Annotated in this window: 102 protein-coding genes, 2 tRNA genes, 4 rRNA genes and 6 pseudogenes (2 of these 114 running past the window's edge); 56 read left to right on the top strand and 58 right to left on the bottom strand. The window is 63.9% G+C overall.

Annotation, left to right across the window (positions count from 1 at the left end; translation table 11 throughout):
• Positions 1-106, top strand: partial view of a hypothetical protein gene (locus ACUDCK_RS21635; RefSeq protein ID WP_082388583.1) — the end only. It extends 563 nt beyond the left edge of the window; 106 of the gene's 669 nt are visible here — the last part of the coding sequence; its start codon lies beyond the left edge, outside the window; its stop codon occupies positions 104-106.
• A gap of 99 nt (positions 107-205) precedes the next feature.
• A complete protein-coding gene (locus tag ACUDCK_RS21630; protein ID WP_242610515.1) occupies positions 206-1,237 on the top strand; it encodes an ImmA/IrrE family metallo-endopeptidase in 1,032 nt (343 codons plus the stop codon).
• A gap of 934 nt (positions 1,238-2,171) precedes the next feature.
• Here the strand turns inward: ACUDCK_RS21630 and ACUDCK_RS21625 are convergent.
• Positions 2,172-2,696 (bottom strand): AAA family ATPase, encoded by a 525-nt coding sequence (locus ACUDCK_RS21625; RefSeq protein WP_175167548.1) that lies wholly within the window; start codon positions 2,694-2,696, stop codon positions 2,172-2,174.
• 555 nt (positions 2,697-3,251) lie between these two features.
• On the opposite strand from ACUDCK_RS21625, the gene ACUDCK_RS21620 reads away from it, so the two are divergent.
• The 5 genes from ACUDCK_RS21620 to ACUDCK_RS21600 all read left to right on the top strand — a co-directional run bounded on the left by ACUDCK_RS21620 (position 3,252) and on the right by ACUDCK_RS21600 (position 8,427).
• Complete coding sequence (locus ACUDCK_RS21620) at positions 3,252-4,610, top strand: MATE family efflux transporter (RefSeq protein ID WP_445659257.1); 1,359 nt, start codon at positions 3,252-3,254, stop codon at positions 4,608-4,610.
• Between the two features lie 120 nt (positions 4,611-4,730).
• Complete coding sequence (locus ACUDCK_RS21615; protein ID WP_054501239.1) at positions 4,731-5,681, top strand: GlxA family transcriptional regulator; 951 nt, start codon at positions 4,731-4,733, stop codon at positions 5,679-5,681.
• 128 nt (positions 5,682-5,809) lie between these two features.
• Positions 5,810-6,568, top strand: a complete 759-nt coding sequence (locus tag ACUDCK_RS21610; RefSeq protein ID WP_006385422.1) for an SDR family oxidoreductase — start codon at positions 5,810-5,812, stop codon at positions 6,566-6,568.
• Between the two features lie 57 nt (positions 6,569-6,625).
• Positions 6,626-7,819, top strand: a complete 1,194-nt coding sequence (locus ACUDCK_RS21605) for an MFS transporter (protein ID WP_054501117.1) — start codon at positions 6,626-6,628, stop codon at positions 7,817-7,819.
• A gap of 68 nt (positions 7,820-7,887) precedes the next feature.
• On the top strand, positions 7,888-8,427 hold the full coding sequence (locus tag ACUDCK_RS21600) for a carboxymuconolactone decarboxylase family protein (protein WP_006385420.1): 540 nt from the start codon (positions 7,888-7,890) through the stop codon (positions 8,425-8,427).
• A gap of 122 nt (positions 8,428-8,549) precedes the next feature.
• Here ACUDCK_RS21600 and istB read toward each other — a convergent pair.
• From istB to ACUDCK_RS21580, 4 genes and pseudogenes are all read right to left on the bottom strand, one after another.
• A pseudogene (gene istB, locus ACUDCK_RS21595) lies at positions 8,550-9,200 on the bottom strand (IS21-like element helper ATPase IstB); the annotation flags it as partial.
• Positions 9,190-10,041: pseudogene (locus ACUDCK_RS21590) on the bottom strand (Mu transposase domain-containing protein); the annotation flags it as partial. The pseudogenes istB and ACUDCK_RS21590, both read right to left, overlap by 11 nt.
• 20 nt (positions 10,042-10,061) lie before the next feature.
• Positions 10,062-10,463, bottom strand: coding sequence for a VOC family protein (locus ACUDCK_RS21585; RefSeq protein ID WP_054501120.1), 402 nt, complete (start codon positions 10,461-10,463; stop codon positions 10,062-10,064).
• A 15-nt stretch (positions 10,464-10,478) separates the two neighbouring features.
• Positions 10,479-11,141, bottom strand: coding sequence for a TetR/AcrR family transcriptional regulator (locus ACUDCK_RS21580; RefSeq protein ID WP_082401825.1), 663 nt, complete (start codon positions 11,139-11,141; stop codon positions 10,479-10,481).
• Positions 11,142-11,292: 151 nt separating this feature from the next.
• Here ACUDCK_RS21580 and ACUDCK_RS21575 point away from each other — a divergent pair, with 151 nt between their 5' ends.
• Complete coding sequence (locus tag ACUDCK_RS21575; RefSeq protein ID WP_054501121.1) at positions 11,293-12,036, top strand: SDR family NAD(P)-dependent oxidoreductase; 744 nt, start codon at positions 11,293-11,295, stop codon at positions 12,034-12,036.
• A gap of 257 nt (positions 12,037-12,293) precedes the next feature.
• Here ACUDCK_RS21575 and ACUDCK_RS21570 read toward each other — a convergent pair whose 3' ends face one another.
• Complete coding sequence (locus ACUDCK_RS21570; RefSeq protein WP_054501122.1) at positions 12,294-13,193, bottom strand: AraC family transcriptional regulator; 900 nt, start codon at positions 13,191-13,193, stop codon at positions 12,294-12,296.
• Between the two features lie 132 nt (positions 13,194-13,325).
• On the opposite strand from ACUDCK_RS21570, the gene ACUDCK_RS21565 reads away from it, so the two are divergent.
• Genes ACUDCK_RS21565 through ACUDCK_RS21545 form a run of 5 tightly spaced genes read left to right on the top strand, consistent with a single transcriptional unit; the run spans position 13,326 to position 16,289 of the window.
• Complete coding sequence (locus ACUDCK_RS21565; RefSeq protein ID WP_116792830.1) at positions 13,326-14,069, top strand: SDR family NAD(P)-dependent oxidoreductase; 744 nt, start codon at positions 13,326-13,328, stop codon at positions 14,067-14,069.
• 17 nt (positions 14,070-14,086) lie between these two features.
• On the top strand, positions 14,087-14,482 hold the full coding sequence (locus ACUDCK_RS21560) for a VOC family protein (RefSeq protein WP_054501124.1): 396 nt from the start codon (positions 14,087-14,089) through the stop codon (positions 14,480-14,482).
• Between the two features lies 1 nt (position 14,483).
• Positions 14,484-15,467 (top strand): saccharopine dehydrogenase family protein, encoded by a 984-nt coding sequence (locus tag ACUDCK_RS21555; RefSeq protein ID WP_054501125.1) that lies wholly within the window; start codon positions 14,484-14,486, stop codon positions 15,465-15,467.
• A gap of 10 nt (positions 15,468-15,477) precedes the next feature.
• Positions 15,478-15,804, top strand: coding sequence for a nuclear transport factor 2 family protein (locus ACUDCK_RS21550; protein WP_054501126.1), 327 nt, complete (start codon positions 15,478-15,480; stop codon positions 15,802-15,804).
• 14 nt (positions 15,805-15,818) lie between these two features.
• Positions 15,819-16,289 (top strand): nuclear transport factor 2 family protein, encoded by a 471-nt coding sequence (locus ACUDCK_RS21545; protein ID WP_116792829.1) that lies wholly within the window; start codon positions 15,819-15,821, stop codon positions 16,287-16,289.
• Positions 16,290-16,603: 314 nt separating this feature from the next.
• Here ACUDCK_RS21545 and ACUDCK_RS21540 read toward each other — a convergent pair.
• From ACUDCK_RS21540 to ACUDCK_RS21520, 5 genes and pseudogenes are all read right to left on the bottom strand, one after another.
• Positions 16,604-16,807: pseudogene (locus tag ACUDCK_RS21540) on the bottom strand (IS5/IS1182 family transposase); the annotation flags it as partial.
• A 10-nt stretch (positions 16,808-16,817) separates the two neighbouring features.
• Positions 16,818-18,047 (bottom strand): chromate efflux transporter, encoded by a 1,230-nt coding sequence (gene chrA / locus ACUDCK_RS21535; protein ID WP_054501128.1) that lies wholly within the window; start codon positions 18,045-18,047, stop codon positions 16,818-16,820.
• Positions 18,048-18,377: 330 nt separating this feature from the next.
• Positions 18,378-19,487: a threonine aldolase family protein gene (locus ACUDCK_RS21530; RefSeq protein WP_082401826.1), complete on the bottom strand. Its 1,110-nt coding sequence runs from the start codon at positions 19,485-19,487 to the stop codon at positions 18,378-18,380.
• Positions 19,488-19,548: 61 nt separating this feature from the next.
• Positions 19,549-20,376 carry an AraC family transcriptional regulator gene (locus ACUDCK_RS21525; protein WP_054501129.1) on the bottom strand — a complete coding sequence of 276 codons (828 nt, stop codon included), beginning with the start codon at positions 20,374-20,376 and terminating at the stop codon, positions 19,549-19,551.
• Positions 20,377-20,417: 41 nt separating this feature from the next.
• The gene (locus ACUDCK_RS21520; protein WP_082401827.1) at positions 20,418-21,017 is read right to left on the bottom strand and encodes a TetR/AcrR family transcriptional regulator; all 600 of its coding nucleotides are present in this window, start codon (positions 21,015-21,017) and stop codon (positions 20,418-20,420) included.
• Positions 21,018-21,207: 190 nt separating this feature from the next.
• Between ACUDCK_RS21520 and ACUDCK_RS21515 the strand changes: the two genes are divergently transcribed.
• The gene (locus ACUDCK_RS21515; protein ID WP_054501240.1) at positions 21,208-22,131 is read left to right on the top strand and encodes a ketopantoate reductase family protein; all 924 of its coding nucleotides are present in this window, start codon (positions 21,208-21,210) and stop codon (positions 22,129-22,131) included.
• Between the two features lie 81 nt (positions 22,132-22,212).
• Here ACUDCK_RS21515 and ACUDCK_RS21510 read toward each other — a convergent pair whose 3' ends face one another.
• Positions 22,213-22,791, bottom strand: a complete 579-nt coding sequence (locus ACUDCK_RS21510) for a TetR family transcriptional regulator (protein ID WP_054501130.1) — start codon at positions 22,789-22,791, stop codon at positions 22,213-22,215.
• Between the two features lie 137 nt (positions 22,792-22,928).
• Between ACUDCK_RS21510 and ACUDCK_RS21505 the strand changes: the two genes are divergently transcribed.
• The 6 genes and pseudogenes from ACUDCK_RS21505 to ACUDCK_RS21480 all read left to right on the top strand — a co-directional run.
• The gene (locus ACUDCK_RS21505; protein ID WP_054501131.1) at positions 22,929-24,209 is read left to right on the top strand and encodes an MFS transporter; all 1,281 of its coding nucleotides are present in this window, start codon (positions 22,929-22,931) and stop codon (positions 24,207-24,209) included.
• Positions 24,210-24,371: 162 nt separating this feature from the next.
• The gene (locus tag ACUDCK_RS21500) at positions 24,372-27,023 is read left to right on the top strand and encodes a bifunctional diguanylate cyclase/phosphodiesterase (RefSeq protein ID WP_054501132.1); all 2,652 of its coding nucleotides are present in this window, start codon (positions 24,372-24,374) and stop codon (positions 27,021-27,023) included.
• A 40-nt stretch (positions 27,024-27,063) separates the two neighbouring features.
• Entirely contained in the window at positions 27,064-28,623 is a 1,560-nt protein-coding gene (locus tag ACUDCK_RS21495) for a methyl-accepting chemotaxis protein (RefSeq protein ID WP_175167550.1), read from the top strand.
• 51 nt (positions 28,624-28,674) lie between these two features.
• Entirely contained in the window at positions 28,675-29,235 is a 561-nt protein-coding gene (locus ACUDCK_RS21490; protein ID WP_116792826.1) for a PaaI family thioesterase, read from the top strand.
• Positions 29,222-30,406 (top strand): thiolase family protein, encoded by a 1,185-nt coding sequence (locus ACUDCK_RS21485; protein ID WP_054501135.1) that lies wholly within the window; start codon positions 29,222-29,224, stop codon positions 30,404-30,406. The genes ACUDCK_RS21490 and ACUDCK_RS21485 overlap by 14 nt, the downstream gene beginning before the upstream one ends.
• A gap of 6 nt (positions 30,407-30,412) precedes the next feature.
• A pseudogene (locus tag ACUDCK_RS21480) lies at positions 30,413-30,778 on the top strand (helix-turn-helix domain-containing protein); the annotation flags it as partial.
• Between the two features lie 191 nt (positions 30,779-30,969).
• Here ACUDCK_RS21480 and ACUDCK_RS21475 read toward each other — a convergent pair.
• Entirely contained in the window at positions 30,970-31,503 is a 534-nt protein-coding gene (locus tag ACUDCK_RS21475) for a winged helix-turn-helix transcriptional regulator (RefSeq protein ID WP_082401831.1), read from the bottom strand.
• 68 nt (positions 31,504-31,571) lie between these two features.
• Between ACUDCK_RS21475 and ACUDCK_RS21470 the strand changes: the two genes are divergently transcribed.
• Complete coding sequence (locus tag ACUDCK_RS21470; RefSeq protein ID WP_240317377.1) at positions 31,572-32,684, top strand: NmrA family NAD(P)-binding protein; 1,113 nt, start codon at positions 31,572-31,574, stop codon at positions 32,682-32,684.
• Positions 32,685-32,705: 21 nt separating this feature from the next.
• Here ACUDCK_RS21470 and ACUDCK_RS21465 read toward each other — a convergent pair whose 3' ends face one another.
• Both ACUDCK_RS21465 and ACUDCK_RS21460 read right to left on the bottom strand, forming a co-directional pair.
• On the bottom strand, positions 32,706-33,434 hold the full coding sequence (locus ACUDCK_RS21465) for a threonine aldolase family protein (protein WP_082401832.1): 729 nt from the start codon (positions 33,432-33,434) through the stop codon (positions 32,706-32,708).
• Positions 33,346-34,348 (bottom strand): annotated as a pseudogene (locus ACUDCK_RS21460) (ISL3 family transposase); the annotation flags it as partial. The gene ACUDCK_RS21465 and the pseudogene ACUDCK_RS21460, both read right to left, overlap by 89 nt.
• A gap of 705 nt (positions 34,349-35,053) precedes the next feature.
• Here ACUDCK_RS21460 and proP point away from each other — a divergent pair.
• Together proP and ACUDCK_RS21450 are read left to right on the top strand one after the other, a co-directional pair.
• Positions 35,054-36,592, top strand: coding sequence for a glycine betaine/L-proline transporter ProP (gene proP, locus ACUDCK_RS21455; RefSeq protein ID WP_064524074.1), 1,539 nt, complete (start codon positions 35,054-35,056; stop codon positions 36,590-36,592).
• A 115-nt stretch (positions 36,593-36,707) separates the two neighbouring features.
• A complete protein-coding gene (locus ACUDCK_RS21450) occupies positions 36,708-37,169 on the top strand; it encodes a carboxymuconolactone decarboxylase family protein (protein ID WP_054501242.1) in 462 nt (153 codons plus the stop codon).
• On the opposite strand, the gene ACUDCK_RS21445 is transcribed toward ACUDCK_RS21450, so the two are convergent.
• The 3 genes from ACUDCK_RS21445 to ACUDCK_RS21435 form a co-directional block, all read right to left on the bottom strand.
• Positions 37,150-37,752 carry a LysE/ArgO family amino acid transporter gene (locus ACUDCK_RS21445; protein WP_064524076.1) on the bottom strand — a complete coding sequence of 201 codons (603 nt, stop codon included), beginning with the start codon at positions 37,750-37,752 and terminating at the stop codon, positions 37,150-37,152. The two genes, ACUDCK_RS21450 and ACUDCK_RS21445, sit on opposite strands and share 20 nt — an antisense overlap.
• 121 nt (positions 37,753-37,873) lie before the next feature.
• On the bottom strand, positions 37,874-38,125 hold the full coding sequence (locus ACUDCK_RS21440; RefSeq protein ID WP_175167551.1) for a hypothetical protein: 252 nt from the start codon (positions 38,123-38,125) through the stop codon (positions 37,874-37,876).
• A gap of 207 nt (positions 38,126-38,332) precedes the next feature.
• Entirely contained in the window at positions 38,333-38,557 is a 225-nt protein-coding gene (locus tag ACUDCK_RS21435) for a YdcH family protein (protein WP_049075356.1), read from the bottom strand.
• 271 nt (positions 38,558-38,828) lie between these two features.
• On the opposite strand from ACUDCK_RS21435, the gene ACUDCK_RS21430 reads away from it, so the two are divergent.
• On the top strand, positions 38,829-39,974 hold the full coding sequence (locus ACUDCK_RS21430; RefSeq protein ID WP_054501141.1) for a sterol desaturase family protein: 1,146 nt from the start codon (positions 38,829-38,831) through the stop codon (positions 39,972-39,974).
• 11 nt (positions 39,975-39,985) lie between these two features.
• Here the strand turns inward: ACUDCK_RS21430 and ACUDCK_RS21425 are convergent, their stop codons facing one another.
• From ACUDCK_RS21425 to ACUDCK_RS21410, 4 genes are all read right to left on the bottom strand, one after another.
• Positions 39,986-40,714 (bottom strand): anti-sigma factor, encoded by a 729-nt coding sequence (locus ACUDCK_RS21425; RefSeq protein ID WP_244976902.1) that lies wholly within the window; start codon positions 40,712-40,714, stop codon positions 39,986-39,988.
• Positions 40,711-41,280 carry a sigma-70 family RNA polymerase sigma factor gene (locus ACUDCK_RS21420; protein ID WP_054501143.1) on the bottom strand — a complete coding sequence of 190 codons (570 nt, stop codon included), beginning with the start codon at positions 41,278-41,280 and terminating at the stop codon, positions 40,711-40,713. Before ACUDCK_RS21420 ends, ACUDCK_RS21425 begins: the two co-directional genes overlap by 4 nt.
• A gap of 97 nt (positions 41,281-41,377) precedes the next feature.
• Positions 41,378-41,941: a DUF3455 domain-containing protein gene (locus ACUDCK_RS21415; protein ID WP_175167553.1), complete on the bottom strand. Its 564-nt coding sequence runs from the start codon at positions 41,939-41,941 to the stop codon at positions 41,378-41,380.
• A 138-nt stretch (positions 41,942-42,079) separates the two neighbouring features.
• A complete protein-coding gene (locus ACUDCK_RS21410) occupies positions 42,080-43,015 on the bottom strand; it encodes an AraC family transcriptional regulator (RefSeq protein WP_064524084.1) in 936 nt (311 codons plus the stop codon).
• A 312-nt stretch (positions 43,016-43,327) separates the two neighbouring features.
• Here ACUDCK_RS21410 and ACUDCK_RS21405 point away from each other — a divergent pair, with 312 nt between their 5' ends.
• The 3 genes from ACUDCK_RS21405 (at position 43,328) to ACUDCK_RS21395 (ending at position 45,669) form a co-directional block, all read left to right on the top strand.
• Positions 43,328-44,374, top strand: a complete 1,047-nt coding sequence (locus ACUDCK_RS21405) for an aldo/keto reductase (RefSeq protein WP_054501243.1) — start codon at positions 43,328-43,330, stop codon at positions 44,372-44,374.
• Positions 44,375-44,511: 137 nt separating this feature from the next.
• Complete coding sequence (locus ACUDCK_RS21400; RefSeq protein ID WP_175167554.1) at positions 44,512-44,901, top strand: hypothetical protein; 390 nt, start codon at positions 44,512-44,514, stop codon at positions 44,899-44,901.
• 9 nt (positions 44,902-44,910) lie between these two features.
• Positions 44,911-45,669 (top strand): YoaK family protein, encoded by a 759-nt coding sequence (locus tag ACUDCK_RS21395; RefSeq protein ID WP_054501147.1) that lies wholly within the window; start codon positions 44,911-44,913, stop codon positions 45,667-45,669.
• A 22-nt stretch (positions 45,670-45,691) separates the two neighbouring features.
• On the opposite strand, the gene ACUDCK_RS21390 is transcribed toward ACUDCK_RS21395, so the two are convergent.
• From ACUDCK_RS21390 to ACUDCK_RS21380, 3 genes are all read right to left on the bottom strand, one after another.
• Positions 45,692-46,507, bottom strand: coding sequence for a hypothetical protein (locus ACUDCK_RS21390; protein WP_144655291.1), 816 nt, complete (start codon positions 46,505-46,507; stop codon positions 45,692-45,694).
• Between the two features lie 69 nt (positions 46,508-46,576).
• Entirely contained in the window at positions 46,577-47,341 is a 765-nt protein-coding gene (locus ACUDCK_RS21385) for a tetratricopeptide repeat protein (protein WP_254607559.1), read from the bottom strand.
• Positions 47,342-47,516: 175 nt separating this feature from the next.
• Positions 47,517-48,062, bottom strand: coding sequence for a fasciclin domain-containing protein (locus ACUDCK_RS21380; RefSeq protein WP_175167555.1), 546 nt, complete (start codon positions 48,060-48,062; stop codon positions 47,517-47,519).
• A 346-nt stretch (positions 48,063-48,408) separates the two neighbouring features.
• Here ACUDCK_RS21380 and ACUDCK_RS21375 point away from each other — a divergent pair, with 346 nt between their 5' ends.
• Positions 48,409-49,068, top strand: coding sequence for a thiopurine S-methyltransferase (locus ACUDCK_RS21375; RefSeq protein ID WP_175167556.1), 660 nt, complete (start codon positions 48,409-48,411; stop codon positions 49,066-49,068).
• A 53-nt stretch (positions 49,069-49,121) separates the two neighbouring features.
• Here ACUDCK_RS21375 and ACUDCK_RS21370 read toward each other — a convergent pair whose 3' ends face one another.
• From ACUDCK_RS21370 to ACUDCK_RS21355, 4 genes are all read right to left on the bottom strand, one after another.
• Positions 49,122-49,721 carry a transglycosylase SLT domain-containing protein gene (locus ACUDCK_RS21370; RefSeq protein ID WP_054501150.1) on the bottom strand — a complete coding sequence of 200 codons (600 nt, stop codon included), beginning with the start codon at positions 49,719-49,721 and terminating at the stop codon, positions 49,122-49,124.
• A 226-nt stretch (positions 49,722-49,947) separates the two neighbouring features.
• Complete coding sequence (gene acnB, locus ACUDCK_RS21365; RefSeq protein WP_026383801.1) at positions 49,948-52,539, bottom strand: bifunctional aconitate hydratase 2/2-methylisocitrate dehydratase; 2,592 nt, start codon at positions 52,537-52,539, stop codon at positions 49,948-49,950.
• Between the two features lie 329 nt (positions 52,540-52,868).
• Complete coding sequence (locus ACUDCK_RS21360) at positions 52,869-53,738, bottom strand: FxLYD domain-containing protein (protein ID WP_240806427.1); 870 nt, start codon at positions 53,736-53,738, stop codon at positions 52,869-52,871.
• A gap of 19 nt (positions 53,739-53,757) precedes the next feature.
• Positions 53,758-54,642, bottom strand: a complete 885-nt coding sequence (locus tag ACUDCK_RS21355; RefSeq protein WP_175167557.1) for an FxLYD domain-containing protein — start codon at positions 54,640-54,642, stop codon at positions 53,758-53,760.
• A gap of 290 nt (positions 54,643-54,932) precedes the next feature.
• Between ACUDCK_RS21355 and ACUDCK_RS21350 the strand changes: the two genes are divergently transcribed.
• A complete protein-coding gene (locus tag ACUDCK_RS21350) occupies positions 54,933-55,697 on the top strand; it encodes a TSUP family transporter (RefSeq protein ID WP_175167558.1) in 765 nt (254 codons plus the stop codon).
• Positions 55,698-55,730: 33 nt separating this feature from the next.
• On the opposite strand, the gene ACUDCK_RS21345 is transcribed toward ACUDCK_RS21350, so the two are convergent.
• On the bottom strand, positions 55,731-56,171 hold the full coding sequence (locus tag ACUDCK_RS21345; RefSeq protein ID WP_054418651.1) for a CBS domain-containing protein: 441 nt from the start codon (positions 56,169-56,171) through the stop codon (positions 55,731-55,733).
• Between the two features lie 273 nt (positions 56,172-56,444).
• On the opposite strand from ACUDCK_RS21345, the gene ACUDCK_RS21340 reads away from it, so the two are divergent.
• Both ACUDCK_RS21340 and ACUDCK_RS21335 read left to right on the top strand, forming a co-directional pair.
• The gene (locus ACUDCK_RS21340; RefSeq protein WP_175167559.1) at positions 56,445-56,780 is read left to right on the top strand and encodes a type II toxin-antitoxin system RelE/ParE family toxin; all 336 of its coding nucleotides are present in this window, start codon (positions 56,445-56,447) and stop codon (positions 56,778-56,780) included.
• Positions 56,777-57,118: an addiction module antidote protein gene (locus ACUDCK_RS21335; protein WP_116792817.1), complete on the top strand. Its 342-nt coding sequence runs from the start codon at positions 56,777-56,779 to the stop codon at positions 57,116-57,118. Before ACUDCK_RS21340 ends, ACUDCK_RS21335 begins: the two co-directional genes overlap by 4 nt.
• A gap of 88 nt (positions 57,119-57,206) precedes the next feature.
• Here the strand turns inward: ACUDCK_RS21335 and ACUDCK_RS21330 are convergent, their stop codons facing one another.
• Genes ACUDCK_RS21330 through ACUDCK_RS21310 form a run of 5 tightly spaced genes read right to left on the bottom strand, consistent with a single transcriptional unit; the run spans position 57,207 to position 62,014 of the window.
• Positions 57,207-58,220: a proline racemase family protein gene (locus ACUDCK_RS21330; protein ID WP_175167560.1), complete on the bottom strand. Its 1,014-nt coding sequence runs from the start codon at positions 58,218-58,220 to the stop codon at positions 57,207-57,209.
• A gap of 39 nt (positions 58,221-58,259) precedes the next feature.
• The gene (locus ACUDCK_RS21325; RefSeq protein ID WP_054418647.1) at positions 58,260-59,051 is read right to left on the bottom strand and encodes an ABC transporter permease; all 792 of its coding nucleotides are present in this window, start codon (positions 59,049-59,051) and stop codon (positions 58,260-58,262) included.
• Positions 59,048-59,896, bottom strand: a complete 849-nt coding sequence (locus tag ACUDCK_RS21320) for an ABC transporter permease (RefSeq protein ID WP_049075315.1) — start codon at positions 59,894-59,896, stop codon at positions 59,048-59,050. The genes ACUDCK_RS21325 and ACUDCK_RS21320 overlap by 4 nt, the downstream gene beginning before the upstream one ends.
• A complete protein-coding gene (locus tag ACUDCK_RS21315) occupies positions 59,893-60,942 on the bottom strand; it encodes an ABC transporter ATP-binding protein (protein ID WP_175167561.1) in 1,050 nt (349 codons plus the stop codon). The genes ACUDCK_RS21320 and ACUDCK_RS21315 overlap by 4 nt, the downstream gene beginning before the upstream one ends.
• A gap of 16 nt (positions 60,943-60,958) precedes the next feature.
• Entirely contained in the window at positions 60,959-62,014 is a 1,056-nt protein-coding gene (locus ACUDCK_RS21310) for an ABC transporter substrate-binding protein (protein ID WP_175167562.1), read from the bottom strand.
• On the opposite strand from ACUDCK_RS21310, the gene ACUDCK_RS21305 reads away from it, so the two are divergent.
• The 6 genes and pseudogenes from ACUDCK_RS21305 to ACUDCK_RS21280 all read left to right on the top strand — a co-directional run bounded on the left by ACUDCK_RS21305 (position 62,013) and on the right by ACUDCK_RS21280 (position 67,143).
• Positions 62,013-63,221, top strand: coding sequence for a GlxA family transcriptional regulator (locus tag ACUDCK_RS21305; protein ID WP_367646384.1), 1,209 nt, complete (start codon positions 62,013-62,015; stop codon positions 63,219-63,221). The two genes, ACUDCK_RS21310 and ACUDCK_RS21305, sit on opposite strands and share 2 nt — an antisense overlap.
• 23 nt (positions 63,222-63,244) lie before the next feature.
• Positions 63,245-63,955 carry a glutathione S-transferase gene (locus ACUDCK_RS21300; protein WP_175167563.1) on the top strand — a complete coding sequence of 237 codons (711 nt, stop codon included), beginning with the start codon at positions 63,245-63,247 and terminating at the stop codon, positions 63,953-63,955.
• Positions 63,956-64,433: 478 nt separating this feature from the next.
• On the top strand, positions 64,434-65,903 hold the full coding sequence (locus ACUDCK_RS21295) for a methyl-accepting chemotaxis protein (RefSeq protein ID WP_175167564.1): 1,470 nt from the start codon (positions 64,434-64,436) through the stop codon (positions 65,901-65,903).
• Between the two features lie 116 nt (positions 65,904-66,019).
• Complete coding sequence (locus ACUDCK_RS21290; protein ID WP_006390643.1) at positions 66,020-66,244, top strand: DUF1653 domain-containing protein; 225 nt, start codon at positions 66,020-66,022, stop codon at positions 66,242-66,244.
• 4 nt (positions 66,245-66,248) lie between these two features.
• Entirely contained in the window at positions 66,249-66,860 is a 612-nt protein-coding gene (locus tag ACUDCK_RS21285; RefSeq protein ID WP_082401834.1) for a 3'-5' exonuclease, read from the top strand.
• Positions 66,861-66,889: 29 nt separating this feature from the next.
• Positions 66,890-67,143, top strand: a pseudogene (locus ACUDCK_RS21280) (nucleotide pyrophosphohydrolase).
• Positions 67,144-67,146: 3 nt separating this feature from the next.
• On the opposite strand, the gene ACUDCK_RS21275 reads toward ACUDCK_RS21280, so the two are convergent.
• Positions 67,147-67,437 carry an antibiotic biosynthesis monooxygenase family protein gene (locus ACUDCK_RS21275; protein ID WP_054501159.1) on the bottom strand — a complete coding sequence of 97 codons (291 nt, stop codon included), beginning with the start codon at positions 67,435-67,437 and terminating at the stop codon, positions 67,147-67,149.
• A 73-nt stretch (positions 67,438-67,510) separates the two neighbouring features.
• Between ACUDCK_RS21275 and ACUDCK_RS21270 the strand changes: the two genes are divergently transcribed.
• The 3 genes from ACUDCK_RS21270 (at position 67,511) to ACUDCK_RS21260 (ending at position 69,584) form a co-directional block, all read left to right on the top strand.
• Positions 67,511-67,924, top strand: a complete 414-nt coding sequence (locus tag ACUDCK_RS21270; RefSeq protein WP_054501160.1) for a hypothetical protein — start codon at positions 67,511-67,513, stop codon at positions 67,922-67,924.
• 428 nt (positions 67,925-68,352) lie between these two features.
• Positions 68,353-68,823, top strand: a complete 471-nt coding sequence (locus ACUDCK_RS21265; RefSeq protein ID WP_054501161.1) for a hypothetical protein — start codon at positions 68,353-68,355, stop codon at positions 68,821-68,823.
• 47 nt (positions 68,824-68,870) lie between these two features.
• Positions 68,871-69,584, top strand: coding sequence for a hypothetical protein (locus tag ACUDCK_RS21260; RefSeq protein ID WP_054501162.1), 714 nt, complete (start codon positions 68,871-68,873; stop codon positions 69,582-69,584).
• A 33-nt stretch (positions 69,585-69,617) separates the two neighbouring features.
• Here ACUDCK_RS21260 and ACUDCK_RS21255 read toward each other — a convergent pair whose 3' ends face one another.
• Together ACUDCK_RS21255 and ACUDCK_RS21250 are read right to left on the bottom strand one after the other, a co-directional pair.
• Positions 69,618-72,044, bottom strand: a complete 2,427-nt coding sequence (locus ACUDCK_RS21255; RefSeq protein WP_175167565.1) for a DUF3772 domain-containing protein — start codon at positions 72,042-72,044, stop codon at positions 69,618-69,620.
• Between the two features lie 206 nt (positions 72,045-72,250).
• On the bottom strand, positions 72,251-73,174 hold the full coding sequence (locus ACUDCK_RS21250; protein ID WP_054501164.1) for a LysR family transcriptional regulator: 924 nt from the start codon (positions 73,172-73,174) through the stop codon (positions 72,251-72,253).
• A 239-nt stretch (positions 73,175-73,413) separates the two neighbouring features.
• Between ACUDCK_RS21250 and ACUDCK_RS21245 the strand changes: the two genes are divergently transcribed.
• The gene (locus tag ACUDCK_RS21245) at positions 73,414-74,931 is read left to right on the top strand and encodes an acetyl-CoA hydrolase/transferase family protein (protein ID WP_054501165.1); all 1,518 of its coding nucleotides are present in this window, start codon (positions 73,414-73,416) and stop codon (positions 74,929-74,931) included.
• Between the two features lie 42 nt (positions 74,932-74,973).
• On the opposite strand, the gene ACUDCK_RS21240 is transcribed toward ACUDCK_RS21245, so the two are convergent.
• Positions 74,974-75,921, bottom strand: a complete 948-nt coding sequence (locus tag ACUDCK_RS21240; RefSeq protein ID WP_064524106.1) for a LysR substrate-binding domain-containing protein — start codon at positions 75,919-75,921, stop codon at positions 74,974-74,976.
• Positions 75,922-76,104: 183 nt separating this feature from the next.
• Between ACUDCK_RS21240 and ACUDCK_RS21235 the strand changes: the two genes are divergently transcribed.
• From ACUDCK_RS21235 to rrf (ACUDCK_RS21205), 7 genes are all read left to right on the top strand, one after another.
• Positions 76,105-76,473: a hypothetical protein gene (locus tag ACUDCK_RS21235; RefSeq protein WP_244976904.1), complete on the top strand. Its 369-nt coding sequence runs from the start codon at positions 76,105-76,107 to the stop codon at positions 76,471-76,473.
• 1,370 nt (positions 76,474-77,843) lie between these two features.
• Positions 77,844-79,374 (top strand): 16S ribosomal RNA (locus ACUDCK_RS21230).
• A 130-nt stretch (positions 79,375-79,504) separates the two neighbouring features.
• A tRNA-Ile gene (locus ACUDCK_RS21225) sits at positions 79,505-79,581 on the top strand.
• Positions 79,582-79,611: 30 nt separating this feature from the next.
• Positions 79,612-79,687: transfer RNA gene (locus tag ACUDCK_RS21220), tRNA-Ala, on the top strand.
• A 297-nt stretch (positions 79,688-79,984) separates the two neighbouring features.
• Positions 79,985-82,865 (top strand): 23S ribosomal RNA (locus ACUDCK_RS21215).
• Between the two features lie 200 nt (positions 82,866-83,065).
• Positions 83,066-83,178, top strand: a 5S ribosomal RNA gene (gene rrf / locus ACUDCK_RS21210).
• A gap of 177 nt (positions 83,179-83,355) precedes the next feature.
• Positions 83,356-83,468: ribosomal RNA gene (rrf, locus tag ACUDCK_RS21205) — 5S ribosomal RNA — on the top strand.
• The 16S, 23S and 5S rRNA genes sit together here with 2 tRNA genes alongside, the layout of an rRNA operon.
• A gap of 158 nt (positions 83,469-83,626) precedes the next feature.
• On the opposite strand, the gene ACUDCK_RS21200 is transcribed toward rrf (ACUDCK_RS21205), so the two are convergent.
• Both ACUDCK_RS21200 and ACUDCK_RS21195 read right to left on the bottom strand, forming a co-directional pair.
• Entirely contained in the window at positions 83,627-84,391 is a 765-nt protein-coding gene (locus ACUDCK_RS21200) for an aldolase (RefSeq protein ID WP_116793568.1), read from the bottom strand.
• Between the two features lie 27 nt (positions 84,392-84,418).
• Positions 84,419-85,132, bottom strand: coding sequence for a haloacid dehalogenase type II (locus tag ACUDCK_RS21195; protein WP_054503278.1), 714 nt, complete (start codon positions 85,130-85,132; stop codon positions 84,419-84,421).
• Positions 85,133-85,275: 143 nt separating this feature from the next.
• Here ACUDCK_RS21195 and ACUDCK_RS21190 point away from each other — a divergent pair, with 143 nt between their 5' ends.
• The gene (locus ACUDCK_RS21190) at positions 85,276-86,163 is read left to right on the top strand and encodes a LysR substrate-binding domain-containing protein (RefSeq protein ID WP_175166543.1); all 888 of its coding nucleotides are present in this window, start codon (positions 85,276-85,278) and stop codon (positions 86,161-86,163) included.
• Here ACUDCK_RS21190 and ACUDCK_RS21185 read toward each other — a convergent pair.
• The 3 genes from ACUDCK_RS21185 to ACUDCK_RS21175 form a co-directional block, all read right to left on the bottom strand.
• Positions 86,155-86,550, bottom strand: coding sequence for a YchJ family protein (locus ACUDCK_RS21185; protein ID WP_054503276.1), 396 nt, complete (start codon positions 86,548-86,550; stop codon positions 86,155-86,157). The genes ACUDCK_RS21190 and ACUDCK_RS21185 overlap by 9 nt on opposite strands.
• Before the next feature lie 8 nt (positions 86,551-86,558).
• On the bottom strand, positions 86,559-86,831 hold the full coding sequence (locus ACUDCK_RS21180) for a GNAT family N-acetyltransferase (RefSeq protein WP_054503275.1): 273 nt from the start codon (positions 86,829-86,831) through the stop codon (positions 86,559-86,561).
• A gap of 84 nt (positions 86,832-86,915) precedes the next feature.
• Positions 86,916-87,860: a 3-hydroxyacyl-CoA dehydrogenase NAD-binding domain-containing protein gene (locus tag ACUDCK_RS21175; RefSeq protein WP_054503274.1), complete on the bottom strand. Its 945-nt coding sequence runs from the start codon at positions 87,858-87,860 to the stop codon at positions 86,916-86,918.
• 188 nt (positions 87,861-88,048) lie between these two features.
• Here ACUDCK_RS21175 and ACUDCK_RS21170 point away from each other — a divergent pair, with 188 nt between their 5' ends.
• Positions 88,049-88,681: a hypothetical protein gene (locus tag ACUDCK_RS21170; protein WP_175166544.1), complete on the top strand. Its 633-nt coding sequence runs from the start codon at positions 88,049-88,051 to the stop codon at positions 88,679-88,681.
• Positions 88,682-88,694: 13 nt separating this feature from the next.
• Here the strand turns inward: ACUDCK_RS21170 and ACUDCK_RS21165 are convergent, their stop codons facing one another.
• Complete coding sequence (locus ACUDCK_RS21165; RefSeq protein ID WP_144654571.1) at positions 88,695-90,107, bottom strand: MFS transporter; 1,413 nt, start codon at positions 90,105-90,107, stop codon at positions 88,695-88,697.
• A gap of 146 nt (positions 90,108-90,253) precedes the next feature.
• Between ACUDCK_RS21165 and ACUDCK_RS21160 the strand changes: the two genes are divergently transcribed.
• Both ACUDCK_RS21160 and ACUDCK_RS21155 read left to right on the top strand, forming a co-directional pair.
• Positions 90,254-91,120: a LysR family transcriptional regulator gene (locus tag ACUDCK_RS21160; RefSeq protein ID WP_064523410.1), complete on the top strand. Its 867-nt coding sequence runs from the start codon at positions 90,254-90,256 to the stop codon at positions 91,118-91,120.
• Positions 91,121-91,236: 116 nt separating this feature from the next.
• On the top strand, positions 91,237-92,640 hold the full coding sequence (locus tag ACUDCK_RS21155) for an amidase family protein (RefSeq protein WP_054503271.1): 1,404 nt from the start codon (positions 91,237-91,239) through the stop codon (positions 92,638-92,640).
• Positions 92,641-92,719: 79 nt separating this feature from the next.
• Here the strand turns inward: ACUDCK_RS21155 and ACUDCK_RS21150 are convergent, their stop codons facing one another.
• From ACUDCK_RS21150 to ACUDCK_RS21105, 10 genes are all read right to left on the bottom strand, one after another.
• Positions 92,720-93,241, bottom strand: a complete 522-nt coding sequence (locus tag ACUDCK_RS21150; protein WP_054503270.1) for a GNAT family N-acetyltransferase — start codon at positions 93,239-93,241, stop codon at positions 92,720-92,722.
• A 55-nt stretch (positions 93,242-93,296) separates the two neighbouring features.
• A complete protein-coding gene (locus ACUDCK_RS21145) occupies positions 93,297-94,091 on the bottom strand; it encodes a 2-keto-4-pentenoate hydratase (protein ID WP_116792152.1) in 795 nt (264 codons plus the stop codon).
• Positions 94,092-94,096: 5 nt separating this feature from the next.
• A complete protein-coding gene (locus ACUDCK_RS21140; RefSeq protein ID WP_175143968.1) occupies positions 94,097-94,477 on the bottom strand; it encodes a hypothetical protein in 381 nt (126 codons plus the stop codon).
• 56 nt (positions 94,478-94,533) lie between these two features.
• Complete coding sequence (locus tag ACUDCK_RS21135) at positions 94,534-95,814, bottom strand: glutamate-5-semialdehyde dehydrogenase (RefSeq protein WP_054503267.1); 1,281 nt, start codon at positions 95,812-95,814, stop codon at positions 94,534-94,536.
• Between the two features lie 88 nt (positions 95,815-95,902).
• On the bottom strand, positions 95,903-96,961 hold the full coding sequence (gene holA / locus ACUDCK_RS21130) for a DNA polymerase III subunit delta (protein ID WP_054503266.1): 1,059 nt from the start codon (positions 96,959-96,961) through the stop codon (positions 95,903-95,905).
• A gap of 3 nt (positions 96,962-96,964) precedes the next feature.
• Positions 96,965-97,627 (bottom strand): LPS-assembly lipoprotein LptE, encoded by a 663-nt coding sequence (locus tag ACUDCK_RS21125; RefSeq protein WP_054503265.1) that lies wholly within the window; start codon positions 97,625-97,627, stop codon positions 96,965-96,967.
• 11 nt (positions 97,628-97,638) lie between these two features.
• Complete coding sequence (gene leuS / locus ACUDCK_RS21120; RefSeq protein ID WP_054503264.1) at positions 97,639-100,296, bottom strand: leucine--tRNA ligase; 2,658 nt, start codon at positions 100,294-100,296, stop codon at positions 97,639-97,641.
• An 86-nt stretch (positions 100,297-100,382) separates the two neighbouring features.
• Positions 100,383-101,597 (bottom strand): MFS transporter, encoded by a 1,215-nt coding sequence (locus tag ACUDCK_RS21115; protein ID WP_054503263.1) that lies wholly within the window; start codon positions 101,595-101,597, stop codon positions 100,383-100,385.
• A 36-nt stretch (positions 101,598-101,633) separates the two neighbouring features.
• The gene (locus ACUDCK_RS21110) at positions 101,634-102,146 is read right to left on the bottom strand and encodes a MarR family winged helix-turn-helix transcriptional regulator (protein ID WP_175166545.1); all 513 of its coding nucleotides are present in this window, start codon (positions 102,144-102,146) and stop codon (positions 101,634-101,636) included.
• 180 nt (positions 102,147-102,326) lie between these two features.
• Positions 102,327-102,785: an HU family DNA-binding protein gene (locus ACUDCK_RS21105; RefSeq protein WP_054503261.1), complete on the bottom strand. Its 459-nt coding sequence runs from the start codon at positions 102,783-102,785 to the stop codon at positions 102,327-102,329.
• A 408-nt stretch (positions 102,786-103,193) separates the two neighbouring features.
• Between ACUDCK_RS21105 and ACUDCK_RS21100 the strand changes: the two genes are divergently transcribed.
• The 4 genes from ACUDCK_RS21100 to ACUDCK_RS21085 all read left to right on the top strand — a co-directional run bounded on the left by ACUDCK_RS21100 (position 103,194) and on the right by ACUDCK_RS21085 (position 107,709).
• Entirely contained in the window at positions 103,194-104,351 is a 1,158-nt protein-coding gene (locus ACUDCK_RS21100; protein ID WP_081273386.1) for a D-alanyl-D-alanine carboxypeptidase family protein, read from the top strand.
• A gap of 16 nt (positions 104,352-104,367) precedes the next feature.
• Complete coding sequence (locus tag ACUDCK_RS21095) at positions 104,368-104,916, top strand: hemerythrin domain-containing protein (RefSeq protein ID WP_054503260.1); 549 nt, start codon at positions 104,368-104,370, stop codon at positions 104,914-104,916.
• Positions 104,917-105,010: 94 nt separating this feature from the next.
• On the top strand, positions 105,011-105,883 hold the full coding sequence (locus tag ACUDCK_RS21090) for a phosphonopyruvate hydrolase (protein WP_175166546.1): 873 nt from the start codon (positions 105,011-105,013) through the stop codon (positions 105,881-105,883).
• A 41-nt stretch (positions 105,884-105,924) separates the two neighbouring features.
• The gene (locus ACUDCK_RS21085) at positions 105,925-107,709 is read left to right on the top strand and encodes a SulP family inorganic anion transporter (RefSeq protein WP_054503258.1); all 1,785 of its coding nucleotides are present in this window, start codon (positions 105,925-105,927) and stop codon (positions 107,707-107,709) included.
• A gap of 7 nt (positions 107,710-107,716) precedes the next feature.
• On the opposite strand, the gene ACUDCK_RS21080 is transcribed toward ACUDCK_RS21085, so the two are convergent.
• The 3 genes in view from ACUDCK_RS21080 to ACUDCK_RS21070 are tightly spaced (each overlapping or abutting the next) and all read right to left on the bottom strand, a layout consistent with a single transcriptional unit that may run on beyond the window.
• Positions 107,717-108,478, bottom strand: coding sequence for an ABC transporter ATP-binding protein (locus ACUDCK_RS21080; RefSeq protein ID WP_064523437.1), 762 nt, complete (start codon positions 108,476-108,478; stop codon positions 107,717-107,719).
• Positions 108,475-110,352 carry an ABC transporter permease gene (locus tag ACUDCK_RS21075; protein ID WP_175166547.1) on the bottom strand — a complete coding sequence of 626 codons (1,878 nt, stop codon included), beginning with the start codon at positions 110,350-110,352 and terminating at the stop codon, positions 108,475-108,477. Before ACUDCK_RS21075 ends, ACUDCK_RS21080 begins: the two co-directional genes overlap by 4 nt.
• Positions 110,352-110,942 carry the 3' end of an ABC transporter substrate-binding protein gene (locus ACUDCK_RS21070; RefSeq protein WP_082401958.1) on the bottom strand. It continues 639 nt past the right edge of the window, so the window shows 591 of its 1,230 coding nt (coding positions 640-1,230); its start codon lies beyond the right edge, outside the window; its stop codon occupies positions 110,352-110,354. The genes ACUDCK_RS21075 and ACUDCK_RS21070 overlap by 1 nt, the downstream gene beginning before the upstream one ends.

Genomic DNA, 110,942 nt, shown 5'->3' with positions numbered 1-110,942 from the left:
TGTTCTGGCTTCCACGCCTCTTGACCCGTATGTGGGTGGCGGCATTGATGTAACTCCTCCGGCGCAACCGATCGACGTTCCTGTCGAGCGTCGTCGCGTGGGGTAGTAAGTAAATTGGCTGCAAAGAATGTTGAACCCAGCAAGACTCGGATTTGCTCGAACACGTCGAGCATGGACAAAAGCGCGCCTGGCTCGAGAGCTGGGCGTGCAAGTCCGCTCTATTCAGGGCTATGAGTCCGGAGAGTACGCACCTGAGGCGGACAAACTAGAAAAGATTGCAGAGCTGCTGCGTTTCCCGGTGTCCTTCTTCGAGGGGGATGATATTCCTCTCATCGCAGAACACACGGCTAGCTTTCGTTCCATGTCCAAGATGTCTGCCGGGCTAAGAGACAAGGCTCTAGGCTCAGGAGAATTGGCATTTCTTCTCAATGACTGGATCGAAGCGCGTTTCAAGTTGCCTATCGCGGATTTGCCCGATTTGCGGGATCTTTCGCCTGAGGATGCCGCAGCAACGCTTCGAAGGATTTGGGGATTGGGTGAGGCGCCCATTGAGAATCTAATTCATCTGTTAGAAGCTCGGGGAATCCGCGTCTATTCGCTGGCGATAGACGCTCGTGAGGTCGACGCGTTCAGTGTATGGAATGACAATCGGCCATTCGTATTTTTGAACACCATGAAGTCTGCCGAGCATAGCCGTTTCGATGCGGCTCATGAGCTCGGCCATTTGGTGCGTGATCGCTATAGCATGCTGCATGGTGGAGAGCACACGCCCGAAATGGAAAGGGAGGCGAACGCCTTCGCATCAGCGTTTTTGATGCCGCGAGGGAACATCATCGCATCTAAGCCACGCGTGCCCACCATCCCCGGGCTGATAGAGCTTAAGCGGGTTTGGGGGGTGTCTCTGGCAGCTTTGGCCTATCGTATGAACCAGCTTTCCCTATTTACGGAGTGGGGATATCGAAGCTTGTGTATCCAAATTGCGAAACAGGGCTATCGAACGAAAGAACCTCAGCCCATGCATCGCGAGGTCTCCCAAGTTCTGGTTAAGGTCTTTGAAGCGTTGAAAGCGGAGGGATTTACTCGCGCGGATGTGGCTCGGGAGCTCTGCTTGTATCAGGATGACATTGATAATTTGACCTTCGGTCTGGTGCTGTCGTCCGTCCCAAGCGCTACCGCGACGACGGCAGAGCCTAAGGCCAGGAGTATTTCTCGCCCGTCGTTGCAGTTAGTGAAGTAAAGCGCGAAGGCCGAGGCTGGTCCGCCCAAGGGCTCAGGAAATCAAGCCGCACGTCGTTCGATAGCAGTACAGCAAATGGCGATGGTTGCCACATGGCGAGCTGCACTTATGCCTCTTTTAAAAGTAGGCTGGCCTGCATCGTTAAATCAGGGGATAAAGCTCTGAATTTCGTTGCGGGCCACGGAGGTGAACGTGGCCCAACTTATCCGTCGAGCCGTCTGCGCTTTTAAATGGCACGTGGACTTGTCGCCCTTGAGAATTCCTACCAGGCGACATGCGCCAGCGACAGATAGACGGATCTTGCGGCCACGACGTGGTCCAGTGTTCGGGAATTTTTCTTTGCTAGGTGCCTGCGGAAAGTGCCGGTGCCGTTAGCTAATTGCGAGACGCGAAGACTAAACGAACAATCCAGGAGACATTCTTCACTCTGGAAGTTCCCTCCCGTGGCACCGTCAGAGCAGGTACGGTTGTACCTCCCAACCCCAAGTACCGTACATTCCTTCATGTAGGTACGGTACGGAGGGATCACAGCTTGCGATGGCAACAGTCCGCGTATGTAGGTGATTTTCTGGGAGAATTTCGGAACTTCAGGCGGGTGAGCGCACGTGAAACCGGCCTCGATCCGCTGCCTGGTGACTTGCGTCATTCCCCGCGTGGCCTATCGCAGGCGTTCTGCCTGTGGAGGTTTGGTTTTGTGTCTCAACTTCAAACGGGGCCGCTATTTGTTCGGCATGGAGCCCTTGCTCGTGGCGACCTGAGCTTGTCCGGCACACAGCTGGCGTGGTCTGGTATCGGCCATGCGGCCACGCCCAATACGCTGGGCTGCATGGCCTCCGCGGGCTTGGACTGCGTTGGCGACAGGCCGGTTTCGACCCTGAGCCGACCTTTGCCTGGCCCGATAGCAGTCTTTCAAGACGCGTGCTGGCCGGCTTGCTCAGACGTCAAACGACGCGTTCGCCCCATCCGTGTCGAAGCTAATCTCGAACTCTTCGCATTCGAGTTCGTCGGGCGACTCCCAAAGCTTGCTCGCCATCTCGAAGACATGATCCGGTACGACCATGGAAAACGTGGGACCGCGCTCTTCATTCCTGCGTCGAACACGCGCACGACGGATTTCCAAGGGTGCGTCGAGGACATGGAGGTGAGGCGGAAATCCTTCGTTCGTGATCATTCGACAGAACTGGATTCTTGGTTGCTGCTGGATCAGACCAAGTTCGAGCACAACGTCTCGACCCGACGCCAGTACTCTGCGGCTGTGGTTCCATATCAGACCCAGCAACCGTTCTTTTCGCTCAACATACCAAGGCACAAAATCGCCGCCCGGGCGGTCTGGGCTGAACAGCGTCGCAAACCACTCGTCGAGCGGGATGTGCACGCCGTTGCTGCTTGCAGCCAGAGCCGCGCCGAAGGTGGATTTTCCAGCCCCTACCGGGCCCTCGATCAAATGAACTTGAGACATGCTTGACAGTCACTGATTAAGAAACGGGCGAGATTATCACGCGACCTCCAACGCCCGCTTCTGGCCGAGACTGTGTGAAAACTCGTGATGGACTTGTTTTCGAGGGTGTTCAAACCCTTCCCTCAACTCCGATCGTCGATCCTGAGTTGATCTGAGAGGCCAACTTCCGACATGACCCTCAGCACGGTGAGTTTTCACACAACCTCGGCCGGCAGCGGAAGTTCGATTGGATAGCCGAATGCAAGCTCAGAGTGCTTATCGGAGGCGAGTATCCAATTGCCGAAGCCGCAAGGGCCCCCGTAGAGATGGCAAGCCGTTTCACCGTGGGCAAGCTGCTACTGCACATGGCTTGAAACTGAAGACGCTTCAGCGCGTGGGCGCATGAGTCAGATGTGGGCTGGTTTGAGCAACCGGGGAAATCCGGGTGAGTCCAGCCTGACCCCTGTTTTTCGCATCTGGCTATCAGCATGGCGCGAATTGCCGTGTATTCGACATTCCCGCCAACACGACATTGGCCTATTCTGCGCCCGCCCAGAACCGTCTTCGAGTGCCGTCATGACCGCGCAGACCGATTCCCGCAGCCGTGACGTCCAGACCGAGCGCCTGCTGACCGCCCCGATTTTGCCTGTGATGTTGTCGCTTGCCGGCCCGACACTGCTGGTGATGCTCAGCCAAACGTTTGTTGGACTGATGGAGGTGTGGTTTCTCTCCCAGCTCGGTGAAGACGTGCTCGCTGGCGTGTCGGTTGTGTATCCACTGCTGGCATTGACGACGGCGCTTGCGACCGGCGCGGTCGGTGGGGGAATGCTTGGCGCGGTTGCGCGGGCGCTGGGGCGCAACGACCGCGTGCAAGCCAACGCGCTGGTTTGGCATGCTGTCGCCATTGCGGTGGCGTTTGGGCTTGTCACGGCAGGGCTCGTCTTGGCTTTTGGCTCCGCGGCGTTCAGTGCCATGGGAGCTAGCGGCGAAGCGCTTGCGCACGCCGACCACTATGCCGCCGTCGTCTTTGGCGGCGCACCGCTGATATGGCTGTTCAATGCACTGCTGGCGCTCATTCGGGGCAGTGGCAATGTGCGCTTGCCGATGCGGGTGGTGTGCGGCGGCGGCGTCATCCTGATACCGGTATCGTGGCTGCTGATCTTTGGCGCGGCAGGCTTTCAGGGGCTGGGTGTGACAGGCGGCGCGTTGGCAATGGTTTTGTATTACGTCGTTGGTAGCCTGGTTTTCGCAATATATCTTTGGCGTGGCCAAGGAGTGCTGCAGCCGGCCGCCAGACCGGTGCGGCTGCAACGTCGGCTATTTGCCGAAATTCTCAAGGTCGGCGGCGTGTCGGCCGTTATCGCGACAAGTACCAATCTCACCATCGCCATCGTTACCGGCTACGTTGGGGCGTACGGTCTGGCGGCCGTGGCCGGATACGGGGCGGCTGCGCGATTGGAATTCTTGTTGGTGCCGCTCAGTTTCGGCATCGGCGGGCCTGCCGCGATCCTGATTGGCACCAACGCTGCGGCAGGCAGGATCGATCGCGCACGCCGCGCCGCGTTGATCGCAGCCTGTCTGGGGTTCGGCGTTGCCGAGACTATTGGGTTGGTGGTTGCGATATGGCCCGAATTATGGCTGGGCGCGTTTTTGACGGACCCCGAAAGTGTGGCGACGGGAAGCGTTTACCTGCGCCATGTTGGCCCCTTTTTTGGCTTCTTCGGGCTTGGATTCACCCAGTACTGCGCCGCGCAAGGCACCGGAAAGATGGCGGTACCGTTGGCGGGGGCCTTGGCGCGCACGGTGGTGGCGTTGGGTGGGGGGCTGATCGCCACCACGCAGACCGGGCTATTCGTCAGCGTGGGCCTGGGTATGGCGGCTTTTGGTGCGGCGGGGCTTTATGCGCTGCTGCGCGATTGCCGGAAACAGGAATAACGAAGGATGGCTTTCGACGTCCAAATGGCGCAACAAAGTGGGCCGATATTTTTCAACAACGTGGATGCCGTTCCCCGTGCCGGATTAAGCTAATCTTTCATTGCCTGAAAAGGAAGCATGATGCGGCACGTTGGTTTAATCCTGGAAGATGGCTTCCAGCTGATGGGTTTGGCGGCGCTCTCTGCCTTTGAGCTCGCCAATACTGAGCTGGGCGATAAGGGCTATCGGCTGACGGTGCTCTCTGAAAAAGGCGGCACGGTCAGGTCGTCCATGAACGCAGGTATCGAAACAACGCCGCTAGGTGTCATACCCGATACCCTGATGGTTGCCGGCCAATTGGCGCCCCAGGATATTTCGCCCGGGCTGCGTGCGTATCTCGCCCGTGCGGGGGAACAAGCCCGCCGGGTGGCTGGGGTATGCACAGGCGCTTTTGTACTAGCACACGCCGGTCTGCTTGACGGCCGTACCGCCACCACGCACTGGGCGCATGCGCCGGCGCTTCGGGCGCGCTTTCCGAAGGTCAGGGTCGAAGAGGACCGAATTTTCATCCGTGACGGCAACATCTGGACGTCGGCGGGAATGTCATCGGCCATCGACCTGACGCTTGCGCTGATCGAGGACGACCATGGGGCTGCGCTTTCCCGGGCACTGGCTCGTAGGCTTGTCGTCTACCATCGTCGCCACGGCGGGCAATCGCAATTTTCGGCGATGCTTGCGCTGGAGCCTCGCTCTGACCGGGTAAAGCGCGCGCTGGCCTACGCCCGTGAAAACCTGCGCAATCCCTTGTCTGTCGAAGAGCTTGCCGAGGCTGCCAGCCTGTCACCGCGTCAGTTCAGCCGGGTATTTCGCGAAGAAACCGGGCGGTCTCCGGCCAAAGCCGTGGAAATGCTGCGCTTGGAGGCTGCGCGCGTCATGTTGGAAGACGGTCGTCACCCTTTGGAAATCGTGGCGCGTGACACGGGTTTTGCTGACCGTGACCGAATGCGGCGCGCCTTCCTGCGCAACCTTGGCCAGCCCCCGGCCAGCGTGAAGCGGAGCCTGATGTCGATGCAAGACCGCGACGCCGCCTAAGTGACCTTGGGCGGCCTGCTTATAACCGGTGTCTGTTTTTGCCGGATCTATGGCATTTGAGACTTCACCCGACCCGCGCATAGTACGTCCATCGAAGGCGCCATCCAGGCGCCACACAAGGACAAATCATGCAGATGACGGGCAACACAATCTTTATCACGGGCGGCACCTCGGGCATTGGCCGCGCGCTTGCCGAACAGTTTCATTCCCTGGGTAACAAGGTCATCATCGCCGGGCGCCGTCAGGCCCTGCTGGATGAAGTGGCCGCCGCCCATCCGGGGATCGAGGGCATCGCCCTGGACATCTCGGATGCGGCCGACATCGACCGCGTTGCCGCGCAACTGATCCGCGACTACCCGACGCTGAATGTACTGATCAACAATGCGGGGATCATGCCGTTCGACGATCCCTCGGGCCGAATCGATGATGCCGTGTCGCGCCAGATTCTCGACACGAACCTGCTTGGCCCTATCCGGCTGACCTCTGCGCTGATCGAACATCTGAAGACGCAGCCGCGCGCGACGATCATTCACAACACCTCGGTTCTGGCCTACGTGCCTATCGCCACCAATGCCGTCTATTCCGCTTCGAAGGCGGCGCTGCACTCGTATGCCTTGTCGCAACGCTTCATGCTCAAAGGCACGAGCGTGTCCGTCCAGGAAATCGCGCCTCCGTGGGTCGACACCGACCTGATCAAAAAGAGCGGTGACCCTCGCGCCATGCCGCTGGACGCCTTCATCGCCGAAACGATGAAGGGGCTGGCGACCGACGCACCGGAAGTATTTGTTGAGGCGATTCGTGCCCTGCGCGACAACCCCGGCATTGGCGAACATGAGCTGATTGACGGTTTCAACACTGAAATCGCCGCCAATCCCATCCCCGTCTAAGACGCCTGACAGGCGGGCTCGTGCCCGCACAGACTGCACTTGTAGGAGAGTTGAGTCATGACCGCAACGCTTGCCAACGATTCGCGCACGGTGTTGCTACCGGCGGGATTCCTGGCCTTGGGAACGTTCGCCATTGGCACCGAAGGCTTCATGATCGCGCCCTTGCTGCCGGTCATGGCGAAGGACTTTGCGCTGCCCGTGCCCACCATCGCGCTGTTGGTGATCGTGTTCACGCTGGTGCTGGCATTGTCGTCGCCGGTGACCACCGTGGCGACCGGCCGCATGGCCCGCAAGCAGGTGCTGCTGATTGCGATGGCCCTGTTCGCCATTGGCAACGTCGTGGCCGCGCTGTCTTCGTCGTTCACCGTGCTGATCGCCGCGCGCGTGCTGATGGCCATTGCGGCGGGGCTATATGTGCCCGCCGCCAATGGCCTGGCCGGCGTCATCGTCCCACCCACGATGCGTGGGCGTGCGCTTGCCATTGTCAGCGGGGGGCAGACATTGGCCATCGCACTGGGCCTGCCGCTTGGCGGACTGATCGGCCACGCCTTCGGCTGGCGGGCAACCTTTCTGCTGGTCGGCGCGATGAGCCTGGTGGCCATTGCAGGCATTTTCACTGGCATCGACCGTGACGCGGGGCAGGGCATCGCGGTGGCCAGTTTGCGCGAACGTGTCTCGGTGGTGGCGCAGCGTTCCGTGTTGCGCTTGCTGGCGGTCAGCCTGTTCTGGTCAATCGGTGCCTTTGCTGCCTACCCGTATATCGCCGAGTATCTGAGCGCCGTGTTGGCCTTCGGTCCATTGGAGATCACAGCATCTGTCTCGCTCTGGGGGCTTTGTGCAGCGGCGGGGGTCATGACCGGTGGGGTTCTCAACGATCGCTTCGGGGCTGGCACGGTGGTGCGCGGGTCACTCGTGCTGTTGGCGTTGTCGTTCCTGGCTTTGGCCGTTGCAACGGTGCTGCCACCGGGAGTTTCGTTGGGTCTGGTCATGAGCGCCGTGGCTGTGTGGGGCTTCACGGTGTGGTCATTCTTTCCCGCGCAGATGGCACGGCTTATCGGCGCGGGCGTCCCCTCGCAAGCGCCCGTTGCGCTAGCGCTTAACACCTCGACGATGTATTTCGGATTTTCAATCGGCAGCGCCCTAGGTGCCACCGTGTTGGGCGCTGGCGCCATTTGGGCAATTGGCGTCGTGGCGGCCATGGCGGAACTGATCGCCTTGGGCCTGAACGCCGCCATTGCGCGTAGAACTTGAATTTCTCTGTATCGGCGGGTTCACGGCTGCCGGTTTTCAGCAACACCACTTTGAAAGGAACCAAAAAAATGACTTCCCGTATCAACACGCCCGCCGCCGCTAGCGCCTCCGGCGAAACCGCCGACGTTTTCGCCGCTATCCGCAAAGCGGTGGGCATGGTCCCCAACGCCTATGCGGCCATTGGCGCCTTGAATACGCCCGCACTTAAGGTGATGCTGTCCGCCGACGCGGTGCTGGCGCAAGGCGTCCTGTCCGCGCAGGACCGCGAAACCATCAAGTTGGTGGTGAGCGCGATTGCCGGTTGTGACTACTGCGTCGCTGCACACAGCTTGGCGGGCAAGGCATCCGGCCTGCCCGTGGACACCGTGCGCGCCATCAGGGCGCTGCAGCCGACCGGCGATGCAAAGCGCGATGCGCTGATCCAATTTGTCCGGCACCTTCAAGAAGGCCGAGGCACCCTCGACGCCGAGCAATTCATGGCCTTGCGCGCGGCGGGTTATCTGGACGAGGCCGTCGTGGATATCGCATTGGCCATCGCCGTCATCACGTTTACGAACGTGTTCAATCGTGCGAATGACACCGTGGTGGAATTTCCAGAACTGAAGTAATGGGAGTGACGGGGGAAGGGGAGCAGTAAGGAGGGGCGGTCGGGTCGATGATCGTTCCCGACCCATTGCAGCCGTTCGCAGCGTCATTGGTCAAACTGTTGGTTTGCACTGAAAACTGACCCAGTCGTCATTTTTGCGTCCCCAAATATGTTCGCCCATTCAGCGAAGCTGAGATTGGTGGTGATGATGAGGCTTGTGTGCTCGTAGAGCTTGCTGATGAGGTGGAACAGCAGCGCGCCGCCGGCTTGGCTGAATGGCAGATACCCGAGTTCGTCGAGGATCACGACGTGCGAGTGCATGAGCCGGTGGGCGAGGTGTCCAGCTTTGCCGGCCTGCTTCTCGAGCTCCAACGTGTTCACCAACTCGATCGTGGAGAAGAAGCGAACGCGGCGACGCAGGTGTTCGATGGCGTGAACCGCGAAGGCCGTCGCCAGGTGCGTCTTGCCGGTGCCAGGGCCGCCAACTAGTACGACATTGTGAGCGGGTTCGATGAACTCGCCGCGGTGCAGTTGCCGGACGAGGGCTTCGTTGACCTCGCTGCATCCGAAGTCAAAGCCTTGTAAGTCTCGATATGCTGGGAACTTGGCCACCTTCATCTGATAGGCAATAGATCGCACCTCCCGCTCGGTAAGCTCGGCCCGTAGAAGCTGGCTCAAGATGGGAGAGCAGCTCTGGTATGCCGGAGAGTCTTGCTGCACGAGGTCGGTGAGCGCTTGAGCCATACCGTGCAGCTTGAGCGCCTTCAAGCGCTCGATCATGAGTTCATGCTGCATGACGTGGCTCCTGAGTGCGGAGGGTGTCGTAGCGGCCGACGTTCGCCTCGGGTTCGACTGTGAGCGAGAGCGCTTGGGGCGCCGTCAGCGGCGGTAGCAGTGTGCCGTCGAGCAGTCGGCTCAAGATGTTGAGAATGGTTTGCTTCGATGGCGTACCGGCCTCCAGCGCTAAGGTCATTGCGGCGAGGACCAGTTGCTCGTCATGCAACAAGACCAACGACAGGATCTCCACCATCTCTCTATCCCCGCCAGCGTGAGGCAGCAGCAGTGCCTGAAGTTGGCGAAATGCTTCCGGCAACGCGGTGAACGGCGCCCCATTGCGCAGCGCGCCAGGCTTGCGTTGCAGCACGGCGAGATAATGCCGCCAGTCGTAGAAAGTGGCACCACGGTCATGGCGCCGGTTGATGTGGCGAGGATGCTGCGCAATGACGTGACCTTCGGCGACGACAACGAGGCGATCCGCATAGACCCGCAAACTCACGGGCAGGTTGGCGTAGGACGCGGGGACGCTATAGCGGTCACGCTCGAAGGCGATCAAGCATGTGGGGGAAACGCGCTTGGTGTGTTCCACAAAGCCGTCGAACGGCTGGCCAACAGGCATCAGAAATGGGCGTTCCTCGGACCATATCTGCCAGATGCTCTGGTCACATGCAGGATGGCGTATCTGTTGCCACAGCCTGACGCACTCGTCGGCCAACCAGTCATTAAGCGCTTCCAAGCTCGAAAAGTGGGGCAGGCGTTGCCAGATCCGCCGCCGGCTATCCTGCACGTTCTTCTCGATCTGTCCCTTCTCCCAGCCTGACGCGGGGTTGCAGAACTGCGCATCAAACAAATAGTGGCTGGTGGCTTGAAGGTGGAAGGTCAACGCTGGGGCGGTTGCTGACAGACGACTTCCACATTGATGCCGTCCGGATCCATCACATAAGCCGCGTAGTAATTGGCATGGTAGTGGTGTCGGATGCCTGGCGGGCCGTTGTCGGTCCCGCCTGCTTCCAATGCGGCCCGGTGAAAGGCATCAACGACGGCTCTCGTTCGGGTGGCAAAAGCGATGTGGGTGCCGGTGCCGGGTGCCTCTTTGTCATGCACCCATAGGCTGGGATAGCCGTCCTTGCCGAAGCCGTGACGTGTTCCTCCTGTACGCGTCTGCTCAGGCCCGATAGTGATGACGCGGACGATGCCCAGCGGCGCGAACGCAAGCTCGTAGAAGCGACGCGAAACCTCTGCGTCGCGTACGGCAAGTTCAATGTGGTCGAGGATGGACATGGTTGTATTTGCTGGTTAAACGGTATGGAGAAACGTCTCGAACGCGTGTCCGGCGAGCTTCGCCACAGACATGAGGCGAGCCTTGGATAGCCCAGCACGTGCCGCTGCTGAAAGGCCCTGAAGAGTTGTCACGACATAGTCAGCGAGCTCGCGCGCACGTTGTGGATGAGTCAGGCTGATATAGCGTTCGACGAAAGAGGCGGCAGCGTCCCCGTGAGCGCTGGCCAACGCACGCGCCTGTGGATCGGCGGACCGCATACCCTCTGCTGCCATACAGCCGCGCTTGGTCTTTGATTTGGCGTAGAGCGTCGCAGCATGTAGGAACAGATCTTTGATTCCGTCTGCCAATGGCCGATCAGGCGTTAAAAGCTTGTCCGCCGGCAGGTTGGCTTCTTTGACGTAAATCGCTAGGCATCGTTCGAACAGGCCCGCCTTGCTCCCGTAAGCAGCGTAGAGACTAGGCGGATTGATGCCCAAGGCGCGCGTAAGCTCAGCGATGCCCACTGCGTCATAGCCTCGTTCATGAAACAGGTTCTTCGCGACGAGAACGCCAGCCTCGCGATCGAACGCCCGCCTTGGCTTGCGGGAAGGCGGATCCCCAAGGCTCTTGCAGGTAATTTCACGCTCGGCGCTCAGGACGGCGGCAGCGTCCGGTTTATTGCTCGTAGGAGGATTCATGTGTATCTCACGGAGTCGAAAACGACAAAGCCCTATTACGATGCTCTCAAGTCGCTAAGGCTTGCCGGCAGGTGGGGCTAGCGTGCAGAACTCTATTGCTGTAGCGATCACTATAATCTAATATAGCGATCACTACAACGTGAGGTAAGCAATGTCGATATTGAACGGGAAAGTAGCCGTCGTGACGGGTGGTGGCAGTGGAATCGGGTTGGCGATCGCCAAGAAACTTGCGAGCGAGGGCGCCTCAATAGTGATAACCGGAAGGCGGCAAGCTGTGCTGGATGAGGCCTTGCCCTTGCTGGGCAACGATGCGGCGGCCATCGTTGCCGACGTTAGCCAGGTGTCGAGCCTCGAAGCTCTGTACGCAGAGGTGCGACGTCGCTTCGGTCGTATCGACGTTCTCGTCGCGAGTGCCGGGGGTGGCGTGCATGCGCCGCTGGGACAGATCACAGAAGCGCAAATTGACCAGCAGTTCTCGACCAACGTCAAGGGCGTGGTGCTGACGATTCAGGGAGCGCTCGGCCTTTTGGTGCCCGGTTCCAGCGTGGTGATCATTGGTTCCACCGCCTCCATCGATCCAGGGCCGACCATGAGTATCTACGGCGGTACGAAGGCGGCTGTACGCAACATGGTCCGAAGCTGGGTCGCTGAACTTAAAGGAACGGGCATCCGAATCAACATCCTGAGTCCGGGACCGACAAACACAGACTCATTACGTGAAGCCTTCGGCGAAAAGGCCGAGGAGGGGTTGGCCTTCCTCACCGCCAAAAGTCCCCTTGGGCGAATCGGTGAGCCGGACGAGATTGGCTCTGCAACAGTGTTCTTGGCCAGTGAGGCGTCGAGCTACATAAATGGTGTGGAACTGTTTGCGGACGGAGGGGCTTCCCAGACCTGATCCAAGGGATGTAAGGAATGGCTGGCGGGATGACAGTCGGCTTCTGGCCGAGGCTGTGTGAAAACTCGTGATGGACTTGTTTTCGAGGGTGTTCAAACCCTTCCCTCAACTCCGATCGTCGATCCTGAGTTGATCTGAGAGGCCAACTTCCGACATGACCCTAAGCACGGTGAGTTTTCACACAACCTCGGCCGGAAGCTGACTGTCTTCCACGACCTACTCCGCGGCATGCCTTATGCCATTTCAACCAAGGCGCTTCAGTGCGTTGAGCTAACACCTCGAATGACCTTCATGGCTTCTGCAAGGTCTTTTGATGGTGGAAGACCGAATAGTCGTGCATATTCACGACTGAACTGATTGGGGCTTTCGTAGCCAACGCCGAAAGCGACGGACGTTGCGTTGCCATGGCCCGACAATAGTTGTGATCGTGCGTGCATCAATCGGATGCGCTTTTGGTATTGCAAGGGACTCAATGCCGTCACCGCCTTGAAGTGGCGATGAAACGCCGAAACACTCAGTGTCGCCATTTCGGCTAGCGTTTCGATCTTTATCGGTTCGGAGAAGTGGCTGCGTATCCAGTTGATGGAAACGCCAATACGTGAAAGTGCCGTGTCCGGCGAGGCAATGTCTCGCAGCATCCAGCCTAGCGGCCCCTGAAGCACGCGGAACAGGATCTCCCGCTCGTAGGAGGGCGCTAGGGCCGCAATCTCGTTGGGCCGATCCATCAGCCGAAGCATGCGAACCCAGGCATCAAGAAGTTCGCCATTGACGGGCGCCACGGAGAATCCGGAGCCGAAAAGTGTTCTGCAAATCTCTAGCGGCAAGTCGCGGATCAGCGCCGAGAGGATGACTGGGTCCAGAGTCAGGCTGACGGCAAGATATGGTTCGCCGGTAGCCGCAGGATGAACGGAACCGACTGCCGGCAGGCCGACGGACATTACGAAGTAGGTCGCCGGGTCGTAGTGGTAAGTGCGTTCACCTACCGTCATCGTCTTGGACCCGGTCAAGATCAGATTGATCATGGGGTCGTAGACGGCAGCAAGCTGGTGCTCGGGGATGTCGCCCTGGACCATGGCAACGCGTGGGATGCCGGTTTCCGTGCGTTTGTTCTCGGCGCGGCTGGCCAAGGTTCTGAGTTCTCGAAGTTGCTGTTCCATGCCCGCACGCTAGCAGAGGCAACCCTGGCGAACAAGACGAAAGCAGAAATAGGCAAGCTTCGAGCAGGATCCGGTGAGTGGATGGCAAGGCAAGTCCGTATCTTTCCAATCCATGGACGCACAGGAAAATACATGAAGATCGTGATCATCACCGGCGGCAGCCGGGGTATCGGGGCCAGCACGGCCATGGCTTGCGCCAAGCGGGGCATGGCCGTACTCATCACCTACCACCGCAACCCGGAAATGGCGCACCGCGTCGTCCAGGCCATTGCCGACATGGGGGGCACGGCGCTTGCTTTGGCGCTGGATGTGGGCAAGAGCGGCTCGTTCGCCGAGTTTTCGCGCACGGTGTCTGCGCAGATTGAGGCCGCGTGGGGCAGGAAAACGTTCGACCACCTGGTCAACAACGCTGGCTACGGCCTGTACGCGCCGATCACGGACGTGACCGAGGAACAGTTCGATGGGCTGTTCAGCGTGCATCTGAAAGGGCCGTTCTTCCTGACCCAGGCCCTGGTTCCGCTCATGGAAGACGGCGGCCACATCGTCAACATCACCAGCGCGACCAGCCGTGTCGCCACGGCAGGCGTCGCGCCCTATGCCGCCTTCAAGGGCGGTCTGGAGGTCCTGACGCGCTACATGGCGACGGAGTTCGGCCCGCGCCGGATCAGGGCGAACTCGATCGCGCCGGGCGCCATACGCACCGACCTCGGCGGCGGATTGAACGACGAGTTCGAGGCCATGCTGGCAGGCCAGACGGCGTTGGGCCGGGTGGGCGAGCCGGAAGAGGTGGGCAGTGTCGTCGCCAGCCTGCTGTCGGACGAGAACCGTTGGATCAACGCCCAGAACATCGAAGTGGCCGGCGGCTACATCATTTGAACCCAGGAGAGGACACGATGCTCGATCACGTTTTTCTTTCTGTCAGCGACATTGATCGCTCGATCGCCTTTTACGAGAAGGCGCTTGCCCCTCTGGGGATCTCCCATGCCGTGGACTACGACGGCAGCCAAGGTCCTGTCGGCCACCCGGACCTAAAGGGCTTTGGCGCGAACCGCCGCGTGTTCTTCTGGCTGCGTGTCGGTCCGGTGGAGGGCCGCGCTGCCCACGTCGGCTTCGTGGCCAATGGTCAGCGCGAGGTTGACGCGGCCTATGCGGCGGCCATGGCCGCAGGCGCCTCTTCCATTCATCCGCCTGGGCCGCAGGTTCACTACGACCCTCGTTACTATGCCGCGCAGGTGCGCGACCCTGACGGCTACAGCCTGGAGTTTGTCTACAAGTCATGGCAGCACTGAAATGAAGAAGCTGATGATTTACGGGGCCACGGGCTACACCGGCCGCATGGTGGCGGAAAGCGCCGTGGCGGCTGGCACGCCGCTTATTCTGGCGGGGCGCAACAGCAGCAGGCTCTCGGCGCTCGCCGCAAACCTGGGCGCGGAGTCGCGCGTGTTCGCGCGGGATGACGCTGCCCTGATCGACGGATCTCTGGCCGGCGTTGGCGTGGTGCTCAATTGCGCGGGGCCATTTGCGCAAACCGCGGATGCCCTGATGCATGCCGCCATTCGTAACGGCGTTCACTATCTTGACGTGGCGGCGGAGCTTGATGGCTATCGCTTGGCCGAGGCGCTTGACGCGGAGGCTCGGGCCGCAGGGGTCATGCTGTTGCCGGGCAGTGGAGGCAGCGTTGCCATGCTCGGTTGCCTTGCTGGGCATGCCGTGGCAAGAACGAAGCGTTCTGCGCGTATTCGGCTGGCCATGTGTGTGTCGGGTGGCCTGTCTCGAGGCTCGGCCATCAGCGCGATGACAAGCGTCACCGCCGAAACGCTGGCGCGCGTCGACGGCAAACTGGTCGCACGACCCGCGGGCTCGCTTTGCCAGCTTGATTTTGGCAAAGGCGGCGTGGACTGCTTTCAGGTGACCTTGCCCGATCTCATCACGATATGGCGGTCGACGCGAGTCCCGGACATCGAGACGTTCGTCCATGTGGCGGGTGGCGGATTTGCGCAAGGCGATCCGTCGACCCTGCCTGACGGACCTGGCAAGGAGGAGCGGGCGGCCAATCGTTACCAGGCCGTCGCCGAGGTCACCAATGCGGACGGCGAGGTGTTTCGATCGATTCTGGACACGGTCAACGGTTACTCGTTCACGGCTATCGCCGCCGCCGAGGCGGGCAGACGCGTCTTGACGGGCGAGGCCCGCCCGGGGTTTCTGACCCCAGCCTTGCTGTTCGGGATCGGCTTTGCCGAGACGATCGCCGACACCACCATCGTTGATCGATAAGGAGCCATCCATGCAGACGCGGGTCGAATCCGTCATTCGATGCCTCAATGCTTTTGATGTCGACGCGGTGCTCGCCCAGTTCACGCCCGACGCCGTCATCGATGATGTTTCGGTTGGCGATGAGTTTGTCGGCGCCGACGGTATTCGTCGCTATGTTGAACAGTTCTTCGTCGCTTATCACACCGCCAGCAGGCTTCTGTCGATCAAGCGGCTGGACAATCGTAATGCCGTCGTTCGCCTCGATTTCTCGGGCGACTTCGGCCACGAGATAGGGGTGCTGCAAATTTCGGTCGGCGCTGACGGCCTGATAGAACGCATCGATGCCGATCTCGAATAGCCAAGACAATATTCATGACCCTATCTCGTTCACTCGCCAATGACACCGCAGATCGGCTTGCCATCGTCGACGATCTTCATCGTTTCGCCGCTGGTATTGACCTTCGCGACAAGGCGCTTCTGGCGTCATCGCTTGCCGAAAGTGCCGTATCTGATTTCCGCCCAGCGGCCGCAAAAGCCGGATTCGATTATCCGGTCCTCAAAGGCAGGGACGTTATTGTGGCCGCGCTGACCGGCGCGCTGGCAGCGCTGGACACGACGCACTCTGTCACCAACCCTCGAATCACTATTGATGGAGATAGGGCGCGCCTTGACGCCCTGGTGGAAGCGCAGCACGTCGCTCGGGATGATCACACACGTCATTTTTTGATGAAGAACCGCTATGACGTCGAGTTGGAAAGATGCGGCGACGTCTGGGTGATCACGTGCAGCTCGGTTGACAACGTCTGGCGTGTCGGAGATCCAGGAGTGCTGTCCGTCGCGTAGACGGTGGTGATGCCGTGCAGGGAGGCATGACCTGTCAGAAGATCTAAGATCTTTATGTTGTGTGGAACTCGGGCGTTTGCGCACTTTGTCGCGGCGGGGGAGGTCATACCGCCATGATTGCCTTGTTTTCTTTCAACGTCCGCTACTGGCCGAGGCTGTGTGAAAACTCCTCTCACCCTAACAACCACAGCGAATTGACCTGAACCGCATCAACTTGGACGGTCTTCACTTCGATTTTTCGACCCGAGACTCCCTGACGGCCGTTTGGGCGGCGCGGATACGATATGAAGTGCGTAATTGGCCACATGAAGGGCTCAGCCGCCCAGCGCCAGCACCGCTTTCATGGTCTGCTGGTAGCCCAGGATTTGCATGAGCCGGTTGAGGTTATAGGCCAGTACATTCAAGCTCGTGCTCACATTGCCCAAGCGACGAGTCAGGAAGTGCGTATAGCCCATCCAATGCGTGAACGTGCCGAACACATGTTCCACCTTGCGCCGCCGCACCATCATCGCATCTGGCATTCGGAATTCAGATGCCCATCGCCATGACCCAGCCTGCTAAGCCGGCCAGCAGCACCACGAGCGCCGGCGGCGCGCGCCCCACTGTGAGCAATCCGAACGAGAGCAACGCCAGCCTAAAGTCCGCCTTGCCGTGGATGGCACTTGTCCAAACCGGGTCGTATAGAGCCGACACTAGGATGCCAACCACACCGGCATTGATGCCCGCCATGGTTGTCTGAATACCCGCGCGGTGGCGAAGCGCCGCCCAGAATGGCAGTGCGCCGACCAGCATGAGGAAGGCCGGGAGGAATATCGTGCTCAGCAGAGCAAGACCACCAATCCAGCCATGTAGCGGGCCGTGGGCTACCGCGCCAAGATAGGCGGAAAAAGTGAACAGTGGTCCTGGCACGGCCTGCGCTGCGCCATAGCCAGCCAGGAAGTCGGCGTTGCTGACGATGCCGCTGGGCACCACGGTGGCTTGCAGCAACGGCAGCACCACGTGCCCACCGCCGAAGACCAGCGCACCGGAGCGGTATACCCCTTGCAGCAGCGCAATCGTGGACGATCCCGAGCCTGCTGCCCATAGGGGCAGCGCGACTAGCGGTGTGGCAAACAGCAGCAGCGCGGCAACGCCTAGTTTGCGCGAGACAGGGTAACTGTGGGCGTGGCCCCCGCCAGGATGTGAAGTTTTCAGCGTCCACCAGCCTAGCAGTCCCGCCAAAATGATCGCGGCGATCTGTCCCGCTGCAGAGGGCAGGGTTATGGTCAGCATTGCCGCCAAAATGGCTAGGGCTGCCCGTGGTCGGTCGGGGCATAACGACTTGGCCATACCCCACACAGCCTGCGCTACGATGGCCACGGCGACTACCTTGAGACCATGCACCCACCCGGACTGGGCCAGCCCTTGATATTCGGCGATGCCGAAGGCAAACAGGATGAGCGCGATGGCCGATGGCAAGGTAAACCCCGCCCACGCCGCCAGCAACCCCAACCAGCCGGCGCGGCCCAGCCCAAGCGCCATTCCCACCTGGCTGCTGGCGGGACCCGGTAGAAACTGGCACAAGGCGACCAGGTCGGAATAGCTTCGGTCATCCAGCCAACGGCGGCGCTCTACAAACTCCGAACGGAAATAGCCAAGATGCGCGATTGGCCCGCCGAAGGAGGTCAATCCCAGTTTTAGGAAGGCGCTGAAGACTTCAACGGGTGAGTCGCGCGCAGCTACAGCTTCTTGTTGTACGGTGTTGGCGGAGCCTGTCATTTGTGCATTGCCTCCCCGATGAACTCCCGGATGCGTTCCTTCGCCAGCGCCAAGCCTTCCTTGGCCTTGGGTGTAATCGTGTAGAGCTTTCGCACGGTGCGTCCTTCGCGCTCCCGGCGCGAAATTTCCACCGGGCTTCGAAGTTGATCGACGGGACGAGGTGTATGAACTGATCGGGCCCGTAGACCCCCAACACCGCGTTACCGTCGATGCCACCTTTACGAAGTCCCGTGACCACTTTGGCTGCCGCAATGGTTGCACCACTCATGATGTCGGCGATTTGTCCTGCTGGACTTGCCGCCGAATCGACCTGTGTCATGGCCTGTGGCTTCAGTGGGCACATGATCCTGGTGAACGACGCGCCTCCCTTTTCGCCGAGATAGCTTTCACCGCGTTCAACGTCGCTTCAATATCAGATGAGGTCACGTCCAGATGTGTCACCGCACGGATGGCGCCACGCACCTTGCCCATACGTACACCAAGCCCCTCCAAGTCTTGTAGGAACACGTCTTGCGAAATTCCCAGGCCACTTGGATCAAAATAGACCATGTTGGTTTCGGGGTTTGGCGTCATTACGTCAATCCCTTCAATTTGCGTAAGCCCTTCTGCAAGGCGGCTTGCATTGAGGTGGTCTTCAGCTAATCGTTCCACGTGATGGTTCAGCGCATGCAGACACCCAGCCGCAGCAATGCCGGCCTGGCGCATGGCGCCAGCGAACACATGCTTGTACCTGCGCGCTTCTGCAATAAAGCCTTTGGTACCAGCCAGCACAGCGCCGATCGGTGCGCCCAGACCTTTGGTGAAATCGATCCAGACGCTGTCCACTTGCGAAGCAAATGAGGTGGCTGATACGCCAGTGGCCACGCATGCATTTAGCAAGCGGGCGCCATCCATATGGACGGCCAACCGTTTCTCTTTGGCAAAGTCCGCGATTGCAGTCAACTCGTCGAGTGACCACACGGCGCCACCCGCGAAATTGTGCGTTTGTTCCACGCAGATCAGCCGAGGCGGCGGGCCGTATGGCGGCGATACGGTAGCGAGTCTGTTCAACGCATTCTGGGCGTCGACAGGGGTGAAGATCCCTCGCTCAGTAACGATCGGCTCAACCAGAACACCAGAGCTGAGTGCGACCCCGGCTGATTCCGCGCGAATGATGTGAGCCATCCAGTCGGCGATCACCCCATCTGCCGGCCGGGTGTGTACCTTGACGGCAACAAAGTTGCACATTGTTCCCCCAGGAAACCAGAGCGCCGCTTCTTTGCCTAGAAGCTCCGCCACTCTGTCCTGAAGACGGTTAACGGTCGGATCTTCTCCGCGTTGTTCATCGCCAACCTCAGCATTGGCAATAGCGATTCTCATCGCCGCGGTTGGCTGACTTTCCGTATCGCTGACCAGGGGGATGAGTCTTCTTTTCTGGCTGGGTTGCAAAGTAGTTGGCATATGCGCTCCTATGCCAGATAGATTGCCGGCGATCAGCCGCTAGATCTTGTACGTTTCTTACCTATCGTACGCACAATGCCTTGGCAAAAACACCTGGCGTGATGCCGGTAAGCCTCTTGAAGTGCCTGTGAAAATGGCTTTGGTCAGTGAAGCCACATTCGGCAGCGACGGTGGCCAGAGGCAATCCGGCTTTGATCAATCGTTTCGCATGCTCCACCCTCAGCGCCACTAAGTAGGCATGAGGTGCTATCCCTGTCTGTTCACTGAAAGCGCGAATCACCTGGGTCTCCGAAACTCCAGCCTGGTACGCGAGGTCTCGAATGCTGACAGACTCCGTGAACAGCGCATGTAGCATGTCCTTCACGATTCCGACGGTTCTTGGAAGGTGAAGCGCCCGCGCTTCAGGGGCACCAGAATGCCGCGCGAAGAATCTACGCAAGAAAACAAGGGTTCGCGACTCACGTTCGAGCAAGTCCCCGAACTGATTCGACAGTTGATGGAGCAAGAGAAACTCGCCGAACAGTTCCGAATCAGCGATGACGTGGGCATTGAGTTCCGGCGCCGGCTTCTCGCAGGCCTGAAGGTCGTCGCGCAGGGCGCACGACACCAAGCTGGGTGTGGGGTAGAACATGCGGTACTGCCAGCCGCCCTCTGTACCAGGAGCCCCCTCATGAACTTCGCCGGGATTGATTGCGCAGAGGGTGCCTTCATGCATCATTTCCGCCTGTCCGCGGCGCGTGCTGAATCTTTGGGCTCCTCGCTCGATGACTCCGATTGCGAACGTTTCGTGTAGATGGGCGGGAAAGGAAAAATCCAGGAAACTTGCCCGCAGAAACTCCACTGGCTCGAGCGCCTCGTCTATCCATACGTTTACTTCGTTCGAGTGCACGCGACGCTCCTCTGGTCAGGCGCAGCGGTAAGGGGCAAGCATCACTTCGTTTGAGCGCTGGCCCTCGCGGAAAATCGGCTTCGCGCGGTCTGCAAGAGTTCGTCTGATAAAGGATCGCCGCGGGTCGCGCGTGCCAGAACCATGGAGCCGACCATTAGTGAGAGCGATACGAGAGCGCTCTCGCGCTTTGCTGCAGGGTCTGCTTCAGGTTGCAACGCTGCAATGATGGACAGCAGTTGTCGAAAGCCATTCGAGAATGAGTCTCTGATGGGCTTTTCCGCCGATTCTCGTGCGACTTCTGAGGCCAATGCGGCCAATGGGCAACCTTTCGAGGGTTCGGCGCAGTTTGTCTCGCTGAGGTACGACAAAGCTATTAACGATAGCGCGTCGGATGAGGAATGGGCGGACTCGACCCGCTTTTGCCATCGCTCAGCGACCTCATCAAAAGCTAGCTGGCACGCTCGAGCAACCATCTCATCCTTGGACGAGAAGTTCTTGTAGAAACTCCCGGTCGTCAGCCCGGCTGCGGACATCACCTCAGCGACGCCGACGCCGAGACCACGCGCTCGAAGCAGCGCAGCCGCGCAGTGGTCGATCAGCTCGCGATTTCGCTCAGTTTCTGCACGTGAGACGCGCGGCATGAGGTTGCTCCAAGTAAAGACATAAATTTTGCCATGGCTTCACAAGCAGCTTGAGAAACGCCAAGCCTTGCATCGCAACCATGGTGCGGTCTGCAAATGTAGATTGACTACAGAATAGATCATGATAATAATCTATTATAACGGGTGTCCTGGTCGCGCCATCTGCGACGTGTTTATAAGGTTGACAACGATGAATGTGCTCGTCTTGGGGGCTGGAGCCATGGGCTCGCATTACGGCGTGAAGCTGATGAGGGCAGGCGCCGACGTGACCTTTCTTGTGCGCAAGAAAAGGGCAGCATCGCTTCGCGCTACGGGCCTTCGCATCGAAAGCGAAGTACAGAGTTATGCGGGTCCTGTTGACATCGTCGAGGATGGTGTCTCTTTGCACAGGGCCGACCTCATCTTGCTGACCTGCAAAGCGTTTGATCTGCCTGGCGCCATGACGGCGATTGCTCCTGCCGTCGGAGAAAAAACGGCTATCTTGCCCCTGCTCAATGGGCTCGGACCTTACCGTGAACTCGATGCCATGTTTGGGCGGGACCGAGTTCTGGGTGGAGTCGCCTACGTTGCTCTTTCTCTGCGAGAGGATGGGGTAGTGCAACAGCTTGGCACGTCAGATCGGCTTTTCATTGGTGCTCGAACGCCCGCGCTTCGGTCAGCCGCTGAAGACACGCTGGCGTTGCTCGCGAAAAGCCCGGGCGAATGTGTTCTCAGTGACCAAATCGACCAGCAACTTTGGAACAAATGGGTCATGCTCTGCGCTGGTGCGGCTGTGACCAGCCTGATGCGGAGCAGCATTGGCGAGATCCTCGGTACGACCTATGGTCGCAATGTAGTGCAGGCTGCCCTGGACGAGTGCCTTGCAGTCGCGCGCCTGGAAGGCTTTGAGTTGCAGCGCGACGCGATCGCGCAAATCGAAGGTATGCTCTTGAACCCATCTTCCATCTGGATGGCGTCGATGGCGCGTGATATCGAGGCCGGGGTCGCCCGATTGGAAGCGGATTCCATCGTGGGCGATATGGTGGCCAGGGGCATGCTGCATGGCCTCGCCTGTCCGACGCTCCAGACGGCTTTCACGCATCTACAAGCCTACCTCGACAGACAGCAACGTTGAGCGCGTGGCGCGAATCGCAGTACTGCATCCACCACACGCTTAAGCGAATCGGCCCGTCCATACTTTACGCCTGGTCGAGCCTCATTCCTTACCCAGCGGGGCGAGCATTGCGCGAACCTGCGAGAGCACTTCATCTGCCAGTTTTCTGTCGGCCTTCAGAACGCCTCGCGAAATGGCCATTGCGCCCACGAGCGCTGCAACTACGGTTGTCGCGGTGGCTTCGCGGTCGATCGAATTTTGGCCGGTCGGAAGCGCTGCGCGGATTCCATCGCGGAGTTCAACAAACGCGTCGGTGAAGCTACCGCTCATCGCCTCTCCCTGGCGTGCAGCATCACATGCAGTGGATACGAATGGGCATCCTTTGGTCATGTCGTCTCGAACGTGCGGCGCCAGGTAGTTCTTCAAGTATGAGTCATAGGTGCGTGACTCCTTGGGCCCCATCGCGCGATCATGAGTGATCCGGAACGTGTAAGAGAAGGCATTCGCCGCAAGTTCCTGCTTATCTGCAAAGTGCTTGTATAGCGCACCCTGGGTGAGTCCGGCTCGAGCACAGATATCGGCCACGCCGACGCCGTCAATTCCGTGCTCCTTGAAGAGCATGCCGGCGGCTGCGAGCAGTGCCTCCCGATTCTCCAAAGCCTGTTGCTTGGACACTTTCATAGCACTGATCCTCGTTGACATTTAATGATAGTGATCGCTATCATTGCGAACTTATCTATTGTTTTCCGCTTGTAAGCATATCCCTGCCCTGCGCCGCGCCAGAGCAGATCAGTCCTCGACTTCCGGATGTCAACGAAATGCTAGCAGCCCGCTTCGCCCTGTTCCTGCAACGTCGAGGTATCCATTATGCATGGGTGGTCGCTGCGGTCACTTTCATGGTGATGCTTGTGACGTCTGCCGCTCTTGGTCTGCCTGGCGCATTAATGCAACCGTTGTCCCAGGAGTTTGGCTGGAGTACGTCGGAGCTATCCTCGATTTTCGCTACGCGCTTCGCGCTGTACGGCTTGCTGGGACCCTTTGCTGCAGTGGTATTGATGCGATACGGCGTCTCCCGCGTCGTTTCATTCGCATCCGCGATGATTGGCTGCTCTTTGCTATTGGGTGTATCCATCCGAACGCTGGGTCAGGCATTTGCACTTTGGGGCTTTGCGCTCGGCTTGGGGACAGGCCTCACAGCTATGGTGCTCGGCGCGATTGTGGCGAATCGCTGGTTCGTGCAGCGTAAAGGACTGGTGTTGGGACTTCTGGCCGGCAGCAGCGCCACCGGTCAATTGGTCTTCTTGCCGCTGATCGCATGGTTGATCGAGCAGCACGGATGGCGTTGGGCACTGGCACCGGTTATCGCTGCGTCGGCCGTAGTCTTCGTCCTTGTTGTGCTCTTCATGCGGGATAGTCCCGCCGTTTTGGGAATACAAGCTTACGGAAGCGCGAAGGATGCTCCGCCTCCGGCCCCGGCTCCTCGCGCTGACTGGAGGCTGCCGTTCCGTACGCTGGCAATGGCATCGCGCGTTCCGACATTCTGGGTTCTTGCAGGAACCTTCTTCATCTGTGGCCTAAGCACGAACGGCCTCATTCAAACCCACTTCATCTCCCTGTGTGGGGATCGCGGGATGGGCGCGATCCCCGCAGCATCTGTCCTGTCAATGATGGGCGTCTTTGACCTGATTGGAACTACGCTGTCAGGGTATCTCTCTGATCGTTTTGACAATCGAAAATTGCTCTTCTGGTACTACGGACTGCGCGGTCTTTCTCTGTTCTGGCTTCCGCATTCCGAGTTCACGCTAGTGGGCCTGTCTCTCTTCGCTGCGTTCTATGGACTCGACTGGATTGCCACCGTTCCTCCTACCGTGAAACTGGCGGCGGCTAGATTCGGGCCGGAGCAAGCAAGTCTGGTATTTGGATGGGTCTTCGCCGCACACCAACTTGGCGCTGCAGCTGCGGCCTACAGCGCGGGTCTGTCACGCTCGATCCTAGCGTCCTATACGCCGGCGCTGTTTGCCGCGGGAGCGGCTTGCCTTATCGCTGCGATCGCCATCCTTCTGATTCGACCTCGGCGTCCGGAGGCGAGGGGCTGTTAAGACTCGAAATATATTTTCGCGGCATAACGCGCGATTTGCGCACCGGACTTATAGCAAAGGGCCCTTCGAACTTCTTGGGGAGAATCTCTCGCCAAGGCTCACGTTGCGAGGGGAACTTCCGCAGGCAAGAGTTGGGCAAGACAAGAACCCAAACAGCGTGTCATGAGCACACTAAAATTTTCGCGCCAAGACCGAAACGAATGGTTGGCGCTTGCGTCGATTGTCTTTATCGGCATTGGGCTCAGCGTGTATGCCGTGCTTTCAGAGCGCAGCTACGTTTTGAACACTGAACTTAGCAGGCTGGAAGCGCAGGCCCGAACGGTTGAAGAGAACGTGCGCCACCAGTGGTTGGGCGTGCGTAACGCTCTTGAAAGCCTGCGCAGTTCGTACCTCGCTTTCGGGTCGAAGGGAAGCGTCCTGGCAATGGAGGCGATGCGCCGTGCCATGCCCGGAGTTCGAGCTCTCATGATCTTGGACGGGTCAGGGAAAATCATTCAGTCAAGCGACGAACTAGAGGATGAAAACCTGGACGATCGGGGCTTTCTGCAGGACATAGCAGCGATGAAGAACCCGGACGTCGTGTATGTTTCTCGCCCATATGAGTACACGCCGGGTGTCTCGAACATCAAGCTCTCGATGAGGCTCGACGCGCCACCCGGAGAAGTTGCTGGTGTCGTGAGCGCGATTCTATACCCGGCCTACTTCGACGTGGTTATGCGTTCCGTCACGTACGCCTCTGACATGTGGAGCGCCATCAGGCAGCGTGCAGGAGCGGTCGTACTGTTTGTGCCGCCTGCAAACGCGTCAACCTTCAAGCCACTGGAAACGCTACCGCTCCCTGATCCGGGAAGGATGGTGTTCGAAAGGGACATCAGTGCACCGCTAGCTCATCTAGACAAAGAGCTCGTCGTGACCGTCAGTCGGAGTTTAGCGGAAGTCAATCGACCCTGGCTGCGGTTGGCCGAGGGGCTTGGCGCCGTGTGGGTCGCTATCCTATTTCTCGCTGGCATAAGCCTCGCCATCATTCAGGGCAAGCGTTCAGCATTGGCCACCCTGTCAGCCATACGCGACCAAGAGCGAGCGGAAAGCGCTGAGCGTATGGAACTCGCGCTCGATGGTGCTCGGGTAGGGTTATGGGATCAATCGTTTCCCAGTGAACGAATGTCGGTGGACGAACGTGCTGCGCAGATCGTAGGAGCCAAGGCTTCGCGGGGATCATCCGGCAAGAGCTGGCGCAGCGAAGTTCACCCGGACGACATCGATAAGGTCGCTGTGGCACTTGAGAGGCATCTCGCGGGCGAGTCGCAGTATTACGAGTCAGAACATAGGCTGCGCCACCGTGATGGACATTGGGTTTGGGTCCAAGTCCGCGGGAAGGTGGTCGAGAGAACATGTGAAGGTAGCCCTCTGCGCATGGTTGGTACCCGCGCGGACATCAGTGAGAGCAAGCGGCATGAAAGTGAGATTCAGCGCTTGGCTTTTTTCGATGGATTGACGGGCCTACCCAATCGAAGACTGTTCATGGATCGTGTCAGGCGCGCTGTCGATGCATGTCGTCGAGATGGCGAGTGTGGTGCCTTGATGTTTCTCGACCTCGACAATTTCAAGGACCTCAACGATACGCTAGGCCATGACAAGGGCGATAGGTTGCTGACTCATGTTGCGACGCGGCTCAACGAGGCTACGCGCTCGACTGATACGGTGGCGCGGCTTGGCGGAGACGAGTTTGTGGTGCTGCTGGACGGGCTCAGTCAAAGCCCGTCGGTGGCCAGCAGGCAAGCGGAGCAGGTTGGGCGCAACATCCTGGAAAAACTCTCGTCCCCGTGTGTCCTTGATGGACACGAGCTATTCAGCACCGCCAGCGTTGGGATCGCAGTGTTCGACGCAGAAGCGGAGAGCGTTGAAGCCGTGATGAAGCACGCTGACTTGGCGATGTACCAAGCCAAAGCTGCCGGACGAAACACGCTTAGGCTCTTTACGCCCCAGATGCACTCCATTGCGGCCGAAAGTATCGAGCTCGAACGCGATTTGCGCGGTGCGCTCGGCCGTGAGGAGATGCTGGTGCACTACCACGCTATCGTGGATGCGCACCGAGGAATTACAGGGGTGGAAGCGCTGGTTCGCTGGCGTCATCCGGAGCGTGGGACCGTCTCGCCAGCCGAGTTCATACCTCTGGCCGAGAAATCAGGCTTGATACTTCAGATCGGAACGTGGGTTCTTGAGCGGGCCTGTGGGCAGCTTTACCAGTGGGGGGGCAGCGCTGCTACGAGCCATCTGACAGTTTCGGTCAACATTTCCGCAAGGCAAATACGGCAAGCTGATTTCGTGGCGCAAGTGAAGTCGGTTCTGGCTAGAACCGGGGCTAACCCTGAGTTGCTGCGGCTTGAGCTTACCGAGAGCATGTTCCTGAGTGATGCCGACGACGTAATCGAAAAAATGACCGCTCTCACGTCGTTGGGGGTGCGCTTTTCGCTAGACGACTTCGGTACTGGCTATTCGTCCCTCAGTTACCTCAAGAGACTGCCGCTGCATCAACTCAAGATTGATCAGTCGTTTATTCGGCAAGCACTCACTCATATCAGTGACGCCACGATAGTTACGGCGATTGTGAAATTGGCACACAGCCTGAACCTATGCGTCGTCGCCGAGGGTGTTGAAACCGAAGCGCAGCACGCTTTCCTGATGGAGAGCAGTTGCGATGGATTCCAGGGTTTTCTATATGCGATGCCAGGCCCCGCCGAGCAAATCTCTCGTTGGGTCAGTGGGGGCCAAGGGGCGAGTAGTCCGCCGAGCCCGATCTCTAGCGGATGTTGACGTCATGCTATCTATGAAAAATATGAAAGTCGGAAGTCGAATGATCTTTTCATTCGGCATAGTAATTTTTTTGATGCTCGGGGTTGGCTTTGTCTCGTTCCAGATGCTTCGCTTGCTAAGCAAAGACATCAATGACATCAGGCAAGATTTCTACGTGAAGGTGAGGATCACATCCAAGATTGCTCAAGAGATTGGCAATCAGGGTCAGCTTTCACGGGACATGCTTATCCTGCACGGTGATCAGTTGGAAGCGCTGGCGGCGAGGATATCGGCGAGCAGAGATGAAGTGCGAAGGCAGTACGACTTGCTGACCCCAATGGTGAAATCTGGCCGAGGGCTGGAGCTGCTAGGTGCGGTGCAAGGCGCCAGGGCCGAGTATGTCAAGGTACTGTCCGAGTTCCTGGAGCGCGTCAAGGACGGAAGAGCAGATTCTGCAAAGCAGTTCTTGAATGAGGTGGTCCGGGAGCATCGCGTGCGCTATGCGTCAACGATGGAGGATTTCATCGCGTATCAAGAGGAGCTGATGAACAAAGCCAGCGTGGACGCGGAATCCAAGGCCAATACCGGCGTTCGAGCAACGCTCTTGCTTTCTGCCGCAGCGATCACATTGGCGATCTACTTGGGACGCGCGTTGTCGAAGTCAGTGACCCTACCCGTAAAAGCCGCTGTCGCGCTTGCTGAGAAGGTTGCCAGGGGAGATTTGACCACGATCATGGATGGATACTCGGGCTCGAACGACGAAGTCGGTCAGCTACTGCATGCGTTGAAGCGCATGAACGAGAGTCTGGTGAATATCGTCTCGCAGGTGCGGGTCAGTGCAAATGCCATCGCCATCGGTTCTAGCGAGGTGGCCAGCGGAAGTGCCGATCTTAGCCAACGCACTGAAGAACAAGCGTCCAACCTTGAACAGACTGCAGCGTCGATGGAGCAGTTGGCTGCTGCGGTTCAGCAAAATGCAATGTCGTCGCAAACCGCCAGAAAACTGGCATCTGACGCTTCCGCCGTGGCCGCAGATGGGGGAGAGATCGTTGGAAGCGTTGTCTCGACGATGGGCGAGATCGCTCATAGCGCACGAAGGGTCGAAGAGATCATTCGAGTCATCGAAGGCATTGCATTCCAAACTAACATTCTTTCCCTCAATGCTGCGGTCGAGGCTGCTCGTGCTGGTGATCAAGGCCGCAGCTTTGCAGTGGTTGCAGGTGAAGTTCGAGTACTTGCACACCGAAGCGCCGAGGCTGCGAAGGAGATAAAGAGCCTGATTACGGATAGCGTAAGCCGTGTCGATCGAGGTAGCGAGCTGGTCGCCGATGCCGGTCGAACCATGGATAGGATTGTCGAACAGGCGTCGAACGTTAGTTCACTGATTACTGCAATCAGTTTGTCCAGTGAAGAGCAGAAAAGTGGGATCAGCCAAGTCAGTGACGCCGTCCAGCAGCTTGATCAAGTGACTCAGCAGAATGCAGCGCTGGTGGAGGAGAGTGCTGCGGCGGCGGATAGTCTACGGATCCAAGCGCTCAGACTTTCAGAAGCCGTCGCGTCCTTCCGATTGCCGTCGAAGATGCTTGCGCCCGCGCTAGGGCGCTGCGCGCATCACACTTAATCCGTGCCTGGACAGATAGGCAAAGAGTTCAGCGAGGAAATGGAGCAATGAATGCAGGTGGATGATATCGCCGCGCAATGGCGCTCAGAGGAAGATGCCGTTAGGACACGTCTAGGTGCGCCTGGTGTGCCAGCGGCGCACGAGATCGGCCGCAGGTCTGGAATGGAGGTCTTCGAGGACATCTTTGCCGGAGTGCTCCCCCAGCCCCCCATCGGAGACATTCTCGCCTTCGTGCCGATACATATTGCTCCTGGGGAGGCGGTATTTCAGGGGCGGCCACAGCGTCGCCACTACAACACGCTGGGTACAGTCCATGGCGGCTGGTTCGCCACGATGCTTGATTCGGCAGTCGCCTGTGCGATCCATGCGGAACTGCCGGCGGGCAAGGGTTTCACGACACTTGAGCTCAAGGTGAACATCGTGCGTCCACTCAACGAAAGAGTGCCATTGGTACGCGCTGAGGGCTCGGTGATTCATGCAGGGCGCCAAGTGGTGACCGCCGAGGGCCGCATCGTCGGTCCCGACGGAAAACTGTATGCCCATGCAACAACGACCTGTTTGATTTTTGACGTCTCCCCTAACAGTAAAGAGATTTCTCATGAGCAAACCTGAACTCGTCCTGTGCACCCCCGTGCGCACACCTATTGGCGCCTATGGCGGCGCTCTGAAGGATACGCCTGCTTCCGAACTCGGCGCTGCGGTTGTGCGCGAGGTGTTGCGTCGCTCGAGCCTTCCCGCAGATAAGATCGACACAGTCGTAATGGGAAACGTGATTCAGGCCGGCGGGAGAATGAACCCCGCACGGCAGGCCGCCATCGGCGGGGGCCTGCCGGTTCAGGTGCCAGCGTTGACCGTTAACCGCGTTTGTGGGTCGGGGGCACAGGCTATCGTTACCGGAGCGCTCGAAATTCTGGTTGGCGATGCCAAGATGGCTATCGTTGGCGGCATGGAAAACATGGACCGGGCACCGTACCTGGCACCGGGCGGGCGTTGGGGCAATCGTATGGGTGACGCCGTCATGCTCGATAGCATGCTTAGTGATGGCCTGAACGACGCATTCAGCGGGCAGCATTCTGGATGGCACACAGAAGACTTGGTTGCGAAGTACGCCATCACTCGTGAAGACCAGGACCGCTGGGCCGCTCGATCCCAGCAGCGCTTTGGCGCAGCGCAGACGGCTGGGAAGTTCGATGCCGAGATAACCGGCATACAGCTAAACACCCGCAAGGGGATTTTCCTATTCGATCGCGATGAGGCCAATCGCCCCGACACTACGGTGGAGACATTGGCCAAGCTGAGACCGGCTTTTCGCGAAGGCGGCTCAATCACGGCGGGCAACGCGCCTGGGATCAACGCCGGCGCTTCGGCGCTGATCTTGGCTGAGCGGGAGTACGCCGAGTCGCAAGGGTTGCAGCCCTGGGCCCGACTGGTCGCCCATGGTGTGGTTGCCGTCGACCCCGGTATGTTCGGCTTGGGGCCGATCCCCGCGGTCAAACTGGCTCTGGAGCGCGCACGCTGGCGGCAATCTGATATCGAGCGTATCGAGATCAATGAGGCCTTCGCTGCGGTTACCTTGGTGTGTTTGCGCGAATTGGGGCTGCCGGAGGATATCGTCAATGTGGAGGGCGGCTCCATTGCGCATGGTCATGCCATCGGCGCCACGGGAGCAGTGCTGACCACGCGTCTGCTGCATTCAATGCGTCGCGATGGAGTCAGGCGAGGCGTGGTCACTTTGTGCATTGGCGGAGGTCAAGGAATCGCTCTCGCACTAGAGGCGGTTTAAAACGGGCTGGTCGCTTTGGCGCTTTGTGCTATTCGACGCTGGCACCTACGTGACCAAGTCTCTCTGAGGGAGATCGCCAGACGGCTTGGCGTCTCCCGTAACACCGTCCGGAAGTACCTAAGAACCGACACGACGGAACCCAACTATTCGACTCGACGGACGCCAAGTGCCCTAGATTCCTATGCCTTCAAGCTTTCGGTCTGGCTAAAAACTGAGGCGAACAAACCCCGTAAATGACGCAGAACCTTGAAGCGGATGCACGCCGATCTGTGTGCGCTCGGATTCAATGGATCGTACGACCGAGTCGCAGCCTTCGCTAGGCAATGGAAGGTGGATCAGTTAGACCGGGTCAAGGCTGCGAGCAAAGGAACACCCGGGATTCCAACTTTGAGGGTGGGTCAAATTTCAGTGCAAATCTAGGGTCAAGATTCGACGCAATTCAACAACCTGCCGTTCAGAAGTTTCTGCCGGCCTCGATCTGATGGACGTGACGGACGGGGCTGGGACATTGCGGTAGGACAGGGGGGAGGCGCGACATCGAGCACGGAAAACGTCAGCTAAGTCTAGCGAGACTGAGCCTGCAGCAGTCCCCTTCGACGAGCACGCTCGGATTCGCCCTGCGATATCCGCCATTTCATGAGATCATCCGCTTCAGGGCCAGCCTCAACTTGGATGGTTGAGGGTACGGTAGCAGCCAGCGTCTCAGCGTCGACCAATGCTAGTCGAATTCTGTGACCGGAAACGCTATCGACGAATTGCAAAGGAGCGCCGCGTTTCTCCTGCTGACGCCATTTGTCGCCTACTTGCACCATTGCCTGCATGACAAGGGCCATATCGCGGCCCTTCTCAGTCGGGACATATTCGTGTCGTTCGGGCCGAGTCTGGTATTGTCTGCGTTCGATCAGCCCTGCATCTTCCAGATCTTTGAGCCGGCCAGACAAAGTGGCGTTGGTCACACTTGTGGAGCGCCGCAGATCATCATAGCGGGTGAGACCTAGCAGCAGGTCACGCATGATGATCATGCCCCAACGATCGCCTAATGCCGACAACACTTCGGCCATTGAACAGGCCATTCCCTCAAAACTCTTTGATTTCATCGTCTTTCAATACCAATCCCACTAACTCTCATAATAAGAGTTGATTAACTCTCATTATGAGAGTTAATATGCAGAAGATCAACTGCTTGGAGTCGGATATGTTGAAAACCTCCCGAATCTTCGTCGTCGGCGCGACCGGGGCGCAGGGTATTCCCGTTGTGCGTGGCTTGGTCAGCGACGGCCGCTATTCTGTGCTGGCGCTGACGCGCGATGCGGTATCGGCCCGGGCTCGAGCTCTCGCGGAACTTGGGAATGTCGAGTTTCTGGAAGGTACGTTCGCGGACGAGACTATCCTGCGCCAGGGTATGCGCGCGTGCGATGGTGTCTTCCTTAACATCGACGGCTTCAACACCGGAGAAAAGACCGAGACTTATTGGGCGATCCGCGCCTATGAGATCGCGCTGGAAGAGGGGGTAAAGTTCTTTGTCTACGGCAACCTCGATTACACGCTGAAAAAGGCAGGTTACCGGTCGATGTTCCGCACCGGACATTATGACGGCAAGGGCCGGATCGGCGAGTGGATCCTGAACCAGAACGTCGGCAATGGCGGTCGTATGGGGGCCGCGTTGTTCACCACTGGCCCCTATATGGAAATGGCCTTTTCCGCCCAGACACCGATGACGCCAAGGATCGAGGACGGTGTACTGACTTGGCGCGTGCCGCTCGGACAGGGCGCGGTCGTCCATGTCGCACTCGAGGACTGCGCTTATTATGTCCGCTGGCTCTTCGACCATCCCGAGCGCGCCAACGGCATGGATCTGGAAGTCGCTATCGACCATATCCGCTACGCCGATCTCGCCGCCGCCTTCACGCGCGTGACCGGGTACCCGGCGCGCTACGTCGATACTGATCTCGATGCCTATTTCGCTCCGCTCGCTGCCATCGCGGGCCTTCCCGCTGGCTATAATGCGGACCCAGCCGACAAGAGCACGATGAGCTTCCGAGACAATTTCACTGGCTTCTGGAACCAGTGGAAGCACGACATCATCACACGCGACTATTCGCTGCTTGATGAAATCCATCCCGGACGGATCAGAAGTGCGGAGGAGTGGATTCGGCGCGAGGAAGACCGCGCCAAAGAATCCGGTGGCGAAACGCTATGGGAGCGCGTGCAGCCGGAAACCCTCTCGAAGCGCCCCATCCTGAAACTCAGCGAGGATCACCGGCGCGGGACGCTGTGAGAGGGCTATGCCCCCGATTGATCAGTAAGCTGCCGTCCCGACATGCGAAGCGGCAGCTTGGCCTTCACCCTGTGGTAAACGGGCGTCGAGCGTCTCACGGACGATCAACAACGCCGCCTCGACATCTGGTTCCGTGATGTCGAGATAGAAGACCGCCCGAACCGCGTTTGGGCCGGAGGGAAGCATGTGGAGGCCACGACGATGGGCTTCCTCGACGAAGCTGCCTGCATCGGAATCGCGAAGCTGGAAGCGCACGATGTTTGTCTCGATACTGGCCGGATTGAGTATGATCCGCTCAAATTCGGCCAGCCCATCGGCGAAACACCGGGCAAGTGCATGGACCTCGGCCAGTCGCCCGCGATGATGCGTAAGCGCATGAAGCGCGCCCGCAGCGATGATGCCGGCCTGCCGGAAGCCCCCGCCGATCTGTTGCTTGAAGCGGCGGGCGCAGGCAATGAAGTCTTTACCGCCGACCAAGCAGGAGCCGACCGGCGCGCCAAGCGCCTTTGAGAAGCAGACGCTGATCGAATCGAAGGTGGCTGCATAATCGGCTTCGCTGATCCCGGTCGCAGCGGTAGCGTGCCACAGACGGGCACCGTCGAGATGCAGGGACAGTTCAAGATCTCGGCCCGCCTTGGTGACGGCATTCAGCTGCTCTATCGGCCAGATCGCACCAGTGGTTCCAGGCTTGTTTTGCCCAGGCGGGCCTTGGGTAGAACCAAAGCCGCTTGAGTTCGTCCCGTAGGACATAGACCGTCAGTAGCGGTTGGTTGGCTTGCAGCAATTCATCTAGCCGTACGGCCTGCTGCCGATCCTGGTTGTCGCGGTTGCGCAGCAGCAGCCAGCGGCTCGATTTGATGATCCGGCGTGCGGGACGGTCCTGGCGCAATCGGTTAGCCTGATCCACGCGCACCCGATCAATGACCTCCCGGCCATACTTGGCCACGACGTGGAACAAGTCATAGACGATCTCGGCCTGTGGGCAGTGGTCCCGGATCTCCAACTCGTAGGCCGTGGTCATGTCGATGGCGACGGCCTTGATGCGTTGGGCGACCCCAGGCGGCAGTTGCTCAAAGAATGCCTGAGCTGTCTCGCGCGATCGTCCTGGACCGATCCACAGCACCTGCCGGCCGATTGGATCGACCAACACTGTGGCGTAGCGATGGCCCTTGTGCAGGGCAAACTCGTCCATCGCCAAATACTCGATCCTGGTCCAATCCGGCTCACACACCGACTCACGCAGCCGAGCCTTGTCCAGCGTCTTGACGGTATGCCAACCGAGATCGAAAAATCTGGCCACCGCCTGCACGTTGCTCGACTGCAGCAGTTGGCTGCAGGCCTGCGCGAGCCGATCCGTCACCCGTTGGTATCGCCCCAGCCAGGCAAGCCGCTCCAGGCGCGCCACCGCATTGCTCACACCACAAGCGCCGACGTGGCACGTGAAGAACAACCCGATACTCGAACAGCGGCAGATCACGTACCCGTCGGATCGTCGTCTCATGAACTTGGCGGCACCGAGCACCGCACTGCTCGCAATGCATCACCTTGGCCGTGGGCTTTAAATAGATCGACAGCGTGCGGCTTGACCCCTCTGGCCACACCACGCGCTCAACCCGATAACCCTCCCAGCCTCCAAGTGACTCCAACAACTTGCGATCCAGCATCTCTGTGCACTCCTGACGGCAAATACTTCCCAACACGTTGCATCGATCACTCCTTGAGGCTAGGTTTACCAGGCGCGTGCGCTACCTATAACAGTGGTGTGGCCGCGGCACCATACTAAAAATGGGGGATGACGAGGGGGAATGAATGTCAGCAGCCCAAAAGAGAAGCCTTCCTTTCCGAGAGAAAGGCAGGCTTCAAGCAACAACATGTGCCCGCCAGGTCGGCACCTCGTTGGGTCGTTCGCTGGAAGGAAGACGTTTTATGCTGGAGGGGGCTCGAGTCGGCGGATGGCCGCGAGGCCTGCGCCGGCGCTGCGCCTTCCGTTGCCGGATCGCTGCTGCTTAAATCTGCATTTGGCCAGCGATGATTTCAATGCTGTATCGAGCTGCCCCGTGCCTTGCCACAAATATGGTGGCGGCCCTCCATTTCGCAACGCGGCCGGTCGAACGCTGGGAACACTGACCCTGCGACCGACTTTTGTTCAATTTTCTTGAGTTGACAGTGGAAAGGACTAGTGACCTGCCGGGTTTTTTTGCGCCATCTCATGGTGGGGATGATCCGGCATCGCGGCGCCGCGAATGGCCCGCGTCAGCCTGGCGCGCCGACCCATCTTCAAACCTGGATGCACAAGTCACATTTTGACGGGTGGCTAACGGTCAGGCGTCGGTAGAATTTCAGGGTCACATTGAATTCGCGGTGTTGCCATGGCCGAATCCACGTCCTCTTCTTCGCAGGAAACCGTGCGCCCCTGGCGCAGCGGCGATGTCACCGTCATCGATAACACCAAGCTGAAAAAGGCGGTGACGGCCGCGGCGCTGGGCAATGCGATGGAGTGGTTCGATTTCGGCGTCTATGGCTTTGTCGCCTTCGCGCTGGGCAAGGTGTTCTTCCCCGACGCCTCGCCGGCCGTGCAGACCATCGCGGCGCTGGGCACGTTCTCGGTGCCCTTTCTGGTGCGGCCGCTGGGCGGGGTGTTCTTCGGGGTGATGGGAGACAAGTTCGGACGGCAGAAGGTCCTGTCGCTGACGATCATCATCATGGCCATCAGCACATTCTGCATCGGCTTGATTCCGTCCTATGACTCCATTGGTCTCTGGGCCCCGTTGCTGTTGCTGCTGTGCAAGTTGGCGCAGGGTTTCTCGGTGGGCGGGGAATACACCGGCGCCGCGATTTTCGTCGCCGAGTATGCGCCCGATCGTCAACGAGGATTCCTGGGAAGCTGGCTCGACTTCGGATCGATTGCCGGTTTCGTGTTGGGGGCCGGCCTGGTGCTGCTACTGCAGACCGCGATGTCCGAACAAGCCTTCCTGGACTGGGGCTGGCGCGCGCCGTTCTTCATCGCCGGTCCGCTGGGCCTGCTGGGCCTGTATCTGCGCCACGCCGCCGAAGAAACGCCGGCCTTCACGCAACAACTCGAGAAAATGGAGCAGGACGACCGTGATGCGGTGCAGGAACGGCCGAAGGTCTCGGTGCGCGAGATCTTCGCCAAATACCGCAAGGCACTCCTGGTCTGCATCGGCATGGTGCTGACGACCAACATCACCTATTACATGCTGCTGACCTACATGCCGACCTATCTGTCGGGCAGCCTGCACTATCCGGAGCAGCACGGCGTGTTGATCGTGGTCGTTGTGATGGTCGGCATGCTGTTCGTGCAGCCGGGCGTGGGCTTCGTCAGCGACAAGATCGGCCGCAAACCGTTCTTCATCACCGGCTGCCTGGGGTTGATGGTGGTGGCCATTCCGGCCTTCATGCTCCTGGGTAGCGACAATATCGGACTTATCTTCCTTGGCCTGCTGTTGATCGCGATCGTGCTGAACTGCATGATCGGCGTGATGGCCGCCACCCTGCCGGCGCTGTTTCCCACCCGCATCCGCTACAGCGCGCTGGCGGCCTCATTCAACGTGGCCATCATCATCGCCGGCCTGACGCCGACCGCCGCCGCCTGGATCGTCGAGGAAACCGACAATCTCATGATGCCGGCGTATTACCTGATGGCGGCCGCGGTCGTGGGCCTGATCACGGCCGTATTCATGCCCGAGACGGCCAACCGGCCTTTGCGCGGGGACACGCCGAACGCCGCGAACAAGGGCGAGGTGAAGGCGCTGCTGCAACAGGCCTACGATCACATCGAACAGAGCGTGCAGGACGTGGATGCCGAGATTGCCGACCTGGAAGAGAAACTGGAAGCGTTGAAGCAGAAGCGGCAGCGCCTGGCGGATCGGCATCCGCACATCGAATGACCCGCGTGGCAGGCGCACATGGCCCAATCCGGAACCCGCTTCTTGGCCCTTCCGGAATAAACCGCGCCGGCGCAACATGGAGTCTTCGACAGCCATCTATCAGGACTCTTTCATCATGAGCCAGCGCATCGACTATGCCCGCGCCGCGCCCGAAGGCTACAAGGCTTTTGGCGCCGTTCACGCCTACCTGCGCCAGTGCGGCCTGCCGGAGGCGCTAGTCAATCTCGTGTACTTGCGGGTTTCGCAGATCAACGGTTGCGCCTACTGTATCGACATGCATTCACGCGACCTGCTCAAGCAGGGCGTGACGGTGGACAAGCTGGTGCTGGTGCCGGTGTGGCGCGAAGGCGGCGCGTTGTTCAGCGCCCGCGAGCAGGCCGCGCTCGCCTGGGCCGAGTGCGTGACGCGGGTGGCCGAAACGGGCGTGCCGGATGCCGATTATGCCGCCGCCGCGGCCGAGTTCAGCGACAAGGAACTGGCGGACCTGACCTACGCGATCGGGCTGATGAACGCCTTCAACCGCTTGGGCGTCACGTTCCGCAATATGCCGGCCGCCGTCAGGGCCGGAGCAGCTTGACCGCGATTGCCAGCATGACCAGCCCGACCAGTGCGTCCAGCACCCGCCAGGCGGCCTGACTGGCGAACACCGGCCGTAGCAGCCGGGCGCCGAAGCCCAGCGTGAAGAAGAAGACGAACGAGGCCGCCATGGCGCCGAGCGCGAAGGCGACCTTGCGGCCCTCGTACTGGCTGGAGATCGAGCCGAGCAGGACCACGGTGTCCAGGTAGACGTGCGGATTGAGCCAGGTCAAGGCCAGGCAGGTCGCCAGCGTGGCGCCCAGCCCGGCGGCCTGGCGCGAGGACGGCGTCAGGCCGCTGTGGTTGCGCAACGCCGAGCGGAAACTGCGCGCCGCGTAAATCAGCAGGAACAGCGCGCCGCCGTAGCGCAGCACCGGCTCCAGCCAGGGCAGGGCGTTTGACGCCAGGCCGAAACCGGCAACCCCCGCGGCGATCAAAACGGCATCCGACAACGCGCACGCCATGCAGACGGCAAAGACGTGTTCCTGGCGCAGGCCTTGCCGCAGCACGAAGGCATTCTGCGCGCCGATCGCGAGGATCAGGCTGAGGCTGAGGAAAAAACCGGGGAAAAAGGCGCTGGTCATGTCGTACCCTGAGTCAAGGGCGACAGACTAGCGGTTGCAGCCTGATTAGAGAATCTAAAGATCCTAATCCATCTTTAGAAATGCTGAATATTTTCCGGCGGCGTCATGGCGCCGCCCCGCATCAATGGCGCGGACCGTCTTGGCCGGGTTGCAGCTTGGCCAACTGCGCCCGCAGCGAATCGAGCAGCAACAGCAGTTGCTCGGACGTCACGGCATAGACGCGCCCTCGTTCGCTGCGCGTGGCCGCCGCGGGCGACGGGGCGGCCAGGAAGTCCAGCCGCAGCAGCAACGAATCGTGTTCCACCAACGGCATCATGGCCCAGCCCGTCACCGGCGAGACGGCCTCGCCGGCCTTGAAATCTCTGTCTTGCACCTTTGCATCCTGTTCACGCGGTCGGCAGGCGACCGTATCCCGGGATTTTATTTATTCAGCTTATTGTCAGCAAGTGCGTTGAAAAGGAGACTTCCGCGGACTGGTGATCGAAACTCGGACCGAAAGATAGGCGTCTGTGCGGAAAGCGGGCAACAAAAAGGCGCCCCGGAGAGGGCGCCTGTTGTCAGGCGAGTGCGTGATACCCGCCTAGCCGGCGTTCTGGTCCGCCGCGCGCAGCAGGCTGTACAGCTTGTCCTTGAGCAGCAGTTTTTCCTTTTTCAGGACTTCGACGCTGGTGTCCGAGGCCGGCACGATGCCCGCCTCCATATTCTTGATTTCCTGGTCCAGGTCGTTGTGACGCTGGAACAGGGCGGAGAAATGTCCGTTTTCGGCTTTCAGGCGGGTAATCAGTTGGCGGTACTCAGGGAACATGACGGCCTCTTGCGTGATCCGGTTGAAGGGGGGCTGCGCGGGGCCGGCGGGCCGGCCCGTAAATGAGCTGTCGGTTCCATGACAGCCCAATGGCCTGCCAAAGTCAACCCGCCAGGTGGCGCGCCGCAGGGCGGACTTGATGCCACGCAAAAGGTGCGTCAAGAGGAGCGCCGCGGGGGAGTTGCTTGGTCTTATCTTTTCACGTTTATTTACATGGACCGTTTCGGGCCGGGGATACACTCGCTTCCCCGTGGTCTGCCATAAAAGTGACATGAATCAGCGCGCGCCCATCTATCGCCGAGTCCTGGCGTTGTTCCAGCAGGAGGGCCGTATTCATCCGGGCACCGGAATGATCACCGGCGTGATTGCGCTATTCCTCGCGATCCTGTCGGTGCTCGGCGTACTGGCATTTCACTTTCCGGCGTATCTGACGACGCCCGAACTGCGTACTTTCTACACCGTCGACGCGATGCGCACGTTGCTGTTCGCCGCCTTGCTGGCGTCCGGCACCATCGCCCTGACCAACATCGTGTTCGGCCGCCAGCGCTGGCTCAACATCGCCGCGTTCGTGCTGGTGTGCGGCGCGGTCGCCGCCGGCGGCAGCCAGGTGGTGGTGACGACGTCCAACACCGGCCATCATCCCTACCTGGGGCTGGACTGGTTCATCCTCGACCTGCTGGCCTCCAGCACCGTTTTCATCATCTTCGAAAAGCTGTTTCCGCTATACCCGGGCCAGCCGGTGTTCCGCGGCGAATGGCAGGTGGACATGAAGCACTTCCTCTTCAACCACCTGTCGGTGGGCGCGGTGCTGCTGTGCATCAACTTCTTCGTGCACCGCTTGTTCTCGTGGGCCGCGTACGAACCGCTGCAGCAGGCGATCCAGTCGCTGCCTTACCTGGTGGAGTTGTTCGTGGCGGTGCTGGTGGCGGACCTGGTGCAGTACGCCGCGCATCGGGCGTATCACGAGGTGCCCTTCCTGTGGCGCATCCACGCGGTGCACCACAGCACCCGCACGCTCGACTGGCTGGCCGGTTCGCGCCTGCACATCGTCGAACTGCTGATCACGCGGGTGGCGGTGCTGGGCGTGCTGTTCGCGCTGGGCTTTTCCAAGCCGGTGCTGGATGCCTACATCATCATCGTCGGCTTCCAGGCGGTGCTGATCCATTCCAACGTCAAGCTGCCGTGGGGCTGGCTGCGCTATATCATCGTGACGCCGGACTTCCACCACTGGCATCACTCGTCCGACACCGAGGCGATCGACAAGAACTATGCGGCGCACCTGTCGTTCATCGACTACCTGTTCGGCACGGCGGTGCGCGGCACGGGCAAGCGCCTGCCGGAAAACTACGGCATTCTCGATAACGACATGCCGGGCACGTTCCTGGCGCAGCAGGCCTACCCCTTCCGCAAGAAGTAGGCCGTCCGGCGCTACATCATCTTGACCGCGCGGCCGATGAACTGGATCGGTCCGGTAGGCCTGCCGATGGGAGACCCGGTGGCGGGCTCCAGCGTCAGTTCGAACAACTGATTGGGCTCCAGCGGCGGCAAGGCATCCAGCGGGATGCGCACCGGTTCGCCGGGCTTGACCAGGCCCAGGGACACCGGAGCGGACCAGCCGTCGGCCTTGGTCCAGAATTCCAGGGCGCGGTCCGGCGGCACCTGTACCGCGGCAATCGGGACGAGCTGCACGTCGTGGCTTCCTGCCTGGGCCTGTATCACCCAACCGGGCGCCTGCGACTGCGGCGCCACCAGCACCACCATGTATTGCGTGGCCGCGGGCGTCGACACCGGACGCAGCGACAGGGCGACCGCCAGGGTCAGCGCCGCGGCCAGGCCGCAAGCGGCCGCGCCGCGCCAGAACGGCAGGCTATCCCAGAGCGTGGCGCGCGTTTGCCGGGGCTTGGGCGCGGGCGCGGCCTGGCCCGCGTCCAGCGTGGCCGCGATGCGCGGCCAGAGGCCGGGCGACGGGTCGATCGGGGTGGCCAGATCGGCCAGCGGCAGCAGTCGCGCTTCCCAGCGGTCGATGGCGGCGCGCAGCGCGGCGTCGTGCTCCAGGCGGGCCTCGACTTCGCGCCGGCGGGCGCCGGGCAAGATGCCCAGCACGTATTCGCCGGCCAGTTCGTCCAGGCCTTCCGGGGTCGTCGGCAGCGCGCTCATGCCAGACATTCCTTCAGCGCTTTGAGGCTGCGCTTGATCCAGGCTTTGACGGTGCCCAGGGGGGCGCCGATACGTTGCGCGATCTCGCTTTGCGACAGGCCCTCGACGTAAGCGTGCAGCAGGCAGTTGCGACGCACCGGCTCCAGTTGTTCGAGGCACGGGCCGATGCGGCCGGCGCTGTCACGCCATTCGAAAGCGTCGCGGGTGTCGTGCCAGGCCTGCATCGAGTCACGGATATCCAGGGCCGCGGCGGTGTCTTCGTCCATGCCGGTTTCGTGGCGGCTGTCGCGCACGGCGTTCAGGGCGAGGTTGCGGGCGATGCGGTAGAGCCAGCCGCGCGCCGAGCCCCGCGTGGCGTCGAAGCCGCCGGCCTGCTTCCAGATATTGACGAAGGCGTCGTGCACGATGTCTTCGGCGCGGGCGCGGTCGCGCAGGATGCGCTGGGCCACCCCCAGCAGGCGTGGCCCTTCTTGCCGATACAGCGCCTCGAGCGCCGCGCGGCGGCCCGCCGCGCACTCCTTGAGAGCCGCTTCGTAATCGAAATCCGGGGCGGGGCGTTGCGGCATGTGCGCGGGCCTGGCGACGGTGGGTGCGGACCCGGGCCGGGCCCGGGCGGGTGACAGCATATTACCGGAGTCCGCCCGCCCGCCAAGCCCCGCCGTGTCAGTCCGCCTTCCAGAAAATGTAGTCGGCCTGGTAGGCGACCTGGCTGCGCTGGCCCAGGGTCGCGGTCGTGCACGGCGTCTGTGGCGCCACGCCGCCCTTGAGCGCCGTGCGCTGGATATAGGCCACACCCGTCAAGGCGCCCGCGCCCATGGCGGGATTGGCCTTGACCAATTGATAGGGCAGGTTGCCCGCCCCGGCCGGCGCCACGGCGACCTGGGTGCCGGTCAGCTTGGAGCCGTCCGCCGCTTCCCAGGTGGCGGGAGGCCCGTAGTACGTGCCGACCTGCTTGCCCTGGCGGTCGTTCAGGACGGCCTTGGGACCGGCGAAGACCCATTCAGCCTGGTCTTTCGCGTCGGCCTTGGCGCGGCACTCGTAGGTGATTTCACCCTTGCCCACGGTTTCCCAGGCCACTTTGTGGCCGCCGGGCACGCGGACGTCGGCGGGCAGCGCGTCTTGCGAGTACGCCATGGCCTGGAAGGCGCCAAGCGTGCCGCACGCGGCCAGCATGGCGGGGGCGAACAGGCCGGCGCCAGGGCGGCGGAGGGGGAAGCGAGTATTCATGAGCGGTCTCCTGCGGGTAGAGGGGATCTGTCTGCAACGACACACGGAATGCGCGCCGTTGCAGGTACTACACGCGAGAGACGGATTTGGATGCAGGGCGAACTGGCGCCGCAATGGCGGCGGCCGCGCGTCGGAGGATCAGGCAGTTGCCAGCGCCTCGTCCTTCCAGCGTCGCTTGTCGCGCAGGGGCGGGGTGCCGAACAGGCGGCTGTATTCGCGGCTGAACTGCGACGAGCTTTCGTAGCCCACGGCATGGGCCGCCAGCGCCACGCCTGCATCGTCGGTCAGCATCAGCCGCCGCGCCTCCTGCAACCGCAGGTGCTTCTGGTATTGCAGCGGGCTCATGGCCGTGGCCTGTTTGAAGTGATGGTGCAGCGACGATACGCTCATGTGGACGTCGCGGGCGATTTCCTCGACCCGCAGCGGCTGGGCGTAGTTGTCGCGCAGGATGCGGATGGCCTTGGCGACGCGGTTGAGCTGGCTGTCCTGCAGCACGGTCTGGCGCAGCACCACGCCCTGGCCGTTCATCAGCAGGCGGTACAGCAGCTCACGCTTGATCATGGGCGCCAGGATCGGGATATCGCGCGGCGTGTCCAGCAGCCGCAGCAGGCGCAGCATCACGTCCAGCAGCGTGCCGCCCAGCGGGTTGATGCACAGCGCGCGCGAAGATTCGGCCGGCACCAACGGCGGCAGGTTCTCGTCGCTGATCAGCTCGGTGATCTCCTCCGGGTTCAGGTCCAGCCGCAGGCCCAGGTAGGGCAGGGTCGGGCTGGCCACGGACACCTTGGCCACCACCGGCAGGTCGACCGACGAGATCAGGTAGTGGAAGGGATCGTACTCGTAGGTCTCCTCGCCGATCAGCAGCCGCTTGGAGCCTTGGGCGATGACCGCCAGCGCGGCCTTCTGCAGGCCGGGCTTGGGGCCGGTCGGCTGTGACAGGCGATGCAGGTACAGGCCCTCGACGGGGGTGTCGATGGATCCTTCCTGCGTGCCGGTCATGCGTTCCAGCAGGCACAGCAGTTCGTGCCGGGCGGGCTCGAAGACGGGGTTGGGGGTGTGGTCGGCGGGAGGCATGGACGGGCTCCGGGCAAGGCGGCCTTGCGCGCGCGTGGCGCGGGCCGCTGGAGAATCAGGCGATGTCCAGTGTAGACCCAGTCAGCACACGTTCGGGGGCATGCCGGAGGGGGGCGGAGAAATAGGCAAAAAATGCGGAGGATCGGGCGCGTCTCCCGCTGTCGGGTGCGATGGCCAGAGAATCGGGCAAAAAAAGGGCAGGATCGAGCATCCATCCCCCGGCGCTGGCGACGCATACTGTTTTCACCCCGGCCATGCCGGCGCCGTCCATCCCGGGACGGCCGCCCGCCGCGCCCAGGAAGGAGTGCAATGATGCGGTACAAGAAATTCGGTAGCACCGGCCTGTTCGTCTCGGAACTGTGCCTGGGCACAATGACCTTCGGTGGCGAAGGCGAGCTGTGGAGCAAGATCGGCGCCTTGCAGCAGGAAGACGCCAACCGCCTGGTGGGACGCGCGCTTGAAGCGGGCGTCAACTTCATCGACACGGCGGACGTGTATTCGGAGGGCCGTTCCGAGGTCATCACCGGCCAGGCGCTGCGCGACCTCAAGGTGGCGCGCGACGACGTCGTCATCGCCACCAAGGTGTTCGGCCAGACCGGCGCCGGCGTCAACGCCCGGGGCAATTCGCGGGTCCACATCATGGAGGGCGTCAAGAAGAGCCTGGCGCGCCTGCAACTGGACCATATCGACCTCTACCAGATCCACGGCTTCGATCCGGCCACGCCGATCGAGGAAACCGTTCGCGCGCTCGACAACCTGGTGCAGCATGGCCACGTGCGCTACGTCGGCGTGTCCAATTGGGCGGCCTGGCAGATCATGAAGGCGCTGGGCATCGCCGAGCGGCTGGGCCTGGCCCGCTTCGAATCGCTGCAGGCCTACTACACCATCGCCGGGCGCGACCTGGAGCGCGAGCTCGTGCCCATGCTGCAAAGCGAGGGCGTAGGCCTGATGGTGTGGAGCCCGCTGGCGGGCGGCCTGCTCAGCGGCAAGTACAGCCGCGATGGCCAGGCCGCCGCGGGTGATCGTCGCGCCCAATTCGACTTTCCGCCGGTCAACCGCGAGCGCGCCTTCGACAGCATTGACGCCTTGCGCCAGGTGGCCGACGCGCGCGGCGTCTCCGTGGCGCAGGTGGCATTGGCCTGGCTGCTGCACCAGAAGGCGGTCACCAGCGTCATCATCGGCGCCAAGCGCGTCGATCAGCTTGACGACAACCTGGCGGCCACGGATATCCGCCTGACGGCCGAAGAGCTGGCGGCGTTGGACCAGGTCAGCGCCTTGCCGCCCGAGTACCCGGGCTGGATGTTCACGCGCCAGGGCGAGTTTCGCCGCAAGCAGTTGAGTGAGTCCGACGCCGCGTGAGCGGGCAGGGACTTGGACCGGGAATGGACGGCGGTGGCGGCAAACCCCGCCGGCCAGGGCGATGAGGCGGGTAGAATCCAGGAACCGGGCGCGGCCCGTTCGCCGGCCGCGCTGCCCTTTTTCCGGGAGTTCCCGCTATGAAGCGCTATGCGCGCGCCGCCGGCCTGGCGGTCGTCATGCTGGTTGCAGGCGTGGGCGCCGCCTCTGCGGCGGCCCGGCCCTCTTTCGATAGCGCCCGCGCCAAGAGCGGCGCCGAGAAAGCCATTTGCGGCGATCCAACGCTGGCCTTGGCGGCGGAGCCCTACAACGCCCGCTGGCTGTGCGATATGTCGGGCAAGGCCGAGGCGCGCGGCGCTACCCTGGTGGTCCAAGAAAAGGACGCGCCCGGCTGGACGCTGGTGCTGCGCCGCAAGGGCGCGGGCCTGGTCGCCCAGGAGGCGCGGCCGCCGGGCGGCAAAAGCGGTGACTCCACGCCCAACTGTGGCTCGGGCGGCTCCATGGACGGCACCTGTTTCGCCGTGCACTAGCGCGCCGCCATGACCATTCCCTTCCTGCGCCAGCTCACCGCGGTCAGCCGCACGCCGCAGGCCAACCGGCGGCTGGCGTATTTCCTGACTTTCATCGCGGGGGCCGTCAACGCGGGCGGTTTCCTGGCCGTGCAGCAGTACACCTCGCACATGTCGGGCATTGTCTCGATGATCGCCGACCACATGGTGCTGGGCGGCCTGGCCGTGGTGGTGCAGGGGCTGGCCGCTTTGCTGTCGTTCGTGGCGGGGGCGGCCACCTCGGCCTCGCTGATCAATTTCGGCCGGCGCACGCACCTGGCCAGCGAGTTCGCCCTGCCGCTGATGGTCGAGGCGGTATTGCTGCTGGCCTTCGGCCTGCTGGGGGCGAACCTCGAGAACCTGCGCTGGTTCTACGTGCCCGGCACCGTGATGCTGCTGTGCTACATCATGGGCCTGCAGAACGCGATGATCACCAAGGTGTCCAAGTCCGAGATCCGCACGACCCACGTGACCGGCATGGTCACCGACATCGGCATCGAACTGGGCAAGCTGTTCTACTGGAACCTGGCGCACGAAGACAGGGCCGGCGCGGCCCCGGTGCGGGCAGACCGCGGCAAGCTGATCGTGCTGAGCACGATGGTCACGCTGTTTTTCGCCGGCGGCGTGACGGGCGCCTATTCCTTTTTCCACTACGGCTTCGGTTCGACCGTGCCGCTGGCGTTGTTCCTGATGGTGCTGGCGGCGGTGCCGGTGGCCGACGACATCCGCCATTTCTTCGCGCGTCCTTAGCGCGCCCGCTTCGGCGCGCGGTTCAGGTCTTGGCGTGCGCCAGCACGACCTGCAGCGCCGCCGCCGTCTGCCAGTGCAGTTTTTCCAGGCGGGAATCCGTGGCGGGATCGGTGATGGCACGGCCATTGGCGCCCACTGGATAGGGTTTGCCTAGCAGTTGCGCCATGTCGATCTGGTAGTGGCTGCTGTCGCCATACGGGCGCTTGCCGTCGATGAAGGGCATCGGCCAGAAGGCGTCGCCTTCGCGCAGCACGGCTTCCAACTCGCCCTTGCCGGCCTCGCGCCAGTTCGCCGCGCGCAGCAGGGTCAGGTGTTCGGGGCGAAGCTGGAAAAACCCCTGCGCATCCACCCCGCTGTCGGGAAAATCGAACGCCTCGCGCCGCGGCGCCGGCAGGGCGTAGCGGCCGGGCGCCAGGCGTGCGATGTCGCGCACGTAGGTCGGCACCAACCGGCATGTCTCGGCCAGTCGTCGCGTCGCCAGCGGCCTGTCTGACGTGCCCAGCAACGTCATCGCCGCCGCAACGGTGTCCCTGCCGCCCAGCGGATGTTCGAACTCGATGCCCGGCGCGCCGGACTCCACCGGAATCCAGATCACTCCCAGCCCGCCCATCAATTTGGCGTGGTCCTTGCCATAGCGAATGCCCGCCAGGTCCGTCTGGAAGACCTGGCGGATGATGGCGTTCCGGTCCGTCGGCGCCGTGGCGTTGGCGGCCGCCGCAAGGCGCAGCGGCGCGCAGGCCAGGGCCGTCAGGCCCAGCGCCAGCGCCCGCCGGGGCGGCGATGCGAGAGGCGCTTGCATGTCGGGCGGCAGAATCGGTTCGGACGGCATGCGGGGCATGGGGGTGGCTCCTCTGGTGGATTTCCTTGTCGGGGCAGAGCCGGGCGACAAGCATAGGAAAGAACGCCGCTATCGCGGTAACGATGCCAGTTCGGCCTGCGCTCGGGAGTAGCCCGGCTGCAGTCGCAGTGCCGCCTCGTAGCTGGCGCGGGCCTCGGCCTGGCGCCCGAGCCGACGCAGCAGCATGCCGTGGTTGGTCAGGATCTGGGCGCTGGGCGGCGTTGCCGCCGCCGCCCGTTCATAGGCCTTGAGGGCCTCCTGGGGGCGCTCCAGGCCGTCCAGCAGGGCGGCTTCCAGGTTCCAGCCGATGCTCCATTGCGGATAGCGCTGGGTCAGGGCGCGCGCCGTGGCCAGCGCATTGGGCAGGTCCCGCTGTTCGGCCTGGATGCCGGCCTTGTTCACATAGAACCAGGGATTGTCCGGATTCAGCGCGATCGCTTCGTCGAACAGCTTGGCGGCCGCCGCCGGCTGGCCGTTGACGGATTGCAGCTTGCCCAGGAAGTTCTTGACGTCGGCATTGCCGGGATCGCGTTGCGACAGGGCCTCGGCGATGAGCTGCGCCTGCGCCGGATCGTTGGCGCGCAGCGCGGCGGATATCTGCTGGTTCATCTCCCGCAGCGGGGCCGGCCATTGCTGGATGCGGGCGCGCAGGGCCGCGCTTTCAGTGGCCAACTCGGCCTTGTAGGCGTTGTCGAACTCCAGCGGCGCCTGCGCTTGCGCGCTTGCGGCGGGGCCCGTCAGCAGCAGAACGGCAAGCAGGCCGCGGGACAGGGTGCCGGAGAGCCCTGCGTGTTGGCGCTGACCGGGCGCGGCGCCGGCAGTGGGGGCGCGCAAGCCGAACATCACTCGAACAAGGCGGGATAGCGTTGCGGTCATGAGGGGGGACGCAGGGGCTGGAGCCCCTACGATATCCCGAAACCGCGCCGGCGGCCCTTAGATGGAAAGAGCTCGCCGGCGCCGGGCCGTTCCAGGCCTCCAGGTGCACGGGCGGCACGCGCAGCGGCTGGAACTACTTGGGCATCAGCACGCTGTCGATCACGTGGATCACGCCATTGGACTGGTAGACGTCGTAGGTGCTGATGTTGGCGACGCCGCCTTTCTCGTCCTTGACGATGAGGTTGTGCTTGCCATTCATCATCACCCACAATTTGCCGCCGCTGGCGGTGGCCAGCTCGGTGACCCCGCCTTTCCTGGCCTTGGCCGCCAGCGCATCGAAGTCCAGCTTGCCCGGCACGACGTGGTACGTCAGGATCTTGGTCAGGGTGGCCTTGTTCTCGGGCTTGACCAGGGTGTCGACCGTGCCCGCCGGCAGCTTGGCGAAGGCGGCATTGGTGGGGGCGAACACCGTGAACGGGCCATTGCCCTGCAGCGTGTCCACCAGGCCGGCGGCCTTGACCGCGGCCACCAGGGTGGTGTGGTCGGCGGAGTTGACCGCGTTTGCGACGATGGTCTTGGCGGGCATCATCGGTTGGCCCCCGACCATCACGTCGGCCGCATAGGTGGGCGCCAGGGTCAAGGCGGAGCTGGCGATGGCAATCGAAGCTAGCAATTTCATGACGATCTCCTTTTTGGTTGGCCGTCGCTAGCAGATACGGGACGGGGCGGCGGTTGGATGCAGCCTGCGCGCTGGGATAAACCCTGAGAGGCAGTCGTCGACGCCTCGGGTATGCCGCGCCGCCCGGGGCCCATGGCGGCCGCATCACTACAATGGACCCAGCCGAGTCAGGCGGTGGCGTTGACGCAGCCCGACGCCGGTATGCATGCCTTTCGGGCGCTTGTTCGCAACGTTGGTCCGGCAGCGCACGAGTAGTATCGGAAGGCGTGATCAGCAGGCCGCGCACCGGCGCGCGGCTTCCCCGCGAATCACGCGATTTGCTATTTTCCGGAGGACAAGAACAAACATGGACGCGGAATTCTGGTTGGAACGCTGGCGCGACGGGCGCACGCATTTTCATCAAACACGAGTGACGCCGCTGCTGCAGAAATACTGGCCGACACTCTCGGTGCCCGCGGGCGGCAAGGTGCTGGTGCCGCTGTGCGGCAAATCCCTCGACATGGTCTGGCTGGCGGCGCAAGGCTTCCAGGTGCTGGGCGTGGAACTGTCGCAACTGGCGGTCGAGCAGTTCTTCGTCGAGAACGAGCTCAAGCCGGTGCTCCAGGAAAGCGTTTATGGCAGGCACTACGTGGCCGGCAACATCGAGATCATCTGCGGCGACATCTTCAAGCTGGACTCGCCGCTGCTGTCGCACTGCGTCGGCGCGTATGACCGCGCGGCCCTGGTCGCCCTGCCGGCGCAGATGCGCGGCGAGTACGTGCGCCACGTCTACGGGCAACTGTCGCCCCGCTATCGTGGTCTGCTGATCACGCTGGACTATCCGCAGGAAGAGATGGACGGACCGCCGTTCGCGGTGGTGGATGCCGAGATGCGGACGTTGTTCAGCGGCGTCTCGCCGGCGGTCATCATCGACCGGCGCGATATCCTGTCCAAGGAGCCCAAATTCGCGGAGCGCGGCGTGAGCCGGCTCGACACGGTCGTCTACCGGCTGGGCGCGCAGGGCTGAGACAGGGGCGGGCCGCGCGTCGATCCCGCCGGGGCCGCTTCCGGGACACCGGTTCAGAAGAACCAGCCGCCGCGGGTCAGGTCCTTTTCGCAGCTCTTGTACTGGCTGGCGAATTTGTCGGCGCGCGCCTGCACCTTCTTTGACACCGTCTTGAGCCACGCCTTGCGGTCATAGCTGCGGTTGCGGTAGCCGGTCCAGCCCTCGTGGTAGTTCAGGTACTGGCCGTAGGCGTCGGACTTGGAGATGCCGTTCAGGCGCTGGGTCTTGTTCATGTACCAGCCCATGAAATCCAGTGCGTCGGCGAAGTTGTCGCGGCTGGAGCCCCAGCCGCCGGCGTCCTTCTTGTAGTCGGCCCAGGTCTCGTCCTTGGCCTGCGCGTAGCCGTAGGCGGAGCTGACGCGGCCCCACGGGATGATGCCCAGGAAGTAATAGCGCGGCGGCACCGCGTCCTGCTTGAAGCTGGACTCCTGGTACATCATCGCCATCGGCACTGGCACCGGGGCGCCCCATTTTTTCTGCACCTTGAGCGCGGCATCGTGCCAGTCCGGCTTTTCGCGGAAGATGGCGCAGATGTTTTCCGGGTTCGAGGGCGGGGCGGTGGCGCAGCCGGCAAGCGCGGCCAGCAGCGGCAGCGGCAGCAAGAGCCGTGTCATGGGCGGTCTTCTCCTGGTGCCGGCGGGCGGCGGTTACGTTTTGCATGTCACGATTTGCAGTGATTGTATGAAAACGTATCGATGGAAAAGTTCCGCCCCCGATTTTTCCCCGGCGTCGCGCCGGTCACGCCCGGGCGCGCTGTCGGCTTGCCGCCATGGCGCCACAAGTGAAAACGGCCCCGGATCGCTCCGGGGCCGTGTCGCAGGCGAGCCTGCATGGCGAGGTTTACACCTCGATCACGTCCGCCACGTCCTTGTAGTCGGCGATCTTGTCGAAGTTCAGGTACTGGTAGATCTGGTCGCCGCTCTTGTTGATGACGCCCATGTCGGCCATGTACTCGTCCTTGGTCGGGATGCGGCCGAGTTTCGAGCAGATCGCGGCCAGTTCGGCCGAACCCAGGTACACGTTGGTGTTCTTGCCCAGGCGGTTCGGGAAGTTGCGGGTGCTGGTGGACATCACCGTCGCGCCTTCGCGGACCTGGGCCTGGTTGCCCATGCACAGCGAGCAGCCCGGCATTTCGGTGCGGGCGCCGGCGGTGCCGAACACGCCGTAGTGGCCTTCCTCGGTCAGTTGCGTGGCATCCATCTTGGTGGGCGGGGCCACCCACAGCTTGACCGGGATGTCGCGCTTGCCTTCGAGCAGCTTGGACGCCGCGCGGAAGTGGCCGATGTTGGTCATGCAGCTACCGATGAACACTTCGTCGATCTTGGCGCCGGCGACTTCCGACAGCGTCTTGACGTCGTCCGGGTCGTTCGGGCAGGCCACGATGGGCTCGTGCACGTCGGCCAGGTCGATTTCAATGACGGCGGCGTACTCGGCGTCGGCGTCCGGCTCCAGCAGTTGAGGATTGGCCAGCCAGGCTTCCATTGCCTTGATGCGGCGGCCCAGCGTGCGCTCGTCTTCGTAGCCGTTGGCGATCATCCACTTGAGCATCACGATGTTGCTGTTGATGTACTCGATGATCGGTTCCTTGTTCAGGCGCACCGAGCAGCCGGCGGCCGAACGTTCGGCCGAGGCGTCCGACAGTTCGAAGGCTTGTTCGACCTTCAGGTCGGGCAGGCCTTCGATTTCGAGGATGCGGCCGGAGAAGATGTTCTTCTTGCCTTGCTTGGCGACCGTCAGCAGGCCCTGCTTGATGGCGTACAGCGGGATCGCGTTGACCAGGTCACGCAGGGTGACGCCGGGCTGCAGCTTGCCCTTGAAGCGGACCAGCACCGATTCCGGCATGTCCAGCGGCATCACGCCAGTGGCGGCGGCGAAGGCGACCAGGCCCGAGCCGGCCGGGAACGAGATGCCGATGGGGAAGCGGGTGTGCGAGTCGCCGCCGGTGCCGACGGTGTCGGGCAGCAGCATGCGGTTCAGCCACGAGTGGATCACGCCGTCGCCCGGACGCAGCGAGACGCCGCCGCGGGTGCTGATGAACTCGGGCAGCGTGTGGTGCGTCTTGACGTCCACGGGCTTGGGGTAGGCCGCGGTGTGGCAGAACGACTGCATCACCAGGTCGGCCGAGAAGCCCAGGCAGGCCAGGTCCTTGAGTTCGTCGCGGGTCATGGGGCCGGTGGTGTCCTGGCTGCCGACCGAGGTCATCTTCGGTTCGCAGTAGGTGCCCGGGCGGATGCCGCGGCCTTCCGGCAGGCCGCAGGCGCGGCCGACCATCTTCTGGGCCAGCGAGAAGCCCTTGCCGGTGTCGGCCGGGTCCTTGGGCAGGCGGAACAGCGTCGACGGCGCCAGGCCCAGCGCTTCGCGCGCCTTGGCGGTCAGGCCGCGGCCGATGATCAGCGGAATGCGGCCGCCGGCGCGCACTTCGTCGAACAGCACGTCGGACTTCACTTCGAATTCGGCGATGACTTCGCCATTCTTGATGGCCTTGCCTTCATAGGGGCGCAGTTCGACCACGTCGCCCATTTCCATCTTGGAAACGTCGAGTTCGATCGGCAGGGCGCCGGCGTCTTCCATGGTGTTGTAGAAGATCGGGGCAATCTTGTTGCCCAGGCACACGCCGCCGAAACGCTTGTTCGGGACGAAGGGGATGTCTTCGCCGGTGAACCACAGCACCGAGTTGGTGGCCGACTTGCGCGAGGAGCCGGTGCCGACCACGTCGCCGACGTAGGCGACCAAGTGACCCTTTTCCTTGAGCGACTCGATGAACTTCACGGGACCGCGCTTGCCGTCTTCTTCCGGTTGGAAGGCGGCGCCGTCGCGCTTGTTCTTGAGCATCGCCAGGGCGTGCATCGGGATGTCGGGGCGGGTGGTGGCGTCCGGGGCCGGCGACAGGTCGTCGGTGTTGGTTTCGCCGGGCACCTTGAAGACCGTGATGGTCAGGCTTTCGGGCAGTTCGGGGCGGCTGGTGAACCATTCGGCGTCGGCCCAGCTCTGCATCACGGCCTTGGCGTTGGCGTTGCCCTTGTCGGCCTTTTCCTTCACGTCGTGGAAGGCGTCGAACATCAGCAGGGTCTTTTTCAGGGCGTCGGCGGCGATCGTGCCGATTTCCTTGTCGTCGAGCAGTTGGACCAGCGGGCCAATGTTGTAGCCGCCCAGCATGGTGCCGAGCAGTTCGGTCGCCTTGGCGCGGCTGATCAGGGCACAAGCTTCGGTGCCCAGGGCCACGGCGGCCAGATACGAGGCCTTGACCTTGGCGGCATCGTCCACGCCGGCCGGAACACGGTGGGTCAGCAGATCGACCAGGTTCTGCTCTTCGCCCGCGGGCGGGTTCTTCAGCAGTTCGATCAGTTCAGCGGTTTGTTTTGCCGTCAGGGGCAGCGGGGGAATCCCCAGGGCCGCGCGTTCGGCAACGTGTTGGCGGTAAGTATCCAGCATGTGAGGCCTGCTCAAAGTCGGGTTGGAAGAAGGGTTGTCGCCGGAATTGTAGAGGGAAGAGGGGGGCGCAAGCAAATGTCTTATATCTTATATAAGACTTGGGTTGATAGCCGTTGCCTGCGGGCCACGCCGGGCGAGGGGCGATGTGGAGCGGGGCGGTCCATCAGGGGTAAAAACGGGGTCGATTCAGGTCTCGGTACGCCGGTGCGAGACTGCGGCAGGGCAGTCGCGGGCGGGGCTGCCAGCCCCGCATCCGCGCTCGCGCTTGGGTGAAGCAAGCCTGCGCTGATAAATGAGAAGGCTCTGGCGGCGGACCGCCGGGCGCGCGATCAGTTGGCCTTGGCGTCGTACACCACGCCCACCCGGGCGAAGTTGGCGCCGTACTGCTTGACGTCCAACTGGAACGGGGCGCTTTCACCCGGCTTGAGCTTGGGCAGGCGCAGCTCCGAATAGCGCGCGCCGGTCAGCTTGTCCTGGGCGTCGTAGAGGCTGACCCACACCTTGACGTTGTCGATTTCGGCGCTGTCGTTGTTGCGCACCCGGCCATGCACCGTGACGTACTTGTAGCGGTAGCGGTAGGTGAAGTTCAGGGTGCCGGTGCCGATGCCGGCCTCGGTGTTCTCGACGCTGATGTCCAACGCCGGGCGCGAGCCGGGCAGGGCCGCGCGCTTGGCCGGCTTCCAGTGGGTCTTGACCTCGGAATAGCGCTCGAAATTCTCGCCGTTCAACAGTACCGGAATGCGCTCGCCGGGATAGAGCATGGCCGGCAGCGACCATTCCTGGCGCAGACGCAGGGGGCGCGATCCGTCGAACACCGAGATCTCCATACCCGGCGACAACGCTACGTACTTGTCGCTGCGGTTGACCACCTCGGCCAGCAGCAGCGGGCGTTCGATCTCGTCGAGCAGGCGGCGCGGCGGCGACAAGGTCAGCGCCGCCGGATCAAAGAGGGCGAAATCAGGATCGAGCAGTTCGGCCGTGGTCAATCGCACGTCGTCGATGATGCGCGGGTTGGCGGGGCTGACACGCACGATGCGGCTGGCGGGGCCTGCGGGAACCGGCTCCGAGGCGGCAGGCGCCGGCGCGGCCTGGGCGGATTTGGGCGCGTCCCAGGGCAGCAGGCCGTTGTATTTGGCCAGGGCATAACCGCCGGCGGCGAGGATGATCAGCACCAGGCCGGCCCGGGCGGGCCGCGACATGGGCCGCGCGGGAGAACGGTCAGCCTTCACTTTGCACCATGTAATCGTAGGATCCGACCTTGCCTTCGGCCAGCATGTCGCAGCGCACGTCGAACGAGGTCAGAGCGCCGGGGGCGAGCGGACTGGCCGAGCCGTAACCGTTGCCCGTGCCGATCAGCTTGCCATCCTCGCCGTACAGCATCACCGTGACCTGCGTGCTGCTGGCAGCGACCGCGCCCTTGTTGCGCAGCAGGCCGACCAGCCGGTAGGCGCCGTCGTTGCGCACCAGTTGCACCTTGTCCGCGGCCACGTCGCGGGCGGCGCTGTGCGCCAGCGACGGCGTGGCCGGCTTCAGGACGTAGCGGCTGTAGGCGGTGTCGGGCAGCGAAATCGTCACCGGCGTGTATTCGCCCGGCAGCAGCGTGCGAGCCATCGGCGAGCCCGAGCTGGACGACAGTGTCAGTTCGCCCTGGTAGAAGGTGGCGGTGACCCGCGGCGCATCGATCTTCTTGCCGGTCTCGTTGCGCATCAGCATCACCAGTTGGCTGCGGCCGCGCGAACGCACTTCCTGCACGTCGGTCAGCTTGACCAATGCCGCGTCGATGGGAGGAGGCGCGGGGCGCGAAGGCGAGCGCGTCGAGGAGCCACTCGTGAACAGCGAGGCGGTGATCGGCACCAGGATGGCGGCAAGCACCACCAGGACGATTGCGACGACCGCGCCCGGCTGCAGCTTGGCGGCGGGAGCCGGCTGCTGCATGCCGCGCAGAATCTTCTCCAGGCGCTGGGCGACGTTGTCCTCGACCAGCGTGACGGCGTGGCAATGGCCGCACTGGTACTCGTTGGTGTCCAGCTTGGTGAACTGCGCGCTGCCGCAGGTCGAGCAGGTCAGCGTCACCGTGTTGATCGTGGTCTGTTTGGGCGTCATGCGAGGGGACGGTGCCGCTTTCGGGTGGGGCGCCGGGATGGCGCTGCCTGGCCGGGCGCGGCGGGCATACTGGGCGGCAAGGATAGCGGCCGGGCGCGGGCGCCGGGGTGCATGAGCGCATCTGATTATTACAAAATGTAGACGAAAGCCCCGACCCCTCCCGAGCCCGGTGCTATGATCGCCGCCGTCGAACGCCTCTCTTGATACGCCGTTTCCCCCAGTCGTTCCGCTCCAGGCCCGCGAGACTTCGCGGCGGGGCCGAGCCGAGGCAGGTCAGGCTCTCCCCCAGCATGAGCATTCTCCAACACCTGTTGTTTCTCGCCTGCGTGGCGCTGGCAACCTACGCCCAGACCATGACCGGCTTCGCCTTCGGACTGGTGCTGCTGGGCCTGTCGGGCGTGTTCCAACTGGCGTCCGTGCCGGAGGTGGCCAATGTGGTCAGCGTCCTGTCGCTGGTGAACGCCGCCGTGACGCTGGCCCGCGCCAAGCCGCAGGTCAACTGGCCGTTGATGGCGCCGGCGCTGGTCAGCAGCCTTGCCGGCGTGGCCGTCGGCGTGACCGCACTCGCCTGGATCAGCGGCGCCATGGCGGTGTTGCTGCAATTGCTGCTGGGGGGCACCATCATGGCCTGCGCCGTGTTGCTGGTGGCGCGTACCCAGCCCCTGGCGCGCCTGTCGTCGCGCGCGTCCTTCCTGTTCTTCGGCGGGGTTTCGGGCGTGCTGGGCGGCTTGTTTTCGAGCGCCGGTCCCCCCATGGTCTATCACCTGTACCGTCAGCCGCTGCCGCTGGCTTCCATCCGCAACAGCCTGTTGGTGCTGTTTTCGCTGAATGCCGTGGTGCGCCTGGCGCTCGTGACGGGCCAGGGCGCCTTCATGGCGAGCTCGTTCTGGCTGAGCCTGCAGGCGCTGCCCGTGGTGATCGGGGTGACGTGGGTGGCGCGCCGCTATGCCACCGCCGGGTCGATGAAGACTGTCAAGCGGATGGTGTTCGTGCTGCTGCTGGCGGCCGGGCTGGGCCTGGTGGTGCCGGCGTCGCGGCTCCTCGCGGCGGGTTAGCCGCGAGGGATCCTCCGCCGCTGCCGCGGGCGCTCAGCCGTGTTCGCCCGAGATGTAGCGCTCGAGTTCGGTGATGATGAACTTCTGTTCGCTCATGACGTCCTTGACCAGGTCGCCGATGGACACCAGGCCGACCAGTTTCTTGTCCTGGATGACGGGGAGGTGGCGGAAGTGGCGCTCGGTCATCAGCGCCATGCAGTGTTCGCGCGTGTCTTCCGGACGCACGTAGAAGACCGAATCGGTCATGATCTCGCGGACCTTGGTGGTGCGCGACGAGCGATCCTGCAGCACGATCTTGCGGGCGTAGTCGCGCTCGGTGAGCATGCCCAGCACCTCGTCGCCGTCCGCCACCACCACGGCGCCGATACTGCGCTCGGCCATGGTCTTGATGGCGTCGTACACGGACGAGTCCGGCGAGACGGTCACGACGGGCGGGTTGGCCTTTTCCCTCAGAATCTCAGCAACTTTCTTCACGATGTGCTCCCGAATCGCTGGCAAGGTTCAAGCGCCGGCTAGAGCCCGCGCCCGACGCCTGGCGCCGGCGCACGGTCTGGCCGTGACTCCATCCTAAGCCCGGCGGCGGGATTGCCGCAAGTTTGCGCGCCGCACCGTTGCGGTCAGCCACAATAGCGTGGACGGGGCCGAAGGCGGGATCATCGCGCCATGTCATTTGATTCCGATATTTTCTGTTCATGGTCAAAGCCGGTTGCCTGCCTGGGAATTTTTCTGTAATTTATAAGCTACATCATGGCCGTTGCGACAATTGAGTTGCGGCGCTACGTGACTGTGCAAGGCATATCGCCATTCGGCGTGTGGTTGCGCGAACTCGGTGACGCCAAGTTGCGGGCGTGGATCGAAGTGCGCCTGAAGCGGATCGGCTCCGGGCTCCTGGGCGATTGGCGGGCCGTCGGCCAGGGGGTTATCGAGTTTCGTGTGGATATCGGTCCGGGTTATCGCGTCTATGCCGGCAGGCATGGCGCCCGCTTGATCGTGTTGCTGGCAGGAGGCGCGAAAGCCGCGCAGCGGCATGACATCGAATTGGCCAGGCGCTATTGGGCGGACTGGAAGCAGAGGCAGGCATGAACAATCGCCACACTGACAACGCATCGGTTTCCCATTCTGCGCAGACCATCGCTGAATTGCGCGCGGACCACGATTTCGCGGTCGAATACCTGAAGGCGGCGCTGGAAGAACTGGACCATCCGGATCACCGCGCCGCCGGATTGCTGGCGCTGCGCGACGTGGCGGAAGCCTATGGCGGCGTCGCCGCCGTCGCGGCGGCGGCGGGCATCTCGCGCGAGGCCCTCTATCGCGCGCTTTCGCCTCAGGGAAATCCGACGCTCAAGACATTGCTGGCCGTGCTGCATGCCGTGGGCATGCGGCTCTCCGTGGTTCCGGTTGCCGCTGCGCTGAAGGCCTGACGCCACAAGGCCGTTGAGCCATTCTTCTTGTCCTATCTTTCGACGGTGGCGGGGTGAACGGCCGGCCCACGCCGGCCGCCCCGTATCCTCAGCGGATCAGGAACCCGGCGCCCACCGGATCGTTCTTGTCGATCACCCAGCGCGCTGTGCCCAGGATGCTGGCCGTGCCCTTCACCGTCGGCCGCACCGCGCGGGTGCCGTTCAGGTCGACCTCGCCCAGCAGGCAGCCCTCGAAGGTGCCGCTGCCCAGCAGGCCCTCGGACTTGATCGGCTGGTTCAGCCCCATCTTGCCGCGGGCTTCGAACATCGCCATCATCGCGCTGGTGCCGGTGCCGCCGGGCGAGCGGTCGAGCTGGCCGGCGCTGAACACGTGCACGTTCTTGTAGAACGCGCCCTCGATCGTCGGCTGGTGCCAGAACGTGATGAAGTTCAGGTTGTTGATGTGCGCTTCGGTCGGATGCTGGATGCGCTGGCGCGCGTTGAGCTGGTCGCGCACGATCAGGCCCATGCGCGACAGCTCGGTGCCGTTGTCCGGCGAGATGCGCAGTTCGCAGTTCGACAGATCGACGATGCCGAAGTAGTTGCCGCCCCAGACGATGTCGGCCGACAGCTTGCCGTAGCCCGGCAGCTCCACCGGGATGTCCTGCGCCGCGACATACGCCGGCACGTTCTCGAAGCGCGTCCACAGCACGTTGTCGCCTTCCGAGGCCACTTCCGACACTACCAGGCCGGCGGTGGTCTCGAAGCGGATTCGGGTGATGCCGTCCTTGCCGCGCGGCACCAGGCCGTTGGCCACCATGGCCATGCTGACCGCGATGGTGCCGTGGCCGCACATGTGCGAATACTCGGTGCCGTCGATGTAGATCAGGCCGGCGTCGTACTCGGGGCTGGACGGCGGCGTCAGGAACACGCCGAACATGTCCTTGTGGCCGCGCGGCTCGCGCATCAGTGCCTTGCGCAGCCAGTCGTAGTGCTGCTCCAGGAACGCGCGCTTTTCCAGGATGCTGGAACCGGCGGGGTACGGAATGCCGCTGTGGACGATACACAGGGGCTCGCCTTCCGTATGGGTATAGATGACATCGAACGCGTCTTGCTTGCGCATGACAGTGACTCCAGGCGGTAGATAGGGGGAAGAGGAAAGTTATTTGCCGCGTTCGGACAGCATGTCCAGCCCGACGGTCAAATCCAGGATCACGATGGCGACGACCGCAGCCACGATCGTGGCGCCCGATACGGCTGCGATGGTCGGATCAATCGTGTATTGCACGTAGTTGAAAAGCTTCACGGGGATGGTGTTCAGGTCCGCCGTGGTGTTGAAAATCGACAGCTCCACATTGATCCATGACGAGATGAAGGCGAAGATCGAACCGGTCACGATGCCCGGACGGATCTGCGGCAGCACCACCAGGAAGAACGTGGTCCAGGGGTTGGCGCCCAGGTCGGCCGAGGCTTCCTCCAGCGCGCGCTGTTCCGGCGTCAGCAGCGTCAGGGTGGAGCGCAGCACGAACGGCGCGATGATCACGACGTGGCCGATCAGGAGCGAGAGGAAGCTGCGGGTCAGGCCGAAGTACGCGCCGAATTGCAGCAGCGCCGCGCCCAGCACGATGTGCGGCAGCACCAGCGGCGACATCAGTACCGAGGTCAGCGCGGCCTTGCCCGGAAACGCGTAGCGCGCCAGCGCCAGCGCCGCCGGCACCGTCAGCAGCACCGCGGCCACCGTGGCGGCCAGCGCCAGCACCGTGCTGGTGGTGAACGCGGCCACATAGCCGGCCTCGACCAGCAAGGTGCGGTACCACTCCAGCGTCCAGCCTTGCGGCGGGAACGCGAGATACGGCGTGGCGGTGAACGACGCGCCCAGGATCACCACGAGCGGCAGCGCCAGGTAGGCCAGCACGGCCAGCGCGGTCAGGCGGATCAGGTGGCGGGCGATCATCGCGCGGCTCCCGGCAAGGTGGCGGCGCGGTTGGCCAGCGCCACCAGGATCAGGGTGAAGACCAGCAGCACCATGCTCAGCGCGCCGCCGTAATGGAAATCGAACACCGTGCTGTACTGCTGGAAGATCAGCATCGACAGCACCGTGACGCGGCCGCCCGACAGCAGCGCCGGCGTCACATAGGCGCTGACCGCCAGCGTGAAGACGATGATGGCGCCCGACACCACGCCGGGCAGCGTCAGCGGCCAGGTCACGTGCAGGAAGGTCGCCGCCGGGCTCGCGCCCAGGTCGGCCGAGGCCTGCTCGCAGGCCGGATCGACCCGCGCCAGCGCATTGCCCACCGCCAGCACCACGAACGGCAGCAGCACGTAGACCATGCCGATCAGGATGCCGAGTTCGGTGCCGATGAAGCGCATCGGCCGGTCCACCGCGCCGGTGGCCATCAAGCCCTGGTTGACCAGGCCGTTGCGGCCCAGCAGCACCATCCAGCCGAAGGCGCGCACGATGTTGCTGGTGAACAGCGGCACCACCAGCAGGATCACGCAGGCGCGGCGCCAGGCCTGCCAGCGCACCACGCGCACCAGGTACCAGGCCAGCGGATAGCCCAGCACCAGGCAGGCGAGGGTGGTGAACAGGGCCAGCCGGAATGTCACCAGGATCACGTCCCAGTGGTACTGGTCGGCCAGCACCTTGGTGTACTGCGCGAGCGTCGGCGTCAGGCCGTCCGGCCCGCCGGTGGCGCTGGCCAGCGCCACCACCGCCAGCGGCGCCAGGAAGAAGGCCGCGAAGAACAGCACCGGGGCCGCCAGCAGCAGGCCGGGGGAGAGCCAGGCGCGCCGCGTCATGGCTGGCCGCCGATCAGGTGCAGGTGTTCGGGTGCAAACGCCAGCGTCACCTTGCCGCCGGCATGCAGGCCGCCGGGCGCGAGGCCGCCGTGGCGCGCCACCAGCGTCTGGCCGCCGATGTCGACGTGGATCATGCTGTGGCTGCCCACATTGATCACGTCGCTCACGGTGCCGGTCAGCATGGCGTCGGCGCGCTCGCACAGCTTCAGGTCCTCGGGCCGCAGCACGGCCAGGCCGCGCGCCGTCGCCGGACGTTGGGCGAGCGGCACGCGCAGACCCTGGGCATCCAGCATCAAGGCGCCGTCATCGGCCACCGTATAGGCGATGAAGTTGGCATCGCCGATGAACTCGGCGACGAAGCGCGTGGCCGGCTGGCGGTAGATGTCGGCGCCAGCGCCGACCTGCTCGATGCGACCGGCGTGCATGACCACGACGCGGTCCGCCATGGTCATCGCTTCTTCCTGGTCGTGGGTGACGAAGATGAAGGCGATGCCGAGGCGGGCCTGCAGATGCTTGAGTTCGAGCTGCATGCGCTTGCGCAGCTTCAGGTCCAGCGCCGACAGCGGCTCGTCCAGCAACAGCAGCTTGGGCTGGTTGACGATGGCGCGCGCCAGCGCCACGCGCTGCTGCTGGCCGCCCGACATTTCGCGGGGATAGCGCGGGCCGAAGTCGGCCAGGCCGACCATGTCCAGCGCATCCCGGGCGCGTTCCGCCGCCTGCGCCTTCGAGGCGCCCTGGCGCCGCGGACCATAGGCGACGTTCTCCAGCACCGTCATGTGCGGGAACAGCGCATAGTTCTGGAACACGGTATTGAGCGGGCGGCGATGCGCCGGCAACCTGCTGACGTCCTGGCCGTCGATCAGGATGCGGCCAGATTCCGGCTGCAGGAAACCGGCGATCGACTTGAGCAGCGTGGTCTTGCCGCAGCCGCTGGGGCCCAGCAGCGCCACGAACTCTCCCTGCTGGATCGCCAGGTCGATGCGATCCAGCGCCTGGTAGGCGCCGAAGCGCATCGACACGCCTTCGATGGTGAGCAAAGCGGACATGGGGAACGGACCTTGCTCAGCGCTTGCGGGCGACCTGCCGGTTCCACGCGTCGGTGACCTCGGCGCGGCGGGCGTTGATGATGTTCCAGTCGAACAGGCTCAGGTTCTTGACCGAGCCTTCCGCGCCCCAGGGCAGCTTGCGGGCCACGTCCTTGGAGACCTGCACGTCCTTGACCGCCGGGCCCAGGTACAGCTTGGTCGCCAGGCAGGCGGCCGCGTCCGGCGTCAATGCGGTGTCGATGAACTTCTGCGCCGCGGCCTTGCTGGGCGCGCCCTTGACCAGGTGCAGGCGGGCGTCGGTGGCCCACACGCCTTCCTTGGGCACGCTGAAGCCGATGGGCAGGCCCTTGTCGATCAGGTCCCAGGCGCCGACGTTGAAGTGCGCCCCGATCACCGCTTCGCCGCTCTGGAAGGCGTTGGTGGCCGCGCCCGAGCTGTCGAAGAACAGCGCGGTGTCCAGCGAGGCCAGCTTGGCATAGAGCGGGGCCAGGTTCGACGGATCGATCGCCCAGACCCGCGCCAGGAAGAAGATGAACGGCACACCCGACGAGTTGGCGGGCGAGGGCACCGCCACCGCGCCGGCATACTCGGGCTTCCACAGGTCCTTCCAACTGGTCGGCGGCTGCGTCACTTCCTTGGTGCTGTAGGTGATGCCGAGCGAGTAATAGCCGGTGCTGACCGCGAAGGCGGCATTGCCGTCGCGGTACACGCCCTGCTCGATGACGTTCTTCAGGTTGGGAATGGCGCCGCCGTCCAGCGCATCCAGCACGCCGGCCTGCTGCGCCAGCTCGCTGATGCCGCCGTCCATCCAGGCCACGTCAATGGTGGGCGCGCCCTTCTGCTGCTGCAGCTTGGCCAGCGTGGTGGTGGAGGTGCCGACTTCCGGCACCACGGTGACGCCGGTGGCTTTGGTGAAGGGCTCGGCCACGCAGGCGCGGAACGCGTCGCCCCAGTTGCCGCCGTACCAGGCGACGGTGATTTTCTGCTGTTGCGCCAGCGCCGCGTGCGAAGCCAGGAGCAGCCCCGCGCCGAGCGCAGCCGCGCCCAGCGCGCTGCGGGTGTTTGTTGCCATGTCGGATTCCCCTTGTAGATTTGTCGATCCGCGATTCATTGACTCAAGTACCACAGGCGCATCTTGGGCGATGCTCGGGAAAACGAGCTTGAAGGCGCGGGACATAAACTTGAATAATTGCGTCATGTCCGCCGTCGCGCCACCCTTGTCCTCGCCGCTCTCCTATGAAGACGGCGACGCGCTCCTGCCTCAGGGAAAACCCGCCCTGACTGTCGGCATCGTGCTGCTGGACCAGTTCACGCTTGCGGCGTTCGCCGGTTTCGTCGACGTGTTGCGGCTGGCTGGCGACCATGGTGGCCGCAGCCGCCAGATCCACACCGCGTGGCGGGTGATGAGCTGGGACGGAAAACCGCGCTGCTCCAGCGCCGGCCTGACGATCGAGGTGGAGGCCGGGCTGCCCGACGACCCGGCGCAGTTCGACTACATCGCCATCTGCGGCGGCAACGACTATTCCAGCGGGCGCATGCCCGAACCGCTGCGCGATTGGCTGCGGCGGGCGGCGGCGCTGCGGGTGCGGCTGCTCGGCATCTGCACGGGCACCTTCGCGCTGGCGCAGGCCGACGTGATCGGACCGCGCACGGTGTGCGTGCACTGGAATGTGCTGGAAACCTTCCGCGAGCGCTTTCCCGCGACCCGCGCGGTGGTCGACCGCCTGTTCGTCGACGAAGGCGACCTGATTTCGTGCGCCGGTTCCACCGCCGCCATCGACCTGGGACTGTATCTGGTGGCGCGCCATTGCGGCCGCGACAAGGCGCAGCAGGCCATGCGCCACATGATGCTGCAGGGCGCGCGGCCGGGGCGCGTGCCGCAGGCGCATTTCCGCACCGACCTGTCCGGCATCCAGGATTTGCGGGTAAGGCAGGCGGCACATTTCATCGAGCAGCGCATCGATAACCCGCCGCCGCTGGATGCCATCGCGCGTTATGTCGGCGTCGGTCGGCGCCAACTCGAAAGGGCTTTCCGTGTGGCCACGGGCATGTCGCCAATGGCGTTCCAGCGGCAATTGCGGCTGGAATATGGCAGTTGGTTGTTGCTTAATAATGCCTGCAGCATCACGCAAATCGCGCTGGATTGCGGATTTGCCGACGGCGCGCATTTTTCACGCGACTTCCGCGCGCATTTCGGACTATCTCCGCGCCAGTATCAGCAGAGCCATGGGCAGCAAGCCGCGCGGCATGAGGGCGAGATCAGCGTCTTTCCCGCGTAGTCTTGCCCCGGCAAGGAGAACGCATGACATACGACCTTTGGTATTGGGACGGCATCCCCGGCCGCGGAGAATTCGTGCGCCTGGCCCTGGAAGCGGGCGGCATTGCCTACCGCGAGCGTGCCCGCGAGCCGGGCGTCGGCGAAGACGCGCTGATCCAGGACATGCTTTCGGACCGCAAGCAGCCGCCCTTCGCGCCGCCTTATCTCGTGGCCGGGAAAATGACCCTGGCGCAGACCGCCAACATCCTGCTGTTCCTCGGAGAAAAACATGGCCTGGCGCCCGCCACGGTATCGGGACGCCTGTGGGTGAACCAATTGCAGTTGACCATCGCCGACATGGTGGCCGAGGCGCACGATACCCATCACCCGATTTCGGCCAGTGATTATTACGAGGACCAGAAGGAAGAGGCGGCGCGGCGCGCCCGCAGTTTTCGCGAGGAACGCATTCCGAAATTCCTGGGATATTTCGAGCGGGTGCTGGCAGGGCCCGATGCGTGGCTGGCCGGTGGCAAACGCTGGAGTTATGCCGACCTGTCTTTGTTCCATCTGGTCGACGGGCTGCTGTTCGCCTTTCCCCGGCGCATGGGCACACAAGCCGTGAAATTCCCCAAGGTCATGGCCTTGCACCGGCGCGTCGCGGAACTGCCGGCATTGCAACCGTATTTCGCCAGCGGCAGGCGCCTGCCGTTCGGCCTGGGCATATTCCGCCATTATCGCGAGCTCGACGCGGAATAGAGGCCACGCGGAGAAGAGGTTGGCGCATCGGATGCTCGGGATCCGGTACGCATTTTTCGTCTTGTTAAATAAATTGGGGTCGTCGCCAATGCGGGCCCATTATTGCTTCGCCTCATTTATGAAAATAAGGGGGCGGATTCGTATTAACCCTGATTAATAACGAAATTCACGCTCGCGTTATTCCTGGAGCGCGCTGAGGTATCCGTCGCCGCGTTTTTTTTATGGGTTTCCTCAATGAATATATTGAGCGCGGCTCATTTTTAGGATTAAATATTTTCGAATGGATACATTCTTCCGTTTTTCTTATTCCTGACCTGCCGTCGCTACCCGGGCGACGGAACTGCAGGCAAGCGTGTGCATGCGGCGCGGCATGCGACGTTTGATTCCTGGGGCGCGCCAAAGCAACTGCTTCAGACAAGCCAAGGTTTCTCCATCGGTTTTCAGCACACTCGTCCCAATCCCTGCGGGAGACGTCAACATGCAATGGCTTACCCTCAAACGCCTGCTGCGCGGCGAGCGCGGCATGCAGAAAGCGGATCTATACGGACAGATCGCGGCCATCCATAAAGCGCAGGCGGTTATCGAGTTCGATCTCGAAGGCCATGTGCTGATGGCCAATCAGAATTTCCTCGACACCATGGGTTATGAACTGGACGAGGTGCTGGGGCAGCATCACCGCATGTTCGTGGTGCCCGAGGACCGGGAATCGGCCGAATATCTCGCCTTCTGGGACAAACTGGGCCAGGGCGCGCACGATGCGGGCCGCTACCGCCGCATTCGCAGGGATGGCGGCGACGTCTGGCTGCAGGCCAGCTACAACCCCATCTTTGATAAACACGGCCGTCCCTTCAAGGTGGTCAAGTACGCCATCGACATTACCGAGCAGCAGCGGCGCCAGGCGGATACCGAGGGCCAGCTCGAGGCCATTTCCAAAGTGCAGGCCATTATCGAGTTCGAGCTGGACGGCACCATCATCCGCGCCAACGACCTGTTCCTGAATGCGGTGGGTTATCGCGAGGACGAAGTGCGCGGCCGCCATCACAGCATGTTCGTGCTGCCCGAAGAGGCGCGCAGCGGCGCCTATGCGGAATTCTGGCGCAAACTGCGCGGCGGCCAGCACGACACCGGCCAATACCTGCGCATCGGCAAGAATGGCCGGCATGTCTGGATCGAGGCCAGCTATAACCCGATCTTCGATGCCGAGGGCCGGCCCTTCAAGGTGGTGAAGTTCGCCACCGACATCACCAAGCGGTTTACCGCGGCGCAGACGCTGCGGGTGGCGGTGCAGGGCCTGACCGAGAACGCCGAGCGCGCCAGCCAGGCCAATTCCCTGGCGCAGGACGCCTGCCGCGTGGCCGAAGAGGGCGGCAAGACCGTCGCGGGCGTGGTGCGCACCATGGGCGCCATCACCGACAGCTCCAAGCGCATTTCGGAGATCATCGGCGTGATGGACGGCATCGCGTTCCAGACCAATATCCTGGCGCTCAATGCCGCGGTGGAGGCGGCGCGCGCCGGCGCGCATGGCAAGGGCTTCGCCGTGGTGGCGGCGGAAGTGCGCAGCCTGGCGCAGAACAGCGCCGCCGCGGCCAAGGAGATCAAGGGGCTGATCACCACGTCGGTCGAGCAGATCGGCAGCGGCGCCCGCCAGGTGCAGTCGGCCGGGACCACCATGGAAGACATCGTCGCGTCGTCGCGGCGGGTCACCGAGATCATGGGCGAAGTGGTGGAGGTCTCGCTGGCCCAGTCGGCCAAGCTGGGCGAAGTCACCGAGGACATCACCCAGATGACGGCCGAGGCGGCGTCCGCGCTGCAGGCCGCGCATGAATTGCACGAGGGCAGCCCCACGCTCAGGCCGGCGCTCAAGCCGGTGGCGCCGTCGGTGCGGACCCGTCCAGCCGCCAATACGCCGTTGCCGCCCAAGCCGGTGCTGGAGTACGTGCGCTATTGAGGCTCGGGCGGCGACGCGCCCGCCGCCCGAGTGCGCTATAAATACGGTCTTGTACGAACCCGTCGGCCCTGGCAGGAAGTTTCCGGCCCGGGCCGTGTTTTTTGCGGCAATTCTCCATGACCGAATCCGAAGCCCTGGCCCTGGCCACCCATCGCCATTACAAGGGCGGCCTGTATCGCTACATTGATACCGCCCGCCATTCCGAGACCGAGGAATCCATGGTGGTCTACGAGCACCTGTGGCCGCATGCGCGCGGCCTGTGGGTGCGCCCGGCCGACCTGTTCTTCGGCCAACTGGCCGACGGCTCGCCGCGGTTCGCACCGCTGCCTGCGGCGCGGTAAGGCCATGGCCTTCTACTATCGACGTGCGCGGCCGGCCAGCGCGGCGCCGCGCGCTGCTTCCGCCCGGCCGTCCGCGGCCGTTTCCGCCGCCCTGAACGCCCTGCGCGGCCCGTTCGTCGTGGCCGACCTGGAAACCACCGGGCTGTCGACCGCGTCGTGCGAGATCCTGGAATTCGCCGCGGTGCGCGTTGGCGAGGGTGGCGCGGCCGAGCAGGAGTACGCGCAGGTGGTGCGCACCCGCGCCTCGGTGCCGCCCTTCATCACTCGCCTCACCGGCATCACCCAGTCCGAGGTCGACCGCCAGGGCGTGCCCGTGGCGCAGGCCTTCGCGGCGTTCCTGGCGTTCGTCGGGGACCTGCCGGTGTTTTTCCACAATGCCTCGTTCGACCGCCGCTTCCTGGACGCCGCCGCGCTTCAGACCGGCCTGCCGTTCGCCAACGCCACGCATTGCACGCTGGTCCTGGCGCGACGCGCCTGGCCCGAGTTGCCCTCGCACAAGCTGGATGTGCTGGCGCGGCACGTGGGCGCATCGGAGCCCACCCACCGCGCGCTGGCCGACGTGCGCACCACGGTGGCCGTCGCGTTGGCGGCCAGTTCGAGGTTGGCCGCGGTCTGAGGGCCGCGCCACATTTCAACGGAGCCTTCATGTCCGACCTGGAGCATATCCGGCAGGTGGTGCGGGCCTTCGCCGCCGAACGCGAGTGGCAGCGGTTCCATTCGCCCCGGAACCTGGCGATGTCGCCGACGTGCACAGGTACCTGGTGGCGCTGGCGGATCAATTGGGCCTGGACATCGCGGCCGCGGTCCAGGCCAAGATGGCATGGAACGCGGCGAGATATCCCGCGGATCGCTTTCGCGGCGGGGCGCGCAAGTATGACGACCCGCCGGATGCGGCCTGAACCTCAGACCACCTTTTGCTCGTGGTGCACCTGGGGCGGCTCGACGAAGAAGCCCGCCACGAGTTTGCGCCACTCCTGAAAATCGGAAGATTCCCGGAAATCCACCATATGGTTTTCGACGGTTTCCCAATCCACCACAAGCGTATAGCGCTGCGGCTGCTCGATGCTGCGGTACAGTTCCATGCCGTGGCAGCCGCGGGCCCGCAGGAACAGCGGCCTGGCTTGCGCCACGCCGGCCTCGAACAGGGCTTCCTGTCCTTCGCGGACATGGATGCTGGCAATCTCCTGGATCATGATGGTGTCTCCGGATAAAGAGGCCGGGCAGGGGCCGGCCGGGCGGAGTAGTATGGCCCAAAACTCAGCCCCGATGAACCGCCCCGTCCTTTCGCTGCCGCGCCTCGTCGCCGCCCGCCTGCTCTGGTACATCGGCGTTGCCGCGCTCGCCCTCATGGCGCTGGCCTCGCCGACCCAGTTCAGCGTGGTTGCGGTGCTGTCGGCCATTGCGATCTACATTCCGCTGTCCATGCTGGGCCTGCCGCTCATCGCCTGGCTGGTGCTGCGCCAGGCCAGCGTCGCCGCGCCCGCCGCCTTGCCGCCAGCCTGGCCCTGCTTGCTGGCGGGCGCGGCCGGCATCGCGCTGTTGGCCTGCTATCACCTGTGGGCCGAGATGGAGCTGGCCGAACTCGGCGTGCTGCTGCTGCTCGTCGCGGTGGATCTGGCGCTGGCGCGCTGGGAGTCGGCGCGTCTGCTCGAACGTATCGTCGCGCATCGTCCGCGTTGAACCCGCGCCGCGCGCGTCGGCCGCCACGCTCTCCTGACAGTCAGCCTAAAGGTTGCCTCCCTGTCGCCCGCCGCCGTGCGCGCTAGGTAAATCGCGCGAGAGCGGGCCTCGCCGCCCCATCCTATGAGCTGAGATGCGGCGCAGCAATTCCGCCCGACGCGCGTGGCGTCTCCCCCATACGCATGGCCCGCGCGGCGGTGCTCGCAGATTCCACGCCAACTTTTACGTCTTTGCGCTCCCACTCTGGGAGGCGGTCGCCCGTTTAACCGATATCGACGTCCTTAGTCCGGAGCAATCATTCCGTACCAATACGAAAGTCCCAAACGCCACGTTGCCGTATGGGCGTACTGCGTCGGGGTGGTAAAGGTCCGCGCCGGTCGGCCACCGGCACCTGTCCATCCGCATCGAGCGGATCAGGAGGAGCTCAAATGAAAAAGCTCGCAGCAGTCGCAACGTTGTCCCTCGTCGCGGTTTCGGCCGCTTACGCGAGCGGACCCGGCCAGCCCAGCATTTCCGCGTCTGGCCATGTCGGCACCATCACCGGGACGGTGTCCTCGGTCTCCACGGGCACTTCCGTGGTCTCGACTCAGATCAACGGCTATGGCTCGTCGAGCCAGACGTCGTTCGGTGAAACGGGGGGCGTCGCCACCGCCGGCGGATCGTTCAGCCGGGATGGCACCACGGTGGTCACGAGCACGCGTCAATACGCCACCAGCGAAACCTACGGCCATATCCATGGCAACGCGCCGATCATGGTGGGCGACAGCATCGCCAACGGCGGCGCCACGTTCGGCAGCACCACCACCAACGCGACGGCCACCGGCACGTTCAACGCCGGTGCGATCGGCGCGACCGCGTCGATCCATGGCATCGGCCCGGTGGGCGGTTTTGGTCACTGAGCAGCACGCAATCCGGACGGCTTCGGCCGTCCGGTCGAGAGGACATCATGAAAACCCTTGCGCTTGCCTTATCCCTGTCGCTGGTGGCCTTTTCCGCGGGCGCCCAGACCAGTTCTTCCGCCGCGACCACCTCTGCGTCGTCGGGGTCCACCAACGCCGGCAACAACCAGGGCATCACGCTCAATTCCAACAACAGTGGATCGAGCACCCTGCGGACCGCGCCGCCGATCGGCGCACAGAGCTTCTACGGTTCGTTCTCCTCCGACAGTTGCATGGTGTCGGCGGGCGGGGGCGGCTCGGTGGTCGGCTTCGGCATGAACGTGGCGTTTCCGGTCGAGGATCAGAAGTGCAGCCTGCGGCGCAATTTCGAGCGCACCATGCAGGCAGCCGCCTCCACCAAGGATCCGGACCGGTCGCGCCGGCTGGAAACGGCCGCCGTGGACATCCTGTGCCAGACCGATGATCGGACCAAGGCGGCGCTCACCGCGCAGGGCCTGTGCACCAATCCCTCGCTGACCACGGCGGATCACCGCTTCGAGAATCCCTCGCAGAATGTCGCCCAGACCGCGCCAGTCGCGCCACCGCAAGCGCAGTACGCGCCCGCCCAGCCGCAGTCGCCCAGCGCCCAGTACATGGCGCCGGCGCCGGTCGCGCAGGCCTACCCGGTGATGTCGGGGCAGAACGCCATGGTCAACGCGCCGACGCTGCGTAATCCGCGCATGGACCGGCAGGGCCTGGCCGATTTCTATTCGCCGGGCTGACGGATCGTGCGCGGCGATCGCGGTTGCTGGCGTTCAGGGCGTTGTGGGGGGCGAGGCCGCGGCGCTCGGCCCCTCGGCCGCGCCAGGCCGCTGCAAGGCGGAGGCCTGGGGCGCGGATGCCAGCAGCATCGTGGGCGGCGACGACACCTCCAGCCCGGCGTCGTGCAGCCTCTGCAGCAGCGTGAACAACAACGCGCTGCGCACGCCGTACGCCGAGCGCGGCGACGAGACATAGCCCTTGGCGTTGAACATCAGGTTGCCGCCTTCGATGCCGTCCAGGAACACATTCGGCGCCGGCGTGTCCAGCACATCCTCATGGTCGGCGAAGGCCTGCAGGATCAGCTCGCGCACCCGTTGCGCATCGGTTGACAGCGGCAACGGCAACTTGATCTGCACCAGCCCCAGCGGGTTGGAGCGCGTGACGTTGCGCACCGTCTTGGTCACGAACTCCGAATTCGGCACGATCACCGTGGAGCGGTCGCCCATCTGGATTTCGGTGGCGCGCACGTTGATGCGCAGGATGTCTCCTTCGACGCCGCCCAGCGACACCCAGTCGCCCACTTTGACCGGCCGCTCGGCCAGCAGGATCAGGCCCGAGACGAAGTTCTGCACCACCGCCTGCAGGCCGAAACCGATACCCACGGACAACGCGCTGGCGATCCATGCCACCCGTTCCAGTCCGATGCCGGCGGCCGACAGCGACAGCGCCACCGCCAGCACGAAGCCGGCATAGCCGAACAGCGTCGCGGCCGAGAGCTGCATGCCCGGATCCAGTTCCGTCGTCGGCAGATAACGGTTCGCCAGCCAGCGCTTGAGCATCTTCACGCCGAGCAGCGACAGGCCCAGCACCAGCAGCGCCTGCAGCACCGCGCCCGGCCGGATCTGCGCCTCGCCGATGGCCAGGCCCTTGCGCAACTGGTCGAAGCGCTGAAGCAGGTCCATCGGTCCTTCGCCGAACGGCGCCAGCAGCAGGATCAGGGCCAGCAGGCCCACCGCCACGCGGCCCACGCCGGACAGCAGCACGGCGGCCTGGTCGCGCAGGCTGGGGCCTTCGCTGTCTTCGCGGTGCGACGTGCCCAGCAAGGTGCTGAAGCCGTCCTCGATCAGCACGGCCAGCAGATAGGCCGATGCCAGGATGATCACGACCCACAGTATTTGCTTGGTCAGGAAACTGCCGAAAGCCACATAGCCCGCCAGCAGGCTGGCCAGGCTGATCACCAGGACCGTGCCGGTCGCGGTCAGCAGCAGCGAGGTCCAGAAGGGCGGGGGCGGGCCGTCTTCCCGCAGCGCGCGGCGCCGCAGCCGACGGCCGATCGACAACGCCACCGCCATCGTCACCATCACAAACACGGCCACGATGCCGGTCAGGGTGATGGTGGTGGTCAGGCTGGCGTTCAGCAGCACCGGCAGCCGCTCGGCCAGCCAGATCAGCACGACGATCACGCCCAGCACGCCGGGCAGCCAGCGCAGGCGGTGCGCCACCTTATCGGACACTGGTGGCAGGCGCCAGGACGGCCGGTTGGCCGACAGCAGTGCGTAGCCCAGGCCCGACACGTAGCCGCCGAAACAGACCGTGGCCACCAGATTGGCCAGCAGGGCGCTGGTGTTCTCCGACAACTGGGAATTCCAGTCCAGGCCGATGTGGATCAGCAGGGCGATGACGCCGGGCGTGGCGACCGCCAGCGTCAACAACGCCACCGCCAGGAACGAGCGGCGCAGTCGTCCGGGCGGCACGCGCGTGGCCGTGAGCCGCAGCAGCACCCGGCCGATCCAGACGCGCAGCGCGATCACCAGCGCCGCCGCCGCGGCCAGCAGCAGCCAGCCCCATGTCGGCGTCTGGCCGACCGCGGTGACCAGATCGTCACGAAGCGCCACCAGGCGCTCCAGGTCGCCCGGGAATTCCTCGCGGAATTCGGCCCAGAATTGGCCGGACAGGAATGAGTCGCGCCGTTCGCCCAGCCGCGCCTGGAATTGTGTGCGGCGCAATCCCGATATCTGCTCCGCGGTCTGCGCGGCGTCGACCGACAGCAGCCGCGCCAGTTTGATCTGCGCATCCAGCGCGCGGCTGTTCTTTTCCAGTTGCATGCGTTGCGCCGCCACGTCGGGCGCTTCCTTGACGCCCTCGGGCGGCGCGCCCAGTTCGCTCAGGCGCGCCGTGACGCTGGTCAATTGCGGCGTCAGGGCATCGGCGGTGGCGTCTGCCTTGGCCTGGATGTCGAGGGCATCGCCGCGCTGCTTGAGCAGATCGGCGTCGTCCGTCTCGTCCGGGACGCGTTTGCGGATGTCGTCGAGCTGCTTGCGGGCGCTGGCCAGCATGGCATCGGTTTCGGCGGGCGAAGCGGGCGCGGCGGCGAACGCGGGCGCCAGGCACAGCGCCAGCAGCAGGCCGGCGATCAGCGCGACAAAAGAGCGGCGGAGCGGCAGGGCGCGCAAAAGCGGATGTTGCGGGTTCGGGATCATGAGTCTTGGGGCGATGGAATCGCGTCGAGGCGGCAGCATAACAAGCCGCGGCCCGGTCCGTTGCAACAAAAACTCAGCTATGTCCCCCGTTAGATTCCGGCTGTCGCTGGAGGCGATCGAGGGGCGCCAGAAACAAAAAATGGGGGCGGATTTGATCCGGAGTTCCGGCCACGGTCGTCGGGCGGGCGGCGCCCGCGGCCGAGGCTTCAGGGCTGTTGCGCGCGTTTCTCAGCCCGGGCTCGCCGGGGGACGCCCAGCACCGCGTCGCAGACCTCCAGCCATGCGCGGGCGGCGTACGACAGATAACCCGATTGCTGCCAGATGTGGCCGACCTCCCATTGCAAGCCGGATTTGGCCAGCTTGGCAGTGCTGAGTCCGCGCGTCTTCATCCGCTGCATCAGCGGTTCGGGCAGCAGCGCCACGCCGAGCCCGGCCGATGCCATCGCCACCAGGAAATCCCAGTGCGCGCTCTGCGCCGCGATCCCGGGTTGCAGCCCGGCATCGGCAAACGCCTGGCGCAGCCGCCGCGTCATGGCGAAGTCGTCCGTGGGAATCAGCAGACGGGTGTCGCGCAGCGCACTCAAGGGCAGCGAGGTCTTGCCCGCCCAGGCCGCGTCGGGCGGCCCGATCACCCAGATGGGATAGCTGCCGAAGGCCTGCGTCGCCAGGCCGCTGTCGGGCGCGATCGGCAGGATGGTGGCGCCCACCTCCAGTTCGCCGCCCGCCACCAGATCCTCGACCGCGCGGCCGGTGCCCTCCCTCAGGGTCAGGTGGATGCCGGGGTGCAGTTCGCGAAAGCGCTTCACCACTGGCGTGAACAGCAGGTTGATCATGGGCGGGATGCCCACCTCCAGCGAACCGCGTTGCAGTTCTGCCGTCTGGCGCATTTCCTCGCTCAACTGGCGCATGGTCTCCAGCACCTGCAGGCCGCGCTGATACATCACGCGGCCGGTATCGGTGGGGCGGGCCGTGTGGCCGTCGCGCACCAGCAGCGGCGTGCCGGCTTCCTCTTCCAACTGGCGGATCATCTTGCTGACGGTGGACTGCGTCACGAACAGCGCCCTGGCCGCCTGCGTAAAGCTGGCATGGCGGACCGTTTCGACGAAGTACCGCAAGGCGCGCACGTCCAAGGCTCATCTCCTGCGCAAGGCGCGGAACATTCAAATAATGAAAAAAACGAATTGATTGGATGATTTTAAGTCATTACGAGATTTTGCTCGCGCTTCCTATACTGCGGAAAATTCGTCCCGAGGCCGGCCTGCCAGGCCTCTCGGGCGTAAGGAAACGCCGCGCTAGACGGCGCCTGGATGCGAGCGGCGGCGCCGCCACGTCCGGCCGCGAGCCGCCGGCTTTTGAATCTGGAGACACCATGCATACCGACCGTATCCGCCATCCCGGGCTACGCGCCAAGATTACGTCCGCTGAACAGGCGGCCCTGCTGGTGCAGGACGGCATGACCGTCGGCATGAGCGGCTTCACCCGCGCCGGCGACTGTAAGTCGGTGCCTGCCGCGCTGGCCGAGCGGGCCGGGCGCGAACCGCTCGCCATCACCCTCATCACGGGCGCCTCGCTGGGCCACGACACCGACAAGATGCTGGCGCAGGCCAACGCGCTGGCGCGCCGCATGCCGTTTCAGGTCGACACGACCTTGCGGCGCAAGATCAACCAGGGCGAGATCGCCTTCATCGACCAGCATCTGTCGGAGACGGCAGAGCAATTGCGCGCCGGCCACATCGGCCCGGTCGACGTGGCCATCATCGAAGCCGCCGCCATCACGGAGACCGGCGCGATCGTCCCGACCATGTCGGTGGGCAACTCGGCCTCGTTCGCGCAACAGGCGCGCTGCGTCATCATCGAGCTGAACCTGGGCGTGCCGGCCGCGATCGAAGGCCTGCACGACATCTACGTGCCGGCCGATCGCCCCAACCGCGAGCCCATGGGCCTGGTGTCGCCCGACCAGCGAATCGGCCAGCCGTTCATCGAGGTGGATCCGGACAAGATCGCCGCCATCGTTATCACGCACGAGCCCGACAGCCCCTCGAACGCCTTGCCCCCGGACGCCGAGACCAACGCCATCGCCGCGCACATCAATGCGTTCCTGCGCCGCGAAGTGGACGCCGGCCGCCTGACCAATTCGCTGCTGCCGCTGCAGGCCGGTATCGGCACCATTGCCAACGCCGTGCTGCATGGTTTTGAATCGTCCGATTTCGACGGGTTGACGATGTACTCCGAGGTGCTCCAGGACAGCGCCATCGAGCTGCTCGACCAGGGCAAGCTGGCCTTCGCCTCGGCCTCGTCCATCACGGTATCCAAGCCGGTGTACGAGAAGATCCTCGCCAACATCGATCACTACCGCGAACGCATCCTGCTGCGTCCGCAGGAAATCAGCAACGCCCCGGAGATCGTGCGCCGCCTTGGCATCATCGCCATCAATACCGCGCTGGAGTTCGACATCTATGGCAACGTCAATTCCACCCATGTCGGCGGCACGCACATGATGAACGGCATCGGGGGCTCCGGCGACTTCGCCCGCAATGCGCACCTGGCGATCTTCGTGTCGAAGTCCATGGCCAAGAACGGCGACATCTCCAGCGTCGTGCCGATGGTGTCCCACGTGGACCACACCGAGCATGACGTGGACGTGCTCGTCACCGAGTGCGGGCTGGCCGACTTGCGCGGTCTGGCGCCGCGCGAACGCGCCCGCGCCATCATCCAGCATTGTGTGCACCCGTCCTATCGCCAGGCCTTGCAGGACTATTTTGACCGGGCCTGCGAGCGCGGCGGCCAGACGCCCCATCTGCTGGAAGAGGCGTTCGCGTGGCACCAGCGCTTCAACGAGACCGACACCATGCGCGCGGTTTCCCCCGCGACCCGCAAGGTCGCCTGACCTTGCGCCTGTCCGCCGCCGGACGCTCAGGCCGGCGGCAGCCTACGCCCGCTCGTCCCGCGCCGCCTTGACCGCGTCATGGCGCGCGGCGGTCACCAGGCCCTTGCTGGAGCGTTCCAGTTCGTCGCGCAGCCATTGTTTCAGCGCCACCAGTGGCGCCCAGTCGCGCAGGCTAGGCCGGTAGACCAGGTGATAGGTCTGGGCCTGCTCATAATGGACCGTTACGGGCGAAACCTGCACCAGCCGTCCGGCACAGATCGCGTCCGCGGCCAGCAACTCGCGGCCGAGGGTGATGCCCAGGCCCTGCTCGGCCGCCTGCAGCATCATCCCCGCATCATTGAACGTGGCGACTGGCGTCACCGGCACGCTCAGTCCGGCCGCGTTGAACCAGTGTTGCCACATATCGCGTTCGCCTAGCAGGGGCTGCCGCGCCAGCGTCTCGGGCGTGTTGTCGGGCAATGCAGCCGCCGTTTCCGGCGAGGCCAGCGCGATCAGCGGCAACGGCATGTCGAACAGCGGCTCGGACTCGACGCCCGGCCACGGGCCGCGGCCGAATCGCAGCGCCGCGTGGAAGCCGTCGCGCAGCAGGTCCACGACCTGCTGCGAGGTCTCGATCTGCAGCGACAGGTCCGGGTGGCGCTTGTGCCAGCGCGTCATGCGCGGCAATAGCCAGCGCTGCGCGAACGAGGGCAGCACCGATACGCGCAGCCGCTGCGCGCTGCCGGTCGCGGCGGCCGACGCCGCCATTAGGCCCTCGTCCAGCAACGCCATGGCGCTCTGCACACTGCACAACAGCGCGGCGCCGGCGGGGTTCAGCACGATGCCCCGCCCGCTGCGCTCGAACAAGGCGAAGCCCAGTTGTTCTTCCAATCCCTTGATCTGCTGGCTGACCGCGCTGTGGGTCAGGTGCAGGCGCTCGGCCGCGGCGCGCAGATTCTGTAGTTCGGCGACGGCGCGGAAGGCGGGCAGGGTATTCAGGGGCAGGCGCATGGGAAAGGGGGCGGGACGCCAGGGAGTTTCACGGGCACTCCGTCCAGGAAGGCGAGTCCGCCCCACGGAGGGAATGATTCGATTGGTTAGCTTAGCTGACCGTCCTGGGTAAAACAATTCGATTTTCAGCGCCGGTTTGGGCGAATACGCTTACCAAAACGGACTGAATCGAGGAGCCAAGCCATGTCCGCCCAAACCTGCATCCAGACCTCTCCCGCTTTCGGCGCCGCTTGCCCGGCGCCTGCGCGGACTCAAGCGCCCGAGATCACGCCGTCCGTGGCGCCGGCTATCCCGGTTCCCCAGCCGGTGGCGCGCAACCTGCAATCCCCCGTCGCCGCCCTCAACGGCGCGGCCGCGCCGTCGAGCGGCTTCATTGCTCGCCTCTGGCACGCCTATCGCGCACGGCGCGCCGACCGGATCCTGCGCAATCTCGCGGACGAGATGGACGTCCACATGCTGAAGGACGTGGGCGCGCCGGAATGGCTGGTGAATCAGGCCACGGTTGAGCAATCGCTCAAGCGGATCACGCGCATCGACAGCCTGCGCTGGTGATGTGGACGCCTGGCCGGGAAGGGGGCGATGAGACCATCAGCCCCGATTCCCGGCCTTATATCTATATAGAGAGGCGGTCCCCATGGCGGATGGCCGCCGCCAAGAGATGAAGCATGAGTGAGGCACCCGCGAAGAGCGCGCAGGTGTCTTCGAAGGGAGCGAGACGTCTGTCTCCGGGCGCAATTGCCCCGCCCCAGCCATCTGAACGTATCGCGCCCTTCCCTATATAGAGAGAAGAGAGCTTTCTCTAGAGAGGAGATAGCTCTCTCTATATATAGAGGAAGGCGAGGGGGGAGCCGTTCCCCTCCAGGCTGCCGTGGCCGGCAACCCTTTCGCATTCTCGTAGGAGAGGGAGGGGATCAGGGCCATACCCCTTCGCCACGGGGGATCCCCGGGCCTTGCCGCGTGGAAATCATCATCTTTCTGCAAAACGAGTGTCATGCCGGCGTGACAAGCCAAAATTCTGTGCTATAGTCTCGCTCCTTCGCAGTTCACGCAGTTTTGTGAGCCGCGAAGCCAGGCAAGTGCAACGGATTTGACGCTATGGCGACGAATCTGCCGCAGGGCAGCAAGGCGGTGAGTCAGCGATGATTCTCTCGAACCGGCGGTCAGCGAATTTTGCGTAAGTCGGTGCAAATCAGGCAGAAGCCAGTTGCACGATCTGCAAAAATTGTGCTATAGTCTTGGGCTTGGCTGGTGACGGCGAATCAGGGTTTACCCGATAGGGTGGTCTGAACAATGTTGCAAGCCGACTGGGCGGTAACCAACCTCTGGAGCGATCCGGAGCTGCTGCGAAGTGAAGCGATTCACAAAGCGGCGGGGTTGCAGGATAGGATGCAAATTAGGCAAAAGCCGGTTGCATAATCTGCAAAAGTTGTGTTATAGTTTCAGGCTTGGCAGTTACCGAAAACTTAGGGTTAACCCTGATATTTCGATAGCTGCTAAAGAGAAAGCCGGGTGCGAACCTGGTGAGACCTGAAGAGGTCGTAGGCAAGACAGCGAAGTGAAGCAAGCAACGCTGACTTGACAAACGATAAAAACTTCTTCATAATCTCGTTTCTCTGCTGCTGACACAGCGATCGACGCGAAAGCGAAATCGCCGAAGAAAGCAGAAGATGCAGTAAGTAGTTTGGTAGTACAGAATTTGGCAGTACCGCTCTTTAACAATTAAACAACCGATAAGTGTGGGCGCTTGATGCGAGTGCGCAGTGACTGGTTTTTAAAACCCGTCACAAGCACAATGAAATCAAGTGCTCACTAGAAGTGAAGTACCTTAGATGTCAAGTCTAAGCACATACCTCACTTCCTTTGAGTAGCGACGTATGACTCGGTTCTTCGGAACTAAGAAATACGAAACAAATACAGAGATTAAACTGAAGAGTTTGATCCTGGCTCAGATTGAACGCTAGCGGGATGCCTTACACATGCAAGTCGAACGGCAGCACGGACTTCGGTCTGGTGGCGAGTGGCGAACGGGTGAGTAATGTATCGGAACGTGCCCAGTAGCGGGGGATAACTACGCGAAAGCGTAGCTAATACCGCATACGCCCTACGGGGGAAAGCAGGGGATCGCAAGACCTTGCACTATTGGAGCGGCCGATATCGGATTAGCTAGTTGGTGGGGTAACGGCTCACCAAGGCGACGATCCGTAGCTGGTTTGAGAGGACGACCAGCCACACTGGGACTGAGACACGGCCCAGACTCCTACGGGAGGCAGCAGTGGGGAATTTTGGACAATGGGGGAAACCCTGATCCAGCCATCCCGCGTGTGCGATGAAGGCCTTCGGGTTGTAAAGCACTTTTGGCAGGAAAGAAACGTCGCGGGTTAATACCCCGCGAAACTGACGGTACCTGCAGAATAAGCACCGGCTAACTACGTGCCAGCAGCCGCGGTAATACGTAGGGTGCAAGCGTTAATCGGAATTACTGGGCGTAAAGCGTGCGCAGGCGGTTCGGAAAGAAAGATGTGAAATCCCAGAGCTTAACTTTGGAACTGCATTTTTAACTACCGGGCTAGAGTGTGTCAGAGGGAGGTGGAATTCCGCGTGTAGCAGTGAAATGCGTAGATATGCGGAGGAACACCGATGGCGAAGGCAGCCTCCTGGGATAACACTGACGCTCATGCACGAAAGCGTGGGGAGCAAACAGGATTAGATACCCTGGTAGTCCACGCCCTAAACGATGTCAACTAGCTGTTGGGGCCTTCGGGCCTTGGTAGCGCAGCTAACGCGTGAAGTTGACCGCCTGGGGAGTACGGTCGCAAGATTAAAACTCAAAGGAATTGACGGGGACCCGCACAAGCGGTGGATGATGTGGATTAATTCGATGCAACGCGAAAAACCTTACCTACCCTTGACATGTCTGGAATGCCGAAGAGATTTGGTAGTGCTCGCAAGAGAACCGGAACACAGGTGCTGCATGGCTGTCGTCAGCTCGTGTCGTGAGATGTTGGGTTAAGTCCCGCAACGAGCGCAACCCTTGTCATTAGTTGCTACGAAAGGGCACTCTAATGAGACTGCCGGTGACAAACCGGAGGAAGGTGGGGATGACGTCAAGTCCTCATGGCCCTTATGGGTAGGGCTTCACACGTCATACAATGGTCGGGACAGAGGGTCGCCAACCCGCGAGGGGGAGCCAATCCCAGAAACCCGATCGTAGTCCGGATCGCAGTCTGCAACTCGACTGCGTGAAGTCGGAATCGCTAGTAATCGCGGATCAGCATGTCGCGGTGAATACGTTCCCGGGTCTTGTACACACCGCCCGTCACACCATGGGAGTGGGTTTTACCAGAAGTAGTTAGCCTAACCGCAAGGGGGGCGATTACCACGGTAGGATTCATGACTGGGGTGAAGTCGTAACAAGGTAGCCGTATCGGAAGGTGCGGCTGGATCACCTCCTTTCAGAGCTTAGTGCTCGTGTTAAGCGTCCACTCTTATCGGTTGTTTGATATAGCTGGGATCGGTTGTGGGCTTGGGTAGAGGGACTCCTCCCTGTGTCCATGACTTCTGACTACTGATCCGAGAAGGTTTTGGGTCTGTAGCTCAGTCGGTTAGAGCACCGTCTTGATAAGGCGGGGGTCGTTGGTTCGAATCCAACCAGACCCACCAAGTATTCGCAGGTAGAGATGCCGTGGATATGGGGGTGTAGCTCAGCTGGGAGAGCGCCTGCTTTGCAAGCAGGATGTCATCGGTTCGATCCCGTTCACCTCCACCAAGACCTGCGCCTGGTGGGATGTAGAGGCTAACTCATAGCGTCGTGAGGAATAATATCTTCACGGTCTTATGAGTTGGGTTTTACTCAACAGCTATATTCGTTCTTTAACAATCTGGAAGAAGCACAACGAAATGTGCTCATCAAGTAATCAGCTTGCTGATGAAGATGGGTACGGGTTGTGATTGCATTAATTTTGTTCCAAGTTCTCAAGACTGGGGTGAATAACCTCAGACTGCTTTGAAACTTATGAACGGCACAAACGCTAATACTCAGGTCCTATAGCCTACAGCGTTATAGGATCAAGCGACTAAGTGCATATGGTGGATGCCTTGGCGATCACAGGCGATGAAGGACGTAGTAGCCTGCGAAAAGCTGCGGGGAGCTGGCAAACAAGCTTTGATCCGCAGATATCCGAATGGGGAAACCCACTCCGCAAGGAGTATCCCTGACTGAATACATAGGTCAGTGGAAGCGAACCGGGTGAACTGAAACATCTCAGTAGCTCGAGGAAAAGAAATCAACCGAGATTCCGAAAGTAGTGGCGAGCGAAATCGGAAGAGCCTTCACGTTTTAGCATGCAAGATAGTCGAACGGAATGGAAAGTCCGGCCGTAGCAGGTGATAGCCCTGTAGACGAAATTTTGTGTGTGGAACTAAGCGTGAGAAAAGTAGGGCGGGACACGTGAAATCCTGTTTGAAGATGGGGGGACCATCCTCCAAGGCTAAATACTCGTGATCGACCGATAGTGAACCAGTACCGTGAGGGAAAGGCGAAAAGAACCCCGGAAGGGGAGTGAAATAGATCCTGAAACCGTATGCATACAAACAGTAGGAGCCTCCTTGTGGGGTGACTGCGTACCTTTTGTATAATGGGTCAGCGACTTACATTCAGTGGCAAGGTTAACCGAATAGGGAAGCCGTAGCGAAAGCGAGTCCGAATAGGGCGATTCAGTCGCTGGGTGTAGACCCGAAACCAGATGATCTATCCATGGCCAGGTTGAAGGCACGGTAACACGTGCTGGAGGACCGAACCCACTAATGTTGAAAAATTAGGGGATGAGCTGTGGATAGGGGTGAAAGGCTAAACAAATCTGGAAATAGCTGGTTCTCTCCGAAAACTATTTAGGTAGTGCCTCAAGTATTACTGCGGGGGGTAGAGCACTGTTATAGCTAGGGGGTCATGGCGACTTACCAAACTATGGCAAACTCCGAATACCCGCAAGTACAGCTTGGGAGACAGAGCACCGGGTGCTAACGTCCGGACTCAAGAGGGAAACAACCCAGACCGCCAGCTAAGGTCCCAAATTATCGCTAAGTGGGAAACGAAGTGGGAAGGCATAGACAGTCAGGAGGTTGGCTTAGAAGCAGCCATCCTTTAAAGAAAGCGTAATAGCTCACTGATCGAGTCGTCCTGCGCGGAAGATGTAACGGGGCTAAGCGATAAACCGAAGCTGCGGGTGTGTACTTTGTACACGCGGTAGGAGAGCGTTCTGTAAGCCTGCGAAGGTGGCTTGTAAAGGCTGCTGGAGGTATCAGAAGTGCGAATGCTGACATGAGTAGCGATAAAGGGGGTGAAAAGCCCCCTCGCCGTAAGTCCAAGGTTTCCTGCGCAACGTTCATCGGCGCAGGGTGAGTCGGCCCCTAAGGCGAGGCAGAGATGCGTAGCTGATGGGAAGCTGGTTAATATTCCAGCACCGTCGTACAGTGCGATGGGGGGACGGATCGCGGAAGATCATCAGGGTGTTGGATGTCCCTGTTGACGTATCGAAGATGGCGCTTAGGCAAATCCGGGCGCGTAAATCAAGGGTATGGCACGAGCGAGCATTGCTTGCGAAGTGATTGGAAGTGGTTCCAAGAAAAGCCTCTAAGCTTCAGCTGTACGAGACCGTACCGCAAACCGACACAGGTGGACGGGATGAATATTCCAAGGCGCTTGAGAGAACTCAGGAGAAGGAACTCGGCAAATTGATACCGTAACTTCGGGAGAAGGTATACCCCGGTAGTGTGAAGCGCCTGCGCGCTTAGCATGATGGGGTCGCAGAGAATCGGTGGCTGCGACTGTTTATTAAAAACACAGCACTCTGCAAAGACGAAAGTCGACGTATAGGGTGTGACGCCTGCCCGGTGCCGGAAGGTTAAGTGATGGGGTGCAAGCTCTTGATCGAAGCCCCGGTAAACGGCGGCCGTAACTATAACGGTCCTAAGGTAGCGAAATTCCTTGTCGGGTAAGTTCCGACCTGCACGAATGGCGTAACGATGGCCACACTGTCTCCTCCTGAGACTCAGCGAAGTTGAAGTGTTTGTGATGATGCAATCTACCCGCGGCTAGACGGAAAGACCCCATGAACCTTTACTGTAGCTTTGCATTGGACTGTGAACCGGCCTGTGTAGGATAGGTGGGAGGCTTTGAAGCGTGGTCGCTAGATCACGTGGAGCCATCCTTGAAATACCACCCTGGTTTGTTTGCGGTTCTAACCTTGGTCCGTTATCCGGATCGGGGACAGTGCATGGTGGGCAGTTTGACTGGGGCGGTCTCCTCCCAAAGTGTAACGGAGGAGTTCGAAGGTACGCTAGGTACGGTCGGAAATCGTGCTGATAGTGCAATGGCATAAGCGTGCTTGACTGTGAGACTGACAAGTCGAACAGGTGCGAAAGCAGGACATAGTGATCCGGTGGTTCTGAATGGAAGGGCCATCGCTCAACGGATAAAAGGTACTCTGGGGATAACAGGCTGATACCGCCCAAGAGTTCATATCGACGGCGGTGTTTGGCACCTCGATGTCGGCTCATCTCATCCTGGGGCTGTAGCCGGTCCCAAGGGTATGGCTGTTCGCCATTTAAAGAGGTACGTGAGCTGGGTTTAAAACGTCGTGAGACAGTTTGGTCCCTATCTGCCGTGGGCGTTGGATACTTGACGGAGCCTGCTCCTAGTACGAGAGGACCGGAGTGGACGTACCTCTGGTGTACCGGTTGTCATGCCAATGGCATTGCCGGGTAGCTAAGTACGGAAGAGATAACCGCTGAAGGCATCTAAGCGGGAAACTCGTCTGAAGATTAGGTATCCCGGGGACTTGATCCCCCTAAAGAGTCGTTCGAGACCAGGACGTTGATAGGTCGGGTGTGGAAGCGCAGTAATGCGTTAAGCTAACCGATACTAATTGCTCGTGAGGCTTGATCCTATAACACTGATGGTTATGACCTGGTGGTATAGCGTTCCAAGTGTCGTTCAATACAAAATCTGGCTGCCCCGTCAGCAGCCAGCCAACACCAATTACACCCACTGTGCGTTGATCATCGAGTCATACTCTGATCGCCACACGTTGCGCTTCTTCCAAGATTGGAGCGGTTGTCCTCAAAGACAATCTCTCAACCCGTTACGCCTGACGACCATAGCAAGGTGGTACCACTCCTTCCCATCCCGAACAGGACAGTGAAACGCCTTTGCGCCGATGATAGTGGACGGACGTCTGTGAAAGTAGGTCATCGTCAGGCTTTTATTGCTCAAAACCCCGCAGGCTACGCCTGTGGGGTTTTGTCTTTGTATGAAAGGCCCGCTTTTGCGCGTGGCACGATCATTGAGCCTGGCTCTGATCGTGGCCAGCCATGCGGTCCCTGCAGTGCACAGGATTGGAGCGTTCGCCCTCGTAGCGGAATGCTCGGCAGGTCAAGCCTGATACCCATAGCAAGGTGGTACCACTCCTTCCCATCCCGAACAGGACAGTGAAACGCCTTCGCGCCGATGATAGTGGACGGACGTCTGTGAAAGTAGGTCAGTATCAGGCAGTTATTCGAAAAGAAAACCCCGCAGGCTAGCGCCTGCGGGGTTTTTTGTTTTATCCGGGGTTACAGCGCCTTGGTGCAACGCGTGGATGCAGATCTTGGCAGCGACGTCATCGCGGGTGGAGCATCTGCGTCAGGCCGCTGGCGGCGCATGCAGACATCAACTGGCCTGGCGTTGTGCGGTATCGGGCAGTTGGCGCCGCAGTGCGGCGAAGAACAATTCCGACTGCAGGCGTTCGCTCTGGATCTGCTCAGCGACCTTGGCGGCGATTTTCGGATCCACCGGTGCCATTGGTCGGCCAGTGGATTGCGCCAGCACCTGGGCGGTACAGGCGCGCTCGAGGAAGAACAGGTCATCGTAGGCGTAGTCGAGGCGCTCGCCGCAGACCACCACGCCGTGATTGCCGAGAAATGCGATGTCGGCGCCTTGCATGGCGTGAGCGATGCGTTCGCCTTCGCTGGCATCCAGGGCCAGCCCGTTGTATTCCGCATCGACGGCGATGCGGCCGTGAAAGCGCATGGCATTCTGTGACAGCGTGGTATCCAGCGTCCGATCGACCGTCAGCGTCAGGGCCGTGGCGTATGGCATGTGGGTGTGCAGCACACAGGCCTTGCCGGCGATGCGGTGGATCGCGGCGTGAATGAACATGGCCGTCGGCTCGACTTCATGGCGTCCGGCGAGCTTCTGGCCCTGGGCGTCGACCAGCACGATGTCGTCTGCCTGGACCTCGTTCCACATCAGGCCGCGGGGATTCAGCAGGAAATGATCGCTGTCGCCGGGCAGCGCCACGCTGAAGTGGTTGCAGACGCCTTCGCCGAGGCCGTGCGCGGCGGCCGCGCGCAGGGCCAGGGCCAGGTCGGCGCGCAGGGCGGCAACACGATCGGCGTGGAAGAGCGCATCCGCGAAGTGGGGATCTTTGTTCATGGGCAACCCGAGGTCAGAGGTCAGCGTTCAGATCCAGCCAGCCTGTTGGAACAGGCCGGGGACTTTGTCCAAACTCGATACAGTAGCGTCGGGGCGATAGTCCGGCAAGGGCTGGCGCCCGGTGCCGCGGTCGATCCAGACGCAACGGAAACCGATGTCGCGGGCGGCGGCGTGGTCCAGATGCGGACTGGCGCAGATGTGCACGACCTCGTCGGGCGTGACGCCCAAGCTGTCGTGGGCGTGGGCGAAGATGCGCCGTGACGGCTTGTAGGCGCCGGCCTGCTCGGCCGTGATGACGCGGTCGATGTGGCCACCCAACTGCGCCACGTTGCCCGCGATGATGGCGTCGTCGGTGTTGGAGATGATGCAAAGGCGGAATCCGGCGCGCTTGAGGGCGGCCAGGGTATCGACCACTTCCGGAAATGGCGGCATCGCCGAAATACTGCCGGTCAGCAGCTCGGCGTCCTGCGGCCGGTAGTCCAAGTCGAGGTCGCGCATGGTAAGCCGCAACGACTCGCGGGTGACGTCGACAAAGCGCATATGGGGCGGCGTGCGTTCCAGCCGGTGTTCATGCTCGTCGTAGACGCGCAGGAATTGTGCGGGTGTCGGCTTATGCTGACGCGCTTCGTCCCCTGCCAGGATACGGGCGACCGCGGCTTGCAGGCCTTCGTCCCATTGGATCAGCGTGCCGTAGCAGTCGAAAGTGAGCCATTGCGGGCGTGGGAGGTGGTCCAGGGGCATGGGATTCCTTGTCGGAAGTCGTGGGAGATGAAGCCAGCTTAGGACTGAGCCACCTGAGTCGTAAAATTAATAATTAAACTCCACTCAGTGGAATAATAAATATCCCCGTTCATACCACGCAGTCACACAACCCAGGACACGCCATGCTTGATCTCGAACTGTTGAAGACTCTCGTCTGCGTGGTTGACGAGGGCAGCTTCACGCGCGCTGCCGGACGGGTGCATCGGACCCAGTCAACGGTGAGCCAACAGGTGCGCAAGCTGGAGCAGACGGTCGGCAAGACGCTCTTGCTGCGCGACCGGGCCGGCAACCAGGTGCAGGCCACCGAAGAGGGGGAGCTGATGCTGGCCTATGCGCGCAAGCTGCTGGCAATGGCGGACGAAGCCGAGTTGGTATTGTCGGCGCCGCGTCGGGTGCAGGTGATCCGGCTGGGCATTCCGGAGGATTTTGACGTGGCGCGCCTGACGACGCTGTTGGCCGGCTTCGCCGCCAGCCATCCGGATATCCGCCTGGAGACCGGCAGCGGCATGAGCACGGATCTCAAAGCGGGGCTGGCCGCGGGCGAATTGGACTTGGCGCTGATCAAGCGCGAACCGGGCGACGGGCCGTGCCTGGCGTCATGGCCCGAACGCCTGGCGTGGGTGGGAGACCGGGCGCTACTGAAGGGCTCGGAGCCGGTTCCGCTGGTGCTGTTTCCGCAAGGCTGCATCTATCGCAAGCGGATGATCTACGCGCTGGAAAGCGCCGGGCGGCCCTGGCGCGCGGCGTATCACAGCCAGAGTCTGGCAGGCGTGCAGGCGGCCGTGTCGGCGGGGCTGGGCATCTCGCTGCTGCCGGCGTTTGCCTGTCTGCCGGGGCATGGCCTGCTGGGACAGGCGCAAGGCCTGGCGCCGGCGCCGACCACGGAGCTGGCGATCGTGGGGGATGCGCGAGGCGCGGCCCGCGAGGCCGTGGCAAGCCTGGTCGCGGTGCTCAAGCGGGCCGTTGGCGAGGACGGCGATACGCCGCGCCGCCGGCTGGCGTCAGCTTAGGTCGCCGTCCAGGTAGTACCAGCGTCCGCCTTCGCGCACGAAACGGCTGACCTCGTGCATGCGGCTGGCGCGTCCGGCCAGGCGGCTGCGCGCGACGAATTCGACCGTGGCGTGATCGGCATCCTGTAAGCGCGCCTGCTTGACCGTCAGCCCCAGCCATTTCAGCCCGGGCGGATTGGGGTCGAGCGAAGCCGGCCGGGTGCTGGGATGCCAGGTGTCGAGCAGGTAGGCGAGCCTGTCCAGCACGAAGGCGCTGTAGCGCGAGCGCATCAGGTCTTGCGCGGTAGGGGCCTGCAAGGCCTGCGAGCCCTGGTGCCAGCGGCCGCAACAGGTGGCGTAGGGCTTGGCCGTGCCGCAGGGACAGGCAATCGGGTCTGGCGTGGTCACGATGGCAATCAGGCGAGCAGGTCGTTGTATTCGGGATGGCGGCGCATGTAGACATCGGCGTAGGAGCACTGCGGGCGCACCTTCCAGCCCTGCGCGCGGGCCGTCTCCAGCGCGACGCGGGTCAGTTCGGCGGCGATGCCGCGGCCGCCGACCTGACCCGGCACGCCGGTGTGCGTAATGGTCATCACGCCGTCGCGCAGATGGTAGTCGAGCACGCACAGCACGCCGTCGACGGTGGCGGTGTAGCGCGAGTGCTCGGTATCGTGGATGACGGAAACCATGGGGGCATTCCTGCGTGAATGAGTGGGGAGAGCCTGCGCGGCAGGCTATCGACATAGGATACCAGTGGCGGCAGGCGCTTCTGGTCAGCGCTGCAGGATCTTCAGCAGCGCCGTCAGTTGCGCGTCGCGTGTCTCGACCAGGTCGGCGATGCCGCGCGCGCCCGCCTCGGCGTTGACGCCGTCGATCAGGCGGCGTTGCAGTTCGGGCGTGACCTCGGGCGAGCCGAGGTCGTCCCACCAGGTCTGCACCGGGCCCAGCAGGTGGTCCATGAAATGGGCCAGGCCGCCGGCGCCACCGCCCAGGTTGAAGGTCATGTGGGGCCCGAACAGGGCCCAGCGCAGGCCGGGGCCTTGCGATACGGCGGCGTCGATGTCGGCCACGCTGGCGACGTTGTCGGCGGCCAGGTGGATCGCTTCGCGCCAGAGAGCGGCCTGCAGGCGGTTGGCGATGTGGCCGGGGACCTCTTTGTTCAGGCGGATCGGGTATTTGCCCAACTGGCGGTAGAAGGCGATGCAGCGTTCGATGGTGGCCGCCGAGGTCTGCTTGCCGCCGACCACTTCCACCAGCGGGATCAGGTGCGGCGGATTGAACGGGTGGCCGATGACGAAGCGCGATGCATGCTGGCAACGCGATTGCAGCCGGGTCATGATGAGTCCGGACGAGCTGGAGGCGACGATGGCGTGGGGCGCGAGCAGCGCATCCATGCGCGCGAACAGGTCGGTCTTGAAGTCCTCGCGTTCGGGCGCGTTTTCCTGGACGAAATCGACGCCTTGCAGCGCGGCGGCCAGATCGGGCTCGAAGCGCAGGGCATCGGGCGTGGCGCCGGCGGCGACGCGTCCGAGTTCCGCGAGCACCGGCCAGGCAGCGGCGACGCGCGCGCGCGTCAGCGATTCGGCGTCGGCGGCGGGATCGCAGACCACGACGTCGAGCCCATGCGCGAGGAACAACGCGGCCCAGCTAGCGCCGATGGTGCCAGCGCCGACAATCGCAACGCGGCGGATGGCTGGATGGGGGGACGAGTCGGTCATGCGGCGCTCCGGAGGATGTCGATGGGAGGGCCCATTGTGAAGCAAAGCGGGCGGGGTTGCCACGCGCGGGGTCGGCGGGCAAGATAGCGAGGCCTTGCGTCATCGAGGCCGCTGCGCGGCCTGTTTTTCCGCATCGAGGCTCGGCGCGGGCTGGCCGCGCGTATCCTCACTGCTGATTGGAGAGCTTCATGGAGTCGTCCCGATCCGGCGAACGGCGAGCGGTGCCGTACTTCTGCCAATGGGAATCGGCGCATCGGGCGGGCGAGATCATCCGCAAGGAACTGCGCCTCGAGGATGACCCGGCGTGGCGCGCATCGGGCGCGCGTGACGTTGAGGAATATGCGCGCTGGACCAGCCATGTCTGTGGCATGGCCTGCCTGAAGATGGTGCTGGCCGCCGAGACTGGGCAGGTCCATCCGACGCTGGAACTGGCGCGCCGCAGCCTGCCTTATGGCGCCTATACAGAGAATTCCGAGGGGCACATCAAGGGAATGATCTATGCGCCGTTCGTGCGCTTCGTGGGCGAGCAATTCGGGCTGCGGGCGCAAGTGCGGGTGGACCTGCGCGCGGACGAATTGCCGGCGCTGCTGGGCGACGCGGCTTATTTCATGGCGTCGGTGCATCCGTGGATCCGCTGGCCGGACCGGGAGCCGCCGGCCAAGGGCGGGCACCTGGTGCTGGTGACGCGGGCCACGCCGGAGCATGTGACCTTCCACAATCCTTCCGGCGAGCCTGGCGCGCAGGCCGATGCTTGTGTGCCGATGGCGGCGTTCGATCGCGCGTTCGCCGGGCGTGGCGTCGCGATCCTGCGAGCGGCCTGAGGGCCTCGGGGGCTCAGGCGTTGCGCGCGCGGCGCAGATAGCGCCACACCAGCGCCGCGGCGCCGAGGTAGCCCGCCGCAATGATGGCGTAGGCGGCGGGCAGGCTGGCGTGCCAGTCGGGCAGCAGGTGCAGGACGGTGCCCATCAACGCCACGCCGACCAGCGCGCCCGATTGGCGGTTGGCGTTCAGCGCGGCCGCGGCGCTGTTGGCGTGGTGCTTGCCCGAGACCTGCATCACCACGCTGGTCATGGCGGGCACCGCGATGCCGACGCCGAGGTTGGCCAGCGCCACGATCACCGCGAATGGCCAATAGCGCATGTCGGGCGCGAAGCTGAACAGGCCGACCGCGCTCATTGCGGTGGCCAGGCAGATGCCGCCCAGCAACGCGGCCGAGACGTTCCAGCGCGCCGACAAGCGGCTCGACAGCAGATTGCCGATCGAAAACACGGCCAGCATCGGCACCAACTGGATGCCGGTCTGCAGCGCGTCTGCGCCGCGCGCATGCTGCAGGAACAGGCTGAGCAGGAATAGCTGGCCGTAGGCCGCGAGGTTGATCAGGAAGCCCACGCCGTTGGCGGCCGCGAATTGCGGGGTCTGGAACAGCGGACGCGGCAGGATCGGCTCGGCATGGCGCCGCTCGCGCCGCACCAGCGCCAGCGTGGCCGCCGCACACAAGGCGATCGCGCCCAGGATGGGCGCCGACGACCAGCCGTAGGCGTTGCCCTGTATCAGCGCGAAACACAGCGCGGACAGCGCCACCACGCCGAGCGCGTGGCTCAACGGGTTGAGCGCGCGCGGCCGGCGCGGCGCGGCCTGGATACGGCGCCGCGCCAGCCACAGGCCGGCCAGGCCCAGCGGCAGGTTGATCAGGAAGATGCCGCGCCAGCCGAATTGGTGGATCAGCACGCCCCCCAGCAGGGGGCCCGCGGCGCCGGCCACCGCCACGATGGCCGACCATGCGGCGAGCATGCGGTTGCGCACCTGCTCGTCTTCGTAGGCGTGCGCCAGCAGGCTGAGCGAGCTTGGCATGAACAGCGCCGCGCCCAATCCCTGCAGCATGCGGGCGGCGATCAGCAGGTCGCCGCCGGGCGCGATGCCGCAAAGCAGCGAGGCCAGCGTGAAGACGCCCAGCCCGGCCAGGTAGATGGTCTTGGCGCCATAGCGGTCGGCCAAGGCTCCAGCCACCAGCAGCAGCGCGGCGAAAGTCAGCGTGTAGCCGTCGACGATCCAGACCAGATCGGTGAGCGGCACGGTGAATTGCTGCGCGATGCTGGGCAGGGCGACGTTGACGACGGTGACGTCCAGCATCGCCATGACGAAGCCAATGGCCAGCGTGACGAGGGGCAGCAGGCCGGTGACGGCGGGACGCGGGACGGGATCCGCCGGGGCGGGCGGGAGGGGAGCGGTGGGGCAGGCGGTGCGCATGGCGGGGACTTCCGGGGACTATCCGAGGCGCACAGCTTAGGAGGTTTCCGTGATGCAAAAAATAGGAGAAACTGCTCTATAGTGATGCAAAATTGCATCGCATCGACGAGCTACGCTCTGATGGTTTCCTGAGGGCATTCGCGGCCATGGATTGGGACAACGCGCGCATTTTCCTGGCGATCTACCGCAACGGCACCCTGCGCGGCGCCGCCGCGCTGTTGCAGATTGACCAGGCCACGGCCGGCCGCCGGCTGGCGGCGTTGGAAACCTCGCTGGATGCCCGGCTGTTCCTGCGCACCCCGTCGGGTTACGTGCCGACCGCCGCCGGCGAGCAGGCCTTCGCCGCCGCCGAGCGCATGGAGCAGGCCGCCGACCAACTGCAGCGGCAGATGCAGGGGCTGGATCACCGGTTGTCGGGCGTGGTGCGGGTGGCGACGTCGGAGACGGTCGCCAGCTATTTCATCATGGAGGCGGTGCGCCGCCTGCATCGGCAGCATCCCGATATCCGCATCGCGCTGTCGACTTCAATTCAAATCAGCAACCTGACGCGGCGCGAGGCCGACCTGGCGATCCGCAACGTCAAGCCGGACAACCCCGATCTGATCCTCCGTCACCTGGCCCGCAGGGATGTCGGCTTGTTTGCATCGAAGTCGTATATCGCCGCGCGCGGCGAGCCAAGGCAGGGCACGGCGTTTGCCGGCCACACGCTGGTCACCTATCAGCAATCGGTGCTGCCGGGATGGTCGGATACCTTTTGCGGCGAGCCGACGGGCAATGGCCATATCGCGATGGAAGTGAATTCGGGGCTGATGATCATCGAGGCGGTGGCGGCGGGACTGGGCATCGGCGAATTGCCGGTCCACATGGCGTCGAAATATCCCGACCTGGTGCGGATATGGCCGCATCGCAGCGAACCCTATGACCTGTGGCTGGTGATGCACGGCGACCTGAACCGCACGGCGCGGGTGCGGGCGGTGGCGGACGCCATCGTCGAGGTGTTTGAAGAGGACTGAGACGCGGGCCCTGGCGCAAACCGCAGCTTGTAGCGGCGGGCCGGCGGCGCTAAGGTTGACCGTCCGGCGGCGCTGGCGCGCCGGCTCTGTTCCATGACCTGAACGAGGAGTTCCGCGTGTCCGATCTTTGGCGTTTGTCCGCAGTTGAACTTGCCGCGCGTGTCCGCCGGCGCGAGGTATCCGCGGTCGAGGCCGCGCAAAGCGCGCTGGCGCGCCTGGATGCGGTGAATCCCCGCATCAACGCCGTGGTCGACCATCGCGCCGAAGACGCGCTGGCGCAGGCCGCCCGCGTCGACGCGGCGCTGGCGCGCGGCGAGGATCCCGGCGCGCTGGCAGGCGTGCCGGTGACGGTCAAGGTCAATGTGGACCAGGCGGGCTTTGCCACCACCAACGGCGTGACGCTGCAGAAGGACGTGATAGCCGCCGTCGACAATCCGGTGGTGGCCAACCTGCGCAAGGCCGGCGCGGTGATCGTCGGGCGCACCAACACGCCTGCGTTTTCGTTGCGTTGGTTCACCGGCAATCTGCTGCACGGCGATACGTTGAACCCGCGCAATCCGGCGTTGACGCCCGGTGGATCCTCCGGCGGCGCGGCGTCGGCCGTGGCGGCCGGCATTGGCCATCTGGCGCACGGCACCGACATCGCCGGTTCCATCCGCTATCCCGCCTATGCTTGCGGCGTGCACGGTCTGCGGCCGTCGCTGGGCCGTGTGCCGGCCTACAACGCGTCCCTGCCCGAGCGCACCATCGGCGGGCAGATCACGGCGGTGTCGGGGCCGCTGGGCCGCAGCATCGCCGACTTGCGGCTGGGCCTGGCGGCGATGGCCGCGCCCGATCCGCGTGATCCTTGGTGGGTGCCGGCGCCATTGGAAGGTCCGGCCGCGCCGCGCCGCGCGGCGCTGTGCCTGAACCCGGATGGCATGCAGACCGAGCCCGCGGTGGTCAAGGCCCTGCAGGATGCCGCCCGACGCCTGAGCGAGGCCGGCTGGTCGGTGGATACGGTCGACACCCTGCCGCCATTGCGCGAAGCCGCCGACCTGCAGATCCGCATGTGGATGGCCGACGGCTACGAGGGCATGGTCGAGGCCGCGCGTAAAGAGGGCGACCGCGGCGCGCTGGCGGCGCTGGAAGGCCAGCGCGAGCACGTCGCCGGCATGGATCTGGCGAAATTCTCGGCGGTGCTGACGCGCCGCGCCACGCTGACGCGCCTGTGGGAGCTGTTCCTGGCCGACTATCCGGTGCTGCTGCTGCCGGTGTCGGCGGAACTGCCGTTCGAGGACAACCTGGACTTGCAGGGCGAGGCCGCCTACCGCCGCGTGTGGCGCGCGCAGATGACCCAGATCGGGCTGCCCTTCATGGGCCTGCCGGGGCTGACGGTGGCAATGGGCAGCGCGGGCGGCAGCCCCGTCGGCGTGCAGGTCGTGGCCGGACGTTATCGTGAAGACCTCTGCCTGGCGGCCGGCGAGGTGATCGAAGCGGCCGGGCCCGCGGTCGAGATCGCGGAGCCGGTCGCGCGCTAGGCGCGGCGCGGTCCGATGCCCGGCTGGCTGAAGGGCCGGATCGTGAGGGGAATCACGGTCCGGGCCGGGCAGCGGCGAGTTACCCCGCGTTCGGCCGCCATTCGGCCCGCAGCAGTCCCATCATGCCGGTATCCCAGCGCGCCTCGCCGGCACGGGTGGACGACCGGCGCACGCCTTCGAGCGTGAAGCCCAGCGCCTCGTAGGTGCGGATCGCGGGCGTATTGAACATGTAGACGTTCAGCTCCAGGCGCTCGATGCCGGGCGTGCGGAAGGCCTCGTCGATCATCAGCGCCACCATCGGCCGCGCCAGGCCCTGACCGCGCGCGTCGGGTGCGATGGCGACACGGCCCAGGCGGGCGTTGCCGTCGCGCCATTCGTAGGCCAGTTGGGCGTGGCCCACTGGCGCGCCGTCGCGGCAGGCCATCCAGCAGCGCCGCGAGGGCGGTTGCGACAGGCCCTCGCGCAGCATGGCGTCCATGTCGGCCGCGGTCAGCGGATACGACACATGCGAACCGCCCCATTGCACGACCTCGGGCAGGCTGTTGAACCAGCTGGCGAGCAGCGGATAGTCCGGGGTCGAGAAGGGGCGCAGGGTGAGCATGGAAAGGGCCGCGGCAGTGAACGGCCCCCAGCTTAACCGGCGCGGCTGCGACGTTTCAAGGCGCCTTTGCGCTGTGGCTGAAGCGCACTTTGAGGACGCCGAGATCGCCATAGGCGAGTTCGAGGTCGCGATCGGCCGGTACGTCCAGGAATCCGGCGTACGAGCCGGTGATGACATGCTGGCCCGCGGTCAGGCCCATGCCCTGCTCGCGCAGGAAATTGGCGAGCCAGTAAAGACCGGCCTTGGCGTGGCCGTTGGGATGGATGCCGGCATGTTGTTCGACCTCGGCGGCGTCGACCGACAGCGTGATAGCCATGCTGGCGGGGGCGGCGTCCGGCGAAGCGATGCGCGGTCCGAGCACCAGGCCGGCATTGAACATGTGGTCGGCCAGCAGCTCGGGCAGGCTGGCGTGCTCGGGCGCGGCGTAACGGCAACCCAGCACTTCCAGCGCCAGCCGCGCGCCGCCGATGGCGGCGTCGATCTCGGCGTGGGTGTAGGGCTCGTCGCGCGCGGGCAGGTCATGCGCCAGCTCGAAGGCGATCTCGGGTTCGATGCGGACCACGGGCGTGGCCGTCGGCAGCGTGCCGGCCGGCGCCACGGTCGAGGCATAGATGGGCGCGACCACGGTCTTTTCGGGCGACGGCAGCGCGCTCTTCCAGGCGCCGATACCGTCGCGGCGCGTCTCGCGCAGCAGTCGAGCGGTGCATTGCTGGACGGCGAACGCCTGTCCCAGCGTCTGCGGGCGGCTGGCCGCGGGTAGCCGCGGTCCGGCCACGCCGGAATCACGGGCCGCGATCAGCGCGCGGGCCGCGTCGACGCAGCCGGGATAGTCTTCGATCCGAATCTGCATGCGCGTCAGGCTCCCAGGAACAGCAGGGTCCACAGCACGATCATGGCGATAAGGCCGAGCCAGCACGAGCCCCAGAAACCGACGATCGGCCATTTGAGGGCCAGCGGCGTCTTCTTGGGATCGACGTGGCCCAGCAGGTCATTGGCGTTGCCGATGAGCCAGAAACGGGTGCCGGGGAACATCAGGCGGAAGAAATAATCCAGCATGATGGCGGCCTTGATCGCCAGCGGATAGCGCTCGAAGGGACGATGCTGCAGATAGGGGTGCTTGAGCGCGGCGTTGATCTGCCTGCTCTTGAAGAAGAACAGCACCAGGCCGCTCAGCGAACAGGTGATGAAGCACAGCACGAAAAGGCTGAAGGCCATGGCCATGGCGGGTGAATGCATGGAAATCCCGGTAACGCGCGGTGTGGTCGCGAATAGAAGGTTGTAGGAAAAGGCGGTCAGCCGCGGGTCTGGCCTTCGCCGGTCAGCACCCATTTGAGCGTGGTCAGGCCTTCCAGGCCGACCGGGCCGCGGGCGTGCAGGCGGTTGGTGGAGATGCCGATTTCAGCGCCCAGGCCGTATTCGAAGCCGTCCGCGAAGCAGGTCGGCAGGTTGACGTAGACCGAGCTGGAGTCGACTTCGCGCTGGAAGCGCTGGGCCGATGACAGGTCTTCGGTGACGATCGCGTCGGTGTGGCCGGAGCCCCAGCGGGCAATATGCTCGATGGCGTCGTCGAGCGAGTCGACGATCCGGATCGCCAGGATCGGCCCGAGGTATTCGGTGCCCCAGTCTTCCTCGGTGGCCGGCTTGGCGTGCGGCAGCAGCGCCAGCGTGCGCGGGCAGCCGCGCAGTTCGACGCCGTGTTCGGTCAGCGCGGCCGCCAGGCGCGGCAGGATCGAGACGGCCGCGACGGCGTCGACCAGCAGCGTTTCCATGGCGCCGCAGATGCCGTAGCGGTAGGTCTTGGCGTTGAAGGCGATGGCGTGGGCCTTCTCGGGATCGGCGGCGGCGTCGATGTAGATGTGGCAGTTGCCGTCCAGATGCTTGATGAGCGGCACGCGGGCTTCCTGCGCCAGGCGCGCGATCAGTCCCTTGCCGCCGCGCGGCACGATGACGTCGATGTGCTCGGTCATGGTGATGAGCTTGCCGACCGCGGCGCGATCGGCCGTGGCGACGACCTGCACGGCGTCTTGCGGCAGGCCGGCGGCCGCCAGTCCCTGCTGGACGATGCGGCCCAGCGCCACGTTGGAATGCAGGGCCTCGCTGCCGCCGCGCAGGATGGCGGCGTTGCCGGACTTCAGGCAAAGCGCTGCGGCGTCGATGGTGACGTTGGGGCGCGATTCGTAAATGATGCCGATGACGCCGAGCGGCACGCGCATCTGCGCCACGCGCATGCCGTTGGGGCGCACGCTGGTGGCGGTGACGCTGCCGATCGGGTCGGGCAGGGCGGCGATCTGGCGCAGGCCCTCGGCCATGTGCGCCAGCGTCTTTTCCGAGAGGGTCAGGCGGTCGAGCAGGGCCGGCTCCAGGCCGTTGGCGCGCGCGGCGGCGACATCCTTGGCATTGGCGGCGAGCAGTTCGGCCTGGTTGGCGGCGAGCGCATCGGCCATGGCCAGCAGGGCCTGGTTCTTGGCGGCGCTGTTGGCGCGCATCATGGCGCGCGAAGCCCGGCGCGCATTGTCGCCAAGGGTCAGCATGGCTTGTTCGATGGAGGACGAGGACATGGCGGCGTCGATCATGGTGAGGGGGCGGCCAGGGCGCCGCGTGCGATTGGGATAGTTTATCCGGCCAGGGGCGGGGAGGATCAGGAGGCGGCCGGGGCCGCCTTCACGGTCGGTTGCCGGCAGCGGCGACGCGCAGGGCCAGGCGGGTCATTTCTTCCCAGGGGTCGGACAGCCGACCCGGGACGGACAGCCCCTTGATGAGGCGGTCCACTTCGTGCGCGTGTTGCACCGCGGCGGGCCAGACGTCGGGGCGGACCCGGCCCAGCGCCTGCAGCGCGAGGCGTTCGTGCGCGCCGAAAATGCGCAGGCGGCGCATCAGGCCGTTGGCGTCCTGGCCCAGGCTGCGGGCTTCGGCCACGCGCGCCAGCAGGCGGATTTCCTCGCCCACCGCCCATAGCACCAGCGGCAGGGCTTCGCCCTCGGCGCGCAGGCCGTCGATCATGCGGATGGTGCGGGCGATGTCGCCGGCCAGCATCGCGTCGCGCAGGCCGAATACATCGTAGCGGGCGACGTTGAGCACGGCGCGCTCGACGTCTTCCGGCGCCAACTGGCCCTCGGGATAGAGCAGGCCCAGTTTCTGGATTTCCTGGTGCGCGGCCAGCAGGTTGCCTTCGACCTTGTCGGCCATCCATTGCAGGGTGGCGTTGTCGGTGCGCTGGTTCTGGCGCGCCAGGCGCTGGCCGACCCAGGCGGGGAGACGGCCGCGTTCGATGCTGGGGATGTCGACCGTCGTGCCGGCACGGCCCAGGGCCTGCATCCAGCGGCTTTCGCGGGTGGCCTTGTCCAGGCGCGGCAGCGCCACCAGGATGAGGGTATCCGGGTTGTCTGCCTGCTTTTCGGCCTGTTCGGCCAGGCGCGCCAAGGTATCGGCGCCGGACTTGCCGGGCTTGCCGGTGGGAATCTTGAGTTCGAGGATGCGGCGGTCGCCGAACAGCGACACGCTCTGGGTCGCGGCGATGACCGCGCTCCAGTCGCTGCGCGCGTCCATCACCATCGACAGGCGTTCGGTATAACCGGCGCCGCGCCCGGCGGCGCGCAGCGCATCCACGGCCTCGGTCACCAGGAGGGGCTCGTCACCGGACACCGTATACAGCGGGGCCAGGCGGCTGCCGGCCCGCTGCAGGTGATCGGCCAGGCGATCCGCGTCCAGGACTTGTGCCATCGGTCAGCGCGTGTAGGCAGGGTCGGTGGTGGACGGCGTCTGCCACGGGGTCGGCGTGCGGCGAGGCTGCGGCGCGGTGGGATCGTATAGCGGCGTCTCGCCGTCTTCCGCCCGCTGTTCGCGGTCTTCGAAGGCCTTGCGCACTTCCGGAGCCGTCATGCGGCGGAGCAAGCGCGAAACCAGATCACGCTGCATGGCGAGGTACAGCGTTTCGATCTGCCCTTGCTTGGCCTGGACGATCTGGTCGTCGTACGGCATTTCGCGGTAGATCGACAGGGTCGTGTCCGGGATCAGGGCGCGGCCCTTCGCATCGATCAGGCGGAAGGTGTAGTTGATGCCCAGTTCGTATTCCTCGACACGGCCCTGGGCGTTCAGCGACACCTCGCGCAGGGCGCGCTTGTTGGAGACCTCCTGCAGGATCGCCTGCGCGTCCTTGGGCGAGGTGACCAGCTTGGTGTCGGGCGAGGCCGCGCGCAGCGCGCGGCGCACGTCGGCGCCGAATTGGGTGTTGTCGGCAATGCCGACATACAACGTTTCGAACGGCAGCGGGGTGACCCCGCGCAGCGTGAAGCCGCAAGCCGAGATCAGCATGAACAGCGCCAGGCAGGCGCCGCGCAGCAGCCAGGATTGGCGGGGGGATTGCGTGTGTTGCCCGGCGAAGTACATGCTTGACCTCATCAGCCTACGACGTTGACCAGTTTGCCCGGAACCACGATGACCCGCTTGGGCGGGCGGCCTTCCAGGTAGCGGGCGACTTCATCCTGGGCGGCGGCGAGTTTCTCGATGTCTTCCTTGGCGGCCTTGGCGGCGACGCGGATCGAGCCGCGCAGCTTGCCGTTGACCTGCAGCATCAGTTCGATTTCGTCCGCCACCAGCGCGGCTTCGTCGACGTGCGGCCACGGCGCGTCGAGCAGGTCGCCCAGCTCGTGCGCGTAGCCGAGGTCGCGCCACAGGTGCCAGGTGATGTGCGGCACCACCGGGTACAGCACGCGCAGCAGCACGCCCAGCGTTTCGGCGTAGGCGGCGTCGGCGTGCTTGCCTTCGGGCAGCTTGGCGTCGTCGATGGCGTTGAGCATCTTCATGCACGCCGACACGACGGTGTTGTACTGGATGCGCTGGTAGTCGTAGTCGGCCTGCTTGAGCAGGTTGTAGACCTCGCGGCGCAGATCCTTGACGGCGGCGGGCGCGTCGGTCCAGTCGGCGCCGGCGGCCAGGCCGCGGGCGACGGTGTCGCGCTGCGCGTAGCTGATCGACCACAGGCGGCGCAGGAAGCGGTTCGAGCCTTCGACGCCGGAATCGGACCATTCGAGGGTCTGCTCGGGCGGGCTGGCGAACATCACGAACAGGCGCGCGGTGTCGGCGCCCAGCGTGTCGATCAGCGATTGCGGATCGACGCCGTTGTTCTTGGACTTGGACATCGTGCCGACGCCGCCGTAGGTCACGTCCGAACCGTCGGACTTGAGCTTGGCGCCGATGATGGCGCCGCGCGCGTCGTAGACGTTCTCGACTTCCTCGGGCCAGAAATACTCGATGCCGCCCTGGGCGTTCTTGCGCGAGTAGATGTGGTTCAGCACCATGCCCTGGCACAGCAGCTTGGTGAAGGGCTCGTCGAAGTTGAGCAGGCCCATGTCGCGCATGACCTTGGTCCAGAAGCGCGCGTACAGCAGGTGCAGGACCGCGTGCTCGATGCCGCCGATGTACTGGTCCATCGGCATCCAGTAGTCATTGCGCGCGTCGACCATGGCAGTGTTGTTGCCCGGCGAGGTGTAGCGCATGAAGTACCAGGACGAGTCCACGAAGGTGTCCATCGTGTCCGTCTCGCGGCGCGCCGGCTTGCCGCAACTGGGGCAGGCGCACGACAGGAAGGCTTCGTTCTTGGCCAGCGGGTTGCCGCTGCCGTCCGGGATCAGGTCGTCCGGCAGCACCACCGGCAGGTCCTTTTCGGGGACCGGCACCGGGCCGCAGTCCGCGCAGTGGATGATGGGGATTGGGGTGCCCCAATAGCGCTGGCGCGAGATGCCCCAGTCGCGCAGGCGCCAGGTGGTCTGCTTTTCGCCCAGGCCTTGCGCGCCCAGGTCGGCGGCGATGGCGTCCACGGCTTCCTTGTGCGACAGGCCGTCGTACTTGCCGGAGTTGATGGTGCGGCCGCTCTGCTTGTCGCCGTACCATTCCTGCCAGGCGTCGGTGGAGTAGGCCTTGCCGGCCACGTCCACGACCTGGCGGATCGGCAGGTTGTATTTCCTGGCGAAGGCGAAGTCGCGTTCGTCGTGCGCGGGCACGCCCATCACGGCGCCGTCGCCGTAGGTCATGAGCACGTAGTTGCCGACCCAGACTTCGACCTGGTCGCCGGTGATCGGGTGCGTCACGAACAGGCCGGTGGGCAGGCCTTCCTTTTCACGCGTGGCCAGTTCGGCCTCGGTGGTGCCGCCCAGCTTGCACTGTTCGATGAAGGCGGCCAGGGCCGGGTTCGACTGCGCGGCGTGGGTGGCCAGGGGATGTTCCGGCGCCACGGCGCAGAAGGTCACGCCCATGATGGTGTCGGCGCGGGTGGTGAAGACGTACAGCTTGCCGTCCTGGATCAACTGGCCGTCCTGGCCGGCGATCTGGTGCGGGAAGGCGAAGCGCAGGCCCTCGGACTTGCCGATCCAGTTTTCCTGCATCAGGCGCACGCGCTCGGGCCAGCCGGGCAGGTCGTTCTGCACCGCGCCCAGCAGTTCGTCGGCGTAATCGGTGATGCGCAGGTAGTAGCCGGGGATCTCGCGCTTTTCGACCGGGGCGCCCGAGCGCCAGCCGCGGCCGTCGATGACCTGTTCGTTGGCCAGCACGGTCTGGTCGACCGGGTCCCAGTTCACGACCTGGGTCTTGCGGTAGGCGACGCCCTTTTCGAGCATTTTCAGGAACAGCCACTGGTTCCACTTGTAGTACTCGGGATCGCAGGCGCACATTTCGCGCGACCAGTCGATCGCCAGGCCCATCGCCTTCATCTGCTTCTTCATGTAGGCGATGTTGTCGTAGGTCCACTTGGCGGGCGGCACCTTGGACTTGATGGCGGCGTTCTCGGCCGGCATGCCGAAGGCGTCCCAGCCCATCGGCATCAGCACGTTGTAGCCCCGCATGCGCAACTGGCGCGCCATCATGTCGTTGATGGTGTAGTTGCGCACGTGGCCCATGTGCAGCTTGCCGCTGGGATAGGGCAGCATCGAGCAGGCGTAGAACTTCGGCTTCTCGGAGCCGTCCGGGTTCTTCGCGTGTTCATGGACCAGATAGGCGTCGCGTGCCTGCCAGTCTTGGTGGGCGGCCGCTTCGACGGTAGTGGGGAGGTAACGTTCCTGCATGGGCTCGTGCGCGATGGCGAAAAATGGGTGAACCGCCCCCGCGCGCCAGGCGCGGGGGCGGTCAAAACCCCTGATTATAGGAGGTGCTAGGCGCGGATAGGGGGCGGGGCGGTTTCCGGGATGCGGGCGCTGGCCCCGAGCATGCCGTAGGCCAGGGTTATGGCCGCCAGAACCGCGCCCGCGGTGACCACGCCGGGCCAGCCGTAATGGGAGTACAGCCAGGACGATACCAGCGATCCGGTCGCCCCGCCGATGAAGTAGCTGGTCATGTAACCGGCCGTCAGGCGGCTGCGGGCTTCGGGACGGGTGCGGTACAGCGAGCTGGTATTGGTGACATGGACGCCCTGGATCGCCAGGTCCTGGATCAGGATGCCGGCCAGCAGCGCGATGACCGAGGCCTGGCCGAAGGCCATCAGGCCCCACGACGCCAGCAGCAGCAGCAGGCCGATGCGGGTGGCCTGGTTGCCCAGGCCGCGGTCGGCCAGCCTGCCGAACCGGTTGGCGGCGTAGGCGCCGGCCGCGCCGGCCAGCCCGAACAGGCCGATGGTGGTGTTGTTGAAACCGTAGTCCGGGCCCGACAGCAGGAAGGTCAGCGGCGTCCACAGCATGCTGAAGGCGGCGAACAGCAGGCCGCCCAGCAGCGAGCGGCCGCGCAGCAACGGTTCCTCGGCGAACAGGCGGAAGATCGAGCCGAGCAGACGCGGATAGCTCATCGCGGCCTGGCTCTTGTGGCGCGGCAGCACCCGCCAGAGCGCGCACGACATGCAGAGCATCAGGATCGCGGCGACCCAGTAGACGGTGCGCCAACTGCCCAGGTCGGCCAGCACGCCGGCCGCGGTGCGGGCCAGCAGGATGCCCAGCAGCAGGCCGCTCATGACGGTGCCGACCGCCTTGCCGCGCTCGTGCGGCGCCGCCAGGGTGGCCGCGAACGGCACCAGCACCTGTGCCACCACCGACAGCATGCCGGTCACCGCGGTGCCCAGCATCAGCATCTGGATGTTGCGGGCGAAGGCCGACACCAGCAGGCCGCCGGACGACAACAGGGTCATCAGCACGATCAGGCCGCGGCGTTCGAACAGATCGCCCAGCGGCACCAGCAGGATCAGGCCGAGCGCGTAGCTCAACTGCGCGATCATGACGATGCTGCCGGCGGTGGCATTGGACAGCGTGAATTGCTGGCTGATGGTGTGCAGCAGCGGCTGCGCGTAATAGTTGCTGGCGACCGCCAGGCCGGTGGCGACGGACATCAGCAGGATGACGGGCGCGGTCAGCGGAGCGGGTTGGGCAGGTGCGGCGTTCATGTGAGGCGGGGCGTGGAAGTGTGGCGAAAGGAAGACTCAGGCGGCGATGCCGCCGGGCGTTTCCCGGTCGTGCGGAATCAGCAGTTTCTTCAGCAGGCCGGCCATCTGGCGGCGTTCGGTGGCGTTCAAGGGGGCGAGCAGCGATTCCAGTTCGCGCAGGTAATCCTTGAGCACCTGCTTGATGACGCGCAGGCCTTCGGCGGTCAGCGCCACGATGACGCCGCGACGGTCGTCGGGGTTGGGCGTGCGCGCCAGCAGGCCGGCCTGTTCCAGGCGGTCCAGCCGGTTGGTCATGGCGCCCGAGGTCAGCAGCAGCGCCGCGACCAGCTTCTGCGGATTCATGGCGTATGGCGCGCCGGTGCGGTACAGCGTCGCGAGCACGTCGAATTCGCCCTGGTGCAGGTGGTGGCGCTTGAACGCCTGGCCCACGTCACGCGCGGCGAAGGCGTGGAAGCGGAACACGCGGCTGAGGACGCTCATCGGCGAGATATCCAGGTTGGGACATTCCTGCTCCCACTGCGCCAGCACCAGGTCGACCAGATCATTCATGATGTTTTTATATGAAGTATCTTTATATAAAGATAAATTCTAGCAGGCCGTCCCGGGATCATGCAAGGCGCGCCCGCCGGCGGGCGCGGACCGCGCCGGAAAGCGCGGGCGCGCAAAAAAGAAAGGGCCCGCCCCTTGCGGGGCAGGCCCTTTCCGGCTTGACCGGATAACCGTGCGGAATTACTGCGCGGCGTCCTTCAGCTTCTTGAGCGGGCGAACCTTCACCTTGACCGAAGCCGGCTTGGCGGGGAACCAGCGCTCTTCGCCGGTGAACGGATCCTTGCCGAAGCGCTTGGCCTTGGCGGGAACCTTCTGCACGGCAACCTTGAACAGGCCGGGCAGCGTGAATTCGCCAGCGCCCTTCTTGTCCACGGAGCTCAGCACCGAGGTTTCCAGGCTGGCCAGGACGGCCTTGACCGCCTTGGCTTCAACGCCGGACTGCTCGACGATGTAGGCGATCAGCTGGGTCTTGTTCAGAGCAGCCTTGATAGCCTTGGGGGCGGCAGCGACCTTCTTGGCGGCGACGGCCTTCTTGGCTGCCGGCTTCACAGCGGGTTTGGCGGCGGTAGCCTTCTTTGCGGGCGCCTTGGCGGCGGGCTTGGTGACTTTCTTGGCAGGAGCTTTAGCTTTCGTGGCCATGGTCAAAATCCGTATGTTGAGGACATGGGGCAGCGCGCGCCGGGTATCGGCGTTTAACGCTACGCGCCCGATGATAGCGGAAGAGTGGCGGTTGTAGCCGCTTTCGCAAGGCCTTTCGCGCAATCTTTGTTGTTTTCCAGGCAGAAAAACCCCTTCTACAAGGGGTTCTGCAAAATGCAGTGACAATCGCTGCGATTTTTTCAGTGGCACGCGCGGCATCGGAACGCGCGCGCCAAGCCATTGCGCGGCAGCAGACGTTGCGCGCGCCGGGCCGTTTTGAACCATCCGGGCCAAGCGTGTTCCAATGCTTCGCGCCGCGCGTCGGCGGGCGCGGGCGGGTGGCGGTGTGGCCGCCTGCCGGCGCTGGCCCGCGTGCCATCCTTACCCCGCATGGAAGTGAAGCACCCTATGTTGATGAAGAAGTTGGCGGCGAGCCTGCTCGTTGCGACCGCGTGTATGTCAGGCGCCCTGGCGCAATCGATGCCCCAGCCAGACCTGTCGGCCAAGGCCTGGTTGCTGCTGGACGAGACCAGCGGCCAGGTGATCGCGTCGCACGCGGCCACCGCCCGGATCGAGCCGGCCTCGCTCACCAAGATCATGACGGCGTACGTGGTGTTCGGCGCTATCCACAACAAGGAGCTGTCGCCGGACCAGAAGGTGACCATCTCGACGCGCGCCTGGAAAGTGCCGCCCGGCAGTTCCAAGATGTTCCTGGAGCCGGGCTCCAAGGTGTCGGTGGACCAGTTGCTGCGCGGCCTGATGATCCAGTCCGGCAATGACGCGGCGATCGCGCTCGCCGAAGCGCTGTCGGGCAGCGTCGAGGCGTTCGTGGCGCGCATGAATGACACCGCCGTGCAACTCGGCCTGCATGGCACGCACTTCGCCAGTCCCCACGGGCTGCCGGATCCGGGCACGTATTCCACGGTCAGCGACCTGTCGATCCTTGCCACGCGCTTCATCCGCGATTACCCCGAGCTGTACAAGGCCTACGATTCGGCCAAGACCTTCACCTATAACAACATCACGCAACCCAACCGCAACCGGCTGCTGTGGCTCGATCCCAGCGTCGACGGCCTGAAGACGGGCCATACCGACGCGGCCGGTTACTGCATCGTGGCGACCGCGCACCGGCCCAACGGCCGCGACCAGCGCCGCCTGATCACGGTGGTGGTCGGCACGGCCTCGGACAAACTGCGCACCCAGGAGAGCCGCGAGTTGCTGGAATGGGGCTTCCAGGGGTTCAATACCATCAAGTTATATGCGAAGGGCCAGGCGGTGGCCACGCCCGAGGTCTGGAAGGGCCAGACCGACACGCTCAAGGCCGGTTTCGCGCGCGACGCCTACGTCACGGTGCCGGCCGGCGCCAAGGTCGAGCCGGTCTGGACCCCGCAGGATCCGCTGGTGGCGCCGATCGCGGCCCAGGCCACGGTCGGCTCGCTGCGCGTGATGGTCGACGGCAAGCCCGCCATGCAGTTTCCGGTGGTGGCGCTGGAGCCGGTGGCCGAGGCCGGGTTCGCCGGCCGCGCCTGGGATTCCATCCGCTTGTGGTGGCGCGGGCATTCCTGATCCGACGGGAGGGGACATGGCGGTGAGTTTTCCGGGTGGGCCGGCCGCGGCGCCGACCACCGATGATCCTCTTGGGCTGCTGTCCGCCTGTCATGGACGCATTGCGCGGCAATGCGCAACCTTGCGGCGCCTGGCCGCGCATCTGCCTGCGCATGGCAGCGATGACGCGGCCCGGGTCGCGGCGGCGGGCGTCGCGCGTTATTTCCAGACGGCCGCGATCCACCACCACGAAGACGAGGAAGAGGACCTGTTCCCAGCTCTGATCGAGTCCATGGCGGGTTCCGACGCCGTCTGCCTGCGCGCGCTGGTCGATGGATTGATTGCCGATCATGCGCGGCTGGCAGCGCTGTGGGCGCCGTTGCGGCAAATCCTGGGCGAGATCGCGGCGGGCCGCCCGGCGGCGCTGCCGCCGGCGCAGGTTGAGGCGTTCGCGGCGGCCTATGCGGCGCATATCCAGCGCGAAGAGGATGAACTGCTGCCGCTGGCCACGCGCCTGATCGGCGATGACGCCCTGGCCGCGATCAGCCGGGCGATGAAGGCGCGGCGCGGCGGCGAGGCTGGCTGAACCTCGTCGCGCGCCAGGCGGCCGCCCGGCGCTTCTTTTAGTGTTAAATGGTCGCAGCCGGGGCAATCCGCGCCGGATCTCGGATCGCCACGCCATGCACCGCAACGCACGCTTTCGCCGGAAACTGCAGGATCCCGCCCTGATGCACGCCATGTCGGCGCACAATCCGCTGGCCGCCCGGCTGGCGATGGAGGCCGGGTTCGACGCGATCTGGGGCAGTGGCTTTGAATTGTCGGCCAGCTACGCCGTGCCGGACGCGAATATCCTGTCGGCCGGGGTGCACCTGGACATGATGCGCGCCATGGCCGCCACGGTCGACGTGCCGGTCATCGCCGATATCGACACCGGGTTCGGCAACGCCATCAACGTTTCCTACGCCGTGCCGCAATACGAGGCCGCGGGCGTGTCGGCGGTCGTGATGGAAGACAAGACCTTTCCCAAGGACACCAGCCTGCGGACCGATGGCCGCCAGGAACTGGTGCGCGTGGAGGAATTCCAGGGCAAGATCGAAGCGGCCTGTGCCGCCCGTCGCGATCCCGATTTCTGCGTCATCGCGCGGACCGAAGCGCTGATCGCGGGACTTGGACAGGCCGAGGCCCTGGCGCGCGCCGCGGCCTATGAGGCGGCCGGCGCCGACGCCATCCTGATCCATTCCAGGCAGGCCACCCCCGACGAGGTGCTGGCCTTCGTCGCGGCCTGGTCCGGCGGCGTGCCGCTGGTGCTGGTGCCCACCGCGTACCCGCAACTGCGCGAGCGCGACATCCAGGCGCTGGGCAAGGTGGGGCTGGTGATCTACGGCAACCACGCGATCCGAGCAGCCGTGGGCGCGATGCGCAAGGTCTTCGCCCGCATCCGCGAGGACGGCGGCATCCATGCCGTCGATGCCGGCCTGCCGACCGTGCGCGATATCATCGGTCTCCAGGGCGACGCGGACATGCGCGAGCTGGAACGCAGGTTCCTGCGCTGAGCGCGCGGGAATGCAGAAGAGAGAGACGGGGCAGGGGAGCGATGGCGGCGGGATGGAAAGCGCGGTTGGCGCGGGTGTTGGGCGATTGGGTGCCGGAAGTCGGGCCCGCGACCCTGCGCGCGGACCTGACGGCCGGGCTGCTCGGCGCGCTGCTGGTGCTGCCGCAGGGCGTGGCCTTCGCCACGCTGGCCGGGCTGCCGGCGCAATATGGCCTGTATTCGGCCATCGTGCCCTGTATCGTGGCGGCGCTGTTCGGTTCCAGCCGCCATGTCATGTCCGGCCCCACCAATGCCAATTCGCTGGCGCTGTTCGCGGTGCTGACGCCGCTGGCGGTGGCGGGCAGTCCGGGCTACATCGAACTGGCCCTGGCGGTGACGGTGCTGGTCGGCCTGATGCAATGGCTGGTGGGCGCCCTGAGGCTGGGTTCGCTGGCGCACTTCATTTCACCATCGGCGCTGTTCGGCTTCACTAGCGGCGCGGCCCTGCTGATCGCGGTGCATGCGCTCAAGGATGCGCTGGGCCTGCCTGCGCCGGATTCGCATGGCGCCGGCGCGTTGCTGGCCAGCCTGGCCGGCCATTGGGACCAGTCGCTGGCGGGCGCGCTGCTGGTGACTGCCGTGACGATCGCCGCGGCCCTGTTGCTCAGGCGGCTGGACAGGCGCAGGCCCTACATGCTGGCCGGATTGGTGGCGGGGGCGCTGGCCGCGGCGGTGTTCAATGCGCTGGCGGCGCGCCTTGGCGCCGCGCCGGTGCCGCTCCTGGGAGATCTGGCGCAGCCGTGGCCGCCCTTCCACGTGCCCAGCATCGACTGGCGCGCCTTGCCCGATCTGCTCAGCCTGGCGTTCGCATTGACCATCGTGGCGCTGGCGCAATCGATTTCCATCGCCAAGGCGGTGGCGACGCGTTCGGGACAGCGCATCGACGCCAATCGTGAATTCGTCGGGCAGGGGCTCTCCAACGTCGTGGGCGGTTTCTTTTCCTGTTATCTGTCCTGCGGCTCGCTCAACCGTTCCATCCCCAACTACGAGGCGGGCGCAAAGACGCCGCTGGCGGCGGTGTTCTCGGCGCTGCTGCTGATGGCGCTGGTGGCGCTGAGCGGCCCCCTGCTGGCGCGGATTCCGCAAGCGGCCATCGCGGGCCTGTTGCTGCTGGTGGCCTGGACCCTGCTGGACGTGCCCCGCTGGCGCCAGTTGATCCGCACCCAGCCGGGCGAAAGCGCGATCGCCGCGGCCACGCTGGCGGCCACCGTCACCATCCGCATGGAGGTGGCGATCCTGCTGGGCACCGTGCTGTCGCTGATGGCGTACCTGCATCGCACCTCGCGGCCGGCGATGCGCACCATGGGGTTCGATTCGCGCGGCCTGGACCGCCGCTTCGTGGTGCTGGCGCAGCAGCCCGAGGCTTTGCCGGAATGCCCCCAGCTCAAGCTGCTGCGCATGGAAGGGTCGGTGTATTTCGGCGCAGCCGCGCACGTGGCGCAGCGCCTGCAGGAACTGCGCGCGGGTGCGGATGCGCCGCGCCATTTGCTGGTGATGGCCAAGAGCATGAACTTCATCGACCTGGCCGGCGCCCAGGTCTGGGAGGACGAACTGGTAGCGCGCCGCGCCATGGGAGGCGACCTTTATTTCCACCGGCCGCGTCCCGAGGTGCTGGCGATGTGGCGCCGCACCGGCTTCCTGGAGCGGCTGGGCGCGGACCACGTGTTTCCTGACAAGGCGACCGCGCTGCACGCCATCTACGCCAGGCTGGACCGGGGCATCTGCGCGGGCTGCCAGGCCAGGGTGTTCTGGGAATGCCAGCCGGATAGCCCGCAGGCCGGCCACTGATCCGGTCTCAGGGGGGCGGCGCGTCGGTGCCGAGATAGGCGGCCTGGACGCGTGCGTCGGCCGCGATCCGGTCTGGCGGGCCCTCGGCCAGCAGGCGGCCGCGCACCAGCACGGCGATGCGGTCGGCATGTTTGAAGACCACGTCCAGGCTGTGCTCGGTGAACAGTACGGCCATGCGCTGCGTGTCGGCCAGTTCACGCGTCAGGCGCATGAGCGCGTGGCGTTCGTTGGTGGCCATGCCGGCGGTGGGTTCGTCCATCAGCAGCAGCTTCGGCCGGTGCGCCAACGCCATGGCCAGCTCGACCCGCTTGACGTCGCCGTAGGCCAGGGCGCCGCAGTGCGCGCCGGCCTGGGCGGCCATCCGCACCTGTTCCAGCAGCGCCATGGCCTCGTCGGCGCGGTGCAATGCGGCGCGGCGCCAGGGACGGAACAACAGGCGGTCGCGCGACAGCAGGGCCGTCTGCACGTTTTCAAGCACCGTCATCGAGCGGAAGGTGGCGGCGGTCTGGAAGGTGCGCCCAACGCCCAGGCGGCAGATCTTGCCCGCCGTCAGGCCCACCAGCTCGCGGCCGTCCAGCCGCACCGATCCGGTATCAGGTCGCAACTGGCCGCCCAGCACGTTGAAGCAGGTGGACTTGCCGGCGCCGTTCGGGCCGATCAACGCCAGCATCTGGCCGGCCTCGAGCTGGAACGAGACATCCGCCAGCGCGTCGATGCCGCCGAATGATTTGCGCAGTCCCTCGACCGTCAGCAAGGCGTTGGCGGTCATGCGCGCCTCCGCGTCCAGCGCGCGGCGGCGCCCGCCAGGCCCGACGGGAACGCCATCACCAGCGCCAGGATGGCGAGCCCCAGCACCGCGTGCCAGTAGTCCGTGCTGCGTGCCGCGACATCCTGCAGCCAGGTGTAGGCGGCCGCGCCGACCAGCGGGCCGGCCAGCGTCTGCAGACCGCCCAGCAGCACCATCACCAGCCCATCCACCGACCGGCTCACGCCGAGCACGTCGGGAGCGATGCTGCCCTTGGAGAACGCGTACAGCGCCCCGGCCATGCCCGCGGCCAGCGACGCCGCCACGAAGCCGGCCCACTGGATGCGGCGGATGTCCATGCCCTGCGCTTCGGCCCGCAAGGCCGAATCGCGCGCGCCGCGCAGTGCGTAGCCCAGCGGCGAGAACGCCAGGCGCCGCAGCCAGGCGATGCCGAGCGCGCAAAGCGCCAGCGTCAGGTAGTAGAACCAGGGACCCTGCGTCAGCCAGCGCGACGGCCACAGGCCGGTCAGGCCGTTGCTGCCGCCGGTCATCGCATCCCATTGATAGGCCAGCGCCCACAGGATCTGCGCCACGGCCAGGGTCAGCATCGCCAGGTACACGCCGGACAGGCGCACGCAGAACCAGCCGAACAGCACCGCGCCAAGCCCGGCGGCCAGCGGGCCCAGCAGCAACGCGGCTTCCATCGGCAGGGCCGCCAGTTTCAGCAGCAGCGCCGCGCCGTAGGCGCCCAGGCCGAACCAGGCGGCGTGGCCGAATGTGGTCATGCCGGCCAGGCCGGTCAGGAAATGCAGGCTCGCGGCGAACAGGGCGGCGATCAGCACTTCGGTCAGCAGGATGCCCAGATACGGCCACTGCGCGGTCGCCAGGGGCGCCAGGACCAGCAATGCCAGCAACGCGCCGTAGGCCAGCCGCAGACGGCGGCCGGCGGGGGCGATGGGCGCCTCGGCCGCCAGCGCATGCGAGGAGGGCGCCGGCGGCTGGCCCAGCAGGCCCCAGGGACGCGCCACCAGCACGACGGCCATCACGGCGAATTCGGCCAGCAGGGTGAGCTTGGACAGGTTGAACAGCCAGGGGCCGATCTGCACTTGCCCCAGGAAGACGAAGACGGCCTTGACGCAGCAGATCAGCACCGCCGCCAGGAAGGCGCCGGGAATCGAGCCCAGGCCGCCGACGACAACGACTACGAAGGCGCTGGCGATGATCTCCAGATCGAGCCCGAGCGTGGCGGGCACGCGCGGCGCGGCCAGCGCGCCGCCGAGCCCGGCCAGGAACGCGCCCAGCGTGAAGGCCGAGGTGAACAGCCAGGCCTGGTTGACGCCGAGCGCGGCCAGCATGTCGCGGTTCTCGGCGGCGGCGCGCAGCAGCCGGCCCCAGCGGGTGCGCATCAGCAGCAGCCACAGCAGGCCCAGCACCACCGGGCCGGCCACGATCAGCAGCAGGTCATATTGGGGAAAGCGCCTGCCCAGGATTTCGACCGCGCCGGAGAGGCCGGGCGCGCGGGCCGCGAACAGGTCTTCCGGGCCCCAGATCGCCAGAGCGGCGTCGCCGATGATCAGCACCAGCGCGAAGGTCGCCAGCAACTGGAACAGTTCCGGCGCGCGGTATAGCCGCTTGAGCACCAGCAGTTCAGCCGCGGCGCCGATCAGGCCGGTGGCCAGCGCCGCCAGCAGCAGCCCGGCCCAGTAGCCCGGGCCGTCACCGAAATACCGGGTGAAGCTCCAGGCGAGGTATATCCCCAGCATGTAGAAGGAGCCGTGCGCGAAATTGACGACCCGCGTGACGCCGAAGATCAGCGACAGGCCGGCGGCCACCAGGAACAGCGCGCTGGCATCCGCCAGGCCGTTGAGCAACTGCGACAGCAGCCCGGACAGGCTCATCAGTGCGGGCGCATCTTGCGAACTTGTTCGTCCGGCGGTTGCAGGCGCGCGCCGTCGATGTAGGCGAAGTCCTTCATGATGCCCTTGCCGTCCTCGACCGCGGTGACGCCGATGTAGACGCCCATGGTCGACTGGTGGTCGATCTTGCGGTACTGGATCGGGCCGTAGGGCGTGTCCACTTTCAGCCCGGCGAAGGCGTCGACGAGTTTTTCGGTGTCGACCTCGCCGGCCGCCTTCAGGCCCTGGGCGATCGACATGAGCGACGCGTAGCCGACCACCGAGCCGACCTTGGGCGTCTCGTTGTAGCGCTTGCGGTAGGCCTCGACGAAGGCTTTGTTGGCCGGGGTGTCGATGGCGTACCAGGGGTAGCCGGTGACGATCCAGCCCGACGGCGTGTCGGCGCCCAGCGGCTCCAGGTACTCCGGTTCGCCGGACAGCACCGAGACCACGGCGCGGTTCTCGAACAGGCCGCGGGTGTTGCCCTCGCGCACGAAGCGCGTCAGGTCGGCGGCGAACAGCACGTTGAAGATGGCGTCCGGCTTGGCGTCGGCCAGGGCCTGGACCACCGCGCCGGCGTCGACCTTGCCCAG

Source organism: Achromobacter sp. CF-sbj1-Ac2-l (assembly GCF_052698165.1).
Note: the sequence above shows the minus strand (reverse complement) of the source record. Positions and strands in the feature narration are given on the sequence as shown.

Coding starts and splice junctions, on each gene's coding strand:
- ACUDCK_RS21080 (WP_064523437.1), bottom strand. CDS start 108,478: ATGACCGCCAACGCCTTGCTGACGGTCGAGGGACTGCGCAAATCATTC.
- ACUDCK_RS21265 (WP_054501161.1), top strand. CDS start 68,353: ATGAAAAAGCTCGCAGCAGTCGCAACGTTGTCCCTCGTCGCGGTTTCG.
- ACUDCK_RS21290 (WP_006390643.1), top strand. CDS start 66,020: ATGACCGAATCCGAAGCCCTGGCCCTGGCCACCCATCGCCATTACAAG.
- ACUDCK_RS21470 (WP_240317377.1), top strand. CDS start 31,572: ATGCAGAAGATCAACTGCTTGGAGTCGGATATGTTGAAAACCTCCCGA.
- ACUDCK_RS21555 (WP_054501125.1), top strand. CDS start 14,484: ATGAAGAAGCTGATGATTTACGGGGCCACGGGCTACACCGGCCGCATG.
- ACUDCK_RS21305 (WP_367646384.1), top strand. CDS start 62,013: ATGTCGGATTCCCCTTGTAGATTTGTCGATCCGCGATTCATTGACTCA.
- ACUDCK_RS21085 (WP_054503258.1), top strand. CDS start 105,925: ATGGCGGCGGGATGGAAAGCGCGGTTGGCGCGGGTGTTGGGCGATTGG.
- ACUDCK_RS21600 (WP_006385420.1), top strand. CDS start 7,888: ATGACTTCCCGTATCAACACGCCCGCCGCCGCTAGCGCCTCCGGCGAA.
- ACUDCK_RS21340 (WP_175167559.1), top strand. CDS start 56,445: ATGGCCGTTGCGACAATTGAGTTGCGGCGCTACGTGACTGTGCAAGGC.
- ACUDCK_RS21180 (WP_054503275.1), bottom strand. CDS start 86,831: ATGGTTTCCGTCATCCACGATACCGAGCACTCGCGCTACACCGCCACC.
- ACUDCK_RS21500 (WP_054501132.1), top strand. CDS start 24,372: ATGAGCACACTAAAATTTTCGCGCCAAGACCGAAACGAATGGTTGGCG.
- ACUDCK_RS21360 (WP_240806427.1), bottom strand. CDS start 53,738: ATGTCGCGGCCCGCCCGGGCCGGCCTGGTGCTGATCATCCTCGCCGCC.
- ACUDCK_RS21490 (WP_116792826.1), top strand. CDS start 28,675: ATGCAGGTGGATGATATCGCCGCGCAATGGCGCTCAGAGGAAGATGCC.
- proP (WP_064524074.1), top strand. CDS start 35,054: ATGGCCGAATCCACGTCCTCTTCTTCGCAGGAAACCGTGCGCCCCTGG.
- ACUDCK_RS21465 (WP_082401832.1), bottom strand. CDS start 33,434: ATGTCCTACGGGACGAACTCAAGCGGCTTTGGTTCTACCCAAGGCCCG.
- ACUDCK_RS21450 (WP_054501242.1), top strand. CDS start 36,708: ATGAGCCAGCGCATCGACTATGCCCGCGCCGCGCCCGAAGGCTACAAG.
- ACUDCK_RS21315 (WP_175167561.1), bottom strand. CDS start 60,942: ATGTCCGCTTTGCTCACCATCGAAGGCGTGTCGATGCGCTTCGGCGCC.
- ACUDCK_RS21270 (WP_054501160.1), top strand. CDS start 67,511: ATGAACCGCCCCGTCCTTTCGCTGCCGCGCCTCGTCGCCGCCCGCCTG.
- ACUDCK_RS21550 (WP_054501126.1), top strand. CDS start 15,478: ATGCAGACGCGGGTCGAATCCGTCATTCGATGCCTCAATGCTTTTGAT.
- ACUDCK_RS21420 (WP_054501143.1), bottom strand. CDS start 41,280: ATGCCGCAACGCCCCGCCCCGGATTTCGATTACGAAGCGGCTCTCAAG.
- ACUDCK_RS21355 (WP_175167557.1), bottom strand. CDS start 54,642: ATGACGCCCAAACAGACCACGATCAACACGGTGACGCTGACCTGCTCG.
- ACUDCK_RS21475 (WP_082401831.1), bottom strand. CDS start 31,503: ATGAAATCAAAGAGTTTTGAGGGAATGGCCTGTTCAATGGCCGAAGTG.
- ACUDCK_RS21100 (WP_081273386.1), top strand. CDS start 103,194: ATGTTGATGAAGAAGTTGGCGGCGAGCCTGCTCGTTGCGACCGCGTGT.
- ACUDCK_RS21380 (WP_175167555.1), bottom strand. CDS start 48,062: ATGAAATTGCTAGCTTCGATTGCCATCGCCAGCTCCGCCTTGACCCTG.
- ACUDCK_RS21165 (WP_144654571.1), bottom strand. CDS start 90,107: ATGCGCACCGCCTGCCCCACCGCTCCCCTCCCGCCCGCCCCGGCGGAT.
- ACUDCK_RS21135 (WP_054503267.1), bottom strand. CDS start 95,814: ATGATCGACGCCGCCATGTCCTCGTCCTCCATCGAACAAGCCATGCTG.
- ACUDCK_RS21275 (WP_054501159.1), bottom strand. CDS start 67,437: ATGATCCAGGAGATTGCCAGCATCCATGTCCGCGAAGGACAGGAAGCC.
- ACUDCK_RS21505 (WP_054501131.1), top strand. CDS start 22,929: ATGCTAGCAGCCCGCTTCGCCCTGTTCCTGCAACGTCGAGGTATCCAT.
- ACUDCK_RS21090 (WP_175166546.1), top strand. CDS start 105,011: ATGCACCGCAACGCACGCTTTCGCCGGAAACTGCAGGATCCCGCCCTG.
- ACUDCK_RS21330 (WP_175167560.1), bottom strand. CDS start 58,220: ATGCGCAAGCAAGACGCGTTCGATGTCATCTATACCCATACGGAAGGC.
- ACUDCK_RS21515 (WP_054501240.1), top strand. CDS start 21,208: ATGAATGTGCTCGTCTTGGGGGCTGGAGCCATGGGCTCGCATTACGGC.
- ACUDCK_RS21520 (WP_082401827.1), bottom strand. CDS start 21,017: ATGCCGCGCGTCTCACGTGCAGAAACTGAGCGAAATCGCGAGCTGATC.
- ACUDCK_RS21560 (WP_054501124.1), top strand. CDS start 14,087: ATGCTCGATCACGTTTTTCTTTCTGTCAGCGACATTGATCGCTCGATC.
- ACUDCK_RS21495 (WP_175167550.1), top strand. CDS start 27,064: ATGATCTTTTCATTCGGCATAGTAATTTTTTTGATGCTCGGGGTTGGC.
- ACUDCK_RS21585 (WP_054501120.1), bottom strand. CDS start 10,463: ATGTCCATCCTCGACCACATTGAACTTGCCGTACGCGACGCAGAGGTT.
- ACUDCK_RS21570 (WP_054501122.1), bottom strand. CDS start 13,193: ATGGAACAGCAACTTCGAGAACTCAGAACCTTGGCCAGCCGCGCCGAG.
- ACUDCK_RS21400 (WP_175167554.1), top strand. CDS start 44,512: ATGAAGCGCTATGCGCGCGCCGCCGGCCTGGCGGTCGTCATGCTGGTT.
- ACUDCK_RS21620 (WP_445659257.1), top strand. CDS start 3,252: ATGACCGCGCAGACCGATTCCCGCAGCCGTGACGTCCAGACCGAGCGC.
- ACUDCK_RS21255 (WP_175167565.1), bottom strand. CDS start 72,044: ATGATCCCGAACCCGCAACATCCGCTTTTGCGCGCCCTGCCGCTCCGC.
- ACUDCK_RS21150 (WP_054503270.1), bottom strand. CDS start 93,241: ATGCTCACCCTGCGCCCCTTCTCGACCCCGGACTATCCGCTGCTCGCC.
- ACUDCK_RS21530 (WP_082401826.1), bottom strand. CDS start 19,487: ATGCCAACTACTTTGCAACCCAGCCAGAAAAGAAGACTCATCCCCCTG.
- ACUDCK_RS21075 (WP_175166547.1), bottom strand. CDS start 110,352: ATGAGCCTGTCCGGGCTGCTGTCGCAGTTGCTCAACGGCCTGGCGGAT.
- ACUDCK_RS21370 (WP_054501150.1), bottom strand. CDS start 49,721: ATGACACGGCTCTTGCTGCCGCTGCCGCTGCTGGCCGCGCTTGCCGGC.
- ACUDCK_RS21350 (WP_175167558.1), top strand. CDS start 54,933: ATGAGCATTCTCCAACACCTGTTGTTTCTCGCCTGCGTGGCGCTGGCA.
- ACUDCK_RS21140 (WP_175143968.1), bottom strand. CDS start 94,477: ATGCATTCACCCGCCATGGCCATGGCCTTCAGCCTTTTCGTGCTGTGC.
- ACUDCK_RS21260 (WP_054501162.1), top strand. CDS start 68,871: ATGAAAACCCTTGCGCTTGCCTTATCCCTGTCGCTGGTGGCCTTTTCC.
- ACUDCK_RS21105 (WP_054503261.1), bottom strand. CDS start 102,785: ATGGCCACGAAAGCTAAAGCTCCTGCCAAGAAAGTCACCAAGCCCGCC.
- ACUDCK_RS21625 (WP_175167548.1), bottom strand. CDS start 2,696: ATGTCTCAAGTTCATTTGATCGAGGGCCCGGTAGGGGCTGGAAAATCC.
- chrA (WP_054501128.1), bottom strand. CDS start 18,047: ATGACAGGCTCCGCCAACACCGTACAACAAGAAGCTGTAGCTGCGCGC.
- ACUDCK_RS21320 (WP_049075315.1), bottom strand. CDS start 59,896: ATGACGCGGCGCGCCTGGCTCTCCCCCGGCCTGCTGCTGGCGGCCCCG.
- ACUDCK_RS21410 (WP_064524084.1), bottom strand. CDS start 43,015: ATGCCTCCCGCCGACCACACCCCCAACCCCGTCTTCGAGCCCGCCCGG.
- ACUDCK_RS21310 (WP_175167562.1), bottom strand. CDS start 62,014: ATGGCAACAAACACCCGCAGCGCGCTGGGCGCGGCTGCGCTCGGCGCG.
- ACUDCK_RS21300 (WP_175167563.1), top strand. CDS start 63,245: ATGACATACGACCTTTGGTATTGGGACGGCATCCCCGGCCGCGGAGAA.
- ACUDCK_RS21240 (WP_064524106.1), bottom strand. CDS start 75,921: ATGCGCCTGCCCCTGAATACCCTGCCCGCCTTCCGCGCCGTCGCCGAA.
- ACUDCK_RS21235 (WP_244976904.1), top strand. CDS start 76,105: ATGTCCGCCCAAACCTGCATCCAGACCTCTCCCGCTTTCGGCGCCGCT.
- ACUDCK_RS21175 (WP_054503274.1), bottom strand. CDS start 87,860: ATGACCGACTCGTCCCCCCATCCAGCCATCCGCCGCGTTGCGATTGTC.
- ACUDCK_RS21580 (WP_082401825.1), bottom strand. CDS start 11,141: ATGAATCCTCCTACGAGCAATAAACCGGACGCTGCCGCCGTCCTGAGC.
- ACUDCK_RS21145 (WP_116792152.1), bottom strand. CDS start 94,091: ATGCAGATTCGGATCGAAGACTATCCCGGCTGCGTCGACGCGGCCCGC.
- acnB (WP_026383801.1), bottom strand. CDS start 52,539: ATGCTGGATACTTACCGCCAACACGTTGCCGAACGCGCGGCCCTGGGG.
- ACUDCK_RS21170 (WP_175166544.1), top strand. CDS start 88,049: ATGGAGTCGTCCCGATCCGGCGAACGGCGAGCGGTGCCGTACTTCTGC.
- ACUDCK_RS21395 (WP_054501147.1), top strand. CDS start 44,911: ATGACCATTCCCTTCCTGCGCCAGCTCACCGCGGTCAGCCGCACGCCG.
- ACUDCK_RS21295 (WP_175167564.1), top strand. CDS start 64,434: ATGCAATGGCTTACCCTCAAACGCCTGCTGCGCGGCGAGCGCGGCATG.
- ACUDCK_RS21325 (WP_054418647.1), bottom strand. CDS start 59,051: ATGATCGCCCGCCACCTGATCCGCCTGACCGCGCTGGCCGTGCTGGCC.
- ACUDCK_RS21610 (WP_006385422.1), top strand. CDS start 5,810: ATGCAGATGACGGGCAACACAATCTTTATCACGGGCGGCACCTCGGGC.
- ACUDCK_RS21435 (WP_049075356.1), bottom strand. CDS start 38,557: ATGTTCCCTGAGTACCGCCAACTGATTACCCGCCTGAAAGCCGAAAAC.
- ACUDCK_RS21375 (WP_175167556.1), top strand. CDS start 48,409: ATGGACGCGGAATTCTGGTTGGAACGCTGGCGCGACGGGCGCACGCAT.
- ACUDCK_RS21095 (WP_054503260.1), top strand. CDS start 104,368: ATGGCGGTGAGTTTTCCGGGTGGGCCGGCCGCGGCGCCGACCACCGAT.
- ACUDCK_RS21575 (WP_054501121.1), top strand. CDS start 11,293: ATGTCGATATTGAACGGGAAAGTAGCCGTCGTGACGGGTGGTGGCAGT.
- ACUDCK_RS21125 (WP_054503265.1), bottom strand. CDS start 97,627: ATGTACTTCGCCGGGCAACACACGCAATCCCCCCGCCAATCCTGGCTG.
- ACUDCK_RS21425 (WP_244976902.1), bottom strand. CDS start 40,714: ATGAGCGCGCTGCCGACGACCCCGGAAGGCCTGGACGAACTGGCCGGC.
- ACUDCK_RS21335 (WP_116792817.1), top strand. CDS start 56,777: ATGAACAATCGCCACACTGACAACGCATCGGTTTCCCATTCTGCGCAG.
- holA (WP_054503266.1), bottom strand. CDS start 96,961: ATGGCACAAGTCCTGGACGCGGATCGCCTGGCCGATCACCTGCAGCGG.
- ACUDCK_RS21200 (WP_116793568.1), bottom strand. CDS start 84,391: ATGAACAAAGATCCCCACTTCGCGGATGCGCTCTTCCACGCCGATCGT.
- ACUDCK_RS21115 (WP_054503263.1), bottom strand. CDS start 101,597: ATGAACGCCGCACCTGCCCAACCCGCTCCGCTGACCGCGCCCGTCATC.
- ACUDCK_RS21245 (WP_054501165.1), top strand. CDS start 73,414: ATGCATACCGACCGTATCCGCCATCCCGGGCTACGCGCCAAGATTACG.
- ACUDCK_RS21285 (WP_082401834.1), top strand. CDS start 66,249: ATGGCCTTCTACTATCGACGTGCGCGGCCGGCCAGCGCGGCGCCGCGC.
- ACUDCK_RS21510 (WP_054501130.1), bottom strand. CDS start 22,791: ATGAAAGTGTCCAAGCAACAGGCTTTGGAGAATCGGGAGGCACTGCTC.
- ACUDCK_RS21405 (WP_054501243.1), top strand. CDS start 43,328: ATGCGGTACAAGAAATTCGGTAGCACCGGCCTGTTCGTCTCGGAACTG.
- ACUDCK_RS21430 (WP_054501141.1), top strand. CDS start 38,829: ATGAATCAGCGCGCGCCCATCTATCGCCGAGTCCTGGCGTTGTTCCAG.
- ACUDCK_RS21445 (WP_064524076.1), bottom strand. CDS start 37,752: ATGACCAGCGCCTTTTTCCCCGGTTTTTTCCTCAGCCTCAGCCTGATC.
- ACUDCK_RS21565 (WP_116792830.1), top strand. CDS start 13,326: ATGAAGATCGTGATCATCACCGGCGGCAGCCGGGGTATCGGGGCCAGC.
- ACUDCK_RS21190 (WP_175166543.1), top strand. CDS start 85,276: ATGCTTGATCTCGAACTGTTGAAGACTCTCGTCTGCGTGGTTGACGAG.
- ACUDCK_RS21415 (WP_175167553.1), bottom strand. CDS start 41,941: ATGAATACTCGCTTCCCCCTCCGCCGCCCTGGCGCCGGCCTGTTCGCC.
- ACUDCK_RS21485 (WP_054501135.1), top strand. CDS start 29,222: ATGAGCAAACCTGAACTCGTCCTGTGCACCCCCGTGCGCACACCTATT.
- leuS (WP_054503264.1), bottom strand. CDS start 100,296: ATGCAGGAACGTTACCTCCCCACTACCGTCGAAGCGGCCGCCCACCAA.
- ACUDCK_RS21545 (WP_116792829.1), top strand. CDS start 15,819: ATGACCCTATCTCGTTCACTCGCCAATGACACCGCAGATCGGCTTGCC.
- ACUDCK_RS21605 (WP_054501117.1), top strand. CDS start 6,626: ATGACCGCAACGCTTGCCAACGATTCGCGCACGGTGTTGCTACCGGCG.
- ACUDCK_RS21110 (WP_175166545.1), bottom strand. CDS start 102,146: ATGAATGATCTGGTCGACCTGGTGCTGGCGCAGTGGGAGCAGGAATGT.
- ACUDCK_RS21615 (WP_054501239.1), top strand. CDS start 4,731: ATGCGGCACGTTGGTTTAATCCTGGAAGATGGCTTCCAGCTGATGGGT.
- ACUDCK_RS21160 (WP_064523410.1), top strand. CDS start 90,254: ATGGATTGGGACAACGCGCGCATTTTCCTGGCGATCTACCGCAACGGC.
- ACUDCK_RS21390 (WP_144655291.1), bottom strand. CDS start 46,507: ATGCCCCGCATGCCGTCCGAACCGATTCTGCCGCCCGACATGCAAGCG.
- ACUDCK_RS21195 (WP_054503278.1), bottom strand. CDS start 85,132: ATGCCCCTGGACCACCTCCCACGCCCGCAATGGCTCACTTTCGACTGC.